The organism is Streptomyces sp. NPDC057694 (assembly GCF_042799415.1).
GTDB lineage: Bacteria > Actinomycetota > Actinomycetes > Streptomycetales > Streptomycetaceae > Streptomyces.
This window is the reverse complement of sequence record NZ_JBHVIX010000001.1, coordinates 544,277-657,263: the sequence shown is the minus strand read 5'-3', so window position 1 is coordinate 657,263 and position 112,987 is coordinate 544,277. Positions and strand designations below refer to the sequence as shown.

Annotated in this window: 103 protein-coding genes and 1 riboswitch (1 of these 104 only partly in view); of the genes, 64 read left to right on the top strand and 39 right to left on the bottom strand. The window is 71.8% G+C overall.

Going from position 1 to position 112,987, the window contains the following annotated elements; all coding sequences use genetic code 11:
- Together ACFVDP_RS03150 and ACFVDP_RS03145 are read right to left on the bottom strand one after the other, a co-directional pair.
- A protein-coding gene (locus ACFVDP_RS03150) for an MFS transporter (RefSeq protein ID WP_383482342.1) crosses the window boundary here: on the bottom strand, window positions 1–914 show its 5' portion. The gene continues 475 nt to the left of window position 1, outside the view; 914 of the gene's 1,389 nt are visible here — the first part of the coding sequence; the start codon lies at window positions 912–914; the stop codon falls past the left edge of the window.
- Window positions 911–1,516, bottom strand: coding sequence for a TetR/AcrR family transcriptional regulator (locus ACFVDP_RS03145; protein ID WP_383482339.1), 606 nt, complete (start codon window positions 1,514–1,516; stop codon window positions 911–913). Before ACFVDP_RS03145 ends, ACFVDP_RS03150 begins: the two co-directional genes overlap by 4 nt.
- A 126-nt stretch (window positions 1,517–1,642) precedes the next feature.
- On the opposite strand from ACFVDP_RS03145, the gene ACFVDP_RS03140 reads away from it, so the two are divergent.
- A complete protein-coding gene (locus ACFVDP_RS03140) occupies window positions 1,643–2,482 on the top strand; it encodes an enoyl-CoA hydratase/isomerase family protein (protein ID WP_383482336.1) in 840 nt (279 codons plus the stop codon).
- Between the two features lie 15 nt (window positions 2,483–2,497).
- On the opposite strand, the gene ACFVDP_RS03135 is transcribed toward ACFVDP_RS03140, so the two are convergent.
- Window positions 2,498–3,397: an SDR family oxidoreductase gene (locus ACFVDP_RS03135; protein ID WP_383482333.1), complete on the bottom strand. Its 900-nt coding sequence runs from the start codon at window positions 3,395–3,397 to the stop codon at window positions 2,498–2,500.
- Window positions 3,398–3,422: 25 nt separating this feature from the next.
- Entirely contained in the window at window positions 3,423–4,460 is a 1,038-nt protein-coding gene (locus ACFVDP_RS03130) for an NAD(P)/FAD-dependent oxidoreductase (RefSeq protein ID WP_383482330.1), read from the bottom strand.
- A 99-nt stretch (window positions 4,461–4,559) separates the two neighbouring features.
- Between ACFVDP_RS03130 and ACFVDP_RS03125 the strand changes: the two genes are divergently transcribed.
- The 8 genes from ACFVDP_RS03125 (at window position 4,560) to ACFVDP_RS03090 (ending at window position 11,977) form a co-directional block, all read left to right on the top strand.
- Complete coding sequence (locus tag ACFVDP_RS03125) at window positions 4,560–5,183, top strand: helix-turn-helix domain-containing protein (RefSeq protein WP_383482327.1); 624 nt, start codon at window positions 4,560–4,562, stop codon at window positions 5,181–5,183.
- A gap of 88 nt (window positions 5,184–5,271) precedes the next feature.
- On the top strand, window positions 5,272–6,258 hold the full coding sequence (locus ACFVDP_RS03120) for an NADPH:quinone oxidoreductase family protein (protein ID WP_383482324.1): 987 nt from the start codon (window positions 5,272–5,274) through the stop codon (window positions 6,256–6,258).
- Window positions 6,255–7,439 carry an acyl-CoA dehydrogenase family protein gene (locus ACFVDP_RS03115; RefSeq protein WP_383482321.1) on the top strand — a complete coding sequence of 395 codons (1,185 nt, stop codon included), beginning with the start codon at window positions 6,255–6,257 and terminating at the stop codon, window positions 7,437–7,439. The genes ACFVDP_RS03120 and ACFVDP_RS03115 overlap by 4 nt, the downstream gene beginning before the upstream one ends.
- Complete coding sequence (locus tag ACFVDP_RS03110) at window positions 7,436–8,536, top strand: acyl-CoA dehydrogenase family protein (RefSeq protein ID WP_383482319.1); 1,101 nt, start codon at window positions 7,436–7,438, stop codon at window positions 8,534–8,536. The genes ACFVDP_RS03115 and ACFVDP_RS03110 overlap by 4 nt, the downstream gene beginning before the upstream one ends.
- A 58-nt stretch (window positions 8,537–8,594) precedes the next feature.
- The gene (locus ACFVDP_RS03105; RefSeq protein WP_383482316.1) at window positions 8,595–8,969 is read left to right on the top strand and encodes a VOC family protein; all 375 of its coding nucleotides are present in this window, start codon (window positions 8,595–8,597) and stop codon (window positions 8,967–8,969) included.
- Window positions 8,970–9,122: 153 nt separating this feature from the next.
- Window positions 9,123–9,980: a phosphatidylinositol-specific phospholipase C/glycerophosphodiester phosphodiesterase family protein gene (locus ACFVDP_RS03100; RefSeq protein WP_383482313.1), complete on the top strand. Its 858-nt coding sequence runs from the start codon at window positions 9,123–9,125 to the stop codon at window positions 9,978–9,980.
- A gap of 140 nt (window positions 9,981–10,120) precedes the next feature.
- The gene (locus tag ACFVDP_RS03095) at window positions 10,121–10,315 is read left to right on the top strand and encodes a hypothetical protein (RefSeq protein ID WP_383482310.1); all 195 of its coding nucleotides are present in this window, start codon (window positions 10,121–10,123) and stop codon (window positions 10,313–10,315) included.
- Between the two features lie 84 nt (window positions 10,316–10,399).
- Entirely contained in the window at window positions 10,400–11,977 is a 1,578-nt protein-coding gene (locus tag ACFVDP_RS03090; RefSeq protein ID WP_383482307.1) for a hypothetical protein, read from the top strand.
- Window positions 11,978–12,004: 27 nt separating this feature from the next.
- On the opposite strand, the gene ACFVDP_RS03085 is transcribed toward ACFVDP_RS03090, so the two are convergent.
- Together ACFVDP_RS03085 and ACFVDP_RS03080 are read right to left on the bottom strand one after the other, a co-directional pair.
- Entirely contained in the window at window positions 12,005–13,174 is a 1,170-nt protein-coding gene (locus ACFVDP_RS03085) for a phosphodiester glycosidase family protein (protein ID WP_383482305.1), read from the bottom strand.
- Between the two features lie 89 nt (window positions 13,175–13,263).
- Window positions 13,264–13,641, bottom strand: a complete 378-nt coding sequence (locus ACFVDP_RS03080; protein ID WP_383482302.1) for a DUF779 domain-containing protein — start codon at window positions 13,639–13,641, stop codon at window positions 13,264–13,266.
- Between the two features lie 74 nt (window positions 13,642–13,715).
- Between ACFVDP_RS03080 and ACFVDP_RS03075 the strand changes: the two genes are divergently transcribed.
- Window positions 13,716–14,072, top strand: a complete 357-nt coding sequence (locus ACFVDP_RS03075) for a hypothetical protein (RefSeq protein WP_383482299.1) — start codon at window positions 13,716–13,718, stop codon at window positions 14,070–14,072.
- Window positions 14,073–14,086: 14 nt separating this feature from the next.
- Here the strand turns inward: ACFVDP_RS03075 and ACFVDP_RS03070 are convergent, their stop codons facing one another.
- Complete coding sequence (locus ACFVDP_RS03070) at window positions 14,087–15,247, bottom strand: hypothetical protein (RefSeq protein ID WP_383482296.1); 1,161 nt, start codon at window positions 15,245–15,247, stop codon at window positions 14,087–14,089.
- Window positions 15,248–15,604: 357 nt separating this feature from the next.
- Here ACFVDP_RS03070 and ACFVDP_RS03065 point away from each other — a divergent pair, with 357 nt between their 5' ends.
- On the top strand, window positions 15,605–16,225 hold the full coding sequence (locus ACFVDP_RS03065; protein ID WP_383482293.1) for an L-threonylcarbamoyladenylate synthase: 621 nt from the start codon (window positions 15,605–15,607) through the stop codon (window positions 16,223–16,225).
- Window positions 16,226–16,255: 30 nt separating this feature from the next.
- On the opposite strand, the gene ACFVDP_RS03060 is transcribed toward ACFVDP_RS03065, so the two are convergent.
- From ACFVDP_RS03060 to ACFVDP_RS03045, 4 genes are all read right to left on the bottom strand, one after another.
- Window positions 16,256–17,041, bottom strand: a complete 786-nt coding sequence (locus tag ACFVDP_RS03060; RefSeq protein ID WP_383482290.1) for an ABC transporter ATP-binding protein — start codon at window positions 17,039–17,041, stop codon at window positions 16,256–16,258.
- The gene (locus ACFVDP_RS03055; protein WP_383482287.1) at window positions 17,038–18,060 is read right to left on the bottom strand and encodes a FecCD family ABC transporter permease; all 1,023 of its coding nucleotides are present in this window, start codon (window positions 18,058–18,060) and stop codon (window positions 17,038–17,040) included. Before ACFVDP_RS03055 ends, ACFVDP_RS03060 begins: the two co-directional genes overlap by 4 nt.
- A complete protein-coding gene (locus ACFVDP_RS03050; RefSeq protein ID WP_383482284.1) occupies window positions 18,057–19,121 on the bottom strand; it encodes an ABC transporter substrate-binding protein in 1,065 nt (354 codons plus the stop codon). The genes ACFVDP_RS03055 and ACFVDP_RS03050 overlap by 4 nt, the downstream gene beginning before the upstream one ends.
- A 38-nt stretch (window positions 19,122–19,159) precedes the next feature.
- A riboswitch (cobalamin riboswitch) is annotated at window positions 19,160–19,340 on the bottom strand.
- Between the two features lie 272 nt (window positions 19,341–19,612).
- Entirely contained in the window at window positions 19,613–20,296 is a 684-nt protein-coding gene (locus ACFVDP_RS03045; RefSeq protein WP_383482281.1) for an alpha/beta fold hydrolase, read from the bottom strand.
- 137 nt (window positions 20,297–20,433) lie between these two features.
- Between ACFVDP_RS03045 and ACFVDP_RS03040 the strand changes: the two genes are divergently transcribed.
- Window positions 20,434–21,489, top strand: a complete 1,056-nt coding sequence (locus tag ACFVDP_RS03040) for a lytic polysaccharide monooxygenase (protein WP_383482278.1) — start codon at window positions 20,434–20,436, stop codon at window positions 21,487–21,489.
- Here ACFVDP_RS03040 and ACFVDP_RS03035 read toward each other — a convergent pair.
- Window positions 21,470–22,318, bottom strand: coding sequence for an alpha/beta fold hydrolase (locus tag ACFVDP_RS03035; protein WP_383482275.1), 849 nt, complete (start codon window positions 22,316–22,318; stop codon window positions 21,470–21,472). The two genes, ACFVDP_RS03040 and ACFVDP_RS03035, sit on opposite strands and share 20 nt — an antisense overlap.
- A gap of 75 nt (window positions 22,319–22,393) precedes the next feature.
- On the opposite strand from ACFVDP_RS03035, the gene ACFVDP_RS03030 reads away from it, so the two are divergent.
- Entirely contained in the window at window positions 22,394–23,251 is an 858-nt protein-coding gene (locus ACFVDP_RS03030; RefSeq protein ID WP_383482272.1) for a helix-turn-helix domain-containing protein, read from the top strand.
- Window positions 23,252–23,432: 181 nt separating this feature from the next.
- The gene (locus tag ACFVDP_RS03025) at window positions 23,433–24,653 is read left to right on the top strand and encodes an MFS transporter (protein ID WP_383482269.1); all 1,221 of its coding nucleotides are present in this window, start codon (window positions 23,433–23,435) and stop codon (window positions 24,651–24,653) included.
- A gap of 3 nt (window positions 24,654–24,656) precedes the next feature.
- Here ACFVDP_RS03025 and ACFVDP_RS03020 read toward each other — a convergent pair whose 3' ends face one another.
- Entirely contained in the window at window positions 24,657–25,235 is a 579-nt protein-coding gene (locus ACFVDP_RS03020; protein ID WP_383482267.1) for a dihydrofolate reductase family protein, read from the bottom strand.
- Window positions 25,236–25,429: 194 nt separating this feature from the next.
- Between ACFVDP_RS03020 and ACFVDP_RS03015 the strand changes: the two genes are divergently transcribed.
- Complete coding sequence (locus ACFVDP_RS03015; protein ID WP_383482264.1) at window positions 25,430–26,224, top strand: GAF domain-containing protein; 795 nt, start codon at window positions 25,430–25,432, stop codon at window positions 26,222–26,224.
- Window positions 26,225–26,386: 162 nt separating this feature from the next.
- The gene (locus ACFVDP_RS03010) at window positions 26,387–27,604 is read left to right on the top strand and encodes a chitinase (protein ID WP_383482261.1); all 1,218 of its coding nucleotides are present in this window, start codon (window positions 26,387–26,389) and stop codon (window positions 27,602–27,604) included.
- Between the two features lie 94 nt (window positions 27,605–27,698).
- Here the strand turns inward: ACFVDP_RS03010 and add are convergent, their stop codons facing one another.
- The 3 genes from add to ACFVDP_RS02995 are packed head-to-tail and all read right to left on the bottom strand — an operon-like array spanning window position 27,699 to window position 32,039.
- Entirely contained in the window at window positions 27,699–28,712 is a 1,014-nt protein-coding gene (gene add / locus ACFVDP_RS03005; RefSeq protein WP_383482258.1) for an adenosine deaminase, read from the bottom strand.
- Window positions 28,713–28,739: 27 nt separating this feature from the next.
- A complete protein-coding gene (locus ACFVDP_RS03000; protein ID WP_383482255.1) occupies window positions 28,740–30,533 on the bottom strand; it encodes an adenine deaminase C-terminal domain-containing protein in 1,794 nt (597 codons plus the stop codon).
- A gap of 57 nt (window positions 30,534–30,590) precedes the next feature.
- Window positions 30,591–32,039, bottom strand: a complete 1,449-nt coding sequence (locus ACFVDP_RS02995) for a purine-cytosine permease family protein (protein ID WP_383482252.1) — start codon at window positions 32,037–32,039, stop codon at window positions 30,591–30,593.
- A 240-nt stretch (window positions 32,040–32,279) separates the two neighbouring features.
- On the opposite strand from ACFVDP_RS02995, the gene ACFVDP_RS02990 reads away from it, so the two are divergent.
- From ACFVDP_RS02990 to ACFVDP_RS02975, 4 genes are all read left to right on the top strand, one after another.
- Window positions 32,280–33,335: a LacI family DNA-binding transcriptional regulator gene (locus ACFVDP_RS02990; protein WP_383482249.1), complete on the top strand. Its 1,056-nt coding sequence runs from the start codon at window positions 32,280–32,282 to the stop codon at window positions 33,333–33,335.
- A gap of 117 nt (window positions 33,336–33,452) precedes the next feature.
- Window positions 33,453–33,959 (top strand): MarR family winged helix-turn-helix transcriptional regulator, encoded by a 507-nt coding sequence (locus ACFVDP_RS02985; RefSeq protein ID WP_383482245.1) that lies wholly within the window; start codon window positions 33,453–33,455, stop codon window positions 33,957–33,959.
- A gap of 294 nt (window positions 33,960–34,253) precedes the next feature.
- On the top strand, window positions 34,254–35,429 hold the full coding sequence (locus tag ACFVDP_RS02980) for a PP2C family protein-serine/threonine phosphatase (protein WP_383482242.1): 1,176 nt from the start codon (window positions 34,254–34,256) through the stop codon (window positions 35,427–35,429).
- Window positions 35,430–35,870: 441 nt separating this feature from the next.
- Window positions 35,871–37,289, top strand: coding sequence for a PP2C family protein-serine/threonine phosphatase (locus tag ACFVDP_RS02975; RefSeq protein WP_383482239.1), 1,419 nt, complete (start codon window positions 35,871–35,873; stop codon window positions 37,287–37,289).
- A 59-nt stretch (window positions 37,290–37,348) separates the two neighbouring features.
- On the opposite strand, the gene ACFVDP_RS02970 is transcribed toward ACFVDP_RS02975, so the two are convergent.
- Window positions 37,349–37,612, bottom strand: a complete 264-nt coding sequence (locus tag ACFVDP_RS02970) for a hypothetical protein (RefSeq protein WP_383482236.1) — start codon at window positions 37,610–37,612, stop codon at window positions 37,349–37,351.
- A 131-nt stretch (window positions 37,613–37,743) separates the two neighbouring features.
- A complete protein-coding gene (locus ACFVDP_RS02965) occupies window positions 37,744–38,787 on the bottom strand; it encodes a cation diffusion facilitator family transporter (protein WP_383482233.1) in 1,044 nt (347 codons plus the stop codon).
- 345 nt (window positions 38,788–39,132) lie between these two features.
- Between ACFVDP_RS02965 and ACFVDP_RS02960 the strand changes: the two genes are divergently transcribed.
- Window positions 39,133–40,701 (top strand): MFS transporter, encoded by a 1,569-nt coding sequence (locus ACFVDP_RS02960; RefSeq protein ID WP_383482230.1) that lies wholly within the window; start codon window positions 39,133–39,135, stop codon window positions 40,699–40,701.
- Window positions 40,702–40,767: 66 nt separating this feature from the next.
- Here the strand turns inward: ACFVDP_RS02960 and ACFVDP_RS02955 are convergent, their stop codons facing one another.
- The 5 genes from ACFVDP_RS02955 to ACFVDP_RS02935 all read right to left on the bottom strand — a co-directional run bounded on the left by ACFVDP_RS02955 (window position 40,768) and on the right by ACFVDP_RS02935 (window position 47,454).
- Window positions 40,768–41,670: an NADP-dependent oxidoreductase gene (locus ACFVDP_RS02955; protein WP_383482227.1), complete on the bottom strand. Its 903-nt coding sequence runs from the start codon at window positions 41,668–41,670 to the stop codon at window positions 40,768–40,770.
- Between the two features lie 187 nt (window positions 41,671–41,857).
- Window positions 41,858–42,838 carry an oligopeptide/dipeptide ABC transporter ATP-binding protein gene (locus ACFVDP_RS02950; RefSeq protein WP_383484293.1) on the bottom strand — a complete coding sequence of 327 codons (981 nt, stop codon included), beginning with the start codon at window positions 42,836–42,838 and terminating at the stop codon, window positions 41,858–41,860.
- A gap of 50 nt (window positions 42,839–42,888) precedes the next feature.
- Entirely contained in the window at window positions 42,889–44,865 is a 1,977-nt protein-coding gene (locus tag ACFVDP_RS02945; RefSeq protein WP_383482224.1) for a dipeptide/oligopeptide/nickel ABC transporter permease/ATP-binding protein, read from the bottom strand.
- A complete protein-coding gene (locus ACFVDP_RS02940) occupies window positions 44,865–45,815 on the bottom strand; it encodes an ABC transporter permease (protein ID WP_383482222.1) in 951 nt (316 codons plus the stop codon). The genes ACFVDP_RS02945 and ACFVDP_RS02940 overlap by 1 nt, the downstream gene beginning before the upstream one ends.
- Window positions 45,816–45,897: 82 nt before the next feature.
- Window positions 45,898–47,454 carry an ABC transporter substrate-binding protein gene (locus ACFVDP_RS02935; protein ID WP_383482219.1) on the bottom strand — a complete coding sequence of 519 codons (1,557 nt, stop codon included), beginning with the start codon at window positions 47,452–47,454 and terminating at the stop codon, window positions 45,898–45,900.
- Between the two features lie 236 nt (window positions 47,455–47,690).
- On the opposite strand from ACFVDP_RS02935, the gene ACFVDP_RS02930 reads away from it, so the two are divergent.
- From ACFVDP_RS02930 to ACFVDP_RS02800, 27 genes are all read left to right on the top strand, one after another.
- Complete coding sequence (locus ACFVDP_RS02930; RefSeq protein WP_383484290.1) at window positions 47,691–48,410, top strand: FadR/GntR family transcriptional regulator; 720 nt, start codon at window positions 47,691–47,693, stop codon at window positions 48,408–48,410.
- A gap of 242 nt (window positions 48,411–48,652) precedes the next feature.
- Window positions 48,653–49,666 (top strand): acetylxylan esterase, encoded by a 1,014-nt coding sequence (locus ACFVDP_RS02925; protein WP_383482215.1) that lies wholly within the window; start codon window positions 48,653–48,655, stop codon window positions 49,664–49,666.
- A gap of 25 nt (window positions 49,667–49,691) precedes the next feature.
- Window positions 49,692–51,152, top strand: a complete 1,461-nt coding sequence (locus ACFVDP_RS02920; RefSeq protein ID WP_383482213.1) for an exo-alpha-sialidase — start codon at window positions 49,692–49,694, stop codon at window positions 51,150–51,152.
- A gap of 69 nt (window positions 51,153–51,221) precedes the next feature.
- Complete coding sequence (locus ACFVDP_RS02915) at window positions 51,222–52,181, top strand: dihydrodipicolinate synthase family protein (RefSeq protein WP_383482210.1); 960 nt, start codon at window positions 51,222–51,224, stop codon at window positions 52,179–52,181.
- Complete coding sequence (locus tag ACFVDP_RS02910) at window positions 52,178–53,119, top strand: ROK family protein (RefSeq protein WP_383482207.1); 942 nt, start codon at window positions 52,178–52,180, stop codon at window positions 53,117–53,119. Before ACFVDP_RS02915 ends, ACFVDP_RS02910 begins: the two co-directional genes overlap by 4 nt.
- Window positions 53,116–53,802, top strand: a complete 687-nt coding sequence (locus ACFVDP_RS02905) for an N-acetylmannosamine-6-phosphate 2-epimerase (RefSeq protein ID WP_383482204.1) — start codon at window positions 53,116–53,118, stop codon at window positions 53,800–53,802. Before ACFVDP_RS02910 ends, ACFVDP_RS02905 begins: the two co-directional genes overlap by 4 nt.
- Window positions 53,803–54,382: 580 nt before the next feature.
- On the top strand, window positions 54,383–55,861 hold the full coding sequence (locus ACFVDP_RS02900; RefSeq protein ID WP_383482201.1) for a sugar transferase: 1,479 nt from the start codon (window positions 54,383–54,385) through the stop codon (window positions 55,859–55,861).
- A 73-nt stretch (window positions 55,862–55,934) separates the two neighbouring features.
- Entirely contained in the window at window positions 55,935–57,251 is a 1,317-nt protein-coding gene (locus tag ACFVDP_RS02895) for a nucleotide sugar dehydrogenase (protein ID WP_383482198.1), read from the top strand.
- Window positions 57,241–58,488, top strand: coding sequence for a glycosyltransferase family 4 protein (locus ACFVDP_RS02890; protein WP_383482195.1), 1,248 nt, complete (start codon window positions 57,241–57,243; stop codon window positions 58,486–58,488). The genes ACFVDP_RS02895 and ACFVDP_RS02890 overlap by 11 nt, the downstream gene beginning before the upstream one ends.
- Window positions 58,485–59,882: a Wzz/FepE/Etk N-terminal domain-containing protein gene (locus ACFVDP_RS02885; protein ID WP_383482192.1), complete on the top strand. Its 1,398-nt coding sequence runs from the start codon at window positions 58,485–58,487 to the stop codon at window positions 59,880–59,882. Before ACFVDP_RS02890 ends, ACFVDP_RS02885 begins: the two co-directional genes overlap by 4 nt.
- Window positions 59,879–61,396, top strand: coding sequence for a Wzz/FepE/Etk N-terminal domain-containing protein (locus tag ACFVDP_RS02880; RefSeq protein WP_383482189.1), 1,518 nt, complete (start codon window positions 59,879–59,881; stop codon window positions 61,394–61,396). Before ACFVDP_RS02885 ends, ACFVDP_RS02880 begins: the two co-directional genes overlap by 4 nt.
- Before the next feature lie 3 nt (window positions 61,397–61,399).
- The gene (gene asnB, locus ACFVDP_RS02875; RefSeq protein WP_383482186.1) at window positions 61,400–63,334 is read left to right on the top strand and encodes an asparagine synthase (glutamine-hydrolyzing); all 1,935 of its coding nucleotides are present in this window, start codon (window positions 61,400–61,402) and stop codon (window positions 63,332–63,334) included.
- Window positions 63,335–63,351: 17 nt separating this feature from the next.
- Window positions 63,352–65,535, top strand: coding sequence for a bi-domain-containing oxidoreductase (locus ACFVDP_RS02870; RefSeq protein ID WP_383482183.1), 2,184 nt, complete (start codon window positions 63,352–63,354; stop codon window positions 65,533–65,535).
- Window positions 65,532–67,475 carry an alginate lyase family protein gene (locus tag ACFVDP_RS02865; protein ID WP_383482180.1) on the top strand — a complete coding sequence of 648 codons (1,944 nt, stop codon included), beginning with the start codon at window positions 65,532–65,534 and terminating at the stop codon, window positions 67,473–67,475. Before ACFVDP_RS02870 ends, ACFVDP_RS02865 begins: the two co-directional genes overlap by 4 nt.
- Before the next feature lie 8 nt (window positions 67,476–67,483).
- On the top strand, window positions 67,484–69,028 hold the full coding sequence (locus tag ACFVDP_RS02860) for a right-handed parallel beta-helix repeat-containing protein (protein ID WP_383482177.1): 1,545 nt from the start codon (window positions 67,484–67,486) through the stop codon (window positions 69,026–69,028).
- 1 nt (window position 69,029) lies between these two features.
- The gene (locus ACFVDP_RS02855) at window positions 69,030–70,319 is read left to right on the top strand and encodes an O-antigen ligase domain-containing protein (RefSeq protein ID WP_383482174.1); all 1,290 of its coding nucleotides are present in this window, start codon (window positions 69,030–69,032) and stop codon (window positions 70,317–70,319) included.
- A gap of 2 nt (window positions 70,320–70,321) precedes the next feature.
- Window positions 70,322–71,563: a glycosyltransferase gene (locus ACFVDP_RS02850; protein WP_383482171.1), complete on the top strand. Its 1,242-nt coding sequence runs from the start codon at window positions 70,322–70,324 to the stop codon at window positions 71,561–71,563.
- Window positions 71,560–72,813, top strand: coding sequence for a class I SAM-dependent methyltransferase (locus ACFVDP_RS02845; protein ID WP_383482168.1), 1,254 nt, complete (start codon window positions 71,560–71,562; stop codon window positions 72,811–72,813). Before ACFVDP_RS02850 ends, ACFVDP_RS02845 begins: the two co-directional genes overlap by 4 nt.
- Window positions 72,810–73,604: a glucose-1-phosphate cytidylyltransferase gene (locus tag ACFVDP_RS02840; protein ID WP_111667202.1), complete on the top strand. Its 795-nt coding sequence runs from the start codon at window positions 72,810–72,812 to the stop codon at window positions 73,602–73,604. Before ACFVDP_RS02845 ends, ACFVDP_RS02840 begins: the two co-directional genes overlap by 4 nt.
- Complete coding sequence (locus ACFVDP_RS02835) at window positions 73,601–74,248, top strand: PIG-L deacetylase family protein (RefSeq protein WP_383482166.1); 648 nt, start codon at window positions 73,601–73,603, stop codon at window positions 74,246–74,248. Before ACFVDP_RS02840 ends, ACFVDP_RS02835 begins: the two co-directional genes overlap by 4 nt.
- Before the next feature lie 3 nt (window positions 74,249–74,251).
- A complete protein-coding gene (locus tag ACFVDP_RS02830; RefSeq protein ID WP_383482163.1) occupies window positions 74,252–75,277 on the top strand; it encodes an NAD-dependent epimerase/dehydratase family protein in 1,026 nt (341 codons plus the stop codon).
- Window positions 75,265–76,548, top strand: coding sequence for a DUF4910 domain-containing protein (locus ACFVDP_RS02825; protein WP_383482160.1), 1,284 nt, complete (start codon window positions 75,265–75,267; stop codon window positions 76,546–76,548). The genes ACFVDP_RS02830 and ACFVDP_RS02825 overlap by 13 nt, the downstream gene beginning before the upstream one ends.
- Window positions 76,545–77,846, top strand: coding sequence for a hypothetical protein (locus ACFVDP_RS02820; RefSeq protein ID WP_383482157.1), 1,302 nt, complete (start codon window positions 76,545–76,547; stop codon window positions 77,844–77,846). The genes ACFVDP_RS02825 and ACFVDP_RS02820 overlap by 4 nt, the downstream gene beginning before the upstream one ends.
- On the top strand, window positions 77,843–78,790 hold the full coding sequence (locus ACFVDP_RS02815) for a glycosyltransferase family 2 protein (RefSeq protein ID WP_383482154.1): 948 nt from the start codon (window positions 77,843–77,845) through the stop codon (window positions 78,788–78,790). Before ACFVDP_RS02820 ends, ACFVDP_RS02815 begins: the two co-directional genes overlap by 4 nt.
- Window positions 78,787–80,019 (top strand): polysaccharide pyruvyl transferase family protein, encoded by a 1,233-nt coding sequence (locus ACFVDP_RS02810; RefSeq protein WP_383482151.1) that lies wholly within the window; start codon window positions 78,787–78,789, stop codon window positions 80,017–80,019. The genes ACFVDP_RS02815 and ACFVDP_RS02810 overlap by 4 nt, the downstream gene beginning before the upstream one ends.
- The gene (locus tag ACFVDP_RS02805; protein ID WP_383482148.1) at window positions 80,016–80,567 is read left to right on the top strand and encodes a dTDP-4-dehydrorhamnose 3,5-epimerase family protein; all 552 of its coding nucleotides are present in this window, start codon (window positions 80,016–80,018) and stop codon (window positions 80,565–80,567) included. Before ACFVDP_RS02810 ends, ACFVDP_RS02805 begins: the two co-directional genes overlap by 4 nt.
- Before the next feature lie 7 nt (window positions 80,568–80,574).
- Window positions 80,575–81,900, top strand: a complete 1,326-nt coding sequence (locus ACFVDP_RS02800) for a glutamate-1-semialdehyde 2,1-aminomutase (RefSeq protein ID WP_383482145.1) — start codon at window positions 80,575–80,577, stop codon at window positions 81,898–81,900.
- Between the two features lie 7 nt (window positions 81,901–81,907).
- On the opposite strand, the gene ACFVDP_RS02795 is transcribed toward ACFVDP_RS02800, so the two are convergent.
- The gene (locus tag ACFVDP_RS02795; protein ID WP_383484286.1) at window positions 81,908–82,594 is read right to left on the bottom strand and encodes a phosphatase PAP2 family protein; all 687 of its coding nucleotides are present in this window, start codon (window positions 82,592–82,594) and stop codon (window positions 81,908–81,910) included.
- A 311-nt stretch (window positions 82,595–82,905) separates the two neighbouring features.
- Here ACFVDP_RS02795 and ACFVDP_RS02790 point away from each other — a divergent pair, with 311 nt between their 5' ends.
- Window positions 82,906–84,600: a serine/threonine-protein kinase gene (locus ACFVDP_RS02790; protein ID WP_383482142.1), complete on the top strand. Its 1,695-nt coding sequence runs from the start codon at window positions 82,906–82,908 to the stop codon at window positions 84,598–84,600.
- 4 nt (window positions 84,601–84,604) lie between these two features.
- Here the strand turns inward: ACFVDP_RS02790 and ACFVDP_RS02785 are convergent, their stop codons facing one another.
- Entirely contained in the window at window positions 84,605–84,937 is a 333-nt protein-coding gene (locus tag ACFVDP_RS02785; RefSeq protein WP_383482140.1) for a MerR family transcriptional regulator, read from the bottom strand.
- Window positions 84,938–85,096: 159 nt separating this feature from the next.
- On the opposite strand from ACFVDP_RS02785, the gene ACFVDP_RS02780 reads away from it, so the two are divergent.
- Window positions 85,097–85,480 carry a hypothetical protein gene (locus tag ACFVDP_RS02780; protein ID WP_383482137.1) on the top strand — a complete coding sequence of 128 codons (384 nt, stop codon included), beginning with the start codon at window positions 85,097–85,099 and terminating at the stop codon, window positions 85,478–85,480.
- A gap of 82 nt (window positions 85,481–85,562) precedes the next feature.
- On the opposite strand, the gene ACFVDP_RS02775 is transcribed toward ACFVDP_RS02780, so the two are convergent.
- From ACFVDP_RS02775 to ACFVDP_RS02760, 4 genes are all read right to left on the bottom strand, one after another.
- On the bottom strand, window positions 85,563–85,871 hold the full coding sequence (locus ACFVDP_RS02775; protein ID WP_383482134.1) for an SCO5918 family protein: 309 nt from the start codon (window positions 85,869–85,871) through the stop codon (window positions 85,563–85,565).
- Between the two features lie 79 nt (window positions 85,872–85,950).
- Complete coding sequence (locus ACFVDP_RS02770; protein ID WP_383482132.1) at window positions 85,951–86,181, bottom strand: hypothetical protein; 231 nt, start codon at window positions 86,179–86,181, stop codon at window positions 85,951–85,953.
- Between the two features lie 71 nt (window positions 86,182–86,252).
- A complete protein-coding gene (locus ACFVDP_RS02765; RefSeq protein WP_383482128.1) occupies window positions 86,253–87,707 on the bottom strand; it encodes a DEAD/DEAH box helicase in 1,455 nt (484 codons plus the stop codon).
- A gap of 149 nt (window positions 87,708–87,856) precedes the next feature.
- Window positions 87,857–88,060, bottom strand: a complete 204-nt coding sequence (locus ACFVDP_RS02760; protein WP_383482126.1) for a cold-shock protein — start codon at window positions 88,058–88,060, stop codon at window positions 87,857–87,859.
- Window positions 88,061–88,484: 424 nt separating this feature from the next.
- Here ACFVDP_RS02760 and ACFVDP_RS02755 point away from each other — a divergent pair, with 424 nt between their 5' ends.
- The 7 genes from ACFVDP_RS02755 to ACFVDP_RS02725 all read left to right on the top strand — a co-directional run bounded on the left by ACFVDP_RS02755 (window position 88,485) and on the right by ACFVDP_RS02725 (window position 94,226).
- A complete protein-coding gene (locus tag ACFVDP_RS02755; RefSeq protein WP_383482124.1) occupies window positions 88,485–88,748 on the top strand; it encodes a BatC protein in 264 nt (87 codons plus the stop codon).
- A gap of 2 nt (window positions 88,749–88,750) precedes the next feature.
- Window positions 88,751–89,950: a cupin domain-containing protein gene (locus ACFVDP_RS02750; protein WP_383484284.1), complete on the top strand. Its 1,200-nt coding sequence runs from the start codon at window positions 88,751–88,753 to the stop codon at window positions 89,948–89,950.
- Between the two features lie 10 nt (window positions 89,951–89,960).
- On the top strand, window positions 89,961–90,866 hold the full coding sequence (locus ACFVDP_RS02745; RefSeq protein WP_383482121.1) for a sucrase ferredoxin: 906 nt from the start codon (window positions 89,961–89,963) through the stop codon (window positions 90,864–90,866).
- Window positions 90,867–90,954: 88 nt separating this feature from the next.
- Entirely contained in the window at window positions 90,955–91,305 is a 351-nt protein-coding gene (locus ACFVDP_RS02740; RefSeq protein WP_383482118.1) for a PRC-barrel domain-containing protein, read from the top strand.
- Between the two features lie 66 nt (window positions 91,306–91,371).
- Window positions 91,372–92,061: a GAF and ANTAR domain-containing protein gene (locus ACFVDP_RS02735; protein ID WP_383482114.1), complete on the top strand. Its 690-nt coding sequence runs from the start codon at window positions 91,372–91,374 to the stop codon at window positions 92,059–92,061.
- A gap of 421 nt (window positions 92,062–92,482) precedes the next feature.
- A complete protein-coding gene (locus ACFVDP_RS02730) occupies window positions 92,483–93,037 on the top strand; it encodes a transglycosylase SLT domain-containing protein (protein WP_383482111.1) in 555 nt (184 codons plus the stop codon).
- A 52-nt stretch (window positions 93,038–93,089) separates the two neighbouring features.
- Window positions 93,090–94,226 carry an LCP family protein gene (locus tag ACFVDP_RS02725; protein ID WP_383482108.1) on the top strand — a complete coding sequence of 379 codons (1,137 nt, stop codon included), beginning with the start codon at window positions 93,090–93,092 and terminating at the stop codon, window positions 94,224–94,226.
- A gap of 54 nt (window positions 94,227–94,280) precedes the next feature.
- Here ACFVDP_RS02725 and ACFVDP_RS02720 read toward each other — a convergent pair whose 3' ends face one another.
- Both ACFVDP_RS02720 and ACFVDP_RS02715 read right to left on the bottom strand, forming a co-directional pair.
- On the bottom strand, window positions 94,281–96,641 hold the full coding sequence (locus ACFVDP_RS02720) for a GH92 family glycosyl hydrolase (protein WP_383482105.1): 2,361 nt from the start codon (window positions 96,639–96,641) through the stop codon (window positions 94,281–94,283).
- Window positions 96,642–96,785: 144 nt separating this feature from the next.
- Entirely contained in the window at window positions 96,786–97,994 is a 1,209-nt protein-coding gene (locus ACFVDP_RS02715; RefSeq protein WP_383482102.1) for a metallophosphoesterase, read from the bottom strand.
- Between the two features lie 264 nt (window positions 97,995–98,258).
- Here ACFVDP_RS02715 and ACFVDP_RS02710 point away from each other — a divergent pair, with 264 nt between their 5' ends.
- The gene (locus ACFVDP_RS02710; RefSeq protein ID WP_383482099.1) at window positions 98,259–99,005 is read left to right on the top strand and encodes an alpha/beta hydrolase; all 747 of its coding nucleotides are present in this window, start codon (window positions 98,259–98,261) and stop codon (window positions 99,003–99,005) included.
- Window positions 99,006–99,312: 307 nt separating this feature from the next.
- Here the strand turns inward: ACFVDP_RS02710 and ACFVDP_RS02705 are convergent, their stop codons facing one another.
- The 3 genes from ACFVDP_RS02705 to ACFVDP_RS02695 are packed head-to-tail and all read right to left on the bottom strand — an operon-like array spanning window position 99,313 to window position 101,224.
- Entirely contained in the window at window positions 99,313–99,774 is a 462-nt protein-coding gene (locus ACFVDP_RS02705) for a hypothetical protein (RefSeq protein WP_383482096.1), read from the bottom strand.
- On the bottom strand, window positions 99,771–100,721 hold the full coding sequence (locus ACFVDP_RS02700; RefSeq protein ID WP_383482093.1) for a metallophosphoesterase family protein: 951 nt from the start codon (window positions 100,719–100,721) through the stop codon (window positions 99,771–99,773). The genes ACFVDP_RS02705 and ACFVDP_RS02700 overlap by 4 nt, the downstream gene beginning before the upstream one ends.
- Window positions 100,718–101,224: a cupredoxin family copper-binding protein gene (locus tag ACFVDP_RS02695; RefSeq protein ID WP_383482090.1), complete on the bottom strand. Its 507-nt coding sequence runs from the start codon at window positions 101,222–101,224 to the stop codon at window positions 100,718–100,720. The genes ACFVDP_RS02700 and ACFVDP_RS02695 overlap by 4 nt, the downstream gene beginning before the upstream one ends.
- A 305-nt stretch (window positions 101,225–101,529) precedes the next feature.
- Between ACFVDP_RS02695 and ACFVDP_RS02690 the strand changes: the two genes are divergently transcribed.
- The 4 genes from ACFVDP_RS02690 to ACFVDP_RS02675 are packed head-to-tail and all read left to right on the top strand — an operon-like array spanning window position 101,530 to window position 104,652.
- A complete protein-coding gene (locus tag ACFVDP_RS02690; protein ID WP_383482088.1) occupies window positions 101,530–102,057 on the top strand; it encodes an RNA polymerase sigma factor in 528 nt (175 codons plus the stop codon).
- The gene (locus tag ACFVDP_RS02685; protein WP_383482085.1) at window positions 102,057–102,818 is read left to right on the top strand and encodes a Rieske (2Fe-2S) protein; all 762 of its coding nucleotides are present in this window, start codon (window positions 102,057–102,059) and stop codon (window positions 102,816–102,818) included. Before ACFVDP_RS02690 ends, ACFVDP_RS02685 begins: the two co-directional genes overlap by 1 nt.
- A gap of 29 nt (window positions 102,819–102,847) precedes the next feature.
- Window positions 102,848–103,621 (top strand): HEAT repeat domain-containing protein, encoded by a 774-nt coding sequence (locus ACFVDP_RS02680; protein WP_383482082.1) that lies wholly within the window; start codon window positions 102,848–102,850, stop codon window positions 103,619–103,621.
- Window positions 103,615–104,652 carry a HEAT repeat domain-containing protein gene (locus tag ACFVDP_RS02675; RefSeq protein WP_383482079.1) on the top strand — a complete coding sequence of 346 codons (1,038 nt, stop codon included), beginning with the start codon at window positions 103,615–103,617 and terminating at the stop codon, window positions 104,650–104,652. The genes ACFVDP_RS02680 and ACFVDP_RS02675 overlap by 7 nt, the downstream gene beginning before the upstream one ends.
- A gap of 66 nt (window positions 104,653–104,718) precedes the next feature.
- Here ACFVDP_RS02675 and ACFVDP_RS02670 read toward each other — a convergent pair whose 3' ends face one another.
- Window positions 104,719–105,318 (bottom strand): TetR/AcrR family transcriptional regulator, encoded by a 600-nt coding sequence (locus tag ACFVDP_RS02670; RefSeq protein WP_383482077.1) that lies wholly within the window; start codon window positions 105,316–105,318, stop codon window positions 104,719–104,721.
- Window positions 105,319–105,388: 70 nt separating this feature from the next.
- Window positions 105,389–106,153: a class I SAM-dependent methyltransferase gene (locus ACFVDP_RS02665; RefSeq protein WP_383482074.1), complete on the bottom strand. Its 765-nt coding sequence runs from the start codon at window positions 106,151–106,153 to the stop codon at window positions 105,389–105,391.
- A gap of 667 nt (window positions 106,154–106,820) precedes the next feature.
- Here ACFVDP_RS02665 and ACFVDP_RS02660 point away from each other — a divergent pair.
- Entirely contained in the window at window positions 106,821–108,605 is a 1,785-nt protein-coding gene (locus ACFVDP_RS02660; protein ID WP_383482071.1) for a SpoIIE family protein phosphatase, read from the top strand.
- Window positions 108,606–108,651: 46 nt separating this feature from the next.
- On the opposite strand, the gene ACFVDP_RS02655 is transcribed toward ACFVDP_RS02660, so the two are convergent.
- Window positions 108,652–109,329, bottom strand: coding sequence for a M15 family metallopeptidase (locus ACFVDP_RS02655; RefSeq protein WP_383482069.1), 678 nt, complete (start codon window positions 109,327–109,329; stop codon window positions 108,652–108,654).
- Window positions 109,330–109,493: 164 nt separating this feature from the next.
- Between ACFVDP_RS02655 and ACFVDP_RS02650 the strand changes: the two genes are divergently transcribed.
- Window positions 109,494–110,192 (top strand): L,D-transpeptidase family protein, encoded by a 699-nt coding sequence (locus tag ACFVDP_RS02650; RefSeq protein ID WP_383482066.1) that lies wholly within the window; start codon window positions 109,494–109,496, stop codon window positions 110,190–110,192.
- Between the two features lie 2 nt (window positions 110,193–110,194).
- Here ACFVDP_RS02650 and ACFVDP_RS02645 read toward each other — a convergent pair whose 3' ends face one another.
- Window positions 110,195–110,896 (bottom strand): DsbA family protein, encoded by a 702-nt coding sequence (locus tag ACFVDP_RS02645; RefSeq protein WP_383482063.1) that lies wholly within the window; start codon window positions 110,894–110,896, stop codon window positions 110,195–110,197.
- Window positions 110,897–111,120: 224 nt separating this feature from the next.
- On the bottom strand, window positions 111,121–112,500 hold the full coding sequence (locus ACFVDP_RS02640) for a beta-propeller fold lactonase family protein (protein ID WP_383482060.1): 1,380 nt from the start codon (window positions 112,498–112,500) through the stop codon (window positions 111,121–111,123).
- Between the last annotated feature and the right edge of the window lie 487 nt (window positions 112,501–112,987).

The window sequence follows — 112,987 nt, the reverse complement described above, 5'->3', positions numbered from 1 at the left end:
AGCATCCGCAGCGCGGTGCCCAGCGCGTCGAGGCCGAGCACGTCCTGAAGGAAGTACGTCGCCGTGAACAGCGCGCCGAACAGCGCCGCCGAAGCCGACAGCAGGACACCGAGCGCCGAGGCCACGACAGGGGAGGCGAGCAGCGCGGGGGACAGAAGCGGGTGCGGGGTGCGCCGCTCGTGGCGGACGAAGGCTGCCGTCGCCGCGCAGGCCCCGGCCAGCGCGGCCACCGGGGGCGCCGACCAGCCCGCGCCGGGCAGGGTGACGAGCACCGTCACCGATGAGGCGAGGGCCGCGCCGAGCAGCAGTGTGCCGCCCGCGTCGAGACCGGTCCGGTGCCGCTCCGCGGGTTCCTCCGCATCCCGGGCGCCCAGGACGAGCAGGGCGATCGCCACGGCGGGCAGCACGCCCAGGAAGAACACCGAGCGCCAGCCCAGATGCGCCGTCAGCACCCCGCCGACCAGCGGCCCCGCGGCCGCCGCGCCGCCGATCGCGCTGGTGCGCAGGGCGATCGGCATGCCGAGTTCGTCCGGCGGGTACGCGGCGCGCAGCATGCCGAGCGTCGCCGGTTGCAACAGCGCCCCGCACACGCCCTGGAGCACGCGCAGCGCGATCACCGCGCCGATGCCGGGTGCGCACCCGATGCCCGCCGACGCGGCCGCGAACCCGAGCATCCCGTATCCGAACAGCCGCCGGTGCCCGTACCGGTCGCCGAGCCGGCCCGCGAAGACGAGCAGACTCGCCACCGCGATCAGATAGCCCGTGCTCGTCCACTGCACCTGGGTGAGAGAGGCGCCCAGATCGCGCTGGAGCGCGGGCTGGGCGATGGTCAGCACGGTCCCGTCGAGGGCCACGAGGACCGCGCCGACGACACTGCCCGCGAGCGTGACGCGACGATGGGCGCGGCCGGTCACCGGGGCTCCGGGCCCAGATGCGCGTCGAGCACCGCGGCCAGCAGCGGCGCCACATCGTCCGCACCGGAAGCCAGTTGAAGGCTGCCCCAGCCCCACAGCTGGGCGACACCGTGCAGGTTCGCCCACAACGCCCCGGCGACCACAGCGGGTTCGGTCTCGGGACGTACCCGTGCCACCAGGTCCGTGAACATCCCGAACAGAGGCAGGCTCGTCTCGCGCAGCCCTAACCCGTCGCTCTCCAGCAGATCGTGACGGAACATCAGCTCGTACATGCCGCGATGCTCCGCCGCGAAGGCGAGATAGGCGCCGGCCAGGGCCGTCAGCCGGGCGCGCGGCTCCGGCCCGGTCCCGTCCAGGGCGCGTCCCGCCTCCGCGCCGAGCTGGGCGAAGCCCCGGCGGGCGATCGCCGAGAGCAACTCCAGGTGTGTGGGGAAGTAGCGGCGGGGCGCCCCGTGCGAGACCCCTGCCCTTCGGGCGATCTCCCGCAGCGACAGGGCCGCCGCGCCCTCCGCGTCCACCAGGGCCACCCCTGTGTCGATGAGCCGGTCCCGCAGGCCGCCCCCGTCGCCGCCGGATTCCGGACGGCCTTCCTCTGTCTGCATAGACACTGTCTACCCGATCGACGTAGACAGTGTCTACTCCTTGAGGGGTGCGTGGCTCTTCAAGGTGCGGGACGGGGCCGCTACGCTGCGCGCCGCCAGGGACGCCGACGACCGGCTGGGGGCCGCATGCTCGACACGACCGACACCTTGATCCCCGACGGCGACGAGCGACGGCTGCGCCTGGACGTCGAGGAGGACGGCGTCGGCGTGCTCACGCTGTGCCGACCGGCCAAACTGAACGCCTGGAGCTGGGAGTCGAGCCGTCAGCTCGGCGTGCTTGCCGACCGGATCCGGTTCGACGACCGCATCCGTGTCGTGCTGCTGCGGGCCGAGGGGCGCGCTTTCTGTGCGGGCATCGACGTCACCGCGCCCGGTGGCGGGATCGAGGGGGAGAGCGGATCGGCCCGCAGCCGCGCCTACTACGAGGGCATCCGATGGGCGCACGAGAGGTTCGCCGCGTTCGCGCGCCTGCCACAGCCCGTCGTCGCGGCCGTGCGCGGCTATTGCCTCGGCTTCGGCTTCGAACTCGCCCTCATGGCGGACATCCGGATCGCGGCGGACGACGCCGTGTTCGCCCTGCCGGAGGCGCGGCTGGGGGTGGCGGTCGACGCGGGCGGCGATCTGCGCATCGCCCGCGAGGCCGGAGCCGGCTGGGCCAAGTTCCTCGCACTGACCGGGCGGCGCATCGACGCGGACGCGGCGTGGCGGCTGGGGCTGCTCCAACAGGTCACCCCCGGAGCGGAGTTGGAGGGGGCGGCCCGCGAGGTGGCACGGGAGATCGCGGCGAACGCGCCCCTGGCCGTGCAGTCCGTCAAACGCGACATCGACGCCTACGCCGACGCGGGCCTCGACGCCGCGCTCGACCGGGTGGCGATGAGCGCCGCCCTCACCCTCACCTCGGACGACGCGACGGAGGGCTTCACCGCGAAGGCCCGCAGGGAGAGCCCCCGGTTCCGTGGCGCGTGAGCCGGGAACACCGGATCACTCCGCCGTGAACGGCCCCCGCCCCAGCTGCTCGCGGACCGTCGTCACCGGCGCGTTCACCAGATCGCGCCGCTGCCAGTTCGCCCCGTCCACCACCAGCGTGTGCCCGCTGATGAACCGGCCGTACGGCGAGGCGAGGAAGGTGGCCGCCCAGCCCAGCTCCCGGGGCGCGCCCACCCGCAGCGCGGGCTGCCGGGCGCCGGGGTCGTCGGCCCGGTCCAGATTCGCGCGGATCGCCGGTGTCATGTCCTCGTGCGGCATGAGGCCCGGCACCAGGCCGTTGACCTGGATGCCGTACGGGCCCCACTCCACGGCCAGCGTCTCCACCAGGTTCTTCACCCCCGCCTTCGCCGCCGCGCTGTGCGCGAAGCCGGGCCCGCCGGTCCACGCGTACGACGCGCCCACCGCGAGCACCGACCCCGGGGTGCCCGCCGCCAGATGCCTGCGGCCGAACTCCCGTGACATGAAGAACGTGCCGCTGAGCGTGATGTCGACGACCGAACGCCAGCCATTGGGGCTCAACTCCTCCGCCGGGACAGGGAAGTTGGCCGCCGCGTTGTTCACCAGGACGTCCGGGACACGGCCGTGCGCCGCCCACGCCGCGTCGAAGACCTCCGCGATCCGGCCCGCGTCCCGGATGTCGCAGGTCGCCGCCGTGACCTTGCCCGCGCCCTCGACCGCCGCCAGCTCCTCGCGGGCCGGTGCCAGGTGCTCACCCTTCCGGCTCGCGATCATCACGTCCGCGCCGAGCCGCGCGAACTCCGCCGCGACCGCCCGGCCGAGCCCGGTGCCGCCCCCGGTCACCAGGACCAGCCGGCCGTCGTACGTGCCCGGGGGCAGCGCCGAGACACCGAGCGGGGGAGGAGCGGGCAGTCCGGGTACGGCAGGCGTCGTCATGCGGGAATGGATACCCGCTGTACCGTCAACTTGCCACTGCGACGCCGGACTTGGTGCGAGCCTGCGCCACCGCGCGCTCGCCCTCCGGTGAGAACGCCCCGGCCCGCCGCCGCTCGGCGCCCCGCGCCGCGTCGGACATCACCAGCTGCGCGTTGATGAAGGCACCCGCCCGGTACCCCGCGCTCGCCGCGTTGACGACCTGCTCCGCCGGACCGGCCGCGTTCCCCACCGCCCACACGCCCGGCACACTGGTCTGCCCCGTCGGATCCACGTCGACGAACGGCCCGGCCGGGGTCTCCTTCGTGACGGCGCCCAGCGCGGACAGCAGAGCGTCGCTCGGCACCGTGCGGGTCGGGACGACGAACACCGACCGCGCGAACTCCCGGCCGCCCGCGAGCCGCACCCCGGTCAGCCGGTCGTCCGTCACCACGAGACGCTCGATCGCGCCCGCGACCACACTCACGCCGGCGGCGGCCAGCAGCTGCCAGTCGTCGTCCGGGAGGCCGTCCGCGTCCGTGCCGTCGAGGAAGAGCGTCACGTCGTCGGAGAGCTGGCTGAACAGCAGCGCCTGGTGGATGCCGGTCGCCTCGCGGTACAGCACGCCGATCGCGCGGTCCCTGACCTCCCACCCGTGGCAGTACGGGCAGTGCAGGACGTCCGTGCCCCAGAGCTCGGCGACGCCGGGCACCTCCGGCAGCTCGTCCACCAGGCCCGTCGCGATCACCAGGCGGCGCGCGTGCACCCGGCCGCCGGACGCGAGCGCCACCTCGAACTCGCCGGACCCGTCCGGCTCGGCCGCCGTCACCCGGTCCGACACCAGCTCCACGCCGTACCCGGTGACCTCCCGGCGCACCTCGGCCAGGAACTCGGCCGGTGGCATGCCGTCGCGCGACGGGTAGCCCTGCATGTGCGCGGCCGGTGCGTTGCGCGGCTCGCCCGCGTCGACGACCAGGACCGAGCGGCGCGAGCGCCCCAGGATCAGCGCCGCCGAAAGCCCCGCCGTGGCGCCGCCGACGACCACGACCTCGTACGCGTTCTTCTTGGTGCTGCTGTTGCCGTTCATGGGATGCACCTCGTCTGAGTATCGGCTGACCATTGCTTTCGACGGTGCACCGCGGCTCGCCGGATTGACAAACGCGTTTGCCGAAACTGCAATGGATTCATGAACGCACACGATGACGCGTCCGCCGCGGAGCCGGAGGCGAGCATGGACGACGTGCTGTCCGGCGTCGGGCCCCGGCTGCGGGCCCTGCGCAAGGAGCGCGGCGCCACCCTCTCCGGCCTCTCCGAGACCACGGGCATCTCCGTCAGCACGCTCTCCCGCCTGGAGTCGGGGCTGCGCAAGCCGAGCCTGGAGCTGCTGCTGCCCATCGCCCGCGCCCACCAGGTCCCGCTGGACGAGCTGGTCGGCGCCCCGCCGGTCGGTGACCCCCGGGTGCGGGGGGTGAAGCCCGTCGTACGGCACGGCCGGACGATGATCCCGCTGACCCGGCAGCCGGGCGGCCTCCAGGCCTACAAGATCATCGAGCCGAACCGGGTGACGGAACCCGATCCGCAGACCCACGAGGGCTACGAGTGGATCTACATGCTCTCCGGGAAGCTGCGGATCGTCCTCGGCGACCACGATGTGGTGCTCGGCCCCGGCGAGGCCGCCGAGTTCGACACCCGGGTGCCGCACTGGTTCGGCTCGACGGGGGAGGGGCCCGCCGAGTTCCTGAGCCTCTTCGGGCCGCAGGGCGAGCGCATGCACGTACGGGCACGGCCCACGCGGGCGAAGGAGGAGTGAGCGGGGGCAGGGCATTCACAGACCGGCAAGCGACCGCTTAGTATGCAGCCGAACCCGGTTCGACGAAGCAGTCCCGTGGAGGCCCCGCATGCAGGCATGGCAAGTGCACGAGAACGGCGAGCCGAGCGAGGTGATGCGCCTGGAGGAGGTCGCGCGCCCCGTGCCCGGCGAGGGGCAGGTCCTGCTCAAGGTGCGCGCCGCCAACATCAACTTCCCGGACGCGCTGCTCTGCCGCGGCCAGTACCAGGTCAGGCCGCCACTGCCGTTCACCCCCGGGGTCGAGATCTGCGGCGAGACCGAGGACGGCCGCCGGGTCATCGCCAATCCGGCCCTGCCGTACGGCGGCTTCGCCGAGTACGCCGTCGCCGACGCCCGCGCGCTGCTTCCCGCGCCGGATGCGCTGGACGACGCCGAGACGGCCGCCCTGCACATCGGCTACCAGACCGGCTGGTTCGGCCTGCACCAGCGTGCCCGCCTCCAGGAGGGCGAGACGCTGCTGGTGCACGCCGCCGCGGGCGGGGTCGGCAGCGCCGCCGTCCAGCTCGGCAAAGCCGCCGGAGCCCGGGTCATCGGCGTCGTCGGCGGCCCGGACAAGGCCAAGGTCGCCCAGGAACTCGGCTGCGACGTCGTGATCGACCGGCGCGCCGACGACGTCATCGCCGCCGTCAAGGAGGCGACCGGCGGACACGGCGCCGACGTGGTCTACGACCCGGTGGGCGGCGACGCCTACAAGCAGTCCGCCAAGACGGTCGCCTTCGAGGGCCGGATCGTCGTGGTCGGCTTCGCCTCGGGCAGCATCCCGAGCCCCGCCCTCAACCACGCGCTGGTGAAGAACTACTCGATCATGGGCCTGCACTGGGGCCTGTACGCGCAGAAGAACCCCCAGCTGATCCCGCACTGCCACGAGAAGCTCACCGAGCTGGCCGCCCGCGGTGCCATCAAGCCCCTCGTCAGCGACCGCGTCGACCTCGCCGACGCGCCGTCCGCCGTGCAGCGCGTCGCCGACGGCGTCACCACCGGCCGCGTCGTCGTGGTGCCCGGCCTCCACGCCCGTACGGAAGGAGCCGCCGCATGACCGTCGACGCCGCACAACTGCGATCCCTGACCCAGGAGTTCCTGGCCGCGCACCCGGTCGCGACGACCCCGCGCGAGGATTTCCTCAGCGCCCGCTTCGACGCCGGTCTCGCCTGGGTGCACTACCCCGAGGGCCTCGGCGGCCTCGACGCGCCGCGCGCCCTGCAAGCCGTCGTCGAGGCGGAGCTGGAAGCGGCCGGCGCCCCCGACAACGACCCGCGGCGCAACGGGATCGGGCTCGGCATGGCCGCCCCCACCATCCTGCGCTACGGCACCGACGACCAGAAGCGGCGCTTCCTCAAGCCGCTCTGGGTGGGCCAGGAGATCTGGTGCCAGCTCTTCAGCGAGCCCGGCGCCGGATCCGACCTCGCCGCGCTCGGCACCCGCGCCGTGCGCGAGGGCGACGACTGGATCGTCAACGGCCAGAAGGTGTGGACGTCCGGCGCGCACAACGCCCGGTTCGCCATCCTCATCGCCCGCACCGACCCGGACGTGCCCAAGCACCGCGGCATCACGTACTTCGTGTGCGACATGAGCGACCCCGGCGTCGAGGTGCGGCCGCTGCGCCAGATCACCGGCGAGGCCGAGTTCAACGAGGTGTTCCTCACCGACGTCCGGATCCCCGACGCCCACCGGCTCGGCGAGATCGGCGACGGCTGGAAGGTCGCCCAGACCACCCTCAACAACGAGCGCGTCGCCATCGGCGGCATGCGCATCCCGCGCGAGGGCGGCCTCATCGGCATCGTCGCCGACACCTGGCGCGAGCGGCCCGAACTGCGCACCCACGACCTGCACCAGCGCCTCATGACCCTCTGGGTCGAGGCCGAGGTGGCCCGCCTCACCGGTGAACGCCTGCGCCAGCAGCTCGTCGCCGGACACCCGGGACCGGAGGGCGCCGGCATGAAGCTCGGCTTCGCCCGCCTCAACCAGCAGATCAGCGGTCTGGAGCTGGAACTCCTCGGCGAGGAGGGCCTGTTGTACGACGACTGGACGATGCGCCGCCCGGAGATCGTCGACTTCGCGGGCCGCGACGCGGGTTACCGCTATCTGCGCGCCAAGGGCAACAGCATCGAGGGCGGGACGAGCGAGGTCCTGCTGAACATCGTCGCCGAGCGCGTCCTGGGCCTGCCGCCCGAGCCGCGCACCGACAAGGACGTCGCCTGGAAGGACCTCTCCCGATGAGCACACAGCCCGATCTGCTGTATTCGGAGGACGAGGAGGCGCTCCGCTCGGCGGTCCGCGACCTGCTCACCGACCACTGCGGGGCCGCCGCCGTGCTCGCGCGCGTCGAGAGCGACGAGCCGCACGACCGCGCCCTGTGGAAGAACCTCGCGGAGAGCATGGGCCTGGCCGGTCTGCTCGTCCCCGAGGAGCGCGGCGGACAGGGCGCCTCGCACCGCGAGGCCGCCGTCGTCCTGGAGGAGCTGGGGCGCGCCGTCGCCCCCGTCCCGTACCTGACGAGCGCCGTCATCGCGACGGAGGCGCTGCTCGCCTGCGACGGCGACGAAGCCGACGCCGTGCTGTCCGCGCTCGCCTCGGGCCGCACCGTCGGCGCGCTCACGGTGCCGCTGTCGTCCGCGCCCGGCGGGGAGTTCACGGACGTACGTGCCACGGGCGGCGCCCTGACGGGACGGGTCACCGGGGTCGCGGACGCGGCCTTCGCCGACGTGTTCCTCGTGCCGACCTCCGGCGGCCTGTTCGCCGTGGACGCCTCGGCCGGCGGGGTCACGGTCGAGCCGCAGATCTCCTTCGACCCGACGCGGCCGCTGGCCACCGTCACCTTCGAGGCGGCCGCCGGACGGCTCCTCGCCGACACCGCCGCGCCCGCGGTGCGGCGCGCCCTGCGCGCCGGCGCCGGACTGCTCGCCTCCGAGCAACTCGGCGCCGCCGAATGGCTGTTGACGGAGACGGTGCGCTACACGCGCGAGCGCCACCAGTTCAACCGGCCCGTCGGCTCCTTCCAGGCGCTCAAGCACCGGCTCGCCCAGCTGTGGCTGGAAGTGGTCAACGCCCGCGCCACGGCACGCAACGCGGCCGACGCGCTCGCCACCGGCAGCGACGACACCGATGTCGCGGTCGCCGTCGCCCAGGCGTACACGGCGCCCGTCGCCGTGCACGTGGCCGAGGAGGCGCTGCAACTGCACGGCGGCATCGGCATGACGTGGGAGCACCCGATCCACCTCTACCTCAAGCGCGCCAAGTCCTCGGCGATCGCCCTCGGCACAGCGGGCAGCCACCGGGAGGAACTGGCCGAACTGGTCGATCTCCGGGCGCCCTGAGCGACGGCCGGCGCAATTCGATGGACAGGGACGTCATCCCCGTGATCCCTTCACGGGCATGACGTCACTCATCCGCCACCTCACCATCGACTGCGCCGACCCCTACACCCTCGCCGGCTTCTGGGCCGAGGTGCTCGGGGGAGCCATCACCGACGATGACCATCCCGGCGACCCCGAGGCGCTGGTGGAGAGCGCGTCCGTGGGCGTCCTGCTCATCCGCGTCCCCGAGGGCAAGGCCGCCAAGAACCGCCTGCACATCGACCTCCAGCCGCAGGACCGCACCCGCGACGAGGAGGTCGACCGCCTGCTCGCCCTGGGCGCCACCCTCCAGGGCGACCACCGCCGCCCCGACGGCACAGGCTGGGTGACCCTCCACGACCCGGAGGGCAACGAGTTCTGTGTCGAGCGCAGTGCGGGGGAGCGGGGGCAGTAGGCCGCGTCGTCCACGACGAAGCAGCGGCCGGCCGCGCCGCCCCGGATGAACCACAGGCGGCGGTCCGGCCAACTCCCCTCCCAGGTCTGCCCATCGGTGCCACGGGCCCCGCATACTCACCCGTGTCCCACCGGCCCACCACGGGAGGCACACATGGCACTGACCACCCGCCGCAGAGCCCTCGGCGCGTTCGCCGCCGCACTGGCCACCGGTGTCGCCGCACCACAACTCGCCTACGCGGGCGGGCGGCCGCGCGGTCCGCGCCCGCTGCTTCGCGCCCACGCGCACAACGACTACGATCACCCGCGTCCGCTGTTCGACGCCCTCGACCACCGCTTCAACAGCGTCGAGGCCGACATCTACCTCGTCGACGGCGACCTCCTCGTCGCCCACGACCCCGTCGACCTCGACCCGGCACGCACCCTCGAATCCCTCTACCTCGCCCCGCTCGCCGCCCGCGTCCGCGCCCACCACGGCTCGGTGTACCGGGGATGGCGGCTGCCGCTGCAACTCCTCATCGACATCAAGACCGAGGGCGACGCCACCTACCGCGAGCTCGACCGCCAACTGCGCCGTCACCGAGGCCTGTTCACGACGTACGCGCACGGCCGGGTGCACACCGGACCCGTCACCGCAGTCGTCTCCGGCGACCGCGCCGCCGGACCGGTCATCGCGGCCCAGCGCACCCGCAGCGCCTTCTACGACGGCCGCCTCACCGACCTCGGCACCGCGGACCCCGCCTCCTTCATCCCGCTCATCAGCGACAACTGGACGAACAACTTCACCTGGCTGGGCAGCGGCCCGATCCCCGCCGCCGAACGCGAGAAGTTGCACGGCATCGTCTCCGCCGCCCACGCCCACGGGCAGCGCGTCCGCTTCTGGGCCACACCCGATGTCGCGGGGCCCGAACGGGACGCCGTGTGGAGCGAGTTGATCGCCGCCGACGTCGACCACCTGAACACCGACGACCTCGCGGGCCTCGAAGCGTTCCTCGACGCCCACGACCGATGACCCCACGGCGGGTGACCGCGCCGCGGTGACCCGCAGTTAGCACTCTTTCGGGGGACAGGTCGTGCCCCGTCCGGCGCCCTCCGCTGCGTCACACTTGCGGCCGAAAGCCACGGTGTTGACGTGGCGGAGGAGGTTCGGCGATGTCTCTGTCCATTTCCCTCGTGGTGCTGCTCCTGGTCGTCGCGGTGATCATTCTGCGCAACGGCGCCATGAAGGTCTCCCACGCCCTCGTCTGTGTACTGCTCGGCTTCCTGCTCGCCGGAACGGCCGCGGCCCCCACCATCCACCACGGCATCAACGCCACCGCGGGCCTGGTCAGCAGCCTCAGACCGTGACCGGCACCCGATGATCGTTGCGGCTTCGTGAACAACTCCCTGATCTGCATGGACACTTCAAGGGAGGGCGCCTAGCTTCGCGGCATGCCGCTTCGCAGACAGCTCGCCCGCACCCTCGCCGTCACGCTGACCGTGCTGGGGTTCGGCCTCGTCGCCCCGTCCGGCGCCGGGGCCGACGCGATCCCCAAGGCCCCCGGCCACCGCCTCGTCCCGCAGTACGAAGGTGCGCCGGCCCAGCCGAACCCCGTACCCGGCACGGCCCCGGACCAGCACCCCTACCTCGCGGCGAACGGCCGCAGCGGAATGCACGGGGACGGCTGGGGCAGCGGCACCTACCCCTGGAGCGGACCGAACGGGAACGCCCCGCAGGTCACCAGCGAGCAGATGGCCGCGCTCGGCGGCGAGTGCGCCACCGTCACCTTCGACAAGGAGGGCCGCATCGTCACCGTGTGCGGCACCTTCACCGGTTTCCTGGTCAAACTGCTCGACCCGCACAGCCTCGCGACCCTCGCCGAGTACAAGCTCCCGCAGCGCCCCTCCACCGTCGAGGCCATCACCACCCTCGACTTCTCCAAGATCTTCAAGGACACGTCCGGCGGCGCCTACTCCTACCTCGACGACCAGGACCGTCTCGTCCTCGCCGACTCCCGCCAGCACGTCCTGCGCCTCGCGCACACCCGCACGGCGGACGGCAGCTGGGAGTTCAAGGTCACCGACGACTGGGACCTGACCGGCGTCGTCCCGCACGACTGCGCGTCCTGGACGAACCTGTACCCGAGCGGCACGTGCGACCCCGTCACCTCCGTGATGCCGGACTGGCAGGGCCGCGTGTGGTGGGTGACCCGGCAGGGCCGCGTCGGCACCGTCGACCCCGCCACCGGCACCATCAGATCGATCCGCCTGGACGGGGAGGAGATCCAGAACTCGTTCTCCGTGGCGAAGGACGGCGTCTCGATCGTCACCGACCACGCCCTGTACAACTTCGACGCCAGCGCCGACGGCACTCCGAAGGCTGTGTGGCGCCAGACGTACGACCGCGGCACGGGCACCAAACCCGGCTCCGTGAACCAGGGTTCGGGCACCACCCCCGACCTGTTCGGCATCCAGGACGACTACGTCGCCATCACCGACAACGCCGACGACCGCATGAACGTCCTCGTCTACCGGCGCGGCGCCGACGTCCCCGCCGACGAACGCCTCGTCTGCAAGGTTCCGGTCTTCGGCTCCGGCGCGTCCACGACCGACAACTCCCTGATCTCGTACGGAAACAGCCTCGTCGTCGAGAACAACTACGGCTACGAGAACATCACCTCGCTCACCTTCGGACGCAGCGTCGTCGGCGGCGTCACCCGCATCGACGTACGCGACGACGGCAGCGGCTGCGACACGGCGTGGGAGAGCGGCGTGCGCTCCCCGTCCACCGTGCCGAAGCTCTCCACCGCCAACGGGCTGCTGTACTTCTACACCAAGGAGCCCAACTCCCTCGGCGTGGACGCCTGGTACCTCACCGCCGTCGACTTCCGCACCGGCGACACCCGCTGGAAGCGACTCGTCGGGACCGGAATCGCCTACGACAACAACTGGGCGCCCGTGACGCTCGGTCCCGACGGCACGGCGTACGTGGGGGTCTTCAACGGGCTGGTGGCCGTACACGACAGCTGACGGGACCCGGGGCCCGGGACTCAGTGCTCAGCGCGAGAACACGCCGATCCCGTTGGCCACCGCCCGCTCGGGCGAGTCCGTGGGGTGGTTGAGGACCGAGACCGACGCCGCCCCCGGCTCCCGCGCGACGAGCGTCGACGAACCGCCGCCGTCGAGACTGAACGCGTCGTCCGTCCCCAACGCGGCCATGGTGGAGGCGACTTCGGCCATCGACAGGCCGGTGCGGTAGGCGGGTGCGCCGTCCAGGGCGAGCAGGACGAGGGTGCGGCCGTGGTCGGCGATGCCCGCGGCCGTGCGCACCGCCGCGGTGTTCGCGTCGAGACCGGGCAGCGGCGTGGCGTCCCACAGCACCGGATAGCCGCCGACGGCGAAGCTCAGCGGGACCCGTGAGCCGGCCGCGACCAGCCGGTGGCTCACGGACACCGGATCGCCCGGCGACAGCTTGCGCAGCCACTGCGCGCCCGCCTCCCGGCCGACCAGCACCGTCGTCCCGGCGGCGATCGCGCCGCCGCCCGGGGTGTCCGCCGCCGTCACGACCCGGCCGCGGCGCACCGTCACCTCGTACGTGTCCGTACTGCACGGCGCGGCCCGCTGGGTGTCCGTGCCACAGGTGGCCCGCACCCGGGACACGCTGCCCCAGTCCGCCGTGAACGCCCCCACCGAACCGACCGGCAGTGCGTACTGGTTGAGCCCGCCGAGCGCGACCGAGTCGTCCCGGGTGCGGACCGTGCCGTCCAGCGCGAGGCTGTCGAGACGGGCCCGCCGGTCGACGCCGACCCCGAGCACGTCCCGCGTGGAGGTGCCCGGCGGCAGGGCGGGCCCGAACCGCTGGCCGTCCGGCACCGCGGCCTTCAGGACGTGCCCGCCCGTGATCGCCGGGCCCACCGCGGCGCCCGTCGCCTCGACGCCGGGGTGCTGGGTCTCCGTGATGTTGAAGAAGTCCCCGTTGACACCGCCCACGGCCCCGCGCGCGTCGGCCATCGCCGAGACGGCTCCCCGCGCCCCCACCGCGCCCGGGTGCAGCAGATCGACGCGCACCCGCGGATCGCGCAGGTCGACGGTCAGGACATGGGCGTGGGCGGTGCCCTTGGCGGCCGGTATGTCGAACTCGGAGTAGGTGACGCCGGACGCCACCCGTGCGCCCCCGGACGCGGCACTGGCCGGAGCGGCTCCCGCCAGGGCCGCTCCGGCCAGCATTCCCGCTACCGCGAAAGCTGAGAGGAATCTCCTGCTTCTCAAGCCGAACGTGCTGTCAACTCTCGTCTGCATCAACGGAGTTCAGCAGACTACGGGGTACCCGTCGATGGCTGGGTGTCGACCAGACGGGAACGGATCAGAAAACGTACGCCTTCCGGCGCCTCCAGCGAGAAGCCGCTGCCTCTGCCCTCGACGACATCGACGATGAGCCGGGTGTGACTCCACACCTCGTACTGGCTCCTCGACATCCAGAACGACACCGGCTCCGCCACCCCCGCCACCGTCAGGTCCTGGAGCAGCACGTCGGAGCCGCCGGTGCGGAACTCGCCCGCCGGATAACACATCGGGGCGCTGCCGTCGCAGCAGCCGCCGGACTGGTGGAACATCAGCGGACCGTGGGTCGCCCGCAGCCGCCGCAGCAGTTCGGCGGCCGCGGACGTCAGCTCCACGCGGGGTACGTCGGTCATGCGAGCGAGTATCCGCGCCGGGACGTTGCGACGACGTTGCACGCGTGGGCGCCGCGCCCGCATAGGCTCCCCGCATGGAACAGAGGGAGATCATCCTGCGGGCGATCGGTGTGCTGACCGAGACGCAGGAGATGGTACGCAGACTCAGCGACGGAGAGGAACTGGACACCGACCTGTCACAGCTGGGACGGCTGGTGTCGGAGGTGTTCCCGACGGTGGAGATCCCGGCCGGGGCCACCGCGGAGGAGGCGGCGGAACTGACCATCGCCGCGCTCATGCCGGCCAGCGTGTCGCTCGTCGAGGCGTTCGCGTTCCTCTTCACCCAGCTCGCCAAGGTGCACGACGAAGGACACGGCGACGTCAACTCCACCGAACTGCTGAGGCAGATCGCGCTGCGCATGTCCGACCCGGGCGAGACCGGGTCGGACTGACAGGGGCCGCGGCCCTACTTGTTCGGGTCGCGGCGCCGGCCGAAGGCCTTCGTCAGCGCGCTCAGCGGTGAGCCGTCCGGCTTCGTGCCGGGCGGCGTCAGCGGCAGGCTCGCCGACACGCCCTCGCCCCGCCGCGCCTCGTTCAGCGCGGACTGGGCCGCCTCGGCCGCCTCCTTGTACGCGTCACGGGACTTGGTCATCGCCTCGAGCGCCTCGGCGTACCGGCCGACCATGTCCTGCGCGTGCGTCAGCTCCTCGTCCGGCGTCAGCAGGTGCCAGCCCTTGCGCAGCCGGGCGAGGGCCTGCTCGGCGTCCTCGGGCAGCGGCCTCGGCAGCGTCGCGAACTCGATGATCCTGGCGATGAGTTCGGACGGCTCGCTGCCGTTCAGGAAGACGTTGGGCACCGCGGCGCGGTCCGCGTCGTAGCCCGGCAGCGGCGGCTGCGTCGGCAGGACGACGGCGCCGCCGCGCGGCATCCGCACACTCAGCTCCCGCTTCAGCGCGGCATCCGCGATCTGCGACTGCTCGGGCGACGCCCGGTGCTCTATCACCCGGTGCCGCAGACCCGGCGGCAGGAACGGCGTGATCGGCTGCTCACCGCGTGCGTCCGGCGTCATCGCCTCGTGCACCACGACATGCGTGTACCAGCTGCGCCGCGTCCAATCCCGGACCTGGTGGCGCAGTTCGTCGGGGTCCTTGGGCAGATGGTTCGTGGCCCGCAGCCGCAGCCCCGAGACCGTGTCGTGGTCCCAGCCGACCCGGTCGCTGTCCGGCCAGAACATCGTCGCGGGGGACGGCCAGCCCAGGTCCCAGGCCCGGTCGGCCTCGGCGGCGAGCACCCAGACGATGCCGTCGCCCTCCTTGCGGCGCGCCTCGACGTCGAACGTCGTCAGCTGCGCGCGCACCGTGACGTCGTCGGCGACCCGCCAGCGCGCCTCGAACTGCCGGCGGGCGAGCGGGCCCGGGTCGGCGTCCTCGTCGCGCGGGTGCAGCACGGAGGTACGGGCCGCCTCGACCGGGTCCAGGTCGAGGAAATCGTCGAGCACCCCGGCCGCCTTGAGGGCGATCAGGTTGCGCCGGACGTCCTGCTCGGGTTCGAGCCCGAGGTGCCGCCCGCGGGACAGCCATACGGTGTCGGGGGCGGGGCTGAAGGAAGAGTTCTTCTTGGAGGTCATGGAGTCGTTCTGTGGGCGGTCGGTGCGCAGCCAGTATGGTCCGTGGACCTGTCCATGCGCTCGGTCGGGGTGGGGCGGTGTCGGGATTGTCGCGCGTGTGCGCGCAATCCGTCGGACGGTGCATGCCAGGAGTGTCGTGTTCCGCCGTACGCCGCAGCGCGCGTGCGCGACCAGGGGGGTCTGTGCCGGTGCTCGCGCCCCTGTGGTGAGCATGGCGCCGTCCGCCGTCGTACAGCCGTCCTGTGCATGCCGCGATCCGCCTTCCCTCAGCCGTTCCGTCCACCGCGGACGGCACGATCCGTCCGCCGCGCCCGTCCACGCCGTCGTCTGCCGCTCCTGATCCCGTAGGCTCGGCGGATGGCCAGGTACTTCGACGTCCACCCCGCGAACCCGCAGGCACGCATCATCGGAGCGGTTGCCGACGGCATCCGTGACAGCGCACTCGTCGCCTACCCCACGGACTCCTGTTATGCACTCGGCTGCCGGCTCGGCAACCGGGAAGGTGTCGACCGGATCCGGTCGATCCGGCAGCTCGACGACAAACATCACTTCACGCTCGTCTGCCAGGACTTCGCGCAACTGGGCAGATTCGTGATGATCGACAACGACGTGTTCCGTGCGATCAAGGCGGCCACGCCGGGCAGCTACACCTTCATCCTGCCCGCGACCCGCGAGGTGCCGCGCCAGCTCCAGCACCCCAAGAAGAAGACGGTGGGGGTTCGCATCCCCGACCACGTCGTCACCCAGGCGCTCCTCGCCGAGCTCGGTGAGCCGCTGCTGTCGAGCACCCTGCTGCTGCCCGGTGAGGACGAGCCGCTCACCCAGGGCTGGGAGATCAAGGAGCGGCTCGACCACGTCGTGGACGCCGTCCTCGACTCCGGCGACTGCGGCACCGAGCCCACCACGGTGATCGACTTCTCGGGCGGCGAGGCCGAGGTCGTCCGGCGCGGCGCGGGGGATCCCGACCGCTTCGAGTGAGCGCCGCCCGGGGGCCGTCCCGTCAGCGGGTCAGGAATCGCGCGCGACGATCCCCAGAAATCGGATGTGCGGCCGCTCGCCCGGTTCCGGGACGCTCACCCGGGCGCGGACCCCGTACACGTCCGCGATCAGCTCCTCGGTGAGGACCTTGTCCGGCGCACCCGCCGCGACGACCCGGCCCTCGCACAGCACGGCGACCTGCGCGCAGTACGCGGCGGCCAGATTCAGGTCGTGCAGGGCGACGACACTCGTCAGGCCGAGACCCGTGATCAGGTCGAGCAGCTCCAACTGGTGCTGGATGTCCAGGTGGTTGGTCGGCTCGTCGAGCAGCAGCTCGCGCGGCTCCTGGGCCAGGGCGCGGGCGATCTGCACCCGCTGGCGCTCACCGCCCGACAGGGTGTGCCACAGCCGGTGCGCCTTGTCGGCCAGTCCGCTGCGCTCCAGTGCGGAACGGACCGCGGCCTCGTCGGCCGCGGACGCCGGCGACCAGGCGCGACGGTGCGGGATCCGGCCGAGCCGCACCACATCGACGACCGTCAACTCGACCAGGGTCTCCGACTGCTGCTCCACCACGGCGACCCGCTGGGCGACCGTGCGGCGCGGCACGTCCGCGAGCGGCGCGCCGTCGAGGGTGACGACACCGGAGTCCGGGGCGAGCACCCCGGCGAGCAGCCGCAGCAGGGTCGACTTGCCCGAGCCGTTCGGCCCCAGCAGGCCCGTCACGGTGCCGGGGCGCGGCGCGAGCGCCACCCCGTCGAGGATCAGTGCGCCGCCGGCCGACCGCGACACGCGCTCCGCGCGCAGTCCGGCCGTCACCGGACGGCCCTGCGCCGGTACAGCACCAACACGAACGCGGGCACACCGATCAGTGACGTCACCACTCCCACCGGAATCTCCTGCGGTGCCAGGACCGTGCGCGCCGCCGTGTCCACCCAGACCAGGAACACCGCGCCGGAGAGCGCCGTCACCGGCAGCAGCCGGGTGTGCCCCGGACCGACGAGGGCGCGTGCCGCGTGCGGCAGCACCAGACCGACGAAGCCGATGGCGCCCGCCGCGCTGACCAGGACCGCGGTCAGCAGGGCCGTCACACACAGCAGGATCAGCCGGGTGCGGGCCACCCGGACGCCCAGCGCGGCCGCCGCCTCCGGGCCGAAGGCGAACGCGTCGAGCGTGCGCCCGTACCCGAGACACACGACCAGCGCGACCACGAGGACCGACAGACACAGCCACACCTCGGTCCAGCCGACCCCGCCGAGCGAGCCGAGCAGCCAGAACAGCACGCCGCGCGTCGTCTCCGCGTCGGCGGCCGTCAGCACCACGAACGAGGTCAGCGCGGAGAACAACTGCATCGCGGCCACCCCGCTCAGCACCACCCGGTCCGTCGTGCCGCCCAGCGTGTGGCTGAGCAGCAGCACCAGCGCGAACGACAGGACCGCGCCGATGAACGCCCCGCCGGACACCGACAGCGCGCCGCCGCCCACCCCGAGGACCACGACGAGCACGGCGCCCGTCGACGCCCCCGAGGACACCCCGAGCACGAACGGATCGGCGAGCGGATTGCGCAGCAGCGCCTGCAGCACCGTGCCGCACACGGCGAGCCCGGCCCCGCACACGGCCGCGAGCAGCGTCCGCGGCAGCCGCAGATTCCATACGATGCCGTCGCGGATCGGCGTCAGGTCCGAGCTGCCCCAGCCGAGGCGCGCGCCCACCGCCGACCAGACGTCGCCGACGCGGATCTGCGCGGGCCCGAAGGTGATCGCCACGGCGACGGACGCACACAGCGCGAAGACGCCCGCCGTCCAGTAGAGACCTGACCGCAGGGTCGCGGCACTCACTTGGCGAGGCCGAACTCGCCGAGCGCGGCGGCCACCTTCTCCACTCCGTCCACGGTGCGGATCGTCGGGTTCATGTCCTGCCCGCTCAAGAGCACGTACCGCTTCTCGCGCACCGCCGTCATGTTCTTCGTGACGGGATCGGACTCCAGGAACCTGATCTTCTGGGCGGCGGACTCGGCCGACTGCGAGCGGCGCGTCAAGTCACCGATGACGAGGACGTCCGGGTCACGGTCCGCGACCGTCTCCCAGCCGATCTGCGGCCACTCCTCATGCGTGTCGTCGAAGACGTTGCGCAGCCCCAGCTCCTCCGTGATGACGCCGGGAGCACCACAACAGCCCGCCATGTAGGGCGAGTCGGAATTCGCGAACCAGTACAGCACGCTGACGTCCGAGGCGTCGGCCGCCGAAGTGGCCTTGTGTACCCGGGACTTGAGGCTGTCGACGAGCTTCTCGCCGCGCTTCTCGACGTCGAAGATCTTCGCCAGGTCACGTATCTCGCCGTAGACCGTGTCGAGGGTGAGCGCCTTCGTGCGCTCGCCGTCGCCGTCGCCACTGTTGTTCTTGCCCGCGCAGTCGCTGGGGGAGAGGTAGGCGGGGACGCCGAGTTCGGTGAACTTCTCGCGCGGCGCCACCCCGCCCTTGCTGAGCGTGTAGGTGAACGAGGCCGCGGCGAAGTCGGGTTCGACGGCGAGGACCTTCTCGAAGGAGGGGTAGCGGTCGGCGAGCCGCGGCACCTTCGCGTTCGCCTTCTCAAGTCCCTTGAGCACGGGGTCGGTCCAGGTGGCGGTGCCCACCATCCGGTCGGCCAGACCGAGCGACAGCATGATCTCGGCCGACCCCTGATCGAGGGCGACGGCACGCCGAGGGGCGTGGTCGACGTGCACCTTCGTATCGCAGTTGTCGACGGTGACCCCGCCCGTCGCCTTCTCGTCCGTGCCTGCGCCGGTCGATCCGCCGCATCCGGCGAGGAGGAGGACGCCGGCCAACAGCGTTGCGGTACGGCGGAGGTGACGGGTGGTGCGGGCGGGCGGCACGGGAGATCCTCTGCGTCCAGGGCTCATACGCGGAGCCGGTCTACGGTCAACCCCCGGACCGCGGAACGCCGCCGGGGGCCGCCAGCAGGTCTTCGGACTCGGGGTCGTCCGCGCGAAGCGCCTTCCCAGACCGTGTCACCGGCCCAGTGGCTGTGGCTCCGCCCGTCACCCTCACCGCTGCGCGTCAGTTCCGGATTCTCACCGGATTCCCTGACCCGTGCACGGACAGACCGTGCAAAGGTACGACTGGCCTGGCGAAAGTATCACGGGGTGGGCGCGGGTCCTTTTGCCGGGACCGGGGCTCGTTGTCGGCTGCGGGCCGGTGGGGGCTGGTCGCGCAGTTCCCCGCGCCCCTGGAGTGCGCACTTCGTGCGGCATCTCCATCAAAAGCGCGGCGAAGCCGCAGCCTCAAAGGGGAGGCGGCGCGAAGCGCCTGCCTCAGGGGCGCGGGGAACTGCGCGAGAAGCGGCCACCGGCCCGCAGACGGACGACAACTGATCCAGCCGCCCTGCACCGGCTCACGCCCCGAGAAACGCGCAGACCTCCGTCGCGAACTCCTCCGGCGCGTCCCGGTGGATGAGGTGCCCGACGGGAAGGGTCAGCAGCCGCCCGCCGGGAATACGTCGGGCCAGCTCCGCGACACCGTCCTGCGGGACATGGCTGAGGGGCCCGCCCGCCACCACCAGCGTCTCGGCGGTGATGTCGCCGAGACGCTCCAGCCAGTGCGCGGGCGGGGTGTCGAGCTGCTGCCGGACCGCGACCACCATCTCCCAGTCGAAGGCCAGGTCTCCCTCGGGCCGGACCAGCGGCGGCGGTGTCCGCGGGCGGGGGAGCGGCACGTCCTCCAGAACCAGCCGTGCCACCCGCTCCGGCTCGGCCGCCGCCAGCAGAAAGGCGACCACGCCACCCATGGAGTGCGCGACGACCCGCACCCGGTCGAGGCCCGCCGCGTCCAGGAACGCGGCGACGTCGTCCCGCATCAGCTCCAGTGAGTACCGTCCCGGCCAGTCGCTCCGCCCGTGCCCGCGCAGGTCGAGGGCGTACACCCGGTGGTCGCGGGCGAACGCCGGTGCCACCGGCGCCCAGTCGGCGGCACCCTCTCCCAGGCCGGGCAGCAGCAGGAGCGGCACGGCGTCCGGCGGCCCCGACACCTCGTAGGACAACCGGACCCCCGCCACGCGCACCGTGCGCCGTTCCGTCATTTCCCGAACCCCCGCCCTGCGGATCAGTTGGATCAGTCGATCTCGCGAGGCTACGCCGGTGCGCGGCAACCGAATCGGTACCGGCGACGACTACGAGGAGTACCGCTCGTCGGAGACCTCCCGAAGGAGACATTCCCATGACGGTTCCTCCCCGTACGGCAGTTCCTCGTCGCCCCGGGACCGGCCGGACCACTACCCGTGCAGCGAGATCCCTCCGGTCCCGGCGCGCGGCCGGTCTGGTCGGCGCGGCGGGCTTCGCCGTCGCCACCGTGCTCGCTGTGCCGTCCCCGGCCGCCGCGCACGGCGTCGCCCTGATGCCCGGCTCGCGCACCTACCTCTGCTACAAGGACCTCCTCGCCAACTCCTCCACCCAGATGCCGACCAACCCCGCCTGCAAGGCCGCCGTCGAGGAGGCGGGCACGACACCGCTGTACAACTGGTTCGCGGTACTCGACTCCAACGCGGGCGGGCGCGGCGCGGGTTACGTCCCGGACGGCACCCTGTGCAGCGCCGGAGACCGCAGCCCGTACGACTTCTCGCCCTACAACGCGGCCCGCGCCGACTGGCCCCTCACTCACCTCACGGCGGGCGCCACCCTTCAAGTCAAGTACAGCAACTGGGCGCATCACCCGGGCAGGTTCGAGGTGTACGTCACCAACGAGGGTTTCGACCCGGAGCAGCCGCTGGGCTGGGCGGACCTGGAGAAGGTGCAGACCGTCCAGGACCCGCCGCACGAGGGCGGCCCGGGCACCGAGGACGGCCACTACTACTGGGACCTTCAACTCCCCGAGCGCACCGGCCGCCAGATGCTGTTCGTCCAGTGGATCCGCTCCGACAGCCAGGAGAACTTCTTCTCCTGCTCGGACGTCGTCTTCGACGGCGGAGCAGGAGAGGTGACCGGGCTGACCGGCGGCGAGCAGTCCGCCCGCGAGGCGGCCGCACTCGGCGCGGGCCACAAGGCCCACAGCGCCATGCACAGGGCGCACGACGCGGGCACGGCGGAGAGGACCACGGCGGAAGGCGCGTCGCGGGGGCGGCAGGCATCGGCTGAGAACGCCGAGACCGGTCCGACCTCGGTCGGCGCGCTCGCCGGAGCGGCGGCCGCCGCCGTGGCCCTGGCCGCGGGCACCTTCGTACATCTGCGGCACCGCAGGCCGACCGCGGCGCTGCCGGTCACGCGTGCGAGGCGGTGAACGCGAGCAGCAGGGCGGCCGTGCCCGCCGGATCCTCCAGGATGGGCGTGTGCCCCGACCCGGGCAGCCAGGCGACCCGCGCTCCCGGCACCTTCCGGTAGTCGGCCGCCGACGAGGGACGCCAGCGCCGGTCCTGGTCGCCGAAGACGACCTGGAGCGGCTTGCCGAGCACGGCCAGCCGGTCCGGGAGCGTCCGCTCGGCCAGATAGGCCCGGGCCGCCTCCTGGGTGCCGACGAACGCCTCGTACGTCATGGTGCGCGCGTCGTCCACCAGGTCCTGCGGAATCTCGAAGCCCTCGCGGAACCCGGTGCTCGCGAACATGCGGAGCATGGCATCGCTCGGGGGCCACTGCTCCGGCCCGATCGCCGCGCTGTCCGGCCCGTCGAACGCGTCCAGGCTCGGCCCGGTGTCGATGAGGACCAGGCCCGTCACCAGGTCGGGCCGGAGTTCGGCGAGCGCGGTCGCCGCGTAGCCCCCGCTGGAGTGCCCGACGGCGACGAGGCGGTCGACACCGAGCCGTTCCAGCGCCGCGGCCACCGTGCGGGCCTGTCCGGGGACCGTGTAGTCGCCGCCGGCCGGCGGGGCGGAGCGGCCGTGTCCGCGCAGGTCGATCCGGATCACGTGATGGGCCGCTGTCAGCAGCGGGACGAGTGCCCGCCAGGATCCGACGGCGGCCGCCGACCCGTGGAGGAGGAGCAGTGCGGGAGCGGTGCGCGGGCCGTCCTGGCACACGTACAGGCCGCCGTCGTCCAGGGGCAGGACCGCGTCCTCGTGCGAGGCCAAGTCCTGGCCCTGTGAGGGCTGTTGGCCGGATGTGGGAAGAGTCATGCGGTCACTGTCGCCGCCCGGGACCGGCGCCGGATTGGACGAATGTTCCACCACCGGGCCTCGTACCATGGGCGCATGCGCTCCCCCAGCAGTCGGCGGGCCGATCCGGCCCGGTGGGACGTGGCCCGCCCGGGGTGGCCCAGCCGGACGGCCGGTGTCGACATGGCCGGGTTCGGCGTCCCCGGCGGCCTCGATGACGGACTCCGCATCGTGCCGCATCCCTCCGTGATGCTGGTGCTGGAGTTCGGGGAGGGAACGTCGACCTTCGACGACGGATCCGGGCCGCGCCCCGGAGGCGCCGTCGTCGCCGGGCCCGGCTTCGGCCTCGGCGGTACCGTCCGGGTGCACGGCGCGGATATCGCCTGTCTCCAGGTGCGGCTCTCGCCGGTGGTCGCCCGCGCGGCGCTGGGCGCCGGCCCGGCCGAGCTGGCAGGAGCGCTGGTGAGCCTCGACGACCTGTGGGGCCGGGAGGCCGCCCGGCTGCGTGAGCGGCTCGCCGACGCCACTACCTGGGAGGACCGCTTCGGCCTGGTGAGCGGGGCCGTCGAACGCCGCTGCGCGCGGCAGCCGCCGGTGGATCCGGAGGTGGCCTGGGCCTGGCGGCGGATCGCCCGCCGTCCCGGCCTCGTCCGCGTCGACGACCTCGCGGACGAACTCGGCTGGAGCCGACGGCGCCTGTGGTCCCGCTTCAGCGCCCAACTCGGCCTGCCGCCCAAGCAGGCCGCGAAACTGGTCCGTTTCGACCGTGCCGTCCACCGCCTGGTCGCGGGCGAGCCCACGGCCCAAGTCGCCGCGGACATCGGCTACTTCGACCAGTCGCATCTGCACCGCGACATCCGGACCTTCACCGGCCTGACGCCGAGAACGGTGACGGACGAACCGTTCCTGACCGTCGACGACACAGCGTGGCCGGACGCCATCCCGGTGTCGTGACACACATCACCGAAGAGAGCCCCCGATCGTGGAATGCGCGGCCGGACGGCACGGCTGCACTGCAGGTCACGACCGTTGCGCCCCCGCTCTTTTTGGCCCTGAGCGGCGGGGAATACCCTGGAACGTTCCCGAAGAACGTTCCCGAAAAAATCCGCATGTCTCCGAAAGGCTCTCCCGCACCATGCCGCTGGCCCTGTTGGCCCTGGCCGTTGTCGCGTTCGGCATCGGCACGACCGAGTTCGCCACGATGGGGCTGCTGCCCCAGATAGCCGACGGCGTCCATGTCTCCGTGCCCCACGCGGGCAACCTCGTCTCCGCGTACGCCCTCGGCGTCGTCGTCGGCGCCCCGCTGCTCACCGGCATCGGCGCGCGCATCCCGCACAAGCGGCTGCTGCTGCTCCTGACCGGACTCTTCGTGCTCGGCAACGCCGCGTCCGCGCTCGCCCCGTCCTTCGGCACGCTCTTCGCCGCCCGCTTCCTGGCGGGCCTGCCGCACGGCGCCCTGTTCGGTGTGGGTGCCGTCGTCGCCTCCCGGCTGGTCGCCCCGGACCGGGCGGCACGCGCCGTGTCGAAGATGTTCCTCGGGCTCACCGTCGCCAACATCGTCGGCGTGCCCGCCGGGACCGCGCTGGGGCAGCAGCTCGGCTGGCGCGCCGCCTACTGGGCCGTCGCCGTCATCGGTGTCGTCGCCCTCGCCGCGCTCGCCGTCTTCGTCCCGCACCAGCCGCGCGGCGAGCAGTCCGGCATCCGGCACGAGCTGCGCGCCATGGGCAACAAGCAGGTCGCGCTCGGCCTGGCCACGGCCGTCGTCGGCTTCGGCGGCTTCTTCGCCATGTACAGCTACCTCGTCCCGATGCTGACCCACCTCACCGGCATCTCGGACTCCTCCACCACCCTGGTCCTCGCCCTGTACGGCGTCGGCATGACGGCCGGCACCCTCCTCGCGGGGCCGCTCACCGACCGTGCGCTGCGGCCGACCCTCTACGGGGGACTCGCGCTGCTCGCCGCCGCGCTGGTGACGTTCTACTTCACCGTCCACAGCACGGTTCCCGCGCTGCTGACGATCACCTTCATCGGGGCGATGGGTTCCCTCATCACCACACCGGTCCAGATGCTGCTCATGGCCAAGGCGAAGAACGCCCCGACCATGGCCGCCGCCTCCAACCACTCCGCCTTCAACCTGGCCAACGCGGGCGGCGCCTGGATCGGCGGTCTGGTCATCTCGGCGGGCTGGGGCTGGGCCGCGCCCAACCTCGCCGGAGCCGTGCTCGCCGTCGCCGGTCTCGGAATCGCGCTCGTGGCCGGTATGACCGACCGGGGCGGCCGCAGCTCCGAGGTGGCCGCGGCCTCGCCCGCCGAGCCGGCCGGGCAGCCCGCACCGGTGGAGGCGCAGGGGAGCTGACGTTCACGGGTGCAGGGTGGGCCGGTAGCTCAGCTCCTGGACGCGGCCGTCGAGCGTCCGGCTCTCGATCAGCTCCAGATCGAAGTCCTCCGCACCCGCGAAGACCGGGCCGAGCCCGGTGCGGCCGGTGATCACGGGAAAGACCGTCACCTGCACCCGGTCCACCAGACCGGCGGCCATCAGCGCCCGGTTCATCGCCAGGGAGCCGTGGGAGCGCAGCGGCACCGCCGACTCCTTCTTGAGCCGGGCGACGACATCGACGGCGTCACCCTTCTCGACGGTGGCGTCGGGCCAGTCGAGGGGGCCTTCCAGCGTCGACGACACCACCGTCGCAGGAAGGCTCCTCATCCGTGTGACCCAGGGGTCGCGCACATCGGAGTCCTCGGTGCTCGCGGCCAGCATCTGCGCGAACAGCCTGTACGTGTTCGCCCCGAGGACCATCCGCTGCTCGCTGCCGTATGACGCGAGGCGGTGGTCTAGCAGCTCGGGGCCCTGCTTGCCCCAGTACCCGGTCCAGTCGCCGCCGGCCGAGCCGAACCCGTCGAGGCTGGAAAAGACGTCGAAGGTGTACGTGGCGGTCATGGGCTTCTCCTGGTCCGCGGGGTGAATGGTCCGTCGAAGAGAGAGACCGTTCGGCGCGGCGGGACTCATCGCTCGGGGGCGGCCGGGCCCGGGATCCGCGCCGCGCTGCCCCGAACCTGAAGGTTGTCGTCTTGGGGCCGTGCGGGCTCTAGGCTGGTGGTGCGTCTTCAGCACGGTCGGGGCGGGTGGCTCGCATGGTGTGGTCCGTATCGGTGCCGGGCATCGAGGTGTCGGTCGCCGCGCAACCGGAGCGGACGGTCGTGCATGTCACGGGCCGACTTGACCAGGGCGGCGTGGTGGCGCTGCGGCAGCAGCTGTCCGACCACGACCGCTGCCTCGTCCTCGATTTCAGCCGGGTGTCCTTCGTGGGGCTGGCCGGAGTGGCTCTCGTCGAGGCCGTCGCCGAGCAGGTGCGGGCCGCGGGCGGCGAGCTGGAGGTCTGGGGCGTCGACGACCCCGTCCTGCGGCAACTGCACGAGAGCGGCAGGCTGCGCGCCCTGCGCCGCCATGCGGGCACGGGCGCGGAGACCACCGACCGGGCCCAGAGCCGCAACCGGCTGGTGATGCGGGAGGCGCTGGCGGCGGCACTGCGCGTGACCGGGGCTCCGATGGGCAACGCCCAGTTGCTGGACCCCGACTCGCAGTCCCTGCGCATCACGGACCAGCGGGGATTCCACCAGCCGTTCCTGCACTTCTTCCGCAGGGTCGAGGCGAAGGCGCACGGCAGCACCTGTGGCGCGGCCGCCGAGCAGCGCAGGGCCGTCTACGTGGAGGACGTCCGTGTCTCCCCGCTGTTCGTGGGCACGCCCGCGGCCGAGGTGCTGAAGGACGCCGGTGTGTACGCCGTCGCGTCGCTGCCCGTGCTGTCCGCCTCGGGCGATCTGGCGGGGATGCTGTCCACTCATTTCTCCAGGCCCACCACATGGACGCCCGAGGTGCGGCGCGAGCTGGAGTACGTGGCCGAAGCGGCCGGCCGGCTGATCCGCTGACGGTCGCATCCGTCCTTCCGGAAGGCAAAGAGATCGCATGGTCTAGTCCAAAGCATTCTCTGGTCCAGTCCAATGCGTTGACGTGCTCCCCTCACTCTCAAGAAGCTGTCCGCACTCGACTCCCCATCGAGCGCCTCGATCCCCCCGTGCAGGAGGTACAGAGTGAGACGACTTCGCGCATGTCTGGGCGCTGCCACCGCCGTCACCACGGTCGCGCTGGCCGCGAGCGCCTTCGTGGCGACCAACGCCGCGGGCGCGTCAGCCGACGTGAGCAACCGCTGGTACGCCGCCGCCCCCTATCTGATGCCGCTCGACAACGACCCGCCGGACGCGGGCGCGATCATGGACGCGACGGGGCTCAAGGCCTTCCAGCTCGCGTTCATCCTGGCCCCGAACGGCGGCGGCTGTTCGCCGACGTGGGACGGCACCGCGCCGGTGTCCTCCGATACGGCCGTGAAGGCGAAGATCGACGCGATCCGCGCCAAGGGCGGCGACGTGTCGGTGTCCATCGGCGGGTACGGCGGCACCAAGCTCGGCCAGGCCTGCTCCGACCCGGCGTCCACGGCGGCCGCGTACCAGCAGGCCATCACCAAGTACGGGCTGAAGGCCATCGACTTCGACCTGGAGGAGCCGGAGTACGAGAACACGGCGGCGATCAAGAACGAGATCGGCGCGGCGAAGATCCTCCAGCAGAACAACCCCGGGCTCTACGTCTCCGTCACCACGGCGGGCACGGCGGACGGCACCGGCTGGTTCGGCAAGCAGATGCTCCTGGAGGCGAAGTCGCAGGGCTTCACGCCGAACAACTTCTCCATCATGCCGTTCGACGGCGGGTTCAACGGCGCGGCCTCGCAGACCGCCGCCCTGACCAACTTCAACACGATCCTTCAGTCCACGTTCGGCTGGAGCCAGGCCACCGCCTACGCCCACGAGGGCTTCTCCGGCATGAACGGCCGCAGCGACACCGGGGAGATGTTCACCCAGGCCGACTTCCAGACGGTCCTCGACTACGCGACGAGCCACGGCATGGACCGCTTCACCTTCTGGTCCCTCAACCGCGACCGCCAGTGCACCCCGGCCGACAACGGCGGGCGCACGTCCGGCACGTGCTCCAGCGTCGCGCAGAACTCCTGGGACTTCGCGAAGTACTCGGTGAAGTTCGCGGGTGCCACCCCGCCCACCACGACCCCGCCCACGTCCGGCGGCACCACGACTCCGCCGGCCACCGGCTGCAAGACGGCGTGGAGCGCGGCGTCCGTGTACACCGCGGGCAACGAGGTGAGCTACAACAGCCACAACTGGAAGGCCAAGTGGTGGACGCAGAACGAGAAGCCGGCCACCACCGACGGGAACCCCTGGACGGACGAGGGAACCTGCTGACCGGGGCCTGAGAAGGCCCGATTCGACTGAGAAAAGTTGAAAGCCTGGCGGCGTCCCACGGGGGGACGCCGCCAGGCTTGTTCAGTCAGCTTTTTCAGTTCGCCGTCGTGCCGTACGCGGCCAGCTCCGCCAGGAACTCCTCGCGCACCGCGGGCGCCGCCCACGAGATGCCGATGGCGTTGCGCTGCAACTGGACGAGGTCCTCGTCGGTGAGGGCGGCGGGTTCGCGCAGCGCCGCCAGGTTCTCGGCGACGTATCCGGGGAAGTAGGCCGGGTCGTCGGAGTTGACCGTCACCTTCACGCCCTGGTCGAGCAGCGCGCGGATCTCGGCCGCCTTCATGCCGTCGGTGACATGGGCGTTGGAGATCGGGCACACGGTCAGGCCGAGCCCGCGCTCGCGGATCGCCGCGATCAGGGCCGGGTCCTCCAGCGCGTTGACACCGTGGTCGATGCGGTCGATGCCGATCTCCTCGATGACCTGCCGGATGTGCTCGGTGGAGTTCTTTTGGTCGACGTCGCAGTGCATCGTCAGGCGGAAGCCCTCGGCGCGGGCGCGGGCGAAGACGGCACGGAACTTCACCGGCGGGTTGCCCGCCTCGTCCGAGTCCAGGCCCACGCCGACGATCCACTCCTTGTACGGGAGCGCCTGCACCAGCGTGGCCATCGCGAACTCGGCCTGGAAGTCGCGCAGGAAGCACATCACGAGGCGGCCCCTGAAGCCGGTGGCCCGCTCCGCGTCGTCCAGGGCCCGCGTCAGACCCCGGACGACGGTGTCGAAGGCGACGCCCCGCGCGGTGTGCGCCTGCGGGTCGAAGAAGATCTCCGCGTACCGCACGTTCTGGGAGTGCGCCTTGGCCGCGTAGGCCGCCGCGAGGTCGTAGAAGTCCTGCTCGGTGCGGAGGACGGTCATGCCCTCGTAGTACACGGTGAGGAAGCCGGGCAGGTCGTCGAAGTCGTACGCGGCGCGCAGCGCGGCCTCGTCGGCGTAGGGCAGCTCGATGCCGTTGCGGGCGGCCAGCGCGAACTTCAGCCCGGGTTCGAGGGTGCCCTCGATGTGCAGGTGCAGCTCGGCCTTGGGCAGACCGGTGATGAAGGCGTCGACAGTCATGAGCGGTGAACTCCTCGGAGGCGGGCGTCAGTTGGCGGCGGCGACGGACTGCGTGATGACGGGCCGCAGGATGTCGACGACGTCCTGCGAGTGGTAGTTGACGACACCGAGGTCGGTGACGGCGTACTCGGGGATCGCGGTGATCTCCAGGAAGATCAGATACCCGAAGGCGGACGGCAGTTCACAGCCGAGCGCGCGGGCCGCGGCCTCCAGGCGGTCCTCGGCGTCGGCCATCTCCTCGGGCGTGATGTCCGCGACGATGCCCGCGACCGGCAGCGGCAGGAACTCCTTGATCTCGCCGCCGTCGACGACGATCTGGCCGCCGCCGGCCGCCGAGAGGTGGTTGATGGCGAGGGCCATGTCGGCGCGGTCGGCGCCGACGCAGATGATGTTGTTGTCGTCGGGCGCGGCGGAGGAGGCGATGGCGCCGGAGCGCAGCCCGAAGCCGTTGATCATCGCGGTGACCGTGGCGCCGTCGTTCTTGCCGTACCGCTCGGAGACCGTCACGTAGAGCGAGTCCTGCGCGAGATCGGCGCGGACCGTGCCGCCCTCGACGGGCAGCGTCATCGGCACGCCCTTGCGGACGAACGGCACCGTGCGGTCCATCTCGACGACCAGCACATCGGCGGAGGATCCCTCGGCCGCGACACCGATGCCGTCGGCGCTCACCGGGGCGACCTGGAAGGCGGGGGAGAGGGCGGCGGTGCGCTCGGGCGCCTGCGGGGCCTTGACCGTACGACCGCCTTCGGCGACCAGCTCGCCGCGCGAGAACACCCGCTCCACGACGAACGACTCGGGGGAGTCGACGATCAGCACGTCCGCGTAGCGGCCCGGCGTGATCGAGCCGACGAGGTGGTCGATGCGGTACATCTCGGCGCAGTTGAGCGTCGCCATCTGGATCGCCTCGACCGGCTTCACGCCCGCCTTGATCGCCATGCGGACGAGCTTGTCGAGGTGGCCCTCGCGGATGATGTCGGCGACGTGCATGTCGTCGGTGCACAGGCCGACGCGGCGCGACTGGGCGCCGAACTCGGTGATCGTGCGCACGTTCTCGTTCATGAAGTGCGCCACCGACGACTCGCGGATCAGCAGCGACATGCCCGCGCGCAGCTTCTCCAGAGCCTCCTCCGCCGTGTAGCTCTCGTGGTCGAGCCGGACACCGGCGGCCGACAGGGCGTTGATCGTGGTCTGCGCGGCCATCGGCGCGCAGCCGAAGATGGGCAGCCGGTTGCGGTGCGCGAGTTCGAGGGCCTGGAGCACCTTCTCGTCGCGGTTCAGGACGAACTCGGCGACGGTCTCCCAGACACCGAAGCAGTCGGCTCCGCTCTGCGCCTCGGCGTGGTCCTCGGGACCGAAGCGGAAGCCGACCGTCGTCTCGGGCAGGGTGTACGGCGTCTTGAACGGCGCGCCCCAGAAGATCTTCATCGGGCTCGCGTCGGCCTCCCGCAGCGCCTCGCGCACCCCCTCGGGCCCGGCGACCACGAGGAACTGGTCGAGCCCGGAGACGACCGACGTCGTGCCGAAGCGGACGGCGGCGTCGGCGAACATCGTCACCGACAGCTTGGAGCACTCCAGGTGCAGGTGGCCGTCGATGAGACCCGGCGTCAGGTACTTGCCGCTCGCGTCGACGAACTCGGTGTCCGGGCCTTCGTACGCGCTGACGTCACCGGTGGCGGCGACGCGGTCGCCGGTGATGGCGACGTCGGCCGGGTAGATCTCGCCGGTGCAGACGTTGACGAGCTGTCCGCCCTTGATGATCCGGTCGGCCTTCACGACGCCCTCGGAGGCGTCGATCAGGGTGCGGAGGCTGGGGTGGTTCATGGGGTTCGCTCCGATGCGCGTACGAAGGTGAAGAGGTGCCACGGGAAAAAGGGGGTGTCAGGCGGCCGGGACGAGTTCGGCCTCGGCGCGGACGGTGCGGCGGGCGAGCAGCCAGTAGACGACGCCAGCGACGAGGGCGCCGGCGAAGACGGAGAGGTCCAGGCCGCCGGCCGCGTCGGACAGCGGGCCGACGAACACCGTCGAGTCGACCCACAGCACGGCCGCGACGAATCCCAGCAGGACCGCGATCAGACCGGCCGGGCGGACGCCGCCCTTGTGCCAGTAGATGCCGTCGCGGCCGGTCTCGCGGGGGAAGAACGAGGGCACGTCGTACCGGCCGCGGCGCAGCCACCAGTCGGTGAGATAGACGGCCGCCCACGGGCCGAGCCACAGCACGATCAGGCTGAGGAAGTTCGACAGCAGGGTGTAGAAGTCGGCGGAGAAGACCGCCCACAGGGTGATCGCCGTGCACAGCGTGAGGTCGATGAAGACGACCATCCAGCGCTTGACCGGGATGCCGACGGCCAGCAGGTTCAGGCCCGAGGAGTACATGTCGGTGGTGTTCACCGCGAGCAGCGAGACGATCGCGAGCAGCAGGTACGGGGTGATGAACCAGCCGGGCAGGATCTCCGGCAGACCCGAGATCGGGTCGGTCGCCTTCGTCGTCGCGGTGGCGACGGCCGCGCCGAGGATCTGCAGCAGGATGTTGGGCACCATGCCGCCGAGCGCGGCGCACGCGAAGACCTTGCGCGGCGCGGAGTTCTCGGGCAGATAGCGCGAGTAGTCGCTGCCCATGTCGGCCCAGGACAGCCCGCCCGACGCGGTGACCATGGCGAGGACGAGCGAGATCGTCACCAGGGACGGCGCGGCGCCGTGCGCCGAGAAGTCCGCCTTGGGCGCGACGAGGAACGCCATCACGGTGAACATCGCGGCGAAGATCCAGGCGAAGTACTTCTGCACCTTCATGATCAGGTGGTAGCCGGACAGCGGCAGCAGCATCTGCAGCCCCGCCGCGACGGCGATGACCACGAGCTTCAGGGGCGTGCCCGTGCTGATCCCGGCCTGGTCGAGCAGGGCGAGCCCGGCGAGGACGATCAGCACCATGCCGCCGGCCTCGAAGCCGACCAGCATCACCCAGCTCAGCAGGGCGGGCAGCCGTCCGCCGCGCGGGCCGAACGCGGCGCGCGAGACGGAGTGCGTGGAGGTGCCGGTGCGCGGGCCCTGGAGGCTCGTCAGTCCGGTGACGGTGAAGCCCAGCACGTTGCCGACGACGATCAGCGCGACCGCGTACCAGAACGACAGGCCGAAGGAGACGACCAGCGCGCCGTACACGACGGTGAACACGGTGGTGTTGGTGCCGGCCCACAGGCCGAACAGGCGGCCGGGGCCGCCCTGGCGTTCCGCGGTGGGAACGGCGTCGATGCCGCGCTGCTCGACCGTGAAGACGGACGTCGGCGCGGCGGGCGTGGTGGATCCGGGCGGTGCGGTGGCGGTGGCCTCGGCCATGGGCGGCAGGAGTCCTTTGCGGACCGGCGCCCCGGCCTGGAGGGACGGGACGCGATGTACGGGGGAGGAAAGAAGCGCGATCCGGGCGAGCCGGGTCCGCACGGCGGTGTGCGGCGCGGGGGAGCGGCGGGCGCCCGGACGAAACCGGGGAGCCTGCCGGAAGCGTTGCCTAAACGTTTTGGCAACGGTCCGGAACGTACTGCCTAAACGTTTTGGCAGTCAACCTGTAAGCTCGCCGCCATGTCAGACGTCACACAGCCGAAGCGCGGTGGAACGCCCCGGGGGGCCTCGGTGAAGGGCGGCGGTCTGCGGGAGGTGGCCCGCCGTGCGGGAGTTTCGGTGACCACCGCCTCGCACGCGCTGAACGGGGTGGGCCGGGTCGGCGCCGAGACCCGCGAGCGGGTGCTGGCCGTCGCCACCGAGATCGGCTACCGCGCCAACCCCAACGCCCGGGGGCTGCGCGGCGCCCGCACCGGACTGCTCGGTCTGACGCACCGCACCGCCGTCGAGGGCGGCATCACCGACATCGAGTACTTCGTCAAGATCGTGAACGCCGCGACCTGGACGGCGATGGCGCACGACTACTCCCTCGTGCTCGTCCCGCCGTCCCTGGACGGCCGCCCCTTCGACACCCTCCCGCTCGACGGCACGATCGTCATCGACCCGCTCACCGACGACCCGCTGCTGACCCGGCTGTCCGGCACGGGGGTCCCCGTCGTCACCACCGGGCGCGACCTGTCCCGCAAGGACGCCTTCCCCTGGGTCGACAACGAACTGTCCACCTGCGCCGTCGCCGCCCTCGACCACCTCGCCGCCACCGGCGCCCGGCGCATCGGCCTGCTCACCGGCTCGACCGGCCAGTCCTACGACGAGGACGCGGCCCGCGCCTACCGCGACTGGTGCGCGCGCACCGGCAACCCCGTCCTGATGGACCGCGCCGAGCCCGGCACCGACTCCACCGAGGCCGCGCACCGACTGCTGGCCCGCCCGGACCGCCCCGACGCCCTCTACGTGGTGATGGAGAAGTTCGGCTTCGCCACCCTCGCGGTCTGCCGCGAACTCGGGCTGCGCGTGCCCGAGGACGTACAGATCGTGGTCGGCGCCGACGGCGAGTTCGCCCGCAGCGCCCGGCCGGCGCTCACCGCGCTCGACCTGGCCCCCGAGGAGATCGGCAAGCAGGCCGCGGAGCTGCTGATCGACCTCATCCAGGACCCGCGGCAGGCGACGTCGGACCCGCGGCACCGGCTGGTGCAGGCGACGCTGCTGCCCCGCGACTCCACGCGGCGGGCCGGCTGACGGAACATGGGGCCGGCCCGCTCGGGCGGGCGATGCGGGGCCGGGTCGCACCGCCGTCCCGGGACGGCGGTAGGCTCGGGGAAGGCCGACCTCACTTGCTGACGGGAGGGTGCTGGGATGCCCCAGAGTCTGCCCTTCCGCACCCCTGAGCAAGTGGCGCAGGTGGCGTGCGGCGTCTCGGAGTTGCTGGAGGTCCTGTGGGGCCGCGGCCAGGCCGCCGCTCTGGCGGGCCCGCTGCCGCCCTCGCAGTTCCGGGCGCTGACGGTCATCGAGGGACAGAAGCGGGTCAATCAGCGGACCCTCGGCGAGGCGCTCGGCTCCCGGCCGTCGTCGGTCAGCCGGCTCTGCGACCGGCTCGAAGCGGCCGGCCTGGTGGAGCGGGTCGCCAGTCCCACCAGCCGCCGGGAGGTCGACCTGCGGCTCAGCCGGCGGGGCGCGGCCGTGCTGGAGGAGTTCCGTACCTCGCGCGCCCGGGAGCTGGAGTCGGTCCTGCGCTCCATGGCACCGGCCGAGCTGAGCACCCTGGTCGAGGGTCTCGAGCAGTTCCAGGAGGCGGCCGCCGCGCACATCGGGCTGAACGACGCCGCGTCCGGTCCCGAAGAGGTGTCCGAAGCCACCGCCTGACGAGGGCACGAGGGGTCAGGAGTGATCGCCGGAAGCCGCCTCCGATCGGTCGCACGGACAGTGCCGAGACGGCCCCCTGGCGAGATAGAATCCTCAAATAGGTGCCGCATGGCAATATTTGTGATCTTTTGACGTCCCGCTCGGCTCGTAGCTGCGTGCTGGGATCGTGGCTGTCGTCGGGCCGGTGAAGAACGTGCCGCCAGGAGCGTTCCCGGCCCGCGCGGGAATCGTCGGTGGCGGACGCCCGTTCCCGCTTCTCGCTCGGTGGCCGGCCCCGCCCCATCGGAGAAGTCTGTGACGAATTTCCTCGCCGCTGAGCGGGCCATTCGGGCCGCCGCGCCGTTCGACCTGCTGGACACCGTGCGCCGGGCGCTGGTCGAGCACTACGGAGCCGTCGGTGTCGACCTGCTGATGGCCGACTACAGCCTGACGCTCCTGCAACCGGTGACCGAGCTGCCGCACACCGCCGAGCCCGTCCCCGTGCACGCCAGCCCGGCCGGCCGGGCCTTCGCCAGCCAGGACCCCCACACCCGGACCGTGCGCGGCGAGGGATCGGTGGACCTCTTCCTGCCGGTGACCGTCCGCGGCGACAGACTCGGCATCCTCGCCGTGCGCGTGCCGGAGGAGAGATGCACGCCGCAGGAGGTGGACGAGCTCACCGATCTCGCGGAGGTCCTCGGGCACGAGATCGTCGTCGCCGACCGGGACACCGATGTCTACCTCCAGGCCCGCAGGGCGAGCCGGCTCACCCTGGCCGCCGAGATGCAGTGGCAGTTGCTGCCCGGGCGCTCCTACACACGCACGGAGTACGCGATCGGCGCACAGCTGGAACCCGCGTACGCGATCCACGGCGACAACTTCGACTGGGCCGCGACCGGCGAGACCCTGACGCTCACCGTCACCAACGGCATGGGGGAGGGCATCGAGGCCTCGCTCCTGACCAACCTCGCCGTCAACGCCCTGCGCAACGCCCGGCGGGCCGGCATCGGAATCGCCGACCAGGCGGCCCTCGCCGACCAGGCGCTCTACGCCCAGCACCGCGGGGAGCGGTACGTCTCGACGCTGCTGCTCTCCTTCGACCTGGCGACGGAGCGGGTGCGGGTGGTGGACGCGGGCTCGCCCCAGCTGTGGCGCCAGCGCGACCGGGCGGTGGAGCAGGTCCCGTTCGAGGCGCAACTGCCCCTGGGGATGTTCGAGGAGACCGACTACGTCGTGCAGGAATTCGACGTGCGTCCCGGTGACCGCCTCCTCTTCATCAGCGACGGTGTCTACTCGGCGCTGTCCGAATCGGGCGAGGCCTACGGAGAGCGCATGCTCGCACGCGCGATCCAGGCCGCGAGTCTGCTGCCGGCGTCGGCTGTGCCGCGGGCGATCCTCCAGGAACTCGCGGGACACGTGATCGTCGACGCGGAGGACGACGCCCTCGTGGTGTGCCTCGACTGGTTCGGCCGTGAAGGACGGGCCGCCTGAGCCGAGAACCGGCCGGTCGCCCAAGAACTCCGCCGTCGGCAGGGGTGTCAGTTGCCCGGGCAACCCTTACCATGCAACTGTTGCCCGATGGAAAGCATGAGAATTCGCGCCGGTCGGAAAACGGTACAAATCCGTTGAGAAGAGCGCCGATTGCTCTCCACGGACCTGCGGCGAAGGGTGGTGGGGGCTCGGCATTGCCGGGCCCTGCGTGATGGTTTCCCCCACGGAACCAATGAGCCCACGAGGCGCGGACACGACGACAGGCCGACGGGCCGCCCACCCGACCGTCACGGTGGACGGCACGGGCCGGGTCCTGTCCTGCGACGATCCGGCGGGCAGACTCCTCAAGGACCTGCGGGTCGGTGCGCTGCTCGCGGACACGGCCCCCGGCTGGCTGTCCCTGGCGCACACCGAGCTGCTGGCGCGCGGCGCCGAGGCGCGGTGGCCTCGGGCCGGATCGGTGAGGGAACGGTCGAGGCCTTCCCCAGCCGGCGCGCGGACGGAGCCGTGTCGTGGTGGCTGGTCGACGACCGGGATCTGCGCTCCGCCCGCGACCAGTTGGCGAGCGAGCGGGCCCGTTCGCGCCTGCTCCAGGAGGTGTCCAGCGAACTGCTGGCCTCGCTGAACGTGGACCGCTGCATGGCGGCGACCGCGTCCCTTGCGGCCGCACATCTCGCCGACGCGGCGGTCATCGTGGGGGTCGGCAACGGCCGGACACACCCGGTGACCTGGGCGTCCGCGGACTCCGTGACACAGCGCCACCTCGTCCTGGACCCCGCTGAACTGCCCGGCCTGAGCGAGGCGTTGCTGGGCTTTCCTCCGGTGCCCTCCCGGTGGATCGATCCCGTAGGAACACCGGAGTGGGCGATCCCCGAGGGCTTCGCCCGGTCGGCGTCCGAGATCGGTTCGGTGGTCGTGGTCCCCCTCCCGGGACACGGCCTGCCCGCCGGCGCCATCGTGCTGCTGCGCCACTGCGAGGAAGCGGCCTTCACCGAGGCGGAGGAGACCTTTGCGCGGCTGTTCGCCGCCCGCGCCGGAGCGGCGCTGTCGGCCGCCCGGATATACGCGCAGCAGACCCGGATCACCGACGTCCTGATGAGGGAACTGCTGCCGCCGACCCTGCGCCGGACCCAGGGCATCGACTTCTCGGGGCGCTACCGGCCCTCCGCGGCGAGCGAGCGGATCGGCGGCGACTTCTACGACGTCCACCCCGCGGACGATCCGGACGGCGAGGCGTTCGCGATCCTCGGGGACGTGTGCGGCAAGGGACTTGAGGCGGCCGTGCTCACGGGCAAGATCCGCAACACCGTCGAGGCGCTGCTGCCCTTCGCCTCCGACCACGCCCGCATGCTGTCGTTGCTCAACAGCGCCCTGCTCTCCTCCCACCACACCCGTTTCGCCACGATGGTGCTGGCCTCCGCGGTGCGCGAGCGGGACCGGGTCCGGCTGCGGGTCACGAGCGCCGGGCATCCCGCCCCTCTCGTCGTCCGGGCCGACGGCCGGGTCGAGGAGGCCAGGACGCGCGGAACGCTGGTCGGAGTGCTCCCCGAGATGACGGTGACCGGCGCGACCGTGGTCCTGCAGCCCGGCGAGACCTGCCTGTTGTACTCCGACGGCATCACCGAGGCACACGGCGGTCCCCTGGGAGACCGCATGTTCGGCGAGGAGCGGCTGCGCGCCGTGCTCGCCGAATGCGCCGGGCTGCCCGCGGCGGCGATCACCGAGCGGGTGCAGATGGTGGCCTCGCAATGGGTCGGCGACGGCCAGCACGACGACATGGCCCTCCTGGCCATCACGGCCCCGCGCGCCGCTCACCTCACCGCCGTCGACGGGCACACCCGGGGAAGGTTCACGTCTTGACATCGCGGAGCCGTGCCTCGGGTGGACGCGCCCCGGGGGCCCGTCGGTTGATCCGGGTGTCAGTTCCGCGGACCGGCGCCGTCGTCCGTCAGGTCGGCGTGCAGCAGCAGCATCCGGGCCAGCTCACGGGCCTCGGCGCTGGTGAGGGAGGCCCACACCCCCGGCTCGCCGCCCCGGTCCGCGCCCACGTCCAGGGTGACCCGGCCGATCGGTGTGCCCGCGGGCGCCAGCTGGATGCGGTGCACGGCGATCCTGCGCCCGCACGTCGTCACGACACAGCTTTCCTCGTTGTTCAGCGCCCCGTCGGGTCCTGACCTCGCCATCACACTCACACTCCTCCGCCCCCATGGGGCCCTGCCGCCGGTCTTGTCCGCGCAACTGATACCTGGCCAGGTATCAGGAACAGCGCTGCGGGCGGCCGCATTGTTCCGCCGGAGGGTGTGAGGTGCGGGCGTCAGTGGGCGTGCGGCCCGTCCCGGTGGACCGGACCGTGGGAGTCCGCGCAGTGGGAGTCCTCCCCGGTGGCGCCGGTCCGCGCGACCTGGAGGACGGGCTCCGGGGCGTGATCGACCTGAAGGGTGGTGTGCGTGATGCCGTAGTCGTCGCGCAGCAGTTCGCCCAGCGTGCGGCGCACGGCGTGGCAGTCGCCGCCGGGCTCGACCAGCACGTGCGCGGACAGGGCCGCCTGCCCGGAGGTGATCTGCCAGACGTGCAGGTCGTGCACCTCGACGACCTGCTTCTGCGCGACGAGCCGGTCGCCCAGGGCGTCGGGGTCCAGGCCCGCGGGCGCGGCCTCCAGGAAGATCCGCCCGGAGTCCCGCAACAGCCCGTACCCCGCCTTCACCATCAGGGCGACGACGACGAGGGTGGCGATGGCGTCGGCGCGGGCGAAACCGGTGAGGACGACGATCAGGGCGGCGACGGCGGTCCCGATGAAAGCGAACAGGTCGTTGAGGATGTGCTGGTAGGCGCCCTCCACATTGAGGGAGGAGCGGTTCGCCCGGGACAGGCACCAGGTCGCGGCGACGTTCACGACGATGCCGGCGAGCGCGGTGGCGAGCATCAGTCCGCCCGCGACCTCGGGCGGCGAGAGCAGCCTGCGCACCGCCTCGTACGCGAGCCAGACACCGAGGAGGAGCAGCGTCAGCCCGTTGGCCTGGGCGGAGAGGATCTCGGCGCGCTTGAGTCCGTAGGTGAAGCGGCCCTTCGCCGGACGGGCCGCCAGCCGCATCGCGATCAGCGCGAGCACGATGGACGCGGCGTCGGTGAGCATGTGCGCCGCGTCCGAGATCAGGGCGAGGGAGCGGGCGACGACGCCGATGACGACCTCGACGGCCATGAAGCCCGTGATCAACGCCAGCGCGATGCCGAGCCAGCGGCGGTCCGCGTCCGCCGAGACGCCGTGCGCGTGACCGGCGTGCCCGTGGCCGCCGTGGTCGTGACCGTCCCCGGGGCTGTCGGTGTGCCCCGAGGTCGGCCCGTGGTCGTGCCGGCTCATGTGCGCGTCCTCCCCCGTCGACGGTTGCCTTCATGGCAGTCAAACGCATGCCGCGACCATCGGCAAAGGCTGCACCGGTGACCGTTGTCATGTCGGATATGAAGCCCCTGACCTGCACCTCTTCGGCGCGTCCCGGGAGCGGGCGGATGCGTGCATGGGGCACCGGTCCGACGGGCGGGTGTGATCTTCCTCGCGGGGGCGCCGTGTTTTCGACCTGCATGGAAGTGCCGATCGGGGGGCATGCGGGTCTGCCTGAAGGAGTTTGCCTTCTTGTCCGGAGGCGGCGCACCGGGAGACCGGCCCGCGCCCCCGTCCGGAGGGAAGCCGGAGGAAGGAAATCCGTCAGTGAGCGCGGAGACGACGCAGGCGGCAAGTGAGGCCGAGCCGGAGTGGAACCCGGAGGCGGTACGCCGCCACAGGGGACTGTTCCGGGTCATCGAGCGACGGCGCAGCCCCAAGCTGCGGCGCAGCGACATCACCGTGACCGAGGAGTCGGCGGTCAAGCGCGCGGTGAAGGCCGCGATGCTCGGCAACGCCATGGAGTGGTTCGACTTCGGCATCTACTCCTACATGGCCGTCACGCTGGGCAAGGTGTTCTTCCCGTCGGGCAACCCGACGGCCCAGACCCTCGCCTCGTTCGGTGCGTTCGCCGCGGCCTTCCTGCTGCGGCCGATCGGCGGATTCGTCTTCGGGCCGCTCGGTGACCGGATCGGCCGCAAGAAGGTCCTGTCCCTCACCATGATCATGATGGCGCTCGGCACCTTCGGCATCGGCCTCGTGCCCTCGTACGCCGCCATCGGCATCTGGGCGCCGGTGCTGCTGCTCCTCTTCCGCGTCATCCAGGGCTTCTCGACCGGCGGTGAGTACGGCGGCGCGGCCACCTTCATCGCCGAGTACGCCCCCGACAAGCGGCGCGGCTTCTTCGGCAGCTACCTGGAGTTCGGCACGCTCGCCGGATACGTCGGCGCGGCCGGTCTCGTCACCGTTCTGACCACCGCCCTGGACGACGGCGCCATGCTCTCCTGGGGCTGGCGCGTGCCGTTCCTGGTCGCCGGTCCGCTCGGTCTGATCGGCATGTACATGCGGCTCAAGCTGGAGGACACCCCGGCCTTCCAGGAGCTGGAGCGCGAGCAGGAGCAGGGCGCCGAGCGCCCGAAGTTCCGCTTCGGCCCGTTCTTCCGCGACCACTGGCGTGCGCTGATGCTCTGCATGGTGCTCGTCGCCGCCTACGACATCGCCGACTACGGCCTGCTGTCGTACATGCCGACTTACCTGACCGACGAGCTGAAGTACGGCTCCACCGCCGGACTCGTCGCCCTCGTCGTCGTCATGGTCGTCCTGATGTGCCTGGTCCACCCGCTCGGTGCCCTCTCCGACCGCGTCGGCCGCAAGCCCGTCCTGCTGACCGGCATGCTCGGCTTCGTCGTCCTGACCGTGCCCGCGTTCCTGCTGCTGCGCAGTGGGGGCCACGTCGCGATCTACGCCGGTCTGCTGCTGCTCGGCCTGTGCCTGCTGACGTTCCTCGCGACGATGTCCGCCGTGCTGCCGGCGCTCTTCCCCACCGAGGTGCGCTACTCGGCGCTCGCGATCTCGTTCAACGTCGCCGGGTCCCTCTTCGGCGGCACCACGCCGCTGGTGATGGAGGGCCTGACGAGCGCCACCGGCAACAGCCTCATGCCGGCGTTCTACATGATGTTCGCGGCCGTCGTCGGCGCCGTCGCCGTCCTCTTCATGAAGGAGACGGCGCGCCAGCCGCTGGCCGGCTCCCCGCCGTCGGTCTCCACCGCGGAGGAAGCCTCGGCGCTGGTCACCGCCCAGTACACGCGCGGCCCGCTCTCGCAGCTCCCGGCCGACGGCCCCGACCCCCTGGCCGAGACGGCGAAGCCCGACGCCCGGGAACCCGCCGGCGTCTGAACCGTCGTACGACATGGGTGGTGCCCGGAAGAGAGCGGTCTCTCCGGGCACCACCCATGTCGAGGGTCAGCCGACCAGCAGGACGAGCTTTCCGCGCACCCGGCCGCTCTCGCCGGCCCGGTGCGCCTCCGCGATCCCGGCGAGCGGGAAGGTGCTCACGACGGGCGGTGCGAAGCCCCCGGCCTCGATCAGCGGGCCGATCTCGGTGAGCGCGTGCACCGCGCGTCCGTCGTCGCCACGGCTGAACCGCACCCCGTGGTCCCGCGCACCGGCGAAGTCCGCGACGGTCAGCACGTGTTCCGGACCGCCGGCGAGCCCGATCAGCTCGGGCAGCACCCCGCTCCCGGCGACATCGAGCGCGAGGTCGACACCGTCGGGCGCGAGCTCCCGCACCCGCTCGGCGAGCCCGTCACCGTAGGCCACGGGCTCGGCGCCCAGCGACCGCAGATATGTGTGATTCGACGGACCCGCGGTGCCGATCACCCGCGCACCGCGGGCCACGGCGAACTGCACCGCCGCACTGCCGACGCTCCCCGAGGCGCCGTTCACGAGCAGCGTGCTGCCGTTTTCGACGCCCAGTTGGTCGAGGGCGCGCATCGCCGTCTCGACGGAACTGGGGAGCGCGGCGGCAGCGGCGAAGTCGAGCGCCGGAGGGATCGGCGCGTAGAAGGCCAGTACCGCCAGTTCCGCCTGGGCCGCTCCGTCGGGGCAGAAGCCGAAGACGCGGTCGCCGACGGCCACGTCCGTGACGCCCTCGCCCACCTCGTCGACGACGCCCGCCGCCTCGTAGCCCAGCGTCTGCGGAAGCTCCTGGTCCATCAGACCGCGGCGCTTCTTCCAGTCACTGGCGTTGACACCGGCCGCGCGGACCGCGATCCGCACCTGGCCGGGGCCCGGGTGCGGATCGGGGAGTTCGACGATGTCGAGGACGTCGGGGTCCCCGAACACACTGAAGCGGGCGGCCTTCATCCACGGCTCCGATCTCACCCCGGGCCGGGAGTACCGCCGGCCGAGAGGCGCTGTTCCTTCGTTCGTTGCGACGACCGTACGGGACAGATCAGGCCCGCGCTCTGCGCCTTTTCCGGCGCACATGCCGGTGCGGCGCCCACCCGTCCCTCCGGAGGAAGAACACGCGGGCGCCGCACCGGCACCGCCGTCACTGCTCCGGCGCGTCCCCGAGCTGGATCTCCTGCGGGTGCACGCAGTGCCAACGCCGTCCGTCCTCGCCCGTCTCCGCGGCCGGGAACACGGTCGCGCACACGTCGTCCGCCTTCCAGCAGCGCGTACGGAACGGACAGCCGGTCGGCGGGTGGGTGGCCGACGGCACCGGGCCGTGCAGCACGATCCGGTCCGGCCGCTCCAGCAGGCTCGGCGTGGCCGACAGCAGCGCCTCCGTGTAGGGGTGGCGGGACTGCCCGGTGACCTGGTCCGCCGGGCCCTCCTCGACCACGCGCCCCAGATAGAGCACGGCGATCCGGTCGGCGAGATAGCGCACGGTCTGGACGTCGTGGGAGATGAACACCATGCCGAGCCCGAGGCGTGTCCGCAGATCGGTGAGGAGGTTCAGGATCTGCGCGCGCACCGACACGTCCAGCGCGCTCGTCGGCTCGTCGGCGACGATCAGCTCGGGTTCGAGGGCGAGCGCCCGGGCGATCGCCACCCGCTGGCGCTGCCCGCCCGAGAGCTGACCGGGCGTCGCGTCCAGGGTGTGCCCGGGCAGGCCCACCAGGTCGAGCAGCTCCAGGACCCGCGCCTCGCGGGCCTCCCGCGTGCCCCGGCGGTGCACGTCCAGCGGGTCGCGCAGGATGCGGCGCACCGGCAGCCGGGGGTTGAGCGCCGTGGACGGGTCCTGGAAGACGACGCCGACCGCGGGCCCGAACCCGTCGCGCCGTTCGGCCGCGGACATCGCCCACAGGTCACGGCCGCGGAAGGCCACCTGACCCTCGGTGGGCCGCTGCAATCCCGTGACCACGCGGGCCAGCGTCGACTTGCCGCAGCCCGACTCGCCGACGAGGCCCAGGATCTCGCCGCGCCGCACCTCCAAGGAGCAATCGGTCAGCGCGTACACGGAGTCGCGGCGCAGGATGCCGCCGCTGCGCGCCTTGTGCCGTACGTGGATGCCGTCGAGCCGGATCAGCGGGTCCGTGGCGGATTCCCCGGCGCGTTCCGGGGCGTGCTGCAGCGCGGTCATCGGGTGCTCTCCAGGGACGGTACGGGCTGTGCTGCGGGCGCCGGGTGGTGGCACGCGAACCGGTGGTCCTCCGCGCTGCCCCGCCCGACGGCGGCCGGCGGCGTGGTGGCGCACAGGTCGGTGGCGGCGGCGCAGCGCGAGGCGAACCGGCAGCCCGGGCCGAACGACCGGGGCGCGGGCACCACACCCCGGATCTGGTGGAGGCGCTCCGCGCCCGCCTCCAGGGAGACGACGGAGCCGAGCAGACCGCGGCTGTAGTGGTGTGCCGGGTCGGTCAGCAGGGAGCGCGTCGTGCCGGCCTCGGCGACCTGACCCGCGTACATGACGGCCACGCGGTGGGCGAGGTCGCCGACGAGGGCGAGGTCGTGCGAGACGAGGACCATGGCGAAGCCGAGTTCGTCCCTCAGCCGCGTGAGCAGTTCGACGACCTGGGCCTGCACGGTGACGTCCAGCGCGGTCGTCGGCTCGTCCGCGATGAGCAGCCGGGGGCTGCGGGAGAGGGCCATGGCGATCAGGACGCGCTGGCGCTGGCCGCCGGACAGCTCGTGCGGATAGCTGCGCAGGGTGCGGTCGGGGGAGAGGCCGACCAGATCGAGGAGTTCGGCGGGGGTGCGGGTGCCGCCGCGGGAGGTGAGCCGCTTGAGCTGGGTGCCGATCAGCACGGACGGGTTCAGGGACGACATCGCGTCCTGGTAGACCATGGCGATCTCCGGGCCCATCAGGGCGCGGCGCTCCTTCGCCGACAGGGTCAGCAGGTCGCGGCCGCGGTAGCGGATCTCGCCCTCGACCTCGGCGTTGCGGGCGAGCAGCCCCATGACCGCGAGGCTGGTGATGGACTTGCCGCAGCCTGACTCGCCGACCAGGCCCAGCGTCTCGCCCTCGCGGACGGTGAAGGAGATGCCGTCGACGACGCGCGTGTCGCCGTACCGGTCGGGGAAGCGGATCGCGAGGTCGCGGACGACGAGCAGGTCGGCCGCGTCGGCGGGCAGCGCGGGCACGGCGGGCTCGATGTGCGACAGACGCTCGGCGAGTTCGGCGAGCGCGGCGTCCACGTCGCCCTGCTCCACGGCGGCGTCGGCCGGGACCGCGGTGACGGCCTCGTCGCCGCCCCCGGTGCGGGACTTGTCCGGCGCCGCCGCGGCGTCCGTCATGCCCTCCGACAGGATGTTCAGGGCGAGCACGGTGACCAGCAGGCACAGGCCGGGGAAGAAGGTGGCCCACCAGCCGCCGGACAGCAGGATCTGCCGGCCGTACGCGAGGACGCTGCCCCAGCTCGGGTCGGGGTCCTGCACACCGGCGCCGATGAACGACAGGCTCGCCTCGAAGATGATGGAGTCGGCGACCATGACGGTGGCGAACACCATCACCGGGGCGGCGCAGTTGACGGCGACGTGCCGGGCGACGATGTAGCCGCGCCGGGCGCCGATGACCTGCTCGGCGGCGACGTAGTCCTCGCCGTACTGCTCGAGGACGTTGGCGCGGACGACACGGGCCAGCGACGGCGCGTACACGAACGCGATGGTGAAGATGATGACCGGGACGCTCGGCCCGAACACGGCGACGAGGACGGCCGCGAGGGCGATCGGCGGGAACGACATCACGACGTCGAGCGTGCGCATCACGCCCTCGTCGGCGAGCTTGCGCGAGGTGGCCGCCAGCGCGCCCAGCACGGAGCCGATGACCAGCGCCAGGAGCGTCGCGCCGAAGCCGATGGTGAGGGAGTAGCGCGCGCCGTGCACCACGCGGGCGAAGACATCACGGCCGGCCCGGTCGGTGCCGAACCAGTGGTCGCCGCTCGGCGCCTGGGCCGGCGTGCCGGTGGCGAGCGGGTCCTGGGTGAGCAGCGGCGCGAGGACGGCGCCGAGCACGACGATCAGGAGCACACCGAACGCGATACGGGCGGTCGGGGAGAGGCGGCGCAGCCGGGCGCCGGGCCGGGCGAGGCGCCCGGCGAGAGAGCGTGGGGCGAGCATCACACCGTCCTGATACGCGGGTTGACGAGCAGATAGAGCAGGTCGACGACGACGTTGACCACGAGGAACGCGATGGCGATCGTGAGCACGGTGCCCTGGACGAGCGCGACGTCCCCGCCGGAGACGCCTTCGAGGATCAGCTTGCCCATGCCGGGCAGGTCGAAGATCGCCTCGATGACGACGGCGCCGCTGAGCAGGTAGCCGACCTTGACACCGAGGACGGTGAGCGGGGTGACCAGGGCGTTGCGCAGCACCGAGCGGATGATGAGGAACGGCGGCAGACCGCTGCCCCGGGCGGTGCGGACGTAGTCCCGGTCGAGTTCGGTCACCATCGAGGTGCGGATGAGGCGGGCCAGCGACGCGGCGACGGGCAGCGCGAGCGAGATCGCGGGCAAAGCCAGCGAACGCAGCCAGCCGGTGAAGGAGTCGGCCGGGTTCACATAGCCGCCGGTCGGGAACAGCGGGGTGTTCAGCGCGAACTGCTGGATGAGCAGCACGCCGAGCCAGAACGAGGGCAGGGCGATCCCCGCCATCGACAGGACGCGGAAGACCTGGTCGGGCCAGCGGTCGCGGTACATCGCGCTGGTCACGCCGAGGATCAGCGCGAGCACGATGGCCAGCGCCAGACCGAGCAGCGTGAGCTGCAGGGTGAGCGGGAAGGCCGTCGCGATGCGGTCGATCACGGGCTGGCTGGGCGGCACGGTGACGCCGAGGTCACCCCGCACGAGCTGGCCCAGGAACGAGAAGTACCGCACCGGCAAAGGGTCGTTGAGCCCGTGCGCCTCGGCGAACGCGGCCCGCGCCGCGGGGCTCGCACTGTCACCGAGCGCGTTGTACGCGGGATCGGCCGGCGAGAACTGCATGACGACGAAGACCAGCAGCGCGATGCCGAGGATCATCACCGGCATCATCGCGACGCGGCGCAGCGCGAGCCGGAGAAAAGCAACCATCGTGAGGTTCCTAGAGGTTGGGGGCCGGGCCCGCCCCGCGGGTCAGATGCGGGGCGGGCCCGGCGGCCTTGCGGTGCGACGGTCAGGCGCGGCCGACGTCGACGAAGGACAGGCCGGTCGTCGGCAGCGGCTTGAAGCCCGTGAGCGCGTCACTCGTCCACGCGGTGGGCAGCTTACGGTGCAGCACCGGGTAGAGCGCGGCTTCCTCGGCGACGAGGTCCGTGACCTGCCCCCACAGCTCCTTGCGCCTGCTCTCGTCGGCCTCGCTCGCGGCCTTGTCCAGCAGCGACTTGGTCTTCTTGTACGCGGCCGAACCGGTCCAGCCGTAGCGCTTCTCGGGCCAGAAGCCGTAGTAGAACCAGCGCAGCAGCAGGTCGGCGTCGTTGCCGAAGACCGACGGGTCGCCCGGCGCGGCCAGCACGTCGAAGCTCCCCTTGTCGACCTTGGCGTACTGGGCCGGGGACTGCGCGATGTCCAGCTTGGCGTCGATGCCGGCCGCCGCCCAGCTCTCCTTGATCAGCGGGGCGATGTCCTTGACCCAGCCGGTGTCGGTGAGCATCAGGGTGAAGGACAGCTTGCCGACGCCGGCCTCGGAGAGCAGCTTCTTCGCCTTGGCGACGTCGTGCGTGTAGACGGTCGCGGCCTTGTGGTAGTCCGGGTGCGTCGCGGGCACGTATCCGGAGGCCGGTTCGGCGTTGCCGAGCAGCGCCGTCTTGATGATCTTCTCGGTGTCCAGGGCGTAGTGCAGTGCCTGGCGCACCCGCTTGTCCGCGAACCGCTTGTCCTTGCAGTTGAACATGAGGAACAGCAGCCCGAACGACTGCACCGACTCCACCTTGTTCTTGCCGGTGAAGCCCTTCATGTCGATGTAGGGCACGTCCTCGATGGCCTGTACGCGGCCGGACTGTAGGGCGCTCACCCGGGCGGACGGGTCCGACATCAGGTGCCAGACCATCTTCTTGGCCTTGGCGGGGTGGGGCCCGTTGTACTTGTCGTAGGCCTCCATCACGATCTTGTCCTCGCGCGTCGCGGAGACGAAGCGGTACGGGCCCGAGCCGACCGGCTTGGCGTCGAACGTCTTGGCGTCGGCGCCCGCGATCTTCTTCGGGACGATCCGCACCACGGACACCCGCGAGGGGAACAGGGCGAAGGGGTACTTCAGCTTGAACTCGACGGTGCTGTCGTCGACGGAGGTGACCTTGTCGATGAAGGGCACGAACTGCGCCATCAGCGACGCGTTCTTCTCGTCCAGCACCCGCTCGAAGCTGAAGACCACGTCCTCGGTGGTGACGGCGGAACCGTCGTGGAACGTGGCGCCCTTGCGCAGCGTGGCCCGGTAGGTCGTCGCGTTGATCTTCTTCGGCAGGGCCGTGGCCAGCGCGGGGTGCGCGGTGAGGGTGGCCGGGTCGAGGTCGACCAGGCCCTCGAATATGTGCATGTTCGCCGCGTACGGGGTGGCCCCCGACGTGATCATCGGGTCGAAGCCGGTGGACAGCGGGTAGGACAGGCCGGCCTCGATGGTGCCGGTGTCACCGCCGGCGGACTTCTTCGCGCCGTCGCCGCTGGAAGCCGGGCCGCCGCAGCCCGTCAACCCTGCGGTGATCGCGGTCGTCACACCGATGGCGCTCGTGTATCTCATGAAGGTGCGGCGATCGACGCCGGCTGCGCTGCGCGAGGGCAAGGAGTCCTCCAGGCGGGGGAGAGGGTGACTAAGAATGACCAGAGAGGTGGTCGTTCTGGCAGCAAGTGTGGTGAGAACCTCACAGACTGCGCATCAGACGTATGATGTCTGATGCCTTGATAGTGTGGGAAGGTAGTCCGGTCAAGGAGAGGGGTCAAGAGGTGGCGGTGGAACAGGGGTCCGCGCGGCCGGTGATGCCGGCGCCCAAGTCGGCGCGGCAGCCGCTCAGACAAGAGGTCGTCGACGGCATCAAGACGTACATCCTGCACAACAAGCTCCGCCCGGGTGACCCGCTGCCGACCGAACCGGCCCTGTGCGAGGCCCTGGGCGCGAGCCGCTCCAGCGTGCGCGAGGCGATCAGGATCCTCACCGCACTGGACATCGTCGAAGTCCGCCACGGGCACGGCACGTACGTGGGCCGGCTCAGCCTGTCCGCCCTGGTCGAGAGCCTCACCTTCCGCGGTCTGCTGAGCCCCGACGACGACTTCCAGGTCATGTGGGACCTCGTCGAGGTGCGCGAGCTCTTCGAGCGGGGCATGGCCGAGCGGCTCGTCGACGCGCTGGACGACGAGCAGGTCGACCGGCTCCAGGGGTACGTGGACACGATGCGCGAGACCGGTGCGGGCAGTGGGCACGGGTTCGTCGACGCGGACCGGGCTTTCCACACGCTGCTCGTCGCGCCGCTCGGCAACAACCTGATCGGCCAGCTGTCGGCGGCCTTCTGGGACGTCTACGTCATCGTCGCCCCGCACCTCGACGTGTTCACGCACGAGCACGGGGCCGCCACCATCGCCAACCACCAGCGCATCGTGGACGCCGTGCGCGACCGCGACGCCGATGAGTTCGAGGCGGCACTGGTCGACCACTACGAGCCGGTGCGCCGCCGGATCATGGAGGCGCGGGCCCGCCGCTGACCCGGCCGTTCACGCTTGAGGTACCGCTCCGCCCGAGCGGTACCTCGTTGTGTCTTCGTTGTGCCTTCTCTGCGGGGTTGATCCCGGCCAGTGCTTCTTGACGGGTGTCACGCGGACTCCTAGAGTCCCCTGACAGCAGACATCTGACGTCTGGTGTTCGGTGATGATCCGTCCCCGCGTCGACCCCCTCGCTTCCCTTCCGCCGTGCCCTGCGCACGCCACACCCATCGGGGCCTCTTCTCATGCCGCTGACGGACCTGACCCTCGCCGAGTGCCTCGCACTGCGGCCCGACCTCGACGAACCCGAGGACCTCGACCGGTTCTGGGCCGACACCCTCGACCGGGCGCGGGACACCGGCGCCCGCCCGCACTTCGCGCCCGTCGACACCGGCCTGACCCAGGTGACGACCTACGACGCGACCGTGCCGGGCTTCGACGGCGAACCCGTCCGCGGATGGCTGCACCTGCCCGCCGGCGCACGCGAACCGCTGGGCTGCGTCGTCGAGTTCCTCGGATACGGGCGGGGCCGGGGCCTCGCGCACGAACAACTGCTCTGGGCCAGCGCCGGATACGCGCACTTCATCATGGACACCCGCGGCCAGGGCTGGTCGACGGCCCGAGGCGACACACCGGACGCGGCCGCCGTCGGCGGCTCGGTCCCCGGCTTCCTGACCCGCGGCGTCGAGCGCCCCGAAGACCACTACTACCGGCGGGTGTTCACCGACGCGGTCCGCTGCGTCGACGCCCTGCGCACCCACCCCGCCATCGACCCCGACCGCATCGTGGTGACCGGTGTCAGCCAGGGCGGCGGCATCGCCCTCGCGGTGGCGGGACTCGTGCCGGGCCTCGCGGGCGTCCTCCCCGACGTCCCGTTCCTGTGCGACATCCGGCGGGCCGCGCGGATCTCCGCCACGAGCCCGTACACCGAGATCGCCGCCTACCTGAGCCTGTACCGCGACCGCGCGGACACCGTGTTCCGCACGCTGTCCTACGTCGACGCGGCCCTCCTCGCGGCCCGGGCCACCGCCCCGGCCCTGTTCTCCATCGCCCTGATGGACGACATCTGCCCGCCCTCCACCTGCTTCGCCGCCTACCACCGCTACGCCGGCCCCAAGGACGTCCGCGTCTACGAGTTCAACGGCCACGAGGGCGGCGGCGGTCATCACCGGCGCGAGCAGCTCGGATGGGTGCGCGCACTCCTCGACCCCGGACACCCCGCAGATGTCCGGTCCCTGCACGACCCCCAACTCGTCTGACCCCCACCCGAGAAGAGGTCCGTTCATGCAGCGAAGAGTCACCCTGGCCACCCTCGCCGCGGCGTTCGCCGTCGTGGCCACGACCACGACCGGCGCCCACGGCGCCACCGCGGGCACGCTCACCTCGCAGGACCTGGCGACCGCGGGAACCGGCTCGCCCTACTACCGCATCCCCGCCCTGACCCGGACCGGCCAGGGCACCCTGCTCGCCGCCTACGACGCCCGCCCCACCCTCGCCGACCTGCCCGCCAACATCGGGGTGATGGTGCGCCGCAGCACCGACGGCGGCGCCACCTGGCAGGCCCAGCAGGTCGTCCGCAAGGACGCCGCCCCGAAGGGCTACGGCGACCCCAGCCTGCTCGTCGACCACGACACCGGCCGCATCTTCCTCTTCTACGCGGCCTCCGTGAACCAGGGCTTCCTCGGCTCCGCCACCGGCAACGACGAGAGCGATCCGAACGTCCTCCAGGCCGACTACAGCTACTCCGACGACGACGGCGTGACCTGGAGCCACGAACGCATCACCGCCGACATCAAGGACCCCTCCTGGGGCGGCATGTTCGCCGCATCCGGCGAAGGCATACAGCTGCGCCACGGCACGTACAAGGGCCGTCTGGTCCAGCAGTACGCGATCCGGAAGAATGGCGCGAACTACGCGGTCAGCGCCTACAGCGACGACCACGGCGCCACCTGGAAGATGGGCACGCCCGTGGGCCCGGGCGGCGACGAGAACAAGACGGTCGAGCTGTCCGACGGGCGGATCATGCTCAACAACCGGTCGGCGCCCTACCGGACCGTGGCCTATTCGAGCGACGGCGGTGTCACCTACACCGCCCTCCAGCAGGACACCGAACTGCCCGACCCCGCCAACAACGGCTCGATCACGCGCTTCGCGCCCGGCGTCGACGCCTCGCACCCGCGCGCCTCCTGGCTCATGTTCAGCAACACCGCGACCACCAGCGGGCGCAGCAACCTCACCGTTCGGCTGTCCTGTGACAACGGCCAGAACTGGCCGGTGCGCAAGACCGTCGAGGCCGGGTCGGCCGCGTACTCGACCCTCACCCCGCTCGGCGACGGCACCGGAGCGAACGCGGGCATGGGTCTGCTCTGGGAGCGCGACAACTACCAGCACATCACCTACTCGTCGTTCGACCTGCAATGGCTCGGCGGGGTCTGCGCGCCGGTCACCGTCACCCCGCCCGCGACCCTCAAGGCCGGAGCCACCACCGAGGTCGCCGTCCGCGTCGTCAGCCAGAACGACGTGGCGCTGCCCGCCGGTTCGGTCTCCCTCGCACTGCCGAGCGGCTACACCGCGCCCAGCGTGACCGTGCCCGCGCTCAACCCGGGCCAGGGCGCCACAGTGAAGGTGCCCGTCACCGTGCCCGCGACCGCCACCGCCGCAGCCGTGAAGGCCACCGCCGACTACCAGGTCCGCGGCCGCCAACACGCCTACGGCGACAGCACCTTGACCATCACCACCCAGTAACCCCCGCGGGGCCGCCCGCGAGGGCGGCCCCGTCCGTTCCGATCCACCCACGCACCATCTGGAGTTCCCATGTCCTGGTCCCAGCCTCTTCGCGGCGTCGTCCCGCCCCTGTGCACCCCGCTCGACGCGGCGGGCGAGGTCGACACGGCCTCCCTCGCCCGGCTCGTCGAGCACCTCATCGGCGGGGGAGTGCACGGCCTGTTCGCGCTGGGCTCCAGCAGCGAGGTCGCCTTCCTCACCGACCGGCAGCGCGCCGTGGCCCTGGAGACCGTCGTGGAGGCCGCCGCCGGGCGCGTCCCGGTCCTCGCGGGCGTCATCGACATGACCACCCCGCGCGTCGTCGAACACGCCCGTGCGGCCCGCGCCGCGGGCGCGGACGCCCTCGTGGCCACCGCCCCCTTCTACGCCCGTACCCACCCCGTCGAGATAGCCCGCCACTTCCGCACCCTGCGCCAGCGGGTCGACGCTCCCCTGTTCGCCTACGACGTGCCGGTCTCGGTGCACAGCAAGCTCTCCGCCGCACTCGTGCGGGAACTCGCCGAGGACGGCACGATCGTCGGCCTGAAGGACAGCAGCGGCGACGAGGGCTCGCTGCGTCGGCTCCTCGTCGAACTGGGCGGGCGCGGCGGCCGCGCCGACGGCCCGGCCCCGGCCTTCAGCATCCTCACGGGCTCCGAACTGACCGTGGACGCCGTCCTGTTGGCGGGCGTCGACGGAGTCGTCCCCGGTCTCGGCAACGTGGACCCGGCCGGCTACGTCCGCCTCTACGACGCCGTGCGCGGCGGCGACCTGGACACCGCCGTCAAGGAACAGGAGCGCCTGGTCGAGCTGTTCGGCCTGGTCGACGCCGGCCCGGAGAGCGAGATGGGCCGCAACTCCTCGGCCATCGGAGCGTTCAAGCACGCCCTGAGCCTGCTCGGCGTCTTTACGCAGGGGACCACCGCCGTGTCGCAGATCCAGCTGAGCGCGGACTCCGTCGCCTTCGTCGAGCGGCACCTGCGCGCGGCCGGCCTGCTGCCGGTCCGATGACGCGGACCCTGCCGGTCATCGGCCTCGACCTGGGCGGCACGAAGATCGACGCCGCCCTCGTCGGGGCCGACGGCACGATCCTCGCCCGGCACAGCCTGCCGACCCCGGCGGCCGAGGGAGCCGAGGCCGTCCTCGACGCCCTGGCCGAGGCCGCCGCGGCGGTGCGCGACGCGCGGGCCGAGACCATCGGCGTCGCCGCGGCGGGCGTCATCGACCCCGTGAGCGGGACCGTCACCAGCGCCACCGACACCATCCGCGGCTGGGCCGGCACCGCCCTCGCCGCGGGCCTCGCCGCCCGTACGGGACTTGCCGTGGCCTGCGACAACGACGTCCGCGCCGCCGCCGGCACCGAACTGGCCTCGCTGGACGGGCCGGACGGCTCCCTGATCTACGCGGCCGTGGGCACCGGAGTCGGCGGCGCCGTCGCCGCAGGGGGCCGCATGCTGCACGGCGCCCGCGGCATCGCGGGCCACCTCGGCCACCTGCCCAGCCCCGAGGCCGCCGGACTGCCCTGCACCTGCGGCGCCACCGGCCATCTCGAAGCCATCGCGGCCGGACCCGGCATCGCGACGCACTACGCCGCCGTCACCGGGACCGCGCCCGGCCCCCTCCAGCGGGTCGCCGCGTACGCCCGCTGCGGCGACCCGCACGCCGTGGCCGCCATCACCCTCGGCGCCCGCGCCGTCGGACGCGCCCTGGGCGGCCTCGCCAACGCCCTCGGCCCCGACCGGGTCGTCGTCGCCGGCGGAGTCTCCCGGATCGGCCCGCTGTACCAGGACGCGTTGAGCGAGGCGTTCGCCGCCGAACTCATGGCGCCACTCGCACAGTTGACGCCGAGCGCGCCCCGCGTCGGGCACGACGCGGCGGTCCTGGGCGGCGCCGCGCTCACCCGCACCCTGCCCCTGCACTCACCCCGCACCACCGGAGCCAGCCGATGACGAACCCCCTCGCCGACGCCCTCGCCGACACCCTCACCGGGCGCCTCGTCGTGTCCTGCCAGGCGCCGCCCGGCGACGCGATGCGGCACACCGACACCCTCGTGCGCATGACCCGCGCCGCCGAGGACGGCGGCGCCGCGGCCGTCCGCGTCAACGGGCCCGAGGTCGTCGCGGCCGCCGTCTCCGCCGTCGGCCTGCCCGTGATCGGCCTGTGGAAGGACGGCGACACCGGCGTCTTCATCACCCCCACGGTCCGGCACGCCCGCGCCCTGGTCGAGGCGGGCGCCGCCGTCGTCGCCGCCGACGCCACGGCGCGCCCGCGCCCGGACGGCAGCACCTTCGCCGACCTCGTCACCGCCGTGCACGAGGCCGGAGCCCTGGTGATGGCCGACGTGTCGAACCTCGCCGAAGGGATCGAAGCCGCCCGGCAGGGCGCCGACTTCGTCTCCACCACGCTGTCCGGCTACGTCCCCGGATCGCCGGAGCAGACCGCCCCGGATCTTCGCCTGGTCGCCGAACTGGCCGCGGCCGTCGCCGTACCCGTCGTCGCCGAAGGCCGGATCGCGACCCCGGCGCAGGCGGCCGAGGCGTTGGCCGCGGGAGCGGCGAGCGTGGTCGTCGGCACCGCCATCACGGCGCCCACCGCCCTGACCCGGCTGTTCGTGGAGGGACTCGGCGGCTGATCGAATCCGGACGACTTTCTCCAAGAAGGGCCTGATGCAAGGGGGTTCGGCCGCAGCCGTCGAACCCCCTGGACACAGCACGTCAGCACAGGTCACACGGTGTGTCCGCCCTCCAGGGCCAACTAGGGGCGAACATCGGCCAGTTGAGCCGACTTCAAATATCAAGCACAAATTCCACACATCCCCCTCTTCAGGGGGGTCCTCATGGTCTAGATTGACCGTGCTTCACATGCTGGGACACGAGGCGACAAATGATGATCTATTGATCGGGAGTTGTGGCTGATCAGCAGGCGTTTCCTGGTGTCGGCAGGTGGGGAGATCCATTCGTGGAGTCCAAGAGGGGCCTTGGGTGAGGGGAGCACCCACGGTGTCGACGGGTTCTCGCAGGCTGTCGCGTGCGGCGCGCGGCAGGCGAGTCGATTCCCGTCACGATGGACTCGAACAGCGCTGAACGGCCGAAAGGCCGTGCACGGAAGGCGGGGGCCTTCCGGCGGGAGAACGGCGCGGTGCGGGAGACGGGGGTCTCCTGGGGGAACAGAGTCACCGACCAAGCACCACCACTGGGGACCGGGGGGTTTCTGTGCGGCAGGGGGGATTAGTCGGCCCTTTTTCGTCGGCGCGCGGGCGTCTGACGGACGAGGCGATCGGCCAGCCGGCGAACGACTGGGAGCAGCGGTACCGCCGCTCCGTCATCACGAGTGACATGGTGGCCACCGCCCTGGTGGTCGCGGGAATAGGCAACTTCTTCGGGGCGCGCGACGCGGCCAACTGGCATGAGAAGTGGGGCATTCTGGCCTTCGGCACCGAGCTGCTGGTGCTGGCCGCCCTCACGGTGAGCCGTGCCTGGGCTCCGGCCGTGCTCGGCCAGGGCGCCGAGGAGTTCCGCAGGCTGGGACGCTCGCTGTTCACGGCGACCGTCGTGCTCGCGCTCGGCGGGATAGCGCTCACCTCGCGGAACATCAAACTCTGGATCTTCGTCGCGATACCCGCGATCGGGATCGTCACCATGACCGAGCGGTATCTGCTCCGCCTCTGGCTGCACAAGCAGCGCAAGGAAGGACAGTGCCTCAGACCCGTACTCGCCGCCGGAAGCCCGGACACGGTGCGCGACCTGATCACCCGGACCCGCAAGTTCCCGCACCTCGGCTGGCGGATCGAGGCCGTGTGCACGACGGACGGTCTCGGACCCGACGGTGACCACCTCGACGGAGTACCGGTCGTCGGCCAACTCGCCGACCTCGCCGGGCATGTGCACCGCGACGGCTATCGCGTCGTCGCCGTCACCCCGGACCCGCACTGGACCCCGGACCGACTGCAGCGGCTGGCCTGGAACCTCGAAGGCAGCGATGCCGAGATGGTCGTGGCCCCCGTGCTGATGGAGGTGGCCGGCCCGCGCCTGCACGTCGACGCGGTGCTCGGGATCCCGCTGCTGAGGGTCAGCATGCCGACCTTCACCGGGGCCCGCCGGGCCATCAAGGCGGTCGTCGACCGGCTGGGCGCGGCACTGCTGCTCGTGCTGTTCGCACCGCTGATGGCACTCGTCGGAGTGCTCATCCTGGGAGACAGCCGCGGCGGTGTGTTCTACCGGCAGTGCAGAGTCGGCAAGAACGGCCAGGAGTTCACCATTCTCAAGTTCCGCACCATGGTCGCCGGGGCCCACGCGGCACGCGCCGAACTGGCCGACCAGGACGAGGGCGCGGGACTGCTGTTCAAGATGCGCCGGGATCCTCGGGTGACCCGGGTGGGAACCGTGCTGCGCCGGTACTCGCTCGACGAGCTCCCGCAGCTGTTCAACGTACTCACGGGATCGATGTCGCTCGTCGGCCCGAGGCCTCCGCTGCCGGAGGAGTCCGCAGCGTACGGGCCGGACATAAGGCGCCGGTTGCTGGTCAAGCCCGGACTCACCGGACTGTGGCAGATCAGCGGACGCAGCGACCTGCCGTGGGAGGAGGCCGTCCGCCTCGACCTGCGGTACGTGGAGGACTGGTCACTCGCCCTGGACACAGTGATCTTGTGGAAGACGCTGCGAGCGGTGATCCATGGGCAGGGGGCGTACTGATGCGTGGGGACCGCCGTACCGGCGGCGCGCGGACCGCAGGCCACAAGGGCCTGCCTGGGGGGAGTAACGGGTCATGAGAGTCAGCGTTTTCGGGCTCGGCTACGTGGGCTGCGTGTCGGCCGCGTGCCTGGCCAGCATGGGCCACGAGGTCATCGGGGTCGACGTCAACCAGGTGAAGGTCGACCTGGTCAACGACGGCAAGGCCCCGGTGGTCGAGGAGCGGATCGGCGAACTCATCGCCGACGTCGTGCGGACCGGCGCCCTGCGCGCCACCCGCGACGTCCGTGAGGCGATAGCCGACAGCGAGGTGTCGCTGATCTGCGTGGGCACACCGTCGGAGCCCAACGGCAGCCTGTGCACCACCTATCTGGAGCGGGTCACCGAGGAGATCGGCGCGGCACTGGCCGAGCGCGGCGGACGGCACACCGTCGTCTTCCGCAGCACCATGCTCCCCGGCACCTGCCTCAACCTGCTCGTGCCGATCCTGGAGAAGGCCGTCGGCGGCACCGCCGGCGTGGAGCTCGGCGTCGCGGTCAACCCCGAGTTCCTGCGCGAGGGCACCAGCGTGCGGGACTTCTTCGACCCGCCCAAGACCGTCATCGGCGAACTCGACCCGGCCAGCGGCGACGCCGTCCTCGCGCTGTACGAGGACCTGCCCGGCGAGGTGTTCCGGGTACCGATCCCGACGGCCGAGGCGATCAAGTACGCCGACAACTCCTTCCACGGCCTCAAGATCGGCTTCGCCAACGAACTGGGCGCGGTATGCCAGGCGTTGGGCGTCGACCCGCACCAGGTCATGGACGTGTTCCTCGCCGACCGCAAGCTCAACATCAGCCCCGCCTACCTGCGGCCCGGCTTCGCCTTCGGCGGCTCCTGCCTGCCCAAGGATCTGCGCAGCCTCGTCCACGCGGCCCAGCGCGCCGACGTCTCCGTGCCGATCCTGTCCCACGTGCTGTCGTCCAACGCCGACCACCTGCAGCGCGCGGTCGACATGGTCGAGCGCAGCGGCAAGCGCCGGGTCGGCCTGTTCGGCCTGTCCTTCAAGCCCGGCACCGACGACCTGCGCGAGAGCCCGCTCGTCGAGCTGGCGGAGCGGCTCTTCGGCAAGGGCTACGACCTGCGGATCTACGACGCGAACGTCAGCATGTCCCGGCTGCTCGGCGCCAACCGCGAGTACATCGAGAACCGGCTGCCGCACCTCGCGCAGCTCCTCGCCGACTCCGTCGACGAGGTGCTCGACCACGCGGAGGTGTGCCTGGTCGGCACCAAGGACGAGGCCGTGCTCGCGGCCCTGCCCCACGGTGACGGACCCGACATCATCGACCTCGTCCGCCTCCCCGACGCCGAAGCGCGCCGGACCGAACCGGGATACATGGGCCTTGTCTGGTAGCGCGACCGGCGGCGACGGCAACGGCCGGCGCGCGCTGATTCTGGTGGAGAACCTGTCGGTGCCGTTCGACCGGCGGGTGTGGCAGGAGTGCACGACCCTGCGCGACGCGGGCTGGCAGGTGGACGTCATCTGCCCCCGCGGCGAGAAGCGGGACACGGAGCCGGAGGCGGTGATCGACGGGGTGCGGATCCACCGCTACCCGCTGCGCGCCGCCACCGGCGGCCCGGCAGGCTATCTGCGCGAGTACGGCTCGGCGCTGTGGCACACGGCCCGTCTGGCCCGCAAGGTCGGCCCGGTCCACGTGGTCCACGCCTGCAACCCGCCCGACCTGCTGTTCCTGGCCGCACGCCGGCTCAGGCGGCTCGGCGCGCGGTTCGTCTTCGACCAGCACGACCTGGTGCCCGAGCTGTACCTGTCCCGGTTCGGCCGCGGCAAGGACCTGCTCTACCGCGCCGTGTGCGCGCTGGAGCGGCGCACCTACCGGGCCGCCGACATCGTGATCGCCACGAACGAGAGCTACCGCGACGTCGCCGTCAGCCGCGGCGGCAAGCGGCCCGAGGACGTCTTCGTGGTGCGCAGCGCCCCGGCCGTCGAGCGGTTCCAACCGGTGCCGCCCGAGCCGGAGTTGAAGAACGGCAAGCCTCATCTGCTGTGCTACCTCGGTGTGATGGGCCCCCAGGACGGCGTCGACTACGCGCTGCGGGCCCTCGCGAAGCTGCGCGACGAGTTCGGGCGGACCGACTGGCACGCGGTGTTCGTCGGCTCCGGAGACGCCTTCGACGCGATGGTGGAGCTGTCCCGGTCGCTCGGACTCGACGACCAGGTCCGGTTCACCGGGCGCATCCCGGACGCCGACCTGGTGCGCTATCTGTCCACGGCGGACGTCTGCCTCTCCCCGGACCCGCACAACCCGCTCAACGACGTTTCGACCATGAACAAGGTCCTGGAGTACATGGCGATGGGCCGCCCGCTCGTCTCGTTCGAGCTGCGCGAGGCACGCGTCTCCGCGGGCGACGCCGCCGTCTACGCGCCGGCCAACGACGAGGCCGAGTTCGCCAAGCTCATCACGGTGCTCCTCGACGATCCGGAGAAGCGCGCCGAGATGGGCCGGATCGGCCAGGCGCGGGTCAGCGGGCCGCTCTCGTGGCGGAACTCGCAGGCGTCGCTGCTCGCCGCCTACACCGCGGCGGTCGAGGCGGGGGCGAAGGTACGGACAAGGAAGAGGCCGCGTCGTTGAACGAAGACACGATCCGTCTGGTCACCATCGGACGGATGCTCCGACGGCGGTGGCGGCTGCTCGCCGCCCTCGCCGTGGTGGGCGCGCTCGTCGGCTACGGCGCCTCACTGGTGTTCCCCCCGCGCTACACGACCACGGCCTCGGTCCTGCTGCCCGGGCAGTGGGAGGAGCGCGAGCTGCTCACCCAGGTGGACATCGCGACCAGTTCGACGGTGCTCGACCTCGCCGCCGACAAGCTGCGCTGGTCGGACGTCAGCGGCACCGACCTTCAGGACCAGGTCGTCGCCAAGGCGTCGGACGGCAACATCATCAAGATCTCCGGCACGGCCGACACACCCAAGCACGCCCAGCAGCTCTCCGACCGCACGGCGGAGCAGTTCGTCGGCTTCGCCAAGCAGATCGCGGGCGGCAGCGCCGACAACGAGGCGGCCACCGAGCGCGCGGCGCTGCGCAAGCAGGTCGAAGCGGCCAGCCGCCGCATCAGCGAGCTGGCCGGCGCCGCCGACCCCGGGCAGACCGTGGAGGGCGTCGAGGCCCGCACCTCGCTGGAGAAGCTGCGCACCTCGCTGGAAGAGGCCATGACCAAACTGGACCAGGCCGACCCCGCGAGCAACACGGCCGGCATGGTCGTCATGGGCCCCGCGGCCCGCCCCACCGGCGAGGCAGCTCCCACCCGGGTCCAACTCATCGCCGCCGGCGCCCTGTTGTTCCTCCTCCTCGCGGTGATCGGCCACCTCGCCGCCGCCCGGATGAACCGGCGCCCGCGTACCGAACGCGAGATCGCCGCGGCGCTGGGCGCCGAGCTGATCGGCACCGTCGACGTCCCCGACGACCGGCACGCGCACCGGCCGCAGGGCGGTGGCGCCCGGGCCCGGCTCGGCCGGCTCCTCGGCACGGACTCCCGCTGGGACGCCCCGGCCCCGCAGAGATCGGGCGACGAGGCCGGCAGACGCATCCGCTACCGGCGCGTGTGCGCACGGCTGCGCGACCGGTCGCAGGTGACCCCGCGGCTCCTCGCGGTCGTTCCCGAGGGCGACGCACTCGCCCAGCGGGCGGCCGGGCAGCTCGTCGCCGAGGCCGTGAACGACCCGTCGGACGGGTCCATGAGCGGGGGACACCCGCTGCTCCGCCTGGTGCCGGTCTCGGTGGACCGGCCGATGGTGCCGGACCGCGCGAGCGAGTCCGGAGCCCTGATCGTCGTCAGCGCGGGCCACTGGACCACCGCGGAACTCACCGGCATCGCCCGGGCCTGCGCGGACGGCGGCCACGAGGTCGTCGGCATCGTCGTCGCCGACCCGGTCCTGGCCCGGCACACGCCGTCCGCCGACCACCCTCCGCACAACGCCGCTCCGGCGCCGGCGGTCCACAGCCACGCCACGGGAGGCTCAGCGTGACGACGAGTACGACTCCGGAGTCGTCTGCGAGCACACCGCTCATCGATCTCCAGGGACTGGTGGTGGCGGTGCGCAGGCGCCGTCGTCTCTGGTCGGCCATGGCCGTGCTCGGCATGGTGGGCGGCGGCGCGGTGGCGCTCGCACTGCCGCCGGCGCCGAGCGCGGTCACCAAGGTGCTGGTCGCCCACGCCGAGGATCAGCCGAACGACACCGGGACACTGATACGCACCGACGTCCAGGTTCTGGGAACCACCCGCATCGCCGAACTGGCCCTGAAATCCCTGGGGTCCTCCGAGGATCCCGAGGACTTCATGCGGGACTACCGGGGCACCGGCCTGACCAACAACCTGCTGCAGATCGACGTGACGGGCGACAGCAGGACCCAGGCGGTCGACCGCGCCCGGGCGCTCGCCGACGCGTTCGTCGCCGACCACGTGCGGCGGATGCAGGCCACCGCGAAGGCCGAATCGGACGCCCTGCTCGAACAGCGCGACCGGATGCGCGACGAACTCGCCCAGGTCAACAAGGAGATCGGCGACCGCTCGCCGGACACCGACCCGCAGGCGTCGGCGAGTTTGGAGACGCTCTTCGCCCGCCGGGCCGAACTCAACTCGCGGATCGCCGACTTCGACGAGCGGGCCGCGGAGGCGCGCACCGGCACGCCCCAGGTCGTCGCCGGCACCCAGATCGTGGACGCCCCGCGCGCCGTGCGGTACTCGATGCCCAAGACCGCCGCCACCGACGCCGGGATCGGGCTCGTCCTCGGGCTCGTCCTCGGGCTCGCCGTGGCCGCCGTCGGCGTGGTGGTGAAGGACCGCCCGGTGCTGCGCCGGGACATCGCCGCCCACCTCGGCGCCTCGGTCATCACCGATCTGCCCCGCCGCTCGACCCTGCCGTGGCGACGGCGGCGGTCCCGGGTGGCGCACGAACGGCTCACCGCGAGTCTCGCCCGCACCGTGCGTGGCTCCGCCGAAGCGGTGTCCCTGCTGGAACTGGGCGCGGCCCGCACCACCAGCGTCCTCGCCCTCGACATCGCCAGGCAGCTGTCAGCCGAGAGCCCCGTGGCCGTGATCGACGGGCTGCCCGGCGCTCAGCTCTCCGGCCGCCGCCCGAAGCCGGGCGACCCGGCCGTGATCGGCGGCGAGCGGGCCGCGGCCGAACCGCACCAGGGACTCCGGCTCGGCGTCGGTTCGGTGGCGCCCGGCACGGCCTGGACCGACCTCCAGTACCTCGGCACCCAGACCGTGCTCGTCGTGCGCGCCGGACACGGCAGCGCCGCCTGGCTGCACACCGTGGCACGGCAACTCGCCGATCAGCGCATACCGGTGATCGGGGTGGTGCTGACCGACCCCGATCCGCGGGACCGCACCGACGGCACGCTGTGGGACGGGCTGCACACGGCGCTGCGCGGACGCAGCGAACGACAGGCCAGGCCGGGCGGGACCGCGCGGCGCGCGGAGCGACAGCCGATCTGGGCCGCACACGGCGCGGACAACGACCAGGAGGCGAGGTAACCCATGTGCGGCATCGCAGGCACCTACCGCTGGCCGGACGGGAAGATCGTCACCGACCGGCTCACCGACATCCTCGCCCACCGCGGCCCCGACGGAGCGGGCCGGTACGGCCACCCCGTCGCCGACGGCGAGGTACAGCTCGGACACCGGCGACTGTCCATCATCGACCTGTCCGAGACCGGCGCCCAGCCGATGGTCTCCGACGGCCTTGCCCTGACGTACAACGGCGAGCTGTACAACGCGCCGGAGCTGCGCGCCGAACTGGAGTCCGCCGGCGTCCGCTTCCGCGGCACGTCCGACACCGAGGTGGTCCTCGAGGCCTGGCGGCGCTGGGGCACGGACTGCCTGCCCCGGCTGCGCGGCATGTTCGCGTTCGGCATCTTCGACGAGCGCACCGGTGAACTGGTCCTCGCCCGCGACCAGTTGGGCATCAAGCCGCTGTTCCTGCTGCGGCGCGGCACCGGCCTGGTGTTCGCCTCCGAGCTGAAGGCGCTCGCTGCCGCGACCGGCGGCAGGCTCGAGGTCGACCACGCGGCGATGGTCGCCTCGCTGCTCTACTACTGGGTCCCCGACTCCCGCTGCGCGTTCCGCGAGGCGGAGAAGCTGCCGCCGGGCAGCTGGCTGCGCTGCCGGCCCGACGGCCGGGTCGAGCGCGGCACGTACTGGAGCCTGAAGGACGTCGCCGCGGAGGGCCAGGACCGGGCCCGCAGCGGCGAACTGCCCGACCTGGCGGCCATCGTGGAGGAGTCCACCCGGCGCCATCTGCTCTCGGACGTGCCCGTGGCGACCTTCCTCTCCGGCGGTCTCGACTCCAGCTACCTCACCGCGCTGGCCGCCCGCCACCAGCCCGGGATCTCCGCCTACACCATCGGATTCCGCGCCGAGGACGCCAAGTTCGAGGCGATGCCCGACGACCTGCGCTACGCCCGGCAGGTGGCCGAGCGGTTCGGCGTGGACCTGCACGAGATCGAGATCGCCCCCGACGTGCTCGATCTGCTGCCCAAGATGACGTACCACCTGGACGAGCCCATCGGCGATCCCGCCGCGATCAACACCTTCCTGATCTGCTCGGCCGCCCGGGAGGCCGGGGTCAAGGTGATGCTGTCGGGCATGGGCGCCGACGAACTGTTCGCCGGATACCGCAAGCACCTCGCCAACACGATCGCGCTGCGCTACCAGCGCGTGCCCCGGCCGCTGCGGCGCACCGTGTCCGCGGCCGTCGGCCGGCTGCCGGTCGCCACCTCCCGCAGGGGACTGCGCTCGGTGCGCTTCGCGAAGCGGTTCCTGTCCTTCGCCGATCTGCCGGAGGAGACCGCGTTCCGGCGCAGCTACACCATGTACGACCGGCCGGAGCTGCTCTCCCTGATCGACCCGGACCTGGCCGGGACGGTCGACGACGTGCTCACCGAACATGCGGACACCTACGAGGACAACACCCTCGACGACTTCGTCAACCGCATGTGTCTCACCGACGCCCGGATGTTCCTGCCGGGCCTCAACCTCGCCTATACGGACCGCTCCAGCATGGCCGCGTCGACCGAGGTACGGGTGCCCTACGTGGACATCGAGGTGGTGAAGGCCGCGTTCGCCTTCCCGGGCGACCGGAAGATCACCGGCAAGCAGGGCAAGGCCGTCCTCAAGGAGGCCGCCACCTCGATCCTGCCCAAGGAGATCGTCTACCGGCCCAAGGGACTCTTCAGCGCCCCGCTGCGGGCCTGGATGAGCCGGGACCTCGCACCGCTGGTGCGCGAGGTGATCAACGACGGAGAGCTGGTCCGCTCCGGCTTCCTGCGCCGCGACGCGCTGCGCCGCCTCGTCGCCGCGGACGCCGCCGGACAGCAGGACTACTCCAAGCATCTGTGGCACGTACTGACTCTCGAGTACTGGTACCGCGACGCGACCTCCGGGTCCGGCCAGAGCACTCGACCGACGGCTTAGGAAATAGAGGAGTTCGGGTGAAGCAGGTCGTACAGAACTACAAGAGCGGCGAGCTGGCGGTGCTCGACGTGCCGGTACCGGGGTGCAAGCCGGGCGGGGTGCTGGTCCGCAGCGCCTACTCGCTGATCTCCACCGGGACCGAGCTGATGAAGGTCTCCGAAGCCGGCATGTCGATGCTGGGCAAGGCCCGCTCCCGCCCCGACCAGGTGGCCAAGGTCATGCAGAGCGTGGCCACCAACGGGGTGCCCGCCACCTATCGCAAGGTGATGGGCAAGCTGGACTCCTACACCCCGCTCGGCTACTCGCTGTGCGGGATCGTCGAGCAGGTCGGCGCCGGGGTCGACGACGTGAAGGTCGGCGACCTCGTGGCCTGCGCGGGCAACGAGCACGCCCTGCACGCCGAGCTGAACTGGGTGCCGAAGAACCTCTACAGCCCGGTGCCCGAAGGCCTCGCGCCGCGGCACGCGGCCTTCGGCACCGTCGGCTCCATCGCCCTCCAGGGCGTCCGCCAGGGCGAGCCGCAGCTCGGCGAGGTGGCCCTCGTCATCGGCCTCGGCCTGATCGGGCAGCTGGTGGCGCAGCTCCTCACCGCGGCGGGCGTCCGCGTCGTCGGCGTCGACCCCGACCCGAGCCGCTGCGAACTCGCCGAGAGCCTCGGTGCCGCCGCCACCGGCGACCCGGCCTCCGCCGCCGTGGAGGCCGCCGTCGCCGAACTCACCTCCGGACACGGCGTGGACCAGGTGTATCTGGCGGCGGGCGGCGCCAGCAACCAGCCCGTCGAGCTGGCCGCCCGGCTCTGCCGCGACCGCGGCCGTGTGATCGACATCGGCAAGTGCCGCCTCGACCTGCCCTGGAACGCGTACTACGAGAAGGAGCTCGACGTCCGCTTCTCGCGCAGCTACGGACCCGGGCGCTACGACCCGGAGTACGAGCTGGAGGGCCGCGACTACCCGATCGGATACGTGCGCTGGACCGAGCGCCGCAATCTCGCCTGCTTCCTCGACCTCGTCGCCCGCGGCCGTGTCGACGTGGACCCGCTGGTCTCCCACATCGCCGACTTCGACGACGCGGTGGACACCTACCAGCGCTTGAAGGACGGCGAACTCAAGGCCGTGGCCGTCCTGTTCCGCTACGCCGATCAGGAGCCGGAGGCGGAGCAGGAGACGCCGGCCCCGGAGGTGGTCGTGCCCGCCGTGACCGTGCGGCCCGGTCCGGCCCGGGCGGTCTCGTCCCCGGTGCGGCTAGCGTTCGTCGGCGCGGGCAACTACGCGACGTCGATGCTGCTGCCCCACCTCGCCCGGCGCGACGGCGTCGAGCTGTCCACCGTCGTCACCACGACCGCGCTGTCGGCGGCCAACGCCCAGCGCAAGTTCGGCTTCGCCGAGGCGACCACCGACCTCGACGCGGTCCTCGGCGACAAGTCGATCGACGCGGTGTTCGTCGTCACGCGGCACAGCTCGCACGCCGAACTGACCCGGCAGGCCCTCCTCGCGGGCAAGGCCGTGTTCGTGGAGAAGCCCCTGGCCCTCACCGAGGACGAACTGGCCGACGTGCTCGCCGCGGTCGAGGAGTCCGGCAACGACCGGCTCCAGGTCGGCTTCAACCGCCGCTTCGCCCCGCTGCTGCACGAGGCCAAGGGCCGGTTCGGCGTCCGCACCGGCCCCGCCAGCCTGCGCTACCTGGTCAACGCCGGACGGCTCCAGCACGGCAGCTGGTACCTCCAGCAGGGCACCGAGGGCTCGCGCTTCGCCGGTGAGGGCGGCCACTTCATCGACACGGCGAGCTGGCTGCTCGACTCCGACCCTGTCTCGGTCTACGCGACCGCCCCGGCCGGCAACGAGGACCTCCAGGTCGTCGTGGGCTACCCGGACGGCTCCACCGCCACCATCAGCTACGTCACCACGGGCTCCCCGGGCTACCCCAAGGAGACGCTGGACCTGGTCGCGGACGGCAAGGTGCTGCGCTTCGACGACTTCGTCCGCGCCTCCGTCTACGGCCGCAAGCGGTGGGTCAGTTCACGGCTGCCGAAGGCCCGCGACAAGGGCCAGAACGCCGAACTCGCCGCGTTCGTCAAGGCCGTGCGCACCGGCGGCCCGATGCCCGTACCGCTGGAGTCGCTGGTCGCCACCACGGCGGCCACCCTCGCCGTGCAGACCGGCCTGGCCGGTGGCGCGCCGGTGACGTTGGCGGGGCCGCGATGACCATGAGCGCGGGCTGGTACCTGCGGCGCCTGTCCCGGATGGGGCCGCAGGAGATCGCGGGCCGGGCCGGTGACGCGGTCCGCCGTCGCCGGTGGCGTTCGGCGCGGCCCGAAGGACCGACCGTGACCGGCGCGCGGTTCACGGCGGTGCTGCCCGCCGGGACGCTCGCCGCGATCCCGCCGGACGCCGCCAAGCGGCTCGTCGCCGAGGCGGACCGGCTGATGTACGGGCACGTCGAGTACTTCGGGGTGGTCCGCGACGACCTGGCCGACCCGGACTGGTGGTGCGACCCGAAGACCGGCCGCCGCGCCCCGTGGGGCTACGCCTTCGACGTGCCGTACCGCAACGAGGAGGCGGTCGGCGACATCAAGCAGATCTGGGAGCTGTCCCGGCACCAGTACCTCACCCAGCTCGCCGCCGCCTACGCCGTCACCGGCGACGAGCGGTACGCCGAGCGGATCGCCGACCACCTGCGCTCGTGGTGGGCGGCCAACCCGCCGCTGCGCGGCGTGCACTGGATCAGCGGCATCGAGCTGGGCATCCGGCTCCTGTCCTGGGTGTGGGTGCGGCGGCTGCTCGACGGCTGGCCCGGCGTCGGCGACCTGTTCGAGAACAACGCCGTGGCGGTGAACCAGATCTGGCACCACCAGCGCTGGCTGGCCGCCTTCCCCAGCCGGGGCTCCTCGGCGAACAACCACGTCATCGCCGAGACGGCCGGACTGTACGCCGCGGCCTGCGCGTTCGACTGGTTCCCCGCGTCGGAGCGCTGGCGGGACACCGCGCTGCGCTCGCTCGACCGGAACCTGCGCGCCAACACCTTCCTTTCGGGGCTCAACCGCGAGCTGGCCTCCGAGTACCACGGGCTCGTCCTCGAACTCGGCCTGGCCGCGCTGGCCGAGGCCGACGCCGCGGGCCGGCCGGTCCCCTCGACGCTGCGGCTCGTGCTGCTGCGGATGACCGACGCGCTCGCCGCCGTCGTCGACAACCGGCTCAGGCCGCCGCGCCAGGGGGACGCCGACGACGGCCACGGCCTGGTCGTGGACGGCGCCGGCACCGACCGCTGGGCCTCGCTGCTCGCCACCGGCGACGCCGTGTTCGGCCGGCTCGACTGGTGGCCCGAGGTGACCGCCACCGACGTGCGCACCCCGCTCCTCGCGGCGCTCATCAAGCCCGTGACACCGTCCGTGACCCGCCCGAAGACCCGGCCGGCCCACTTCGCCGACGCCGGAATGACCGTCCTGCGCGGCCCGGAGAAGATCTGGTGCCGCTGCGACGGCGGCCCGCACGGCTTCCTGTCCATCGCCGCCCACGCCCACGCCGACGCGCTGTCCGTCGAGGTGCGGCACGACGGGGTCGACGTGCTCGCCGACCCCGGGACGTACTGCTACCACGGGCAGCCCGAGTGGCGGCAGTACTTCCGCTCCACCCTCGGCCACAACACCCTGCAACTGGACGGCGCCGACCAGTCCGTCTCCGGCGGCCCGTTCCTGTGGACCCGGCACGCCCGCACCCGCGTGCTGGCCGTGGAGACCTCCGGCGACGGCACGGCCCGGTGGAGCGCCGAGCACGACGGCTACCAGCCCTCCGTGCACCGCCGCCGGGTGGAGCTGACGGCCGAGAGCGAGGAACTGCGCCTGGTCGACGAGGTGCGCGGACCGCGCCGTGACGTCCGGCTCACGTTCCACCTCGGTCCGACCGTCGCCGCCGACCTGGTGGGCGCCCGCGCGGTCCTCACCTGGATCCACGACGGCGAGGGCCGCTCCGCGGTGCTCGACCTGCCCGGTCAGCTGACCTGGCGGGCCCACCGCGGGGAGAGCGACCCGCCGCTGGGCTGGTACTCCGCGGGCTTCGGGCGCAAAGAGCCCACCACCACCCTGGTCGGAACCGGCAGCGCCGACGGCGCCGCCGACTTCACGACCGTGCTCAGGTTCCGCGGGTAGGGGGGCGCGTGGGCTACAAGAGACGGCACTGGGCGCTGGCGGTGGCACCGCTGGCGCTGACCCTGCTGGCGACCGCGGGCTGCGACAGCTCGCCGACGTCGGACGCGGGGTCGAAGCCGAAGAGCACACCGTCGTCCGCCGCACCGACGACGACGCCGGTGGCCCGGGTGTGCGCCGAGCCGCCCGCCGGGCCGGCGAAGGCACCGGCCGGAGCGGTCACGATCGACCCCAAGAAGGTCGGCGACCTGGCGGCGAAGACCAAGAGCAGCCCCGCGCACACCACGTTCTGGCTGCGCCCGGGCACGCACCGGCTCGACCCGGACCGCTACGCCCAGGTCATCCCCAAGAAGGGCGACCGCTACCTCGGGGCGCCGGGCGCGGTCCTCGACGGCCGCAAGAAGAACCAGTACGCGTTCACCGGCACCGCCGACGACGTCACGATCAGCCACCTGACGGTGCAGGGGTTCGTGGCGCCCCCGGACGAGGGTGTCGTCAACCATGACTCGGGCGACGGCTGGGTGATCGAGCACAGCACGATCCAGAACAACTCCGGGGCCGGTCTGATGGCCGGCGCCCGCCAGCAGGTCCGCGCCAACTGCCTGCGCGACAACGGCCAGTACGGCATGAACGCGTACAAGGGCTCCGGCCGTGTCACCGGCCTGGTCGTCGAGGGCAACGAGATCGTCGGCAACAACACCGGCGACTGGGAGCGCAAGCGCAAGGGCTGCGGCTGCACCGGAGGCATCAAGTTCTGGGCCGTCGACGGCGCCGACGTCCGCGGCAACTGGGTGCACGACAACCGCGGCACCGGCCTGTGGGCCGACACCAACAACAACGACTTCCGCATCGAGAAGAACGTCCTGGAGGACAACGACGGCGCCGCGCTGATCTACGAGACCAGCTACAACGCGGTCATCCGGAACAACACCATCCGGCGGAACAACTGGGTCGAGGGCCGCAAGGCGGCGGAGAGCGGCGACACCTTCCCGTTCGCCACGGTCTATCTGTCCGAGTCCGGCGGCGAACCACGGATCAAGGCCCGCACCGACAAGATCGACATCTACGGGAACCTGCTGCAGGACAACTGGTCCGGGATCACCCTCTGGGAGAACGCCGACCGGTTCTGCAACAGCCCCGCCAACACCTCCTCCGGTGACTGCACCCTGCTGGTGAAGAAGACCAAGCGCTGCGCCGAACCGGCCATAGGGAAGGCGCCGCTCTACGCCGACTGCCGCTGGAAGACCCAGCGGGTCGACATCCACGACAACCGCTTCGTGCTCGACAAGTCCGTCGTCAAGTGCACCGTGAAGTGCGACCGGATGGCGGTCCTCGCCAACTACGGCACCTATCCCGACTGGTCGCCGTACCAGGGCGAGAAGGTCGCCGACGCGATCACCCACAAGCAGGACAACCGCTGGCACGACAACGTCTACCGCGGACCGTGGAAGTTCGTCGTCCAGGACCAGAGCAAGGTGATCGACTTCGCGCAGTGGAAGAGCCGGAGCTTCCGGCAGGACAAGGGCAGCACCCTCGACCCGCGGGCCGGTGGTTGAGATGACCGCACCGCTCCACGCACCGGCGCTCGACACCCCACCGCGCCCGGCCGGCACACCCAGGCTCGTCGGGACCGCCTGGGGGCTGCTGATCCTCAACACGCTCGGCTCCGCCGGCGCGAAGACGATCATCCCGCTGCCCCGCTCGCTCATCCAGATGGTCACCATGGGCTCGCTGGTCGCCGCGTTCGTCCTCGCGCTCGCGGTCAACCTCCGGCTGCGGCTGCGGCCCAGCGCGTACGTGCTGCTGCTCACCCTGCTGCTGGTCCCGAGCGTGATCTCCAGCGTGCACCTGGAGTCCGGGCTCGGCGCCCTCTTCCGGTGCGGCCGGCTCGCCCTCTTCGTCGGCACGCTGTGGCTGCTCACCCGCTGGTGGGACGGCGGCCTGACCTTCGTCCGGCACCACATCCGGATGTACTTCGCGGTGCTCGGGACGGTGGCCGCGGGCCTGATCGTCTCACCCGGCGCGGCGCTGCCCGACATCTACGGAGGACGGCTCGTCGGCGCCCTGTGGCCGCTCACCCCGCCGCAGATCGGCCAGTACGCCGCGGTGATCATCGGGCTCACCGTGCTGCTGCTCCTGGGCGGACGGACCGACCGCAGGAGCGCGGTGGTGATCATCGTGCCGTCGCTCGTGCTGCTCCTGCTGACCCACACCAGGACAGCCACGCTCGGCCTGCTCATCGGTCTCGTCCTGGCGATCGGCTCGCTCCTGCTGACCAGCGCCGCCGCCCGCCGGTTCTTCACCTGGACGGTGGTGATCGCCACGGTCGTCGCCGTGGGGTTCGCCTCCGCGCTCCAGGCGTGGTTCCTGCGCGGGCAGAGCCAGGAGAACTTCTCCAACCTCACCGGCCGAGCCAAGGTCTGGGACGCCCTGCTGGCCGAACCGCGGTCGATCTCGCAGATGCTGTTCGGCGTGGGCCTGGGCGACAAGTCGTTCGGCGGACTGCCCATCGACAACAGCTGGCTGGCCGTCTACAACGAACAGGGCCTGATCGGAGTCACCGTCGTCGCGGTGATCATCGTGGTCCTGGCCGGGGTCGCGCTGCTGCGGCCGCCGTCGCTCCAGCGGGCCTGCGCGATCTTCCTGATCAGCTACTGCGCGATCGCCTCGTACACCGAGGCCGGCCTCGGTGACGCCTCGCCGTACCTGCTCCATCTCGCCCTGGCCGCCGCACTGTTGGCCACGCCCGTCGCGCAGCCGCCGTCGCTGCCCGAGCTCCCGGCGCAGGCGGACACGGCGTCCCGCCCGTACATCCCGCGCTGGGCCCGTCGATCGGAGGTGATCTGAGCATGCATGTCCTCGTGGTGCACAACCGCTACGGCTCGGCGCAGCCGAGCGGGGAGAACAAGGTCGTCGACCAGGAGGTGGAGCTGCTGCGCGCGGCCGGCCACCGGGTCGAGCTGTTCGAGCGGCGCAGCGACGACATCGCCGCCAAGTCGCTGCTGGGCAAGGCCGCGCTGCCGCTCCTCGTGCCGTGGAACCCGGCGGTCCGCTCGGAGCTCGCCGGCCGGCTGCGCGCCGACCGGCCGGACGTCGTCCACGTCCACAACGTCTTCCCGCTGCTGTCGCCCGCGGTGATCGCCGCCTGCGCCGACGCCGATGTGCCCGCCGTCGCCACGCTGCACAACTACACCCAGGTCTGCCCGCCCGGCACGCTCCAGCGGGACGGCGCCGCGTGCACCGAGTGCGTGGGGGGCTCGGCGCTGCCCGCCGTCCGGCACGGCTGCTACCGCGGCTCCCGGCTCGCCACGGTGCCGCTCGCGGTCAGCCTGTCGGTCAACCGGCGCCGCTGGTGGTCCGGAGTGCAGCGCTTCCTGTGCATCTCCGCGGCGCAGCGCGACGTGCTGGCCGCGGCGGGCATGCCGGCCGATCGCCTCGCGGTGAAGCACAACTTCGTTCCGGACCCGGGCGGTTGCCGGACGGGGGCGGGCGAGCACCTGCTCTTCCTCGGCCGGCTCGCCGAGGCCAAGGGCGTACGGCTGCTCATGGCCGCGTGGGACGAACTCGCGGCCGAGGGCGGGCCGGGAGTGCCGCTCGTGATCGCCGGCACGGGCCCGCTGGAGCGCGAGGTGAGCGAGTGGGCGGCGGGCCGGGACGACGTGCGCTACGCGGGTCTGCTGGACACGGCCGAGTGCCGCAAGGCGGTCGCCAGGGCGGTCGCCGTGGTCGCTCCCTCGACGTGGCTGGAGGCGTTCGGCCTGGTGGCCGTCGAGGCGATGGCGGCGGGGGTGCCGGTCGTCGCCGCCGGGCACGGCGCGTTCGTCGAACTCGTCGAGGAGGGCGTCACCGGGCTGCTGCACCGGCCCGGTGACGCCGCCTCGCTCGCTTCCTGCCTGCGGCGGATCACGGCCGACCAGGTCCGCAACCAGGAGATGGGCCGGGCGGCCCGGAGCCGGTACGAGCGGGGCTTCAGCCCGGCCGTCGGCCTGGAGCGCCTGCTGGAGGAGTACCGCACCGCGATCGCGGGGCGGTCAGCACAGGCTCGCGGCGGGGACACCCGCGCGAGCAGGGGGGATGGGGAAAGTACATGACACGATGCCGACTCTGCGGCTCGGAAGCCTTGGCGAGCGTCGTCGACCTTGGGGCGACACCGCCGTGCGAGAGCTTCCTCGCCGCTGACCGACTGGACCAGCCGGAGCCGGCGTACCCGCTCCATCTGCGGGTCTGCACCGACTGCTGGCTGGCGCAGATCCCACCGCTGATCACACCCGAGGAGACGTTCAAGGAGTACGCGTACTTCTCCTCGTTCTCCACGTCCTGGGTGGAGCACGCGCGCACCTTCGTCGCCGGCGCCGTCGAGCGGGCGGGGCTCGGCGCCGACGCCTTCGTGGTCGAGGTGGCGAGCAACGACGGATACCTGCTCAAGCACGTCGTGGACCGGGACATCCGCTGCCTGGGCATCGAGCCGTCGGTGAACGTCGGCGCGGCGGCCAGGGACGCGGGCGTGCCCACGCTCACCGAGTTCCTGAGCCCGGAGACCGGGACGGCCGTGCGCGCCGAGCACGGCCCGGCGAACCTGGTCGTGGCCAACAACGTGTACGCGCACATTCCCGACGTCATCGGGTTCACCCAGGGCCTGCGCGCGCTGGTCGCCGACGACGGCTGGGTCTCCATCGAGGTGCAGCACCTGCTGACCCTGATCGAGGAGAACCAGTACGACACGATCTACCACGAGCACTTCCAGTACTACACGGTCGCGTCCGCGATCCGGGCGCTGGCCAGCGGCGGACTGACCCTCGTGGACGTCGAACTGCTGCCCACGCACGGCGGCTCCATCCGGCTGTGGGCCCGCCCCGCCGAGACGGCCGGTGAGCCCTCCCGGGCGGTGACCGACGTCCTGGCCCGCGAGAAGGCCGCCGGACTCCAGGAGCTGTCCGGGTACACCGAGTTCACCGCCCGCGTCGCCAAGGTCCGCCGGGACCTGCTGCGCTTCCTCATCGACGCCGCCGACCGCGGCGAGACCGTCGTCGGCTACGGCGCCCCCGGCAAGGGCAACACCCTGCTCAACCACTGCGGCATCCGCCCCGACCTGCTCGCGTACACGGTCGACCGCAACCCGTACAAGCACGGCCGGTACACCCCGGGCACCCGCATCCCGATCCTGCCGCCCGAGCAGATCGCCGCCGACAAGCCGGACTGGGTCCTCATCCTGCCGTGGAACCTGCGGACCGAACTGTCCGAGCAGCTCGCCTTCGTCCACGAGTGGGGCGGCCGGCTCGTCTTCCCCATCCCGGAACTCAGCATCGTCGACGGCGCGTCGTCCAAGGAGGTCACAGCATGAAGGTCGTTCTCTTCTGCGGCGGCTACGGGATGCGGATGCGCAGCGGCGCCGCGGACGACGTACCCAAGCCGATGGCGATGGTCGGGCCCCGGCCGCTGATCTGGCACGTCATGCGCTACTACGCGCACTTCGGGCACACGGAGTTCATCCTGTGCCTCGGCTACGGCGCCCACCACATCAAGGACTTCTTCCTCAACTACGAGGAGACGACGTCCAACGACTTCGTGCTCAGGGGCGGCCGGACCGAGCTGCTGTCCACCGACATCTCGGACTGGACGATCACCTTCGCCCAGACCGGCATCGAGTCCCCGATCGGCGAGCGGCTGCGCCGGGTCCGCCACCACCTGGACGGCGACGAGATGTTCCTCGCCAACTACGCCGACGTGCTCACCGACGCCCCGCTGCCGGAGATGATCGACCGGTTCGCCGAGCGCGACGCCGGCGCGTCGATGATGGTCGTACCGCCCCAGTCCTCCTTCCACTGCGTCGAGTTGGCCGAGGACGGCCTCGTCGGCGGCATCACCGCGGTGAGCGACATGCCGCTCTGGGAGAACGGCGGCTACTTCGTGCTCCGCCAGGAGGTCTTCGACCACATACCGGAGAACGGCGACCTCGTCGCCGACGGCTGTGGCCAACTCGCCAAGCAGGGAAGGCTCGTGGCCCACCGGCACCGCGGCTTCTGGAAGCCGACCGACACGGTGAAGGAGCGCGCCGCGCTCGACGCCTCCTACGCGCGGGGCGACCGCCCGTGGGCCGTGTGGGAGCACGACACCGCGGGGGTACGCGCGTGATCAGGCTCGGAACCGGTCCCCTCGACCGGATCGTCGCCGTCGGCGCCCACTGCGACGACATCGCCATCGGCGCCGGCGGCACCCTCCTGGCGCTGTGCCGGGCCCGGCCCGGCCTGCGGGTCGACGCGCTGGTCCTGTCCGGCGGCGGCACCGACCGGGAGCAGGAGGAGCGGGCAGCGCTCGCCGCCTTCTGCCCCGGCGCCGACCTGCGGCTGACCGTCGACAAGATGCCCGACGGCCGCTTCCCCGCGCACTGGGCGGACGCCAAGGCCGCGGTCGAGGAACTGCGCGAACGGTCCGACCCGGACCTGGTCCTCGCCCCGCGCACCGACGACGCGCACCAGGACCACCGCGGCCTGGCACAGCTGATGACCACGGCGTTCCGCGACCACCTCGTGCTCGGCTACGAGATCGTCAAGTGGGACGGCGACCTCGGCCGGCCGTCGGCCTACCAGCCGCTGTCGCCGGAGACCGCCGAACAGAAGGTCGCGCTGCTGCAGGAGCACTACCCCTCGCAGCGGCACCGGCCCTGGTACGACCGCGAGGCCTTCCTCGGCCTCGCCCGCATCCGCGGTATCGAATGCCACGCGCGCTACGCCGAGGCGTTCGCCGTCACCAAACTCACGCTCGACCTGGGGGATTGAACCTTGCGCGTACTGCTGACCGGACACCAGGGCTACCTCGGCACCGTCATGGCGCCGGTCCTCGCCGCCGCCGGACACGACGTCGTCGGCCTCGACGCCGGACTGTTCGCCGACTGCGTCCTCGGCCCCGTCCCCGCCGACCCGCAGGGGCACCGGGTGGACCTGCGCGACGTCACCGCCGAGCACCTGGCCGGTGTCGACGCCGTCATCCACCTGGCCGCGCTGTCCAACGACCCGCTCGGCTCCCTGGCACCCGAACTCACCTACGACATCAACCACCACGCGTCCGTACGGCTGGCCCGGCTCGCCCACGAAGCGGGAGTACAGCGTTTCCTGTACGCGTCGACCTGCTCCGTCTACGGCGCCGCGGGCGGCGAGGGACTGGTCGCCGAGGACGCCCCGCTGCGCCCCGTGACGCCGTACGCCGAGTCCAAGGTGCGGGTCGAGGACGACCTGCACGCCCTGGCCGACGACGACTTCACCCCGGTGTACATGCGCAACGCCACCGCGTTCGGCTACTCGCCCCGGCTGCGCGCCGACATCGTCCTCAACAACCTGGTCGGGCACGCGCTGCTGTCCGGCGAGGTCCTCGTCCTGTCCGACGGCACGCCCTGGCGCCCGCTGGTGCACGCCGCCGACATCGCGCGGGCCTTCACCGCCGCGCTGACCGCGCCCCGCGAGGCGGTCCACGACCGGGCGTTCAACATCGGCAGCGAGGTCAACAACGTCACGGTCGCCCAGATCGCCGAGCAGGTCGCCGAGGCGGTCCCCGGCGTGAAGGTGCGGATCACCGGGGAACACGGCGCCGACCCGCGCTCGTACCGCGTGGACTTCGCCCGCTTCCGCGCCGCGATCCCCGGCTTCGACTGCGAGTGGACGGTGCAGCGGGGCGCCCTCGAACTCGCCGACAAGTACCGCGAGTTCAAGCTCACCCGCGAGGACTTCGACCAGCGCTTCACCCGTCTCGCCGTGCTGCGCGCGGCGTCCGAGGCCGGCTCCGTCGACGACACCCTGCGGTGGCGCCGATGACCTCTACCGGCGAGGAGATGCATGCTCTGGTGGAGCGGATGTACCCACTCTGCCGGAGCATCACCGGCGACGGGGTGCGCGCCACCCTGGACATCGTCGGGGAGTACGTCCCGCTCCAGGTGCACGAGGTGCCGACCGGCACGCAGGTGCTCGACTGGACGGTGCCGCAGGAGTGGAACATCCGGGACGCCTACATCGCCGACAGCACCGGCCGGCGGGTCGTCGACTTCGCCGCGTCCAGCCTGCACGTGCTCGGCTACAGCGTCCCGGTGGCGCGGACCATGCCCCTCGCCGAACTGCGCGCACATCTGCACACCCTTCCCGACCAGCCGAGTTGGGTGCCCTACCGCACCAGCTACTACAAGCCGGAGTGGGGATTCTGCCTGGCCCAGGAGACCCTGGACACGCTGCCCGACGGCGACTACGAGGTGCGCGTCGACTCCACGCTCGCGGACGGGCACCTCACCTACGCTGAGCACGTCGTCCCCGGCCAGGTCCCCGACGAGGTGATCGTCTCCTGCCACACCTGCCACCCGTCCCTGGCCAACGACAACCTGGCAGGCATCGCGGTCGCGACCTTCCTGGCAAGGGAGTTGGCGGAGCGGAACCCGTACTACACCTACCGGTTCATCTACGCGCCCGGCACCATCGGAGCCATCACCTGGCTCGCCCGCAACGCCGAGCGGGTCGAGCGCGTCAAGCACGGGCTCGTGCTGGCCTGTGCCGGGGACAGGGGGCAGCTCACGTACAAGCAGAGCAGGCGCGGCGACGCCGAGATCGACCGCGTCCTGCGGCACGTGCTGCGCACGTCCGAACGCCCGCACGAGGTAAAGGAGTTCACGCCGTACGGATACGACGAGCGGCAGTACTGCTCGCCCGGCTTCAACCTCGGCGTGGGCTCGCTCACCCGCACCCCGTACGCCGGATATCCCGAGTACCACACCTCCGCGGACAACCTGGACTTCGTCTCCCCGACGGCGATGACGGACACCCTCGCCGTGTGCCGCGAGGCGTTCGCCGTCCTTGACCGCAACCGCACCTACATCAACCTCAGCCCTTACGGCGAACCGCAGTTGGGCCGGCGCGGGCTGTACGACGCGCTCGGCGGCCGCAGCGACACCAAGCAGGCGCAGATGGCCATGCTCTGGGTGCTCAACCTCTCCGACGGCGAGCACAGTCTTCTGGACGTCGCCGAGCGCTCCGGGCTGCCCTTCGACACCGTCGCCGCCGCGGCCGACGCCCTGCACGGCGCCGGGCTGGTCAAGCCATGACGGAGATGACAGCCGAGGGGGAGAACGCGAAGGCCGCACCGAAACCGGCGGGTTCGGCGAAGCGGGCGCTGCTCGGACGGCTGTCCTGGGGCCTCGCCGACCAGGCGGCCTCCAGCATCTCCAACTTCGTGGTGGGCATCTACGTGGCCCGCTCGCTCGGGGTGACGGCCTTCGGCGTGTTCAGCCTGGCCTGGGTCACGTACGGCGTGGTGCTCAACATCTCGCGCGGCCTCGCCACCGACCCGCTCGTGGTCCGCTTCAGCGGCGTGCCCGAGGACTCCTGGCGCGGTGCGGTGGCCCGGTCCACGGGCACCGCGCTCGGCGTCGGCTCCGTCATCGGCGTGGCGTGCCTGGCCGCCGGGCTCGGCCTCGGCGGCCGCGTCGGGCCCGCGTTCGCCTGCCTCGGCGTCATGCTCCCGGGGCTGCTGCTCCAGGACGCCTGGCGGTACTCGTTCTTCGCCGCGGGCGTCGGCCGCAAGGCGTTCCTCAACGACGTCGTGTGGGGCGTGGCCCTCGTCCCCGCCATGTTCGTGGCGGCCCGCGTCGACACCGTGGCCGCCTTCGTCCTGGCGTGGGGCGCGTCCGCCACCGTGGCGGGCGCCTACGGCTACGTCCAGTCCGGCATCCTGCCCCGGGTGAGCCGGGCCCGCGGCTGGCTGCGCGAACAGCGCGACCTCGGTTACCGCTACCTCGTCGAGAACACCTGCCTGAGCGGCGCCAGCCAGGTGCGCGCCTACGGGCTCGGAGTGATCGTCGCGGTCAGCGCGGTCGGCGCGGTACGCGGCGCGGAACTCCTGATGGGGCCGTTCCTCGCCGTCCTGATGGGCCTCTCGCTCGTCACCGTCCCCGAGGCGGCCCGGGTGCTGCGGCAGGCCCCGCAGCGCCTCGGCAGGTTCTGCCTCCTCCTCGGCGGCGGCCAGGCCGCCGGAGCGCTGCTGTGGGGCACGGCGCTGCTGCTCATGCCCGACCGGGCGGGCGAACTCGTCCTCGGCGACGTCTGGCACTCCGCCTCCCGGCTCATCGTGCCGATCACCCTCGGCGTCGCGGGCGCCGGCCTCGGCACCGGCGCGGCGGCCGGACTCCGGGCGCTCGGCGCCGCCCGGCTGAGCCTGCGCTCCCAGCTGTTCGCCTCCGTCTGCTACGTCGGCGGCGGCCTCGGCGGAGCCGTCGCCGGCGGCACGGTCGGCTCGGCCTGGGGCGTCGCCGTCGCGACACTGATCGGCTCGGCCGTGTGGTGGCTGTCCCTGCGGACGGGCCTGCGCCATCACCACCCCATTCCCGAAGTGAGGACCACATGACCCCCCACCCCAGGCTGAGCGTCGGCCTGCCCGTCTACAACGGCGAGGAGTACCTGGCCGAGTCCCTCGACGCCCTGCTCGGCCAGACCTACGAGGACTTCGAGCTGATCATCTCGGACAACGCCTCCACCGACGGCACCCAGGACATCTGCCGCCTGTACGCCGCCAAGGACTCCCGGATCCGCTACCAGCGGCTGCCCCGCAACGTCGGCGCCACCCCGAACCACAACCGGCTGCTCCACGAAGCACGCGGCGAACTGTTCAAGTGGGCCTCGCACGACGACCTGTACGGCCGTGACCTCCTGCGCCTGTGCGTGGAGGCCCTCGACGAACGGCCCGACATCATCCTCGCCCACACCGACCAGGCCGTCATCGACGGCGACGGCAAGGTGACGGTCCCCTACGAGTACACGCTCGCCACCGGCTCCGCGCACGCCCCGGAGCGCTTTCGCAGCCTGCTCTTCGAGCCGGGCGGCGACGACTTCTACGGCGTCATGCGCACCGACGTGCTGCGCCGCGTGAAACCCATGGACAGCTACCACCACGCCGACCGCACCTACGTCGCCGAGATCACCCTGCACGGACGCTTCCACCAGGTGCCGGAACTGCTGTACTTCCGTCGCGACCACCCGGGCCGCGCCGAGCGGGCCAACCCCTCCAAGCGTTCCCGGTGCGTCAACCTCGACCCGCGCCGGGCCGGCCCGCTGCACCCGACGCCCCGGCTGCTCGCCGAATACCTGTGGGGCTTCACCTCGTCCGTCCGCCGGGCGCCGCTCTCCCCGGCCGACCGGCGCGCCTGCTACCGCCACCTGGCCGCCTGGATGACCAGCCGCGCGCGGCCCGGCGCCGGCGAGCGGGTCGAGGACCGCGCCCCGGTCGACCCGGCACACCTCACCGTCTCCGTCGACGACCTCGTCGCGGGACGCGAGGGGAGGCAGCCATGACCACCACGCCCCAAAAGCCCTGGCGCGTAGGCGTGTTCGGGCTGCTCGGCTCCGGCAACCTGGGCAACGACGGATCGCTCGAAGCCGTCCTCGGCTACCTCCGCGCCGACCACCCGGACGCCGCCGTGGACGCGCTGTGCGGCGGCCCCGAGGCCGTCACGGCCCGCTTCGGCATCCCCGCGACCCGGCTGCACTGGAACCGCGCCGAGTACCGGACCGCCTCCCGCGCGGGCTCGGTCGCCGCGAAGGGACTCGGCAAACTCGTCGACGTCTTCCGCACCGCCGCCTGGGTGCGCAAGCACGACGTCGTGATCGTCCCCGGCATGGGCGTCCTGGAGGCCACCCTTCCGCTACGGCCGTGGGGATTCCCGTACTCGCTGTTCCTGCTCTGCGCGAGCGGCCGGCTGCAGCGCACCCCGGTCGCCCTCGTCGGCGTGGGCGCAGCCGAGATCCGCAACCGGCCCACCCGCGCCCTGGTCCGCTGGTCAGCACGGTGTGCCGCCTACCGCTCGTACCGGGACACCCCGTCCCGCGACGCGATGCGGGCCATGGGCGTGGACACCAGCCGCGACGAGGTCTACCCCGACCTCGCGTTCTCCCTCCCCGCGCCACGGGCGAGCGCACCCACCGGCGCGACCGGCACGGTCTGCCTCGGCGTCATGGACTTCCACGGCGGCAACGACGACCGGGCGCGGGCCGACGAGATCCACCGGCGCTACCTCGACGGGACCATCCGGTTCGTCCGCACCCTGACCGACGAGGGCAGAGCCGTCCGCCTCCTCACCGGCGACCGGTGCGACGAGACGGTGGTCGCCGCGATCCTCGACGCCGTCGACTCACCCCTGGTCACCGCGGCCGAACCGGCCTCCCTGGCCGACCTGATGGACGAGATGGCCGCCGCCGACACCGTCGTCGCGGTCCGCTACCACAACCTGATCTGCGCCCTGAAGACCGGAACACCCGTCCTCGCCCTCTGCTACGCGACGAAGAGCGAAGCCCTCATGGAGCGGATGGGACTCGGCGCGTACTGCCACCCGGCGCGCGAGGTCGACGCCGACCGGCTGCTCGAACAGTTCCGGGCGCTGGAGAAGCGATCGGCCGAACTGCGCGAGACCCTCGTCGAGAGCAACCGGACCGCCGCACGGCAACTCGCCGACCAGTTCACCGCGTTGACCACCACCCTGTTCCCGGCGAACACCCACGCCCAGGCCCAACGGGAGACAGCATGAAAGCCACCGAAGTCCCCGAGATAGCCGGGGCGTTCCTGCTCGAACCGACACCGTACGCCGACGAGCGCGGCTTCTTCTGCCGCACCTTCGACGCCGAGGTGATCCGCTCGCTGGGCCTCGACCCGAACGCCTTCGTCCAGGACAGCGTCTCCCGCACGGCCCGCGGCGTGGTGCGCGGCCTGCACCTGCGCTCCGGCGCCGGTGAGGCCAAGCTGGTGCGCTGCTCGCACGGGGAGATCTTCGACGTCGTCGTGGACCTGCGCCCCGAGTCGCCGACCTACCGCAACCGGGCCTTCTTCGAACTGTCCGGCGACACCCAGAGGACCCTGTACATCCCGGCGGGCTGCGCCCACGGCTTCCAGGCACTCACCGGTACCGCCGACACGTCGTACCGGATCGACCGCCCGCACGATCCGTCCGAGGACGTGACGATCGCCTTCGACGACCCGGAGTTCGCCATCCCGTGGCCACTGCCGGTCACGTCGATGTCCCAGCGGGACCGTGAGGCACCCCGCCTCGCCGAGGTCCTGAAGTTCCAGAGAGGATGAAGTCGGCTTGCACAAAGAAGAATTCTCGCTGCCCCGATCCCTGGCGGCGAACGAGCGACTGCACGCACTGATCCCCGGAGGCGCCCACACGTACGCCAAGGGCGACGACCAGTACCCCGAGGACCTGGCACCGGTCATCAGCCACGGTCAGGGCGCGCAGGTGTGGGACATAGACGGCAACCGCTACGTCGAGTACGGCTCCGGTCTGCGGTCGGTCAGCCTCGGCCACGCCCATCCGAAGGTGACCGAGGCGGTCCGGCGCGAACTCGGGCGGGGCAGCAACTTCGTCCGGCCGTCCCTCCTGGAGCTGGAGGCCGCCGAGTGCTTCCTCGCCACCGTGCCGACCGCCGAGATGGTGAAGTTCGCGAAGAACGGCTCCGACGTGACGACCGCCGCGGTACGCCTGGCCCGCGCGGTCACCGGGCGCCCACGCGTGGCCATCTGCGCCGACCAGCCGTTCTTCTCCGTCGACGACTGGTTCATCGGCACCACACCGATGTCCTCCGGCATCCCGGACGCGATCAACGAACTCACGGTGTCGTTCCCGTACGGGGACCTCGCCGCCACCGAAGAGCTGCTGACGCGATACCAGGACGAGATCGCCTGTCTCATCCTCGAACCCGCGGGCCACATCGAGCCGCCGGACGGCTACCTCGCGGGCCTGCGCGCGCTGGCCGACCGGCACGGCTGCGTGCTGGTCTTCGACGAGATGATCACAGGGCTGCGCTGGTCCGAGGCCGGCGCGCAGGGCCTCTACGGTGTCGTCCCCGACCTCTCCACGTTCGGCAAGGCGCTCGGCAACGGGTTCGCCGTCTCCGCGCTGGCCGGACGCCGCGAACTGATGGAGCGCGGCGGCCTGCGGCACGAACAGGACCGGGTGTTCCTGCTGTCCACCACGCACGGCGCGGAGACGCACTCCCTGGCCGCCGCGATGGCCGTGCTCACCACCTACGTCGAGGAGGGCATCACGGCCCGGCTGCACGCCCTCGGCGAACGGCTGGCAGCAGGGGTCCGGGAAGCCGCGGCGGGAGCGGGCGTCGGTGACCACGTCGTCGTCCGCGGCCGGGCCAGCAACCTCGTCTTCGGCACGCTCGACGAGAAGCTGCGGCCGTCACAGGAGTACCGCACGCTCTTCCTGAGGCAGCTCCTCGCGGGCGGGGTGCTGGCGCCGTCGTTCGTGGTGAGCAGCGCGCTCACCGACGCCGACATCGACCACACCGTCGACACGGTCGCCCGGGCGTGCGAGGTGTACCGCGAGGCGCTGGACGCGGGGGACCCCGCTCCCTGGCTCGGCGGGCGGCCGGTGAAGCCCGTCTTCCGCCGCCTGGCGTGACGGGACGTCAGCGACGCACCGGGAGGCCGGCACCGGACATCCGGCCGGCCGTCCGGTCCACCAGCCACGCCGTCGCGGGCACCAGGACCAGCGCGGTGCACCAGCCGCCGAGAACGTCCGTCGGATAGTGCGCGCCCAGGGCGACCTGGGCCCACCCCATCGCGGCCCCGCCGGCCAGCGCCACGCCCAGCACCAGCGCGAACCCCGCCGTTCGGCCGAGACGGAACAGGCCGGCCGCGAGCAGGGCCAGCGCGATCGCCAGCGAGGTGGCGAAGGCGGTGTGCCCGCTCGGGTACGACAGATTTCCGGGGCCGTGAATGGTGCGGCCCACCACAGGCTTGATCAGGGTCGTCGCGACCACCGACACCACGGGACCCGCGGCGACGAGCACCGCCGCGCGTGGCCGGCGCAGCAGCAGACAGCCCGCCACGAGGAGCGTGACCAGCGCCACCGAGCCCGCGGGCTCCCCGAGGAAGTCCAGGGCCAGCGCGACCCGCCGCCACGGCTGCCCCACGCTGTCCGCCGTCGGATCGATGAACCACCGGTCCACGGTGCCGGGTTCGGAGTGATCCGCGTACAGAAAGGCGAGGACGGCGACCACCGGCGCGGCGAGCACGGAGGCGAGGCCGAGCCACGCGCGCGACGGCCCGTGCAGCGCGCTGGGCGGTGGGCCGTCCGGCTCGGGCCCGCTGATTCCCGTACCGCCGTGATGGCGTTCGTGTCCGCCGTCCAGGTCCGCTTCTGCCAGGCGATCCAACGCGAGCTCCCTGTCGTGTGCGGCCGACCGTCCAGCGACCATCATCACCCCTGGGGCGCCGATCCCGTGCCGGAAACCGGCCGTTTCGTCTGGTGATGCGGCCAGGCGGGACAGCCCAAGTCGTCGCAACCCCGTGCGAGTGTGACGACTCCTCCTGAGCCTGGGGCAAACAGGCATCCACAAGCGCTTGCTGACGTCATGATGTCTGCCCTGCGCGTTAAAGTGCGCTGGTGGACTTTGGGGGACTGGTGTCAGGAATACAGGCGGTCGGGGCGGGAGATCCGGAACAGATCGGCCCGTACCGGGTGGTGGGCCGGCTGGGCGCCGGTGGTATGGGACGGGTCTATCTGGCGCGATCCAAGGGCGGCCGCGCGGTCGCGGTGAAGGTCGTCCGTCCGGAGCTGGCCGAGGACCGTGAGTTCCGGCAGCGGTTCGCGCGGGAGGTCGCCGCGGCGCGCAGGGTGAACGGCGTGTTCACCGCCGGCGTGGTGGACGCCGACGCCGAGGCGGACCCGCCCTGGCTGGCGACCGCCTATGTGCCGGGTCTCTCCCTCGACACCGCGGTGGAGCGGTACGGGGCATGGGGTCCCGGCCCGGTGTCGACCCTGGCGGCCGGCCTGGCGGAGGCGCTGGAGGCGATCCACGGAGCGGGACTCGTCCACCGCGACCTGAAGCCGTCGAACGTGCTGCTGGCGGCCGACGGTCCGCGGGTCATCGACTTCGGCATCTCGACCACGTCGGAGTCCAGCGGCATCACCCGTACCGGCGTGGTCATCGGCACCCCCGGCTTCATGTCGCCCGAGCAGTTGACGGGCGAGCGGGTCGGACCGGCCAGTGACGTGTTCGCGCTGGGCGCGGTCCTCGCGTTCACCGCGTCCGGCTCGGGCCCCTTCGGCACGGGGTCGGCGCAGGGACTGATGTACCGCGTCGTCCACGGCGAGCCCGAACTCACCGCCGTGCCCGACACGTTGCGCCCTCTGGTCGCGCGCTGCCTGGCCAAGAACCCCGAGGCCCGACCGCGCGTCGACGAACTGCTGGCGGAGCTGACGAACGCGGCGGGCGCGGCCCGCACGACGCTGCTGTTCACGACCGCGGACTGGCTCCCGCAGGGCGTGGCGGGGGCGGTCCGTGACGTGCGTGACGGGACGTCGGGGAACCGCACCGACGGTCCGCCGCCCGTGCCGCCGACCGCTGCGCACGGGGCGCCGGCCATGAGCGGACCCCGTCCCGCCGTCCCCGCGGTGCCGCCGACTCCGCCGCCGGCCTACACGCCCACGGCGTTCGCGACCGGACCGACGCCCGGCGGCTTCGGCCCGCCCGGCAGCGCCATGGGCTACGGGCCTCCGCCGGGAACGAGAACGGCGCCGGTGCCGCACTTCTCCGGTCATCCTCCGCAAGGCTCCTCGAGCGGCAAGCGCGTGGGTGTGATCGCCGCGGCCCTCGTCGGGGTGCTGGCGATCGGGCTGGTCGCCTGGCGGGCGGACGACCTCTTCGGCGGTACGTCGGACACCGGCTCCGGCGGCGCGTCACCGAGCTACTCGGCCTCGGCGCCCTCGTACTCCTACAGCCCCTCTCCCTCGGACAGCGCGTCGTCCTCCTCCGGCGCGGCCACCCTCACGGGCCGCTGGGAGGGCAACTACGTCTGCAACCAGGGCATCACGGGACTGTCGCTCACGATCGAGCAGCACGGCGACGGCACCGCCGACGCGGTGTTCTCGTTCTACCCCGCTCCCTCCAACCCGGAGGTTCCCCGCGGCTCGTTCGCGATGAAGGGGACGTACGCGGGCGGCCTGCTGACCCTGCACGCCAGTCACTGGATCAACCGGCCGCCCGACTACCAGTCGGTCGACATCCAGGCCAGTTACGACACGTCGACCCCCGATCACCTGGACGGACTGATCGAGGGCGCGGACTGTTCGACCTTCTCCACGCAGCGGTCCTGACGGTTCACGCGGGCGTGCCGCCCTTCGCCGCGCGGCGGTACTCCTCGTTGAGGCGCTGGGCCTCCTCGAGCTGGTCCTCGAGGATCACGATGCGGCAGGCCGCCTCGATGGGCGTGCCCTGGTCGACGAGTTCGCGTGCGCGGGCGGCGATCCGCAGCTGATAGCGCGAGTAGCGGCGGTGGCCGCCCTCCGAGCGGAGCGGGGTGATCAGCCGGGCGTCGCCGAGCGCTCTCAGGAACCCGGGGGTGGTGCCGAGCATCTCGGCCGCCCGGCCCATCGAGTACGCGGGGTAGTCGTCGTCGTCCAGCCGGCCGCTGAGCGGGTTGTCTGCCGTCATTCCACCTTCAATGTCTCATCCGTCAGGAGGCCCCGGTGCACTACGGCACCGGGGCCCCGAGGAAATTCAACACCATCCGCGGGCTCCACTCCCGCGCGGTGGCCACGGGACGGCGACACGGGCTGCGCGCGGGCCCGGTGCTGCATAGAATCTGCGGCCATGTCCAAGCCTGACGCACTGCTCGTCGACCTCGCCGCCACGGTCGAGTCCGAGCAGACTCATCGCATGTCCTTGACCGTGGTCGTCGGCGGCGCCGTCATCACGGGTCTGCTGGCTCCGGAGGCCGCCTGGCGGGAGCGGGTGTCCGAGGTGTTGACGGACTCCGCGGAACTCGCCCCGTTCGCCGGGGTGTTCCCGCTGCCCGCGCAGCAGCCCGGCGGGGCGGCGCGCGAACCCGCCGTCGACCCCACGCACCTGCACTTCCACCTCGCCCGCATCCTCCAGGGCAGCATGGGCATTCCCGAGACGGGCGGCATGTACCGCGTCGCCATCGAGGACGTGAGCGCCTGGACGGTGGGTGACTTCGCCTACTCCGAGCACTGATCGACGAACGGATGAGGGGCTCCGCCGGTGGGTACCGGCGGAGCCCCTCATCCGTTCACGTCCGGGCGGTCGCGCCCCGTGGTCAGTGCCCCGTGGTCTGCCCCAGCAGACGCGACGCCTGCTGCACGGCCGACAGGTCGCTCTCCGGCGCGGGCTCCTCGGTGGTGCGGCAGGTGAAGCCCAGGCGCGTCATGGCCCGGACGACCTCACCGGTGGCGAAGTCGCGGGGGTCCTGACCGGTGACCAGACGGCCCACCTGCTTGGCGGGGTAGCGGCGGCGGCCGATGATCACGTACGCACCGGAGACCGGCTCTGCCTTGACTCCCTGCATCGTGGCCAGCACACCACTGTGGGTCAGGTCGAACGGAAAGCGGGCGATGACGCAGCGCATGATGCCTCACAAACGAGAAGAAAGGGGCGGAACCGCTGGTCGGACGAGCCGGGGCGGGCGGAGCGACCTGGGTGGACGCTCAGCCGACGCCGACGACGTCGAGCAACCGGACATGATCCGTGTACGTCGGGGTGGCGCGGGCAGCGGTGAGCTGGGCGAGGGTGATCACACCGGTGCGGGCGTCGTCATCGTCGCACAGAACCAGATGCCCGCTGCGTGCGCCTGCCATGACGGACAGTGCAACCTCGACCGTCATATCGTCCCTGACCTGCGGTCCTGCTGTGTGGTGCGAGGCCTGAAGGAATGTCACGGGCGCCTCCTGAAGGGAATGGGTGAGCCTCCTGTGCCCGGGGGGCGGTCCGGCCGGGGTCGTGGACAGGCCTAGGCGGCCGGCTCGGCGGCCGGCAGGTGCCCGTCCGCCCCGCCGGTCATCCGGGCCCTGCGCCGGGCCGTGGCGGCGACGCTGCGCCCGCCCCGCGACCCGGCGCCGCCGGCCCTGCGGGAGCGGCCGGTGTCCGGCACGGTGAGGGTGACCGGCTGTCCCGACGGAAGCCGGGCTCCGGTGATGCGCCGCAACGCGGCGTCACCGGGTCGTACCTGCGTGGTCGTGGGGGAGATCCCGGCGTCCGAGAGGAGTCGGTCCATGCCGCGACGCTGCCGGGGTGTCACCAGCGTGACGACCATCCCCGTCTCGCCGGCCCGGGCCGTGCGGCCGCCGCGGTGCAGATAGTCCTTGGGGTCGCTCGGCGGGTCCACGTTCACCACCATGTCGAGGTTGTCCACGTGGATGCCGCGCGCGGCGACGTTGGTCGCCACCAGCACCGTGACCCGGCCCGCCCGGAACAGGCTCAGGGTGCGGGTGCGCTGCACCTGCGTCTTGCCGCCGTGCAGGGCCGCGGCGCGGACCCCGCTGGCCAGCAGCTGTTCGGTCAGCCGGTCCACCCCGTGCCGGGTGTCGAGGAACATCATCACGCGGCCGTCGCGGGCCGCGATCTCCGTGGTGGTCCTGAGCTTGTCGGCGGCCTGCACGGAGAACACGTGGTGCTCCATCGTGCTGACCGAGGCCGAGGCCGGGTCGACTGAGTGCACCACGGGGTCGGTCAGGTACCGGCGGACCAGCCGGTCGACGTGGTGGTCCAGGGTGGCCGAGAACAGCAACCGCTGCCCGCCGGGCCGCACTTGGTCCAGCAGCGCCGTGATCTGGGGCATGAATCCCATGTCGGCCATCTGGTCGGCCTCGTCGAGGACCGTGATGCCCACCTGGTCGAGCCCGCACTCGCCCCGGTCGATGAGGTCCTTCAGCCGGCCCGGGGTCGCGACGACGACCTCCGCCCCGGAACGCAGCGCGCGGGCCTGCCGGCCGATCGGCATCCCGCCGACCGCCGTGGTCAGCCGCAACCGCACGGCGCGGGCGTACGGGGTGAGTGCCTCGGTGACCTGCTGGGCCAGCTCGCGGGTCGGGACGAGGATCAGGGCCAGCGGCCGATGCGGCTCGGCGCGCTGCCCGGCCGTGCGGGCCAGCACGGCGAGCCCGAAGGCGAGGGTCTTGCCCGAGCCGGTGCGGCCGCGCCCGAGCACGTCGCGTCCCGCGAGGGAGTTGGGCAGCGTCGCCGCCTGGATCGGGAAGGGCACGGTCACGCCCTGGTGTCCGAGCGTGGCCAGCAGCGGCTGCTCCATGGCGAGCTCGGCGAACGACTCGACCGCGTCCAGCGCGGGAGTCTCCGTCCTCGGCAGCGCGAACTCGCCGCGCGCCGACGCGTTCCGCCGCCGGGCCGGCGCTTTCGGAACGGGAATGGTGGTTCGGGAAGCGGGCGCGTTCACACCTGTGCGGTTCATGCGGAACCTTCCTTTGGGCGGCACGTGTCCAGGAATTCCCGCCGACCGTGTACGGCCGGGTGGGCGGCCGTACGGGTGCGCCGCGCGAAAACAGACTCGGGGCCCGCACCCTTGAGTGCGGGCCCCGAGCCGGGAAGCGAACGACAGCGTCAGGCGTTGACGATGTTCTCCGCCGTCGGGCCCTTCTGGCCCTGCGCGATGTCGAAGTTCACCTTCTGGCCCTCGGTGAGCTCACGAAAGCCCTGAGCGGCGATGTTCGAGTAGTGGGCGAAGACGTCGGGGCCGCCGCCGTCCTGCTCGATGAAGCCGAAACCCTTTTCGGCGTTGAACCACTTCACGGTGCCAGTAGCCATTTTTGTCTCCTTCGGAGCAGTGATCGGAGTGTGCACTGTGCGCACTCCGAGTCGCCGCGATGATTGCCCACCCGGAGAAAAGCACCGGAAAATAAAACTGGCCTCGCCGATCCCGTGAGGGTGGCGGGGCACTTGAAGTTTCGGGAACCACAACTGCAACTTCCATCAACAGTAGCAGTCTGTGCCCGATTTTGCAGCTATTTCCTTTCTGTTGAATCTGCGAGAAAAATACTCGCGCCGCATTCAGTGAAATTCTCACACGGCCCCGGTAGATATTTTCCGCTTGAGCGTGCGTGGACGGGGAAGGCGCCTCGCCGCTCAGGTTGCTGGCCCGAACCTGGTGGGTGAGTTTGGTGGAAGAACGGGGACCCGGGGGAACGCAGAGGCGTCACCCCGCCCCGCCCGCCGAATCCCAGGAGGACACATGACGAACCCCGGACAGGACCCGAACCAGGACGAAGGCCCCGCGGACGGCGGTGCGGCGGGTACGCCGGGCGTGCACGACGGCGGCGCCGACGGCGGGGCGGAAGGTCCCGCGGACGGTGGCGCGGCGGGCACGCCCGGCGTTCACGACGGTGGCGCGGACGGCGGCGCCGAGGGTCCCGCGGACGGCGGCGCGTCCGGGACGCCGGGCGTGCACGACGGCGGCGCCGACGGGGCGGCCGACGAGTCCGGCAGTGGCGCTTGAGCATCTCTGCCCCCACGTCCCGGGACGCCGACGCCCAGCCGGGTGTCGGCGTCCTGGACACCCGTCTCACGCGTCTGAGCCGAGAGGACTTCGCCCGGGACTTCTGGGCCCGCAGACCGCTGCTCACGCGCGCGGCCAGTGATTTCACCGACCTGTTCGCCGCCGACGCCGTCGACGAACTGGTCTCCCGGCGCGGCCTGCGGACGCCGTTCCTCCGCGTGGCCAAGGACGGCGCCACGCTTCCCGAGGCGTCGTTCACCGCACCGGCGGGCGTCGGCGCCATGATCGCGGACCAGCTCGACGACACGGCCCTGTGGCGCAGCTTCGCCGACGGCGCGACGCTCGTCCTCCAGGCCCTTCAGCGCACGTGGGAGCCGGTCGCCGACCTCGTCGCCCGGCTCGGTACGGAGCTGGGGCACCCGGTGCAGGCCAACGCCTATGTCACCCCGCCGCAGAACCGCGGCTTCGACGACCACTACGACGTGCACGACGTCTTCGTCCTGCAGATCGCGGGCACCAAACGCTGGATCGTCCACGAGCCGGTCCACCCCGACCCGCTGCGTGACCAGCCCTGGACCGACCGCCGCGCCGCGGTCGAGGAGGCGGCCAAGGGCGAGGCGCACCTCGACACCGTCCTCGCGCCGGGTGACGTCCTCTATCTGCCGAGGGGCTGGCTGCACGCCGCCGAGGCGCAGGGCGCCGTCTCGATCCACCTGACGCTCGGCGTCCACAACTGGACGCGCCACGCGCTGGCCGAGCAACTGACCCGGGCGGCACTCGAACTGCTGCGGGACGACCCCGAGATGCGCGCATCCCTGCCCCTCGGCACCGACGGACCGGCCGATGAACTCGCCCTGGTCCGCGAACGCCTCGTCGCCGCCCTCACGGAGACGGACCCCGCACCCCTGTTCCACCGGACGCGGCGCGGCCGGGCCCGACCGGCACCGCTGGGACCGCTGGCCCAGCTCCGGGCCGTCGACAGCCTCACCCCCGAGGCACCGGTGCGGCTGCGCGCGTCACTGGACGCACGCCTGGAGGGCCGCCGTCTGAACACCCGGGTCGGCTGGCTCGACTTCACCGACGAGGACCTGCCGGCCGTGCGCCGCCTCCTGGACGGCCGGGCGCGCACCGCGCACGACCTGGGCGTCGCACTCGTCGAACGGCTGCTGCGCGCGGGCGTCCTGGTGCCCGCCGGACGATGACGGGGGCGCGGTGACCGCGGCATCCAGGTTCTTCTGCGCCGATGCCGCCCGCGCCCGCCCCGACCCCCTGGCGGGCACGGCGCCGTACGGATCCACCTGGATTCTCATCGAGTACCGGGGCGGCTGGCCGCCGAACGGCTTCGACGGCCTTCCCCTGGAGCCCGACACCAAGCGACTCGTGTTCTCCGCCGCCCAGGCGGTGCGGGCCCGCATCCTGCTGGTCAGACGCCACGGACGCCGCCTCTCCGAAGGCCCGCCCATGTGGGCCGTCCTGCGCTACGGCGACGACGGCGCCCACCGGCAGACCTGGGGCACCTGGACACGCGACGAGGATCTCGTCGGCATCGTCGCCGCCCTCGGCACGCCCGGTGGCCTCGGGGACCCGCCCGTCGTCCTGGTCTGCGCCCATGGACTGCACGACGCGTGCTGCGCCGTGCGCGGACGGCCCGTGGGGCGAGCGCTGAGCGAGCGCTGGCCGGACCTGGTGTGGGAGTGCACGCACATCGGCGGTGACAGATTCGCCGCCAACGTCGTGGTGGCGCCCGACGGCGTCTACTACGGCAACCTCGACGCCGCGTCGTCCGTCGAGGTGGTCGGGGAGCATCTGGCCGACCGCGTGCACGCCGACCATCTGCGCGGATACACGAATCTCTTCCCGCCCCAGCAAACGGCGGTGGCCGCCGTCCTCGGGAACGTCGGCCCGGCGGGCCGGCACCACTACGTGGTGGGGGAGACGACGCGCCACGGCGACCGCTGGCTCGTCCGTGTCGTGGGCCGCACGCCCCGATCGGCGGTGTACGACGTCGGCGTACGGTCGCACCGGACCCCTCCGCGCCAGCTGACCTGCCGGGGCCGGTCGCCGAGTTCCACCGTCGTCTACGAGGCCGTTTCGATCGTCGTCGTCGGCCCGCCGTGACCCGGAGCGTTCCCCGGGCGATGTTTGTGCGGCCCCGGAAGCGGTCAGGTGGAGGCGGGAAGACACTGGGCGCCCACCGGAGGATCACATGTTTGAAGCGGAGAACATCCGTGACTGGAGAGATCACGACGTCGTCGACCTGGAGGGACGCAAGATCGGTTCACTGGAGTCGGTGTACGTGGACACCGTCACCGACCAGCCGGCCTTCGCGGCCGTGACGGTGGGCCTGCCGACGCGCAAGCGGCTCATCTTCGTACCGCTGGAGAAGGCGGTCGTGGCCCCCGCCCATGTGAAGGTGGCCTGGCCCAGGCAACAGGTGAAGGACGCGCCGTCCATCGACACCGACGGAGAACTCCTGGCCGAGCAGGAGCGCGAGGTGTTCGCCCACTACGGCCTGGACTACGGGACCGGCAGCGCCCGGCGCCTGGCACGGCGCTGACCGCGCAAGTCCGTGGGAGGTTGGGAGACGGCACGCCGGGCAGGCGGCAAGGGGCAGGGAGGGCGCATGGACTGGCAGGACTTCGCCGTGCGGTTGGCGTCGACGGCGCGGGAGCTGTTGGCGGAGGACTCCGTGGACGGCACGCTGAACAAGGTGACCCACTCCGCCCTGCACCTGATCGAGGGCTGCACCGCGGCGGGCATCCTCCTGCTGAGCGGGGGCACGGCGAAGACCCTCGCGCCCACGGAGCAACTCGTCAACGACAGCGACGCGTTGCAGGCGCGGCTCGGCGAGGGCCCCTGCTACGACGCCGCACGCACGGGCCACCCGGTGTTCCGCATCAAGGATCTGACCGAGGAGCGGGTCCGGTGGCCCGCCTACGCGCCCCGGGCCAAGGCCCTCGGCGTCGGCAGCATGATGGGGTTCCTGCTCTACACCGAGGACGAGGACCTCGGCGCGCTGAACCTCTACTCCACAGAGCCGGGCGCGTTCACCGAGGACAGCCAGACGGCCGGCTGGACGCTGGCCGCACACGCCGCCGTCGCGTTCTCCAGCGCCAGGGAACACGCCCAGATGGAGAAGGCGGTCGCCAGCCGGCACATCATCGGCGAGGCCATGGGCATCCTCATGGCCGCCCACCGGCTCTCCGAGCCAGAGGCCTTCGACGTGCTGCGCCGCTACTCCCAGGAGAACAACGTCAAACTCCGTGAGGTCGCCCACCTCGTCTGCGAACGGGGCGGCCTGCGCGAGGCCTGACAGGCCCGCGGGGGAGGGGGGCGGTTCTCCTGGCTACAGCCTGAACCAGGAGAACCTCGGCGTGGCAGACCCCCAGAGGGATTTCACTGCTGCGCGCGCCGTCCTGCTGGAGTAACCCGACGCGCACGTTCCACACATTCCGCACCGGACCAAGACCGGCGGGAAGGTGCGGGAATGTGCCGATTCGGGCCCCTCTGCTGTGAACCCACCCATATGAGCCACGGCACATGCGACCGGCGGTAGTAGTCGCGCCGCCCCGGAAATCACCCGGTGCACGCGCGCCCGCCGCGCCTCTCCTGCGTACCCGGGTAGTAGGTCACATCTTTGCGGCACGGCAGCCGCCTCGCTAACTCTGACTGAAGTCCCGGGGCGGCCCGCATCGGCCCGCCCTGATCCCCGTACCTCTGGAGAGTCAGTCAGCATGTCCCTCACCCCTACGCTGCCCCGCACCGGCCTCACCGCCCGTTTCCGCCGGTTCTCCGCGGCCGGGGTCGCCACGGCGGGCGCCGCCGCCATGACACTGACGATGGCCCCCGGCTCTGCTCAGGCCGCCGAGCCCGCCGCGAGCGCCCCGGCCGCCAAGGCCGCCGTGAAGACCGCCGCTCCGGCGAAGGCCGCGGCTCCCGCGAAGGCCGCCGCGCCCGCCAAGACCTACGCCGACAACCTCGACGGCTGGATCCGCGAGTCGCTCGACATCATGAAGTCCAAGGGCATACCCGGCACCTACGACGGGCTGCACCGCAACATCATGCGCGAGTCCTCCGGCAACCCGAACGCCGTCAACGGCTGGGACGTCAACGCGCAGAACGGCATCCCGTCCAAGGGCCTGCTCCAGGTGATCCAGCCCACGTTCGACGCGTATCACGTGGCCGGAACCGAGAACAACCTGACCGACCCGGTCGCCAACATCACCGCGGCCGCGAACTACGCCGCAGACAAGTACGGCTCGATCGACAACGTCGACTCCGCGTACTGAGCCGCCGGTCACCGATCCCCACAGGCCACCGGTCACCGAAGAAGGGCAGGACATGCCGCACGAGAGCGGGTACGAGCACCAGGCGCACCCGGCCGACCAGCCCGCGGTGCCCGCCTACGGGCCCGCGCGACTGCGCCGCTCCCGGCACCGCAGGCGCAAGAGCGCCCTGCGCTGGATCGCCTGGGGCACCCTGGGCGTGGCCCTGGTCGGCGGCGGAGGCGTGGCCTACGCCTGGCAGCACCTCAACGGCAACATCAAGGGCACCGACGTCGACGCGGCCCTCGGCGACGACCGGCCGAGCGAGCAGCGCGGCGGCGCCATGAACATCCTCCTGCTGGGCTCCGACTCCCGGGCCGGAACCCACGGCCAGTACGGCAGCGGTGTCCTCGGCGCGCGCGCCGACACGGCGATGGTCCTGCACGTCGACAAGGGCCATCACAAGGCGTCGGTCGTCAGCATCCCCCGCGACACCATGGTCGAGCGCCCCTCCTGCGACAAGCCGTCCGGCGGCACCGTCCCGGCGGCGCACGAGGCCATGTTCAACTCGTCCTACTCGCTCGGCGGACCCGCCTGCACGGTGAAGACGGTCGAGAACATGACGGACCTGCGCATGGACCACTACCTCGAGGTCGACTTCAAGGGGTTCCAGAAGCTCATCGACGAGCTGGGCGGCGTGGACATCACCACCAGCAGCGCCATCCGCGACCACAACAGCGGTCTCTCCCTGGACGCCGGAAAGCACCGGCTCAAGGGCAAGGACGCCCTGGCGCTCGTACGGACCCGGCACGGCGTCGGCGACGGCAGCGACCTGGGCCGCATCCAGCTCCAGCAGGCGTTCATCAAGGCCCTGATCCATCGCGCCGACACGGTCGACCCGCTCGGCAGCCCCGCCAAGTCCTACGCCCTCGCCGACACCGCGACCAAGAGCATCAGCGCCGACTCCGACCTGGCCTCCGCGGACAAGCTGCTCGGTCTCGCCAAGGAGCTGAAGGGCATCAGCCCCGACCGCACGCACATGGTCACGATGCCGGTCACCTACGACCCGCAGGACGCGGGCCGGGTCCTGCCCCTCGACACGGCGTCGCAGCGCGTGTGGACGGCCCTGCGCCACGACCGGCCCGTGCCGAAGTCGGCGACCCACGACTCGGTGGGCGACCGGACCGATTCGCCGGTCGTCTCGGGAACGTAGCGGGAACGGACCCTGTGGTCCCTCATGGGGGAAGGGGCCACAGGGTCCGCGGACTCAGTTCTTCGCCAGGGCGGGCGGTCCCGCGTTCACACCCCAACTCGTCGGCGTGGCGGACAGCTCGACCTTGATCGTGCCCGCGCGCAGCAGGTCCTTCTCGGACAGCCAGCTCTGGCGCAGCGTGCCCCTGCCCGTGTGCACGGACGACACGTACTGGAGCTTGGACGCGCTGGCCCCGGGCGCCGCGATCGCGACCGTGCGACCGTGCTCGGGCCGGATCTCGACCTTCTCGAACATGGGCGCCGAGACGATGTAGTTCGCGGATCCGGGCTGCGCCTCGAAGACGCCGGCCATGGCGAAGACGAGCAGCGACGACGTGGCACCGAGATCGTCGTTGCCGGGCATGCCGTACGCGTCATCGGTGAACAGCGTGCGCAGGGCGCGCAGCGCGGCCGACGTCTTCCAGGGCGCACCGGTCCACGCGTACATCCACGGGGCGTGGAAGTCCGGCTCGTTGTTCGGGTTGAACGCGAAGTTGTTGTGGTAGTCGTACGCGCCCGTCACCCACGAGTCCGAGGCGGCCTTGGCCGGATCGGTGAGGACGGTCGGCATGTCGAAGAACTTGTCGAGCCGCTGCTCGGCACTCGACTGACCGCCCATCAGACCGAAGAGGGTCTGCGGGTCCTGCTGGGCGAGCCACTGGTACTGCCAGGCCGTGCCCTCGTGGAACGCGCCGGACTGGGTGGGGTCGGGATCGCCGGCCACACTGCCGTCCGCGTTCCGGGTGACGGGGAACCCGGTGAAGCCCTGCGACGAGACGCCGGAGTCCCAGAGCTTGGCGAAGTTGTCGCAGCGCGACGCGAGGGTGGCCGCCTTGTCCCGGTGGCCGAGACCGCTCGCCATCGTGGACAGCGAGCAGTCGGCGAGCGCGTACTCGAGTGTCGCCGAGCCCGCCTGCCGGCTGTCGCCGAACTTGTAGCCCGGCAGATTCTGGTAGCCGACCCAGCCGTTCTGGACGTAGGTCGGGTTGCCGTCACGGCCGCGGAAGAGCGACTGGTCGGCGGGAACGTCGTTGACGTTCTTCCAGAGCGCGTCGAACAGACGGCGCGAGGTGCGGTCGTCGAGCAGGCCGCGGTTGTAGAGGTCGACGATCCACGGGGTGACGGGGTCGCCGCTCATCACGTTCGTCTCGCCGCCGCCGAGCCCCCAGCGCGGCAGCCAGCCTGCGTCGTCGTAGATCCGCAGCACCGACTTGGCCATGTCGGCGGCCTTGTCCGGGTGCAGCAGGGCCACCAGTTGGTTCTGCGAGCGGTACGTGTCCCAGAGCGAGAACATCTGGTAGTACGTGGAGTCCGAGCGGTGCACCTTGTCGTCGAAGCCCCGGTAGCGGCGGTCGACGTCGGAGCCGACCGACGGGTGCAGCAGCGAGTGGTAGAGCGCGGTGTAGTACGTGCGCTGGTCGGCGCGGCTGCCGCCGGCCACCCGCATCCGGTTCAGCTCGCCCTTCCAGTCGTCGTGCGCGGCGGCCTTGGCCGCGCCGAACGACGTGGGCTGCTCGGCCTTGCGGTTCAGCCGCGCACCGTCGACCGAGGTGTACGAAAGGCCCACCGAAGAACCGACCTGACGGCCACCCGCCTGGTCGAACGTCAGCCAGGCACCAGCCCGCTTCGTGCCCCGCGTGGCGGCACGCTGCCCCGCGGTCAGGGTCCCGTCGGTCCAGGTGCCGAACGACGAGAACGTCCGGTCGAACTTGGCGCTGAAGAAGACCCGGTAGCGCTCCTTGCCGGTCTCACCGCAGAAGTTGCCGCCCTGGACCCAGCCCTCCACGGTGTCGTCGCCGACCACCTTGATGTCGCCCGCGTACGTGCTGCCGTTGCTCTCACCGGCCTCGATGAGCACGCTCTCGGGGCCGGACCCGGCGGGGTAGGTGTAGCGGTGCTGTCCCGTGCGCTGGGTGGCGGTCAGTTCGGCCTGGATGCCGTTGTCGAACTTCACGCCGTAATAGCCGGGCGCCCGCGTCTCGTTGTCGTGGCTGAACTTCGCGGCGTACTGCGCCGGATCCGACGAGGTGACCGCGCCGGTCGTCGGCATGAACCGGATGTTGCCCATCGTCTGACAGCCGACACCCGACAGGTGCGTGTGGCTGAACCCGAGAATGGTGTTCTGCGCGTAGTCGTACGAGGCGTATTTGTTCAGCTGCGTGTCGGGGCTCAACTGCACCATGCCGAACGGAGCCGCCGCGCCGGGGAACGTCGTCCCGTCACCGTTGTTGCCGATCGACGTGTCGACCAGCGAGGTCGGATCGTCGGCGAACGCCGGTCCTTTCGCCGCGGCGTTCGCGACGCCGGTGGTGACGGACGCGGCGGCCAGGGTGGTGACGACCAGCAGGCCGGTGAAGACGCGTCTCAGCGCTTTCATCGTGATCCTCTCGTGCGACAACGTTGTCAGCTTCGTGCGCGCTGATCCTTTCTCGCCGAGTGGGGATCCGTCAATGAGCCTTCACGAGAGGCTTGTTGGGCTGATAAAGGGCATGTCGATACTGATCGGCCATACAGGAGGCTGCTAGCTCCGCGGGGAGCGGAGGACGAGCAGGGTGATCTCGCTGGGGGCGAAGACGCGGAAGGGCGGGCCCCAGAATCCGGTGCCGCGGCTGGTGTAGAGGAGGGTGCGGGCGCCGTGGCGGCTGAGGCCGGCGAGGGCCGGCTGGTCGATGCGGACCAGGTGGTGGAAGGGCCAGATCTGGCCGCCGTGGGTGTGGCCCGAGAGCTGGAGGTCGATGCCTGCGGCCGCCGCCCGGTCGATGAACTTGGGCTGGTGGGCGAGGAGCAGCACGGGCAGGTCGGGGTCGGCGCCGTCCAGGGCGCCGGCGAGGTGGGCGCGGTGGCCGGCCAGACCGGAGGACTCGGCGGTGACGTCGTCCACACCGGCGACCACGAGGGTGTCGCCGCCGCGTTCGAGCAGCAGATGGCGGTTGCGCAGCGGCTCCCAGCCGAGTTCGTCCATCAGGTCGACCCAGCCCTGGGCCTCGCTGTAGTACTCGTGATTGCCGGTGACGTACACGCGGGCCTCGGTGGCCCGCACGGTGCCGAGCGGGGCGGCCTGGGCCCGGCGGCGTTCGGCCGTGCCGTCGGCGATGTCCCCGGTGTGGCAGACCAGGTCGGCCTCCAGGGTGTTCACCGTCTCGCAGACCCGTGCCGACCAGCGGGCGCGGTCGAGCGGCCCGTAGTGGGTGTCGGTGATGAGGGCGACGCGGATGCCGTCCAAACCGGCGCCCAGGCGCGGGAGTTCGACGTCGAGGCGGCGCACCCGTGGCACGCGGCGGGCTTCGACGTACCCCCAGGCGAGCAGCACGGCCGCGACGCCGATGACCGCCCAGGTGACGATCCGGGCCCGGTCCTGGCCGTCACCGACGCCGGCCACGACCAGGGCGAGCCGCAGCAGGATGCCGAGCAGCACGGACCAGGTGAACAGGACCCAGCTGGAGCCCAGCAGGGTGTCCCCGATGATGGCCGCCCAGTCCTGCTGGCGTCGGCCGTGGCCGCGCATCATCGCGAGCGGCATGGCGATCAGCCCGACGACGAACAGCACGGTCCCGGTCACCGTGACGGCGGACGGCCAGTGCTGACCGCCGTACAGCAGCACCCAGCAGGGCACGGCCCACAGCAGTACGGGTGCGATCAGGGGGACGAAGCGCATCACGCGCCGCAGCCGGCTCGGCTCGGGCGGCTGCGCCGCACCGTCGGTGGGTCGGGTCTCGCTGGTGTCGGTCACGTTTCCCCTCCTCGGGCAACTGGGCTGCCGTCGCGCGCACTTTATCCGGTCGTCCGGGGACGGTCGGACGGGCGGGGTGCCGAGGGGGCGGCTGAACTCGCTTGGCGTGCGTCGCGGCGGCTGGTACTTTTCCGGAGGCCGTGCGAGCAAACGAGGAGGTGGTACCCGTGAACGTATTCACATGGGTGCTCTCCTCAGGAGCCACGGTCGGGCGATAGGTCGTCCGGGAGCGCCGCTTTCCGCGCATTCCCGAAAGGCACGACCATGCACTTCACTTCTGAGAAGCGTCTCGACGACGGCGTCGTCGAGCGCGCATTCTCCCTCGGCGACATCCCCGGCATCCTCTGGACACCCGCTGAGGCGTCCGCACCCGTGCCGCTGATCCTGCTCGGTCACCCCGGCGGGCTGGACAAGATGTACCCCCGGCTGGCGGCCCGGGCCCGGCAGTCGGCGGCGCAGGGCTTCGCCGCGGCCACCATCGAGCTCCCCGGGAGCGGTGACCGGCCCCGGTCGCCCGTCACCGAGCAGGCCCGCGCCGATCTGCGCCGGGCGCTGGCGGCCGGCGAGCCGGTCGACGACGACATCGTGGACCGGCTGGTCCTTCCCCTGGTCGAGATGGCGGTCCCGGAATGGCGTGCCGCCCTCGACGCCCTTCTGTCGCTGCCCGGGATCGGCGGCCCGGTCGGGTACTCGGGGGGAGTGATCTCCATCGGGACGCGGCTGGCGGTGGTCGAGCCGCGCATCACGGCCGCCGTCCTGTTCGCCGGCAGCTTCGTGCCTCGCGTCATGTACGAAGAGGCCCGGCACGTCACCATCCCGCTCCACGTTCTGCTGCAGTGGGACGACAAGGGGAACGACCGGCAGGCGGCTCTCGACCTGTTCGACGCCTTCGGCTCCGAGGAGAAGACCTTGCACGCCAACATGGGCGGGCACACCGGAGTGCCGCAGCACGCGGGTGACGCCGCGGCCGACTTCTTCGACCGGCATCTGAACCCGGGCGTCGTGTCCTAGCGCGGATTGCCTTTCGGAGTCGTCGAGGGATCGCCGCGCGCTTGACGCAAAAAGAAGCCCTGGCTGGAGGGGGGGGGATTCCAGCCAGGGCCGTAAACAGTGGCACGCGGAGGGCGGTCGCCTCGCGGCGAAAGGCTCCATGGGGCTTCAGCCGAACGATCGTCCCCATGGGCTATAGGTGAGGCCCGGGGACACTGTCCCCTCCGCAGCCACACTCACTTGAACGGTGAGGTGTGCGCGGATGTTCCGGGCCGGTGCGGGTGCCGAGGGTGAACTGCGGCACATCACCCGGGCAGGGGGACGGCCGTCACCGCGCGGCGTCGGAGCGCATGGCGGCCGTGCGTGCCCGCGCGCTCCACCCGGCGGCCAGTGCCCGCAACAGCGGAGGTGTCAGGAGGGCCAGGACGGTGAGCTCGGCCAGGACACTGAGCGCGGCCTGGGGCGCGGGCCGCAAACCGTGCTCAGTGAAGCCGAACACGCCGACGGTCCGGGACGCGCCGAAACCGACGAGTGCGCCGAGCGCGACTCCGACGGCCGCCAGCCGGAGGACCACCGGAATCCCGCCCGGCGGGCTGAGCAGCAGCAGAACGGCGAGGGCGATGGAGGCGGCGCCCTGGATCAGGAACATCACGCCGATGGTCGGGACGGAGCGGTAACCGTCGATGTACAGCTGGGCGTGGACGGTGCCGCTGACCGCGAGAGCGGCGACGACGGTCAGGCGGACGCCGATGCGGGTCGCCGCCCTGAGGGTGGTGCGAGCGAGCGTCATGCGAGCCTCCGGTCGGTGACGGCGAGCGCGTCGGCGCCACGTGTGTAGGTGACGGTGCGGATGCCGAGGGCGGATGTCAGCTGTCGGGCGGGCAGGACCTGGGGCGTGGGCGCCGGGCCGTGCCCAGGGGCGGGCAGGGGATACGCGGTGGTCGTCGCGGAGTGGAAGGTGATGTTGCCCTCGGTGCGGGTGAACAGTTGATGGACATGGCCGTTGAGGCAGGTCACCGAGGCGAAGCGTTTGAGGAGGGACAGCACCTTGAGCGCGTCGTCGGTGCTCCAGCCCCATGCCGGGTACATGGCGAACAGCGGGATGTGGCTGAACACCACGACCGGAGTGTCGGACCCGACGCCTGCCAGGTCCTTGCGTACGAAGTCGATCTGCTCGTTCCCGAGGTGTCCGAGTTTCTCCAACGCCAGCGTGTTGACCAGTGCGAGGAAGTGCACGCCGTGGGTGTCGAAGCTGAACCATCCGTCGCCCGTGGTGTCGCGGCCGAAGGCCCGTCGATAGGCCCTGCCGCTGTCCCCGACCGAGTCGTGCTCGCCGGGCACCGTGAAGACACGGCCGGTGGCGAGCCCGCTCATCATCTGTTTGACCTGGTCGAACTGGGCGGGGGTGGACAGGTGCGTCAGGTCGCCCGTGTGCATCACGAAGTCCGGCCGGAAACCCAGGGTGTTGATCTGGTCGACCGCCCGGGTGAAGGATCCGGTGACATCGGTGTTGGCAGGGCCCTGGAAGCCGATGTGGCTGTCGGAGACCTGGACGAAGCGCAGCCCGCTGAGGTCCGCGGCCGTCGCCGCCGCGGCGCTGTCGTCGGCGTGGGCGATATGGCTGATTACCTCGCCCCCCGCGACGGTGAGGACCACGGCGGAGCCGAACCAGCTCGCGTGCCGCATGAGTTGACGGCGTGACATGCCAGTGCCCTGAGAGTCGTGGTCGTCCGTCACGGGGTCACCGTCACCTTGGCCGTCATGAACGGGTGGATGGTGCACAGGTAGGCGTAGCTGCCGGGCTTGGTGAAGGTGTACGAGTAGCTCTTCCCCGTGTCCAGCGCCGGGGACCGGAGCGGCGCGCCGTTCTGACCGGTGACCGTGTGGGCGTCTGTGTCCTGGTTGGTCCAGGTCACTTTCGTACCTGCCTTCACGGTCAGGGTGGCGGGGGCGAAGGCGAAGTTCTTGATGGCCACCGTGTTCCCGGCGACCGGCGCCGCCGGACCGCCGCCCGCCGGAGGGCGCATCGTCATGCCCGGCATTCCCGGGGGGCGGGACGCCGCCGCGCCGGGTCCGCGCGCACCGGGAGTCCCCGCGAGGGACTGATGCGCGCCCGGTGAGAGCGCGGCGTCGGGCGCGTGGCCGGGGCTGCCGCACGAGGTCAGCAGCAGGGCGGGGACGAGTACCAGCACGCCGAGCGCCGGCACCGCCACTCGACGAGAAACGCGATCCGAGAACATGGTCTCCCCTTCCCGGGGTCCTGAACGGCCTGCCGTCGTGGACGGCTCTTTCCAGGGGATACGGGGGCGGGTTACAGCAGCCCGGCCGCCACCCGGCGAAGGCGTGTAACCCGGACCCGTATCTGTCGGTGAGGGGTTCGCCAACAGGGCCGGATCCAGGGCGGGTTGGGCAGGGTGGTGGCGCACTATGATGCGATATGACCGCTCTTCGGTTGGGTCGGGTGTGGAGGTCGGCCGTGCGCGCGGCCCGGCGAGCTGACCTCGGGCCGGAGCCGGCGCGCAAAAGGGCCGGGACGCGTCCGACGATGCTGGGCAGCGCGAAGTACCCCAGCTGGGAGGCGATCTACGCCGACAACGTGCCCCGCCTGTACCGCCTGATGTTCGCCCGGGTCGGCAACCGTCCGGACGCCGAGGACCTGACCTCGCAGGTGTTCCTGACCGTGTACGGGCGGCTGCGCACCGGCGCGACGGTCGGTGAGGTACGTGCCTATCTGCTGGCCACCGCCCGCACGGTACTGGTCGAGCACTGGCGGCGTACGCTCGGCCACCAGGTCACCGAGATCGACCCGGGCGAGATCGATCTGGAGAACTTCGCGGCACCCAGCCGGTCGGACGACGCGGGCGATGCCCCGGAGCGGATCGCCCGGATTCTCGACGCGCTGCCCGACCGGTCGCGCGCGATCCTCGAACTGCGCTTCCTGCGGGGCTACACGATCCGCCAGGCGGCCGCCGAACTCGGGGTCTCCGTCGCGAACGCGAAGGTCCTCCAGCATCGCGCCCTGCGTCATGCGGCCGGTCTGGGCAGTGAGAGCGACCTGGAAGGGGACGCGTGATGAAGTCCGCGGTGGACCGTTACGTCGAGCACCTGTTGGGCCGCCGCCGGCCCAGGCCGTTCGCCCCTTCCCAGGAGGATCTGGCGATCACCCGCACGGCGATCGAGCTGCTCGCCGAGAGCCCGGACGCCGCCGGGCCGCGGGAGGAGTTCGTACAGGATCTGCGGCGTCGTATCGCGGCCCTCGACGCCGCGGCCGAGCCGATCACGCCCGATCCGACCAAGGACGAGCCGGGCGTTGCAGAACTCCCTGCTCCGCGCCGGGCGGCCTGGCGCGCCCCCGGCCGCCGGCGGTTCCTGGCGGCCACCGCTCTGGCGGCCACCGGAGCCGCCGCGGGCGCGGCCGTCGATCGCGCGTTGACGGCGCAGCCCCCCGGCGAACCCGGTGCCAAGTCGGGGCAGATCACCCCGACGCGCGGGACCTGGCAGAACGTCGCGTCCTCCACCGACGTGGCCGAGGGCGCGGTGTTCTCCTTCGACCTGGGCACCGTCACGGGATTTCTGCGCCGGACCTCCGGCCGCGTCCAGGCGGTCTCCGGAATCTGCACCCATCAGGCCTGCCGCCTGGCGCTCTCACCGGCCCGCGACACTCTCGCGTGCCCCTGCCACGGTGCCACCTTCGCCCTGACCGGCGAGTCGCTCATCCACCCCAAGTCCGTACGTCCGTTGCCGTCGCTGCCCCGGATGGCGGTGCGCGAGATCGGCGGCCACATCCAGGTCTATGCCCCGGCGCCCACGGACACGTCGGCTCTCGGGGTTTGACCTTGACACTGTGACAAGGTGTCCACTTGGTGCCGGAGGTGGTCCCGATCGACACAGCAAGTGGAATTCCGCAGCACGCCCGCCTGGTGGGCGCCCTGGGCGCCGAGGACGCGTCGGTCCGGCTTCAGGCCGCCCTGGCGATCGGCTCGAACCCGGACCCCGGCTTCCTGGACGCGCTGGTCGAGCGGTGCGCCGTCGAGCCGGACTTCTTCGTACGGGACATGCTGTCGTGGGCGCTGACCCGCCTCTCGCCGGAGGTCACCCTGCCCCGGATGCACCAGGAACTCGACTCCGGGCACGCCCAGGCCCGCAGCCAGGCCTTGCACACGCTCTCCAAGATCGGCGACAGGAGCGCGTGGGCCTGGATCACGCGCGACATGCTGCGTGACGCCGACGACGAGGTCGCGCGGACCGCGTGGCGCGTCGCGGCCGCCCTCGTGCCCGAGGACGAGAAGGAGGACCTGGCGGCGGAGCTGGTCCTGCAACTCGGCCGCGGTGACCGCAATATGCGGCTGAGCCTGAGCCGGGCCTTCGTCGACCTCGGCGGCGTGATCGAGCCCGCCCTGGAGAGGGCCGCGGAGAACCCCGACCCGGCGGTGGCCGCGCACGCCCGTGCCACCGTGCTGCTCGTGCAGGACCCGGAGACCGGTTTCGACGCGGCCGTCTTCGAGGCGGAGCGCATGGTCGCACTCGGCCCGGAACGAGCCGCTGCCGCCACCGCGGCTGCCTCAGGAGTGGCCGACGCTGAGGCGACGACCGGGGCGACGGGGGCTGCCAAGGCTGCGGGGACCCCGGATTGCTGATCGGTGATGTGGCCCGTCACTCGGGGGTGAGCACCCGGATGCTCCGGCACTACGACGCGCTGGGGCTGGTGCGACCGACCGGCCGCACCGTCGGCGGCTACCGCGAGTACTCAGCCGAGGACGTCCGCAGGATCTTCCATGTGGAGAGCCTGCGATCCCTCGGGCTCTCGCTCAAACAGATCGGGCGCGCACTGGAGGACCCGGCCTTCACGCCGTCCGCTCTGGTCGGCGACCTCATCCGGTGGACGGAGGACCGCCTGGAGCGGGAACAGGAGCTGCTCAAGCGCCTCCGCGCGGTCGACGCGTCGGCACCCACCGGCTGGCAGGACGTCCTGCGCATCGTCGAACTCATGCAGGGCCTCAATTCGGCCAGCGCCGCGCGCAGGCAGCAGACCGCCCTGGCCGGGCCGGAGGGAGTCTCGGCTCCCGCCGAACTGCTGGCCGGAGCGATCCTGTCCGAGTCCGACTCGAACGTCGCGGGCGCCCTGCGCTGGGCCCTCGCCCGGTCCGGCGGTGACGGGACGGCGGCGCTGGCCGCGGGCATGCGGTCGGAGGACGTCGACATCCGGCGGCGCGCGGTACGGGCGATCGCCGAGATGTCCGACTCCCCGGGTGCGACCTCGGTGCTTACGGACGCGCTCGGGGACCCGGACATGACGGTGCGCAGGCACGCGGCACTGGCGCTGGGCGGGCGTGGCGTGACCGCAGCCGTGCCGACACTCGTCGGCATGGTCGTCGAGGGTGCCAACGACGTCGACGCGGCGGAGGTCCTGGGAACCTTGTCCCAGGACCCGGGGTCCGCGGACCGGATCACGACCGCGCTGGTCGACGAACTGGCCGCGCCCACAGCGGACTCCGCGACACGGATTCGCCTGATCCAGGCGCTGGTCGAGCTGGCGGGGACCACCGCGCGCGAGGTTCTGCGTCAACTGACCCACGACGACGACCGCACGGTCGCCCTCGTCGCCTCGGCGTTCGTCGGGGTTCTCGAGGAGCGGTCCCTCGAAGGCCTCGACGACCGGGATGTCTGAGAGGCCGCGGCCGAGGTGTGTGAGGCGGCGGTTCTTGCCTCGCCGGCGGTTGCCGCCGGCGTGTATTCAGGCGCGCAGGGCGGTGCGGAGTCCGTCGACGACGATGCCGAGCATGCGGTCGGTGCGCTCCTGCCAGTCGGGACCGCTCTCAGCCCTCCACAGGAACGACACGAGCAGCAGGACCTCGTCGGCATCGGCGCCGGGGCGCAGGTGTCCGGCGTCCTTGCAGGCGGTGAGCAGCTGGTCCAGTGCCGCGACGACCGGCGGGTAGTACTGGCTCTTGAGGTCGGCGCGAGTGGCCGCCTCCATGGCCTGGGACGCCCCGTGCTTGATGCGTCCGTAGGCGGCGAGCCGCCCGAACCACAGGCGCAGCGCGTCCAGGGGTTCGTGTGCGTCGAGCAGGCTGGGGGCGGCCTCGACGAGGGCCTCGACGTCGGTCCGGTAGACGGCGAGGAGCAGCGCCTCGCGACTGGGGAAGTGCCGGTACATGGTCCCCTGGCCCACACCGGCCGCCTTGGCGATCGACTGGAGGGTCGCGTCGGGGGCCGCTGCGAAGGCCGTGCGTGCGATGTCGATGATGCGGGCGCGGTTGTCCTCGGCGTCCGAGCGTTTCGGGCGCGGGCGGGGCGGTGCCGTCTGTCTGTCACCGGAACGGGTATCGGGCATACGTCCGCCGCCTCCTTTCTGCGGGACGCGTCTCCGCTGTTGTCATGGCGTGGTGGTCACGGCGTCGTCGTCACGGCGTGGCACGCACGAGGACCAGCGAACCGTTGTAGGCCGGCCGGCTGCGCAGGTGACCGAAGGCCTCGTCCCAGGCACCTGAGCCCAGAGCGCGCCGCAGGGAGACGTCGAAGTCCTGGCGGGCGCGGTCGTCGATGAAGCTCCAGGCCGAGCAGGCTCGGCGCGCGGCCGGGGCCAGGAGCAGCTCCGGGCGGCCGTAGTACGCCTCGTTGAAATCGTCCGTGCAGTCCAGCGGCACGGGGACGGACTCGACGGTGGTGGTGCCGCCGAGCGCGGCCGTGAGCCGGTCCAGGGACGGGTAGCGGCGGGCTTCGGTCTCCAGGACGTCGGGCGCGTACTCGTAGAGCCAGAAGTCGCGCACGCGAGCGGGGTCGCAGGTCAGCACGGCGACGGGACCGCGGGTGACGCGGCGCATCTCGCGCAGTCCGGCGTCGATGTCCGACCAGTCCTGGACGCTGAGCAGAGCCATCGCCGCGTCGAACTCACGGTCGGCGAAGGGGAGGTTCTCGGCGACGGCGTCGATGGCGGTCGCGAGCTCGGCCGGGCGCCGGGCGCGCAGGGCCAAGGACGGCTCGACCGCGGTGATGGCGTGCGCCGCGGACTCGTACGATCCGGTGCCCGCGCCGACATTGAGGACCGTGCGCGCATCGCCGAGGGCCCGGGCGATGACGTGGCCGATGCGCTCGTCGGGACGACGAAGGGAGACGCGTTCAGGGTCGAGGACCCCGTAGCCGACATCGCCGCCGTCAAAGGTGCGCATGACCATAGGGGACCTCGCCTTCCAGGTCTGGCCGGAGCTGCGGCAGTCGCGCCCCGAACAACGCCCTCCATATTGCATCTGCGGCAAGAAATCTCATAGCCGCCTGGCGAATGCTTGGCTAATCGGCCAAAGATCGCAGCATGTGCGGCGTTGTACTTGGAGGTTGTGTCGGCGTGGTTCAGCCAGGAGCCGGCTCCGGCAGGGGTGCCCCGGAGAAGCGGGCAACGACCACGCGCCCCGCTTCGACGGCTGGGGCGCACCGGGCCGCACCCCCGCCGACGTTCAACGCGTACACGGCCTTCAACATGGCCGAACTCGCACATGTCCTCGACGACCCCGAACTGGCGCCACGCTCCCGCCTCCTGGCCGAGGAGATGGACACCCACTCTGGAACGCGGACGAAGGGATGTGGGACGACCGCCCGCAGACCTGGTCGACGCTCGCCGCCTGCATGCACTGACCGGGCGGCCCCGACATGCGCGACCCGGAACGGAACGCTCGTCCGTGACGGGCGCGCCGGTCGGGGCCGCCGCCCTCACCCGTCCGGCCCAACGGGAATCCGGACGGCACCGGATGCCCGCCCGAGCAGGCGCGACACGGCCGATCGTCGGAACATGGGAGAACGCGGGAGAAGGCAGAGCGGGCCGAGCAGACGGGAGTGCCGCAGGTGGCCGGTGGGCGCGAGCACGGCAGTTCCGAGGAGCGCGACGCCGAATTGCGCCAGCTCGACGCTCTCAACCGGCTCGCGGGCCCCGCCGCCGACGGATCCGGCGAGGCCCCGGAGCGTACGAACCGCCGTGAGTCCGACCTGCTCGTCGCGGGGCACTCCCTGGCGCGGACCGAGTCGCTCGCGGAGGCGCTCGCCCTGATCGCCCAGCTGTCCGGCACCGAGCTGCCGCTGCGCGGCCAGGCGGTGTTCCGTGCGGACCGCGAGTTCCTGCACTGCGTCGGACACATCGGTGTGCGCGACACGGAGGCCGACGCGTTCCGGCTCTCACTGGACATCGACCACCCCGCCACGCAGGTGACCCGCACCGGACGCCCCGTACTCCTGGCCTCCCCGCAGGAGTACCGCGACCGGTTCCCGACCGCGTGGCCGCTCTCCGACCGGACGGGGTTCGAGGGCTGGGCCTATCTCCCACTGGTCACGTACGGCCAGCTCACGGGCGTGTGGCTGGCCGCGTTCGACGCCCCGGTACGGATGACGGACGGCCTGGGGACCTTCCTGATGACCCTGGCCCAACTGCTCGGCCAGAGCATCGAGCAGACGTACAACGGCCGGGCCGACCACGCACTGTCCCAGAGCCTGCGCAGCAGCATGGACCGCGTCGGACCCGGCGTCGAAGGCCTGACCGTCGCCGCCCGGTACGTGCCCACCGGCGGCGGGCTGATGATCGGCGGCGACTGGTTCGACAGCATCGTCCTGCCCAGCGGGCGTCTCGGCCTCGTGATCGGCGACGTGCAGGGCCACGACGTCCATGCCGCAGGGCTGATGTCCCAGTTGCGCACCGCGATCCATGCCTACGCCGTCGAGGGCCACGGCCCCGACGCCGTCATGGTGCGTGCGTCGCACTTCCTGGCGTCACTGGACGAGGACCGCTTCGCCACCTGCATCTACCTGGAGGCGGACCCGGCCACCGGCATCCTGCGCATCGCCCGCGCCGGGCATCCGCACCCCGTACTGCGGCTCCCCGACGGAACCTGCCTGCTCAAACACGTGCGCGGCGGCCTGCCCCTCGGCCTCGACCTGGGGGAGGACGACTACCCGGTCAGCGTCGTCACCCTGCGTGAGAACGAGATCCTCATGCTGTGCACCGACGGCCTGATCGAGTCCGGCGGCCACGACATGTACTCCGGCTGGCTCCGCGTCCGCAACGCCCTGACCCCGGGCGCCGCCGAGAACATCGACGGCCTGGCGGACCGGCTCCTGAACGCCGTCGTCGCCCCGCACGCCGCGCAGCCCGGCACCCGGCCCACCTCCTTCACGGAGGACGACATCGCCCTGCTCCTCCTGCGCCGCGACCCGTCCGACCCGTCCGCGGACCGCCCGGGGCGGCATCTGCGGCTGACCCTCGAACAGGATCAGGCCCAGGGGCTCGCCGACGCGCGGATCGAACTCCAGGGACTGCTCCACGACTGGGCACGCCCCGAACATGTCGACACGGTGGTCCTGCTCGCCTCCGAACTTCTCGGCAACGTGCTGATCCACACCGAGTACGCCGCCGTCCTCGGCGCGGAGATCAGCGGCGTCCCGGGGCGGCGCCACCTACGGGTCGAGGTCACCGACCGCAGCGACGAAGTACCGCACCGCCGCGCGCCCGGCGAACTCTCCTCCTCCGGCCGCGGCCTCGTCCTCCTCGACCTCCTCGCCCATCGCTGGAACATCCGCCCCGAGCCGGAGGGCAAGACGGTGTGGTTCGAACTCGACGAGGACGGACCGGAGGAACCATGACCCCCATGACCTCCGTGATCCCCTGATCTGCTGACCGACGTCCGGATCAGCGGCCGTTGGCGGAGAAGTGCTGGTAGTCCGGGTGCGCCCAGCGGCCGCCCCACTGCCAGCCGACCTTGCGCATGGCGGTCGTGATCACATCGCCGCGCCGGATCATTCCCTTGACGGGCCGGTCCCGGCGCAGATAGCGGCGGCCGGCCGGTGGGTAGACGCGGCCCGCAGTGTCGACATAGGGATTCTCGAGCGTGTTGATGTCGATCGCGTTGCCGTAGGAGTGCTGGGACATCTTGCCCGGACTCCCGGTCACGGCACGGCAGTTGAAGGCCGAGGTGTTGTCCTGCTTCATGGCGGCGGTGTCGCTGCCCCGGTACTCGGCCATCACCTTCATCCGCCGGATGGGGAACTTCGCGGCGAAGGCCCGCCCGAACACGTACAGCATCGGGTTCACGGCCTGTCGGCTGACGATCAGCTCGCCGCGATGCACTTTGCCGTCGAAGCCCCAGTGGTTCATCCGGATCAGGCGAAGACGTCCCGGCGGGACGGGGCAGCCGCGTCGGTAGGTGTGAGCCAGTTTCGCGCCGGGCGCGGCGGAGACCACGGCGTTCAGGCCGGGCGCGGCCGCGGGGGAGAGGGGAGGGGTCGGCTGTGCCTGCGCGGGCGGAATGGTCAGCAGGACTGCGGCGACGACGAGAGCGGCCATCGCGGAGCGCGGTACTTTTTGCACCTTATGAACTTAGGTGGGGCTTTCTGGAAAGTTCGGTAAGGCGGTGCGTGCAGTCGGCTGTAGTTGGCTGTGTTTGTCTTTGTTTCGTATCAGCTGACAAGTCCGTACAACTCCTGTGCCCGAGCGCTCGTCTAGCCGGGCAGGAATCCAGGAGAGGATCGGTCATGGGGGACATTCGCAGACGGGCCGTCGGTGTGGCGGCGGTCGCCGGACTCGTCGCGCCGCTCGCGCTCGCACTCGGGGCGGCACCGGCGCAGGCCGCCGGCAGCTGTACGACGCAGACGGGGCCGCATCAGAAGCAGGTGGAGAAGTTTCTCGGCCGCCCGGTCGACGGCAAGCAGTCCGCCGCCGACTGCAAGGCCATCAAGGCGTTCCAGACGAAGCACGGCATCACCCCGAACATCGGCTACGCGGGTCCCGTCACCTGGGGCGTGATGGACCTGATGAACAAGCAGAAGGCCGTCGGCAAGACCCCGAACAAGGCGGGCAAGTGCCCGGTGAACAAGGGCCGGATCGCCTGCGTGAACCTCACCCTTCAGCTCAGCTGGATCCAGGACGGCAAGAACCTCGTGTACGGGCCGGTCCCGGTGCGCACGGGACGCAACGGGTACGAGACGCGCACCGGGCTCAAGAAGATCTACTGGCGGCACATCGACCACGTGTCGAGCATCTACAACGTACCGATGCCGTACAGCCAGTTCTTCGACGGCGGCGAGGCGTTCCACTCGGTGGGCGTCAGCATGTGGAACCCGCCGGGTTCGCACGGCTGCGTCAACATGACGAAGACCACCGCGAAGAAGTACTGGTCCCTGCTGAAGACCGGCGACGACGTCTTCGTCTACGGCCGCAAGCCGGGCACCTGACCCTACGAGACTCCGGCCGCCCGCAGAACCCCGGCGAAGGAAGCCTCGCGATAGAGGTCCGCCTCGCTTCCGCCGGCCTTCTCGCCGTCGATGCGCACGGTCGGGGTTCCCTGGACGCCGTCGTCCCGGAAGGACTTCATCGCCTCGGCGACCCACGACGTGTACCGGCCGTCATTGACGGCCCTGTCGAACGCGGGGCCGCGGAGCCCGCCCACCTTGTCGGCGATCTTCAGCAAATACGCCGCCGTGTAGACGTCCTGGCTCTCGTCGTCGGGCTGGTTGGCGAAGACCGCCGCATGGAAAGCGGGGAACTCTCCCGCGTCGACGGAGGCCCGCAGCGCGTTCGCGGCGTTCACGGAGCCCGACCCGCCGAGCCGCGCGTCGAGGAACGACGCGATCGTGTACTCGACCTTCACCTTGCCCTCGCGCACGGGACCCGTCAGGGCTCGTGCGCCGCCCTGCTCGAAGTCCTTGCAGTACGGGCAGCGCGGATCCTCGTAGACCTTGACGGTGTGCGGCGCGTCGGGCCGCCCCAGCACGATCGTCCCGCCGTGCACCTTCGCGCTCACGCCGGACAGGTCGGCGGCGTCGGAGACCTCACGCACGGCAGCTGTCCCGCCGTCGCCGGACAGGCCGCAGCCGCTCAGGGCGATGCCTGCTCCCAGCGCGACCACGGACGCGGTCCACATCGTTCGCCGTTTCACCACTCACCCTTCCCGACTGCGCATGACGTTCCCACGCTAGGCGTGCCCTGCTGGTCGAACGGACGGCGAAAGCCCGGTTCCACCAGGACTTTCGGCCCCTGTCGGCCGGGAACTGTTCGCGCGGGCGGAACGTGACGGGGCAGGACGGGAAGCGGCCCGCCCATGCACTACTGGTCGGGCCGCCGACCGCGGCGGAGAGCCGCGGCATCAACGCAGGTGCCGTATCAGGGGCAGGTGACGAGGACGATCGACACGGCGTTGCAGGTGACGGACGCCGTGTCGTTGCCGGGCTGGGGATCGGTGGGCGCGGAGGCGGTGCGCAGGGCGGAGACCTTGACCGGGCCGAGGTGCAGCAGGTGCAGCGGGACGCGGAACGTCCTGTTCACGCTCGCGTTGTCGGCGATGGCGCCGTAGTCGCAGGTCACGGTGGTGCCGGCGGCGGTGCAGCCGGTGGCCAGGTCGGTGGCCCTGGCTCCGGCCGGGAGCTTGGCCGTGAGGGTCGCCGAGGTGACGGCCTCGGGTCCGGTGTTGTGAGCGGTGAGGGTGTAGGACAGGTAGGGCACCAGGAGGTTCAGGCGCGGCTGAGCGGTGAGCTTGACGTCGATGTCCGCACGCGCGGACGACTGCGCGGCGGTGAAGGCCAGGCCGTACGGGCCGTCGAACCCGCTGATCGTCTCCTTGACGGTATTGGTCCCGGTGTCGATCACCGATACGGTGCCGTCGTTCACGTTGGTCGCGTAGACGGCCGTACCGGACGGGGCCGCCTCGACCCTGGCCGGACCGTCGCCGACGGGGACGGTCGCCGTCACCGTTCCCGTCGCGGTGTTGATCACCTTCACGTCGTCGCTGCCCCGGTCCGCGACGTAGGCGCGGCTGCCCGAGGCGTTGAACGCGACGCTGTTCGGGGAGGTCCCGACGGCGATGGTGGCGCTGACCGCGTTGGTCGCCGTGTCGAGGACCGAGACCGTGGTCCCGCCGCTGTTGGTGACGTAGGCGAAGGCCCCCGAGGGGCTGACCGCGACACCGGCCGGAGACGCCCCGACCGGGACGGTGGCGGTCACCGTGTCGGTCGCGGTGTCGATCACCGAGACCGTGGCCTCGTTGTTGTTGGTCACGTAGGCGGTGGAGCCGGACGGGCTCACCGCCACCCCGTTCGGGGAGTTGCCCACCTGGACGGTGGCGCTGACCGTGTTCGTCGCGGTGTCGATCACCGAGACCGTGGTCCCGCCGCTGTTCGCGACGTAGGCGCGAGTGCCGGACGGATCGAAGGCCAGGTTGAGGGGGTTGCTGCCGACAGGGACGGTCGCCGTGACCGTGTTGGTGTCCAGGTCGATCGCCGAGACGGTGCCTTCGTCGAAGTTGGTCGCGTAGGCGTGCGCGGCGGTGGGATCGACCGCCACGCCGACGGGACTGTTTCCGACGGTGATGCTGTCGGTGACGGTGTTCGTGCTCGTGTCGACCACCGACACGGTGTCGCCGTAGAAGTTGGCCACGTACGCCGTCGGGCCGGTGGCGGCCTGCGCGGGACCGGGGAGAGCCGCCAGGCCCGTCAGTGCCAGGGCCGCGCCGGCGGCGAGCGAGGTCAGCCGCCGCCCCCGGAGCATCCACGGCGACCTGCCTGACGAGGAGCGTGCGGAGCGGCCCGACAGCGTGGCGGGTCTGGAAGGTGCACGGGTCAAAGAACTTCCCCCTTCAACGTGTCCGCACCCCCGACAGCGGGTCCGAAGGGTCCCGGGAACCGGCAGCGGTGCGGTCGTGCCGACCCCGCCGCCGGCCGTCTCCCGAAGCGCCGGTCCGCGGGGCCCTCGTACGTCGCGAACTGCGCCTGCGCCCGGCGACGTCAGCGGAATCATCGCGCTCGCCCGACAACTCGGTATCTGAATCTTCGGAGTTGTCCGAATGTGGCAGACCGGTGTCCATCTGGCATCCCGACGCCGCACCGGGCGGTTCACCGGCATGGCAGAAGTGGGGGCGGGCGGCCGGGGCGGGCCCCACCCTTTTTTCCGGGGGCGGAGGGCCGGAGACGACAAAACGGACGCTCTTCCCCGACACCGCAGTGTTCCTCCAACTTCCCACCTGGGTCTTGGCGGT

What these genes read in the sequence shown, in the direction of transcription:
- ACFVDP_RS02760 (WP_383482126.1), bottom strand. Translation starts at nt 88,060, where the DNA reads ATGGCTACTGGCACCGTGAAGTGGTTCAACGCCGAAAAGGGTTTCGGC.
- ACFVDP_RS02690 (WP_383482088.1), top strand. Translation starts at nt 101,530, where the DNA reads ATGCTGGGCAGCGCGAAGTACCCCAGCTGGGAGGCGATCTACGCCGAC.
- ACFVDP_RS02730 (WP_383482111.1), top strand. Translation starts at nt 92,483, where the DNA reads ATGTCCCTCACCCCTACGCTGCCCCGCACCGGCCTCACCGCCCGTTTC.
- ACFVDP_RS02735 (WP_383482114.1), top strand. Translation starts at nt 91,372, where the DNA reads ATGGACTGGCAGGACTTCGCCGTGCGGTTGGCGTCGACGGCGCGGGAG.
- ACFVDP_RS03140 (WP_383482336.1), top strand. Translation starts at nt 1,643, where the DNA reads ATGCTCGACACGACCGACACCTTGATCCCCGACGGCGACGAGCGACGG.
- ACFVDP_RS02910 (WP_383482207.1), top strand. Translation starts at nt 52,178, where the DNA reads ATGACGCGGACCCTGCCGGTCATCGGCCTCGACCTGGGCGGCACGAAG.
- ACFVDP_RS03080 (WP_383482302.1), bottom strand. Translation starts at nt 13,641, where the DNA reads ATGACCGACGTACCCCGCGTGGAGCTGACGTCCGCGGCCGCCGAACTG.
- ACFVDP_RS02865 (WP_383482180.1), top strand. Translation starts at nt 65,532, where the DNA reads ATGACCATGAGCGCGGGCTGGTACCTGCGGCGCCTGTCCCGGATGGGG.
- ACFVDP_RS02685 (WP_383482085.1), top strand. Translation starts at nt 102,057, where the DNA reads ATGAAGTCCGCGGTGGACCGTTACGTCGAGCACCTGTTGGGCCGCCGC.
- ACFVDP_RS03015 (WP_383482264.1), top strand. Translation starts at nt 25,430, where the DNA reads ATGGTGTGGTCCGTATCGGTGCCGGGCATCGAGGTGTCGGTCGCCGCG.
- ACFVDP_RS03045 (WP_383482281.1), bottom strand. Translation starts at nt 20,296, where the DNA reads ATGACGGAACGGCGCACGGTGCGCGTGGCGGGGGTCCGGTTGTCCTAC.
- ACFVDP_RS02775 (WP_383482134.1), bottom strand. Translation starts at nt 85,871, where the DNA reads ATGCGCTGCGTCATCGCCCGCTTTCCGTTCGACCTGACCCACAGTGGT.
- ACFVDP_RS02905 (WP_383482204.1), top strand. Translation starts at nt 53,116, where the DNA reads ATGACGAACCCCCTCGCCGACGCCCTCGCCGACACCCTCACCGGGCGC.
- ACFVDP_RS02725 (WP_383482108.1), top strand. Translation starts at nt 93,090, where the DNA reads ATGCCGCACGAGAGCGGGTACGAGCACCAGGCGCACCCGGCCGACCAG.
- ACFVDP_RS03020 (WP_383482267.1), bottom strand. Translation starts at nt 25,235, where the DNA reads ATGACCGCCACGTACACCTTCGACGTCTTTTCCAGCCTCGACGGGTTC.
- ACFVDP_RS02930 (WP_383484290.1), top strand. Translation starts at nt 47,691, where the DNA reads ATGCCGGCGCCCAAGTCGGCGCGGCAGCCGCTCAGACAAGAGGTCGTC.
- ACFVDP_RS03100 (WP_383482313.1), top strand. Translation starts at nt 9,123, where the DNA reads ATGGCACTGACCACCCGCCGCAGAGCCCTCGGCGCGTTCGCCGCCGCA.
- ACFVDP_RS03040 (WP_383482278.1), top strand. Translation starts at nt 20,434, where the DNA reads ATGACGGTTCCTCCCCGTACGGCAGTTCCTCGTCGCCCCGGGACCGGC.
- ACFVDP_RS02705 (WP_383482096.1), bottom strand. Translation starts at nt 99,774, where the DNA reads ATGACGCTCGCTCGCACCACCCTCAGGGCGGCGACCCGCATCGGCGTC.
- ACFVDP_RS03105 (WP_383482316.1), top strand. Translation starts at nt 8,595, where the DNA reads ATGACGTCACTCATCCGCCACCTCACCATCGACTGCGCCGACCCCTAC.
- ACFVDP_RS02710 (WP_383482099.1), top strand. Translation starts at nt 98,259, where the DNA reads ATGCACTTCACTTCTGAGAAGCGTCTCGACGACGGCGTCGTCGAGCGC.
- ACFVDP_RS02755 (WP_383482124.1), top strand. Translation starts at nt 88,485, where the DNA reads ATGACGAACCCCGGACAGGACCCGAACCAGGACGAAGGCCCCGCGGAC.
- ACFVDP_RS02895 (WP_383482198.1), top strand. Translation starts at nt 55,935, where the DNA reads ATGAGAGTCAGCGTTTTCGGGCTCGGCTACGTGGGCTGCGTGTCGGCC.
- ACFVDP_RS02985 (WP_383482245.1), top strand. Translation starts at nt 33,453, where the DNA reads ATGCCCCAGAGTCTGCCCTTCCGCACCCCTGAGCAAGTGGCGCAGGTG.
- ACFVDP_RS03035 (WP_383482275.1), bottom strand. Translation starts at nt 22,318, where the DNA reads ATGACTCTTCCCACATCCGGCCAACAGCCCTCACAGGGCCAGGACTTG.
- ACFVDP_RS02940 (WP_383482222.1), bottom strand. Translation starts at nt 45,815, where the DNA reads ATGGTTGCTTTTCTCCGGCTCGCGCTGCGCCGCGTCGCGATGATGCCG.
- ACFVDP_RS03130 (WP_383482330.1), bottom strand. Translation starts at nt 4,460, where the DNA reads ATGAACGGCAACAGCAGCACCAAGAAGAACGCGTACGAGGTCGTGGTC.
- ACFVDP_RS02810 (WP_383482151.1), top strand. Translation starts at nt 78,787, where the DNA reads ATGACCACCACGCCCCAAAAGCCCTGGCGCGTAGGCGTGTTCGGGCTG.
- ACFVDP_RS02840 (WP_111667202.1), top strand. Translation starts at nt 72,810, where the DNA reads ATGAAGGTCGTTCTCTTCTGCGGCGGCTACGGGATGCGGATGCGCAGC.
- ACFVDP_RS02970 (WP_383482236.1), bottom strand. Translation starts at nt 37,612, where the DNA reads ATGGCGAGGTCAGGACCCGACGGGGCGCTGAACAACGAGGAAAGCTGT.
- ACFVDP_RS02740 (WP_383482118.1), top strand. Translation starts at nt 90,955, where the DNA reads ATGTTTGAAGCGGAGAACATCCGTGACTGGAGAGATCACGACGTCGTC.
- ACFVDP_RS03135 (WP_383482333.1), bottom strand. Translation starts at nt 3,397, where the DNA reads ATGACGACGCCTGCCGTACCCGGACTGCCCGCTCCTCCCCCGCTCGGT.
- ACFVDP_RS03030 (WP_383482272.1), top strand. Translation starts at nt 22,394, where the DNA reads ATGCGCTCCCCCAGCAGTCGGCGGGCCGATCCGGCCCGGTGGGACGTG.
- ACFVDP_RS02780 (WP_383482137.1), top strand. Translation starts at nt 85,097, where the DNA reads ATGTCCAAGCCTGACGCACTGCTCGTCGACCTCGCCGCCACGGTCGAG.
- ACFVDP_RS02945 (WP_383482224.1), bottom strand. Translation starts at nt 44,865, where the DNA reads ATGCTCGCCCCACGCTCTCTCGCCGGGCGCCTCGCCCGGCCCGGCGCC.
- ACFVDP_RS02765 (WP_383482128.1), bottom strand. Translation starts at nt 87,707, where the DNA reads ATGAACCGCACAGGTGTGAACGCGCCCGCTTCCCGAACCACCATTCCC.
- ACFVDP_RS03110 (WP_383482319.1), top strand. Translation starts at nt 7,436, where the DNA reads ATGAGCACACAGCCCGATCTGCTGTATTCGGAGGACGAGGAGGCGCTC.
- ACFVDP_RS03085 (WP_383482305.1), bottom strand. Translation starts at nt 13,174, where the DNA reads ATGCTGGCCGGAGCGGCCCTGGCGGGAGCCGCTCCGGCCAGTGCCGCG.
- ACFVDP_RS02855 (WP_383482174.1), top strand. Translation starts at nt 69,030, where the DNA reads ATGACCGCACCGCTCCACGCACCGGCGCTCGACACCCCACCGCGCCCG.
- ACFVDP_RS03050 (WP_383482284.1), bottom strand. Translation starts at nt 19,121, where the DNA reads ATGAGCCCTGGACGCAGAGGATCTCCCGTGCCGCCCGCCCGCACCACC.
- ACFVDP_RS02995 (WP_383482252.1), bottom strand. Translation starts at nt 32,039, where the DNA reads ATGGCCGAGGCCACCGCCACCGCACCGCCCGGATCCACCACGCCCGCC.
- ACFVDP_RS03025 (WP_383482269.1), top strand. Translation starts at nt 23,433, where the DNA reads ATGCCGCTGGCCCTGTTGGCCCTGGCCGTTGTCGCGTTCGGCATCGGC.
- ACFVDP_RS03145 (WP_383482339.1), bottom strand. Translation starts at nt 1,516, where the DNA reads ATGCAGACAGAGGAAGGCCGTCCGGAATCCGGCGGCGACGGGGGCGGC.
- ACFVDP_RS02955 (WP_383482227.1), bottom strand. Translation starts at nt 41,670, where the DNA reads ATGAAGGCCGCCCGCTTCAGTGTGTTCGGGGACCCCGACGTCCTCGAC.
- ACFVDP_RS02670 (WP_383482077.1), bottom strand. Translation starts at nt 105,318, where the DNA reads ATGCCCGATACCCGTTCCGGTGACAGACAGACGGCACCGCCCCGCCCG.
- ACFVDP_RS02720 (WP_383482105.1), bottom strand. Translation starts at nt 96,641, where the DNA reads ATGAAAGCGCTGAGACGCGTCTTCACCGGCCTGCTGGTCGTCACCACC.
- ACFVDP_RS02805 (WP_383482148.1), top strand. Translation starts at nt 80,016, where the DNA reads ATGAAAGCCACCGAAGTCCCCGAGATAGCCGGGGCGTTCCTGCTCGAA.
- ACFVDP_RS03075 (WP_383482299.1), top strand. Translation starts at nt 13,716, where the DNA reads ATGGAACAGAGGGAGATCATCCTGCGGGCGATCGGTGTGCTGACCGAG.
- ACFVDP_RS02665 (WP_383482074.1), bottom strand. Translation starts at nt 106,153, where the DNA reads ATGCGCACCTTTGACGGCGGCGATGTCGGCTACGGGGTCCTCGACCCT.
- ACFVDP_RS02990 (WP_383482249.1), top strand. Translation starts at nt 32,280, where the DNA reads ATGTCAGACGTCACACAGCCGAAGCGCGGTGGAACGCCCCGGGGGGCC.
- ACFVDP_RS02820 (WP_383482157.1), top strand. Translation starts at nt 76,545, where the DNA reads ATGACGGAGATGACAGCCGAGGGGGAGAACGCGAAGGCCGCACCGAAA.
- ACFVDP_RS02650 (WP_383482066.1), top strand. Translation starts at nt 109,494, where the DNA reads ATGGGGGACATTCGCAGACGGGCCGTCGGTGTGGCGGCGGTCGCCGGA.
- ACFVDP_RS02935 (WP_383482219.1), bottom strand. Translation starts at nt 47,454, where the DNA reads ATGAGATACACGAGCGCCATCGGTGTGACGACCGCGATCACCGCAGGG.
- ACFVDP_RS03125 (WP_383482327.1), top strand. Translation starts at nt 4,560, where the DNA reads ATGAACGCACACGATGACGCGTCCGCCGCGGAGCCGGAGGCGAGCATG.
- ACFVDP_RS03120 (WP_383482324.1), top strand. Translation starts at nt 5,272, where the DNA reads ATGCAGGCATGGCAAGTGCACGAGAACGGCGAGCCGAGCGAGGTGATG.
- ACFVDP_RS03090 (WP_383482307.1), top strand. Translation starts at nt 10,400, where the DNA reads ATGCCGCTTCGCAGACAGCTCGCCCGCACCCTCGCCGTCACGCTGACC.
- ACFVDP_RS03000 (WP_383482255.1), bottom strand. Translation starts at nt 30,533, where the DNA reads ATGAACCACCCCAGCCTCCGCACCCTGATCGACGCCTCCGAGGGCGTC.
- ACFVDP_RS02815 (WP_383482154.1), top strand. Translation starts at nt 77,843, where the DNA reads ATGACCCCCCACCCCAGGCTGAGCGTCGGCCTGCCCGTCTACAACGGC.
- ACFVDP_RS02845 (WP_383482168.1), top strand. Translation starts at nt 71,560, where the DNA reads ATGACACGATGCCGACTCTGCGGCTCGGAAGCCTTGGCGAGCGTCGTC.
- ACFVDP_RS02965 (WP_383482233.1), bottom strand. Translation starts at nt 38,787, where the DNA reads ATGAGCCGGCACGACCACGGGCCGACCTCGGGGCACACCGACAGCCCC.
- ACFVDP_RS03065 (WP_383482293.1), top strand. Translation starts at nt 15,605, where the DNA reads ATGGCCAGGTACTTCGACGTCCACCCCGCGAACCCGCAGGCACGCATC.
- ACFVDP_RS03070 (WP_383482296.1), bottom strand. Translation starts at nt 15,247, where the DNA reads ATGACCTCCAAGAAGAACTCTTCCTTCAGCCCCGCCCCCGACACCGTA.
- add (WP_383482258.1), bottom strand. Translation starts at nt 28,712, where the DNA reads ATGACTGTCGACGCCTTCATCACCGGTCTGCCCAAGGCCGAGCTGCAC.
- ACFVDP_RS02785 (WP_383482140.1), bottom strand. Translation starts at nt 84,937, where the DNA reads ATGACGGCAGACAACCCGCTCAGCGGCCGGCTGGACGACGACGACTAC.
- ACFVDP_RS02640 (WP_383482060.1), bottom strand. Translation starts at nt 112,500, where the DNA reads ATGCTCCGGGGGCGGCGGCTGACCTCGCTCGCCGCCGGCGCGGCCCTG.
- ACFVDP_RS03115 (WP_383482321.1), top strand. Translation starts at nt 6,255, where the DNA reads ATGACCGTCGACGCCGCACAACTGCGATCCCTGACCCAGGAGTTCCTG.
- ACFVDP_RS02695 (WP_383482090.1), bottom strand. Translation starts at nt 101,224, where the DNA reads ATGTTCTCGGATCGCGTTTCTCGTCGAGTGGCGGTGCCGGCGCTCGGC.
- ACFVDP_RS02850 (WP_383482171.1), top strand. Translation starts at nt 70,322, where the DNA reads ATGCATGTCCTCGTGGTGCACAACCGCTACGGCTCGGCGCAGCCGAGC.
- ACFVDP_RS03095 (WP_383482310.1), top strand. Translation starts at nt 10,121, where the DNA reads ATGTCTCTGTCCATTTCCCTCGTGGTGCTGCTCCTGGTCGTCGCGGTG.
- ACFVDP_RS02925 (WP_383482215.1), top strand. Translation starts at nt 48,653, where the DNA reads ATGCCGCTGACGGACCTGACCCTCGCCGAGTGCCTCGCACTGCGGCCC.
- ACFVDP_RS02915 (WP_383482210.1), top strand. Translation starts at nt 51,222, where the DNA reads ATGTCCTGGTCCCAGCCTCTTCGCGGCGTCGTCCCGCCCCTGTGCACC.
- ACFVDP_RS02920 (WP_383482213.1), top strand. Translation starts at nt 49,692, where the DNA reads ATGCAGCGAAGAGTCACCCTGGCCACCCTCGCCGCGGCGTTCGCCGTC.
- asnB (WP_383482186.1), top strand. Translation starts at nt 61,400, where the DNA reads ATGTGCGGCATCGCAGGCACCTACCGCTGGCCGGACGGGAAGATCGTC.